At 73.5% G+C, this 91344-nt stretch carries 12 protein-coding genes (1 of these 12 only partly in view); 2 read left to right on the top strand and 10 right to left on the bottom strand.

Translation table 11 applies throughout. The features are described 5' to 3' along the window. From ABZ562_RS06830 to ABZ562_RS06790, 9 genes are all read right to left on the bottom strand, one after another. A partial coding sequence (locus ABZ562_RS06830; protein WP_361474962.1) for a type I polyketide synthase occupies window positions 1-4131 on the bottom strand: 4131 nt, incomplete at its 3' end. A 51-nt stretch (window positions 4132-4182) separates the two neighbouring features. Beyond that, entirely contained in the window at window positions 4183-19749 is a 15567-nt protein-coding gene (locus tag ABZ562_RS06825; RefSeq protein WP_361474960.1) for a type I polyketide synthase, read from the bottom strand. Window positions 19750-20010: 261 nt separating this feature from the next. Beyond that, window positions 20011-24975, bottom strand: coding sequence for a type I polyketide synthase (locus ABZ562_RS06820; RefSeq protein WP_361474958.1), 4965 nt, complete (start codon window positions 24973-24975; stop codon window positions 20011-20013). 62 nt (window positions 24976-25037) lie between these two features. Next, a complete protein-coding gene (locus ABZ562_RS06815) occupies window positions 25038-50390 on the bottom strand; it encodes a type I polyketide synthase (RefSeq protein WP_361474956.1) in 25353 nt (8450 codons plus the stop codon). A gap of 29 nt (window positions 50391-50419) precedes the next feature. Then, window positions 50420-60616, bottom strand: coding sequence for a type I polyketide synthase (locus ABZ562_RS06810; protein WP_361474954.1), 10197 nt, complete (start codon window positions 60614-60616; stop codon window positions 50420-50422). A gap of 47 nt (window positions 60617-60663) precedes the next feature. Further along, on the bottom strand, window positions 60664-85020 hold the full coding sequence (locus tag ABZ562_RS06805) for a type I polyketide synthase (RefSeq protein ID WP_361474952.1): 24357 nt from the start codon (window positions 85018-85020) through the stop codon (window positions 60664-60666). Between the two features lie 308 nt (window positions 85021-85328). Then, a complete protein-coding gene (locus tag ABZ562_RS06800) occupies window positions 85329-86873 on the bottom strand; it encodes a PH domain-containing protein (RefSeq protein ID WP_361474950.1) in 1545 nt (514 codons plus the stop codon). Then, window positions 86873-87373 carry a PH domain-containing protein gene (locus tag ABZ562_RS06795; protein ID WP_361474948.1) on the bottom strand — a complete coding sequence of 167 codons (501 nt, stop codon included), beginning with the start codon at window positions 87371-87373 and terminating at the stop codon, window positions 86873-86875. The genes ABZ562_RS06800 and ABZ562_RS06795 overlap by 1 nt, the downstream gene beginning before the upstream one ends. 78 nt (window positions 87374-87451) lie before the next feature. After that, entirely contained in the window at window positions 87452-88018 is a 567-nt protein-coding gene (locus ABZ562_RS06790; RefSeq protein WP_361474946.1) for a hypothetical protein, read from the bottom strand. Between the two features lie 169 nt (window positions 88019-88187). Between ABZ562_RS06790 and ABZ562_RS06785 the strand changes: the two genes are divergently transcribed. Beyond that, window positions 88188-89432, top strand: coding sequence for a sensor histidine kinase (locus tag ABZ562_RS06785; RefSeq protein ID WP_361474944.1), 1245 nt, complete (start codon window positions 88188-88190; stop codon window positions 89430-89432). Further along, window positions 89425-90066 carry a response regulator transcription factor gene (locus tag ABZ562_RS06780; RefSeq protein ID WP_361474942.1) on the top strand — a complete coding sequence of 214 codons (642 nt, stop codon included), beginning with the start codon at window positions 89425-89427 and terminating at the stop codon, window positions 90064-90066. Before ABZ562_RS06785 ends, ABZ562_RS06780 begins: the two co-directional genes overlap by 8 nt. 6 nt (window positions 90067-90072) lie before the next feature. Here ABZ562_RS06780 and ABZ562_RS06775 read toward each other — a convergent pair whose 3' ends face one another. Continuing rightward, window positions 90073-91344: the 3' portion of an AAA family ATPase gene (locus ABZ562_RS06775; RefSeq protein WP_361474940.1), read on the bottom strand. Its footprint extends 1551 nt past the window's final position; 1272 of the gene's 2823 nt are visible here — the last part of the coding sequence; its start codon lies beyond the right edge, outside the window; its stop codon occupies window positions 90073-90075.

The following is a 91344-nucleotide window of genomic DNA, read 5'->3' as shown; positions in this document are numbered from 1 at the left end:
CGGCTCACCCGACGCCAGCGCACCCGACACCGCCGCACACGAATCAGCCGCACCATCGACGTCGACCAGCACGAACCGGCCCGGGTTCTCCGACTCGGCGGAACGCACCAGGCCCCACACGGCGGCGTGCGCCAGGTCGGTCACCGGCTCGTCCGTACCGGCGGCCACGGCGCCCGAGGTCACGACCACCAGGCGGGCGTCCGCGAACCGCTCGTCGTTCAGCCACGCCTGGACCAGCTCCAGCGCCTCGGCCGTGGCCCGGCGTACGGCAGCGGGATCGCCCTCGCCCTCAGGCGCGACGGTGACCAGCACATCGTCGGGCATGGTGGCGGCACCGGAGGCGACCGCCGTGGCCAGCGCGTCCAGGTCCGCATAGGTGTCGAAGGGCTGCGCCAGGCCAAGCCCATCGGACCCCAGCAGCGCGCACTGTCCCGCCGCGCCCGCGCCCGACACCTCGGCCCAGTCGAGCCGGTACAGCGATTCCTGGCGCCCGCCGCGCGCGCCGCGTATCTGCTCGAAGGCCACCGGCCGCAGCACCAGCGAATCCACCGACAGCACGGCACGACCCGCACCATCGGCCACCGCCAACGCCACCGCGTCCGTACCAGCGGCCGACAGGCGCACCCGCAGCACCGACGCACCCACCGCGTGCAACGACACACCCGACCACGAGAACGGCAACCGCGCCCCGTCCTCACCATCGATCAGGCCACCCAGACCCACCGCATGCAGCGCCGAGTCCAGCAACGCCGGATGCAGACCGAACGCACCCGCCTGGGCCCGCGCGTCCTCCGGCAGCTCCAGCTCGGCGTAGACGTCATCGCCCAGCCGCCACGCGGAGGTCAGCCCGCGGAACACCGGACCGTAGGCGAGCCCGGCGTCCGCCAGTCCCTCGTACACGCCGTCGACGGGCAGCGCCTCCGCGCCCGCCGGGGGCCATACGCCCAGGTCGAAGGAGGCGGACGGCGCGCCGGAACCCAGCACGCCCGAGGCGTGGCGCTCCCACACCTCGTCCACGGCCGCGTCCTCGGACCGCGAGTACACCGTCAGCGAGCGCCGCCCCGACGCGTCGGGGGCGCCCACGGACAGCTGCAGCTGGACCCTGCCCGCCTCGGGAAGCACCAGCGGCGCCTCCAGGGTCAGCTCCTCCAGCAGATCGCATCCCACCTGGTCACCGGCGCGCACGGCCAGTTCCACGAACGCGGTCCCGGGCAGCAGCACCGAGCCGGCCACCGTGTGGTCCGCCAGCCACGGGTGGGTGTCGAGGGCGAGGCGGCCGGTGTAGAGGAAGCCGTCGGTGTCGGCGAGCGCCACCGCGGCGCCCAGCAGGGGGTGGTCGGCGGCGCCGAGCCCGGCGGACGCCACGTCGCCCATCGGGTAGCCGGCGTCCAGCCAGTAGGTTCCGCGCTGGAAGGCGTACAGCGGCAGGTCGGTGCGCGTGGTGTCCGTACCGGCGAACACCGCGTTCCAGTCGGGTGAGACGCCGCGTACGTGGGTCCGCGCGAGGGCGGTGGCCAGGCCGCGGACCTCCGGGCGGCCGGTGCGCAGCGCGGAGACAAGGGTGGCGTCGTCACGGGTCAGGCAGTCCTGTGCCATGGCGGTGAGGACGCCGTCCGGGCCCAGTTCCACGAAGGTCGTGACGTTACGGTCCTCCAGCGCGCGCACGCCGTCGAGGAAGCGCACGGCCTCGCGGACGTGGCGCACCCAGAAGTCGGGGCTGGTGATCTCGTCGGCGGAGACCACGGCACCGGTCAGGTTGGACACGATGGGGATCGTCGGGGCCTCGTACGTCAGCCCCTGGGCGACCTCGCGGAACGCGTCCAGCATCCCGTCCATGCGCGGCGAGTGGAAGGCGTGGCTGACCGTGAGCCGCTTGGTCTTGCGGCCCTTGGTCTCGAAGACCGCCGCGATCTCGACGGCGGCGTCCTCATCGCCCGCGATGACCACCGACGTGGGTCCGTTCACTGCGGCGATGCTGACGCGCTCGGTGAGCAGCGGCAGCACCTCGTCCTCGGCGGCCTGGACGGCGATCATCGCGCCGCCGGCCGGAAGCTCCTGCATCAGACGGCCACGCGCGGCCACCAACCGGCAGGCGTCGGCCAGTGAGAGCACACCGGCCACATGCGCGGCGGCCAGCTCACCGATGGAGTGGCCGGACAGGAAGTCCGGACGCAGACCCCACGCCTCGACCAGCCGGAACAACGCCACCTCGACCGCGAACAGCGCGGGCTGGGTGTAGCCGGTCCGGTCCAGCACCGAGGCGTCGTCCCCGAACAGGACGTCGCGCAGCGGCCGCTCCAGATGGGCGTCCAGCTCGGCGCACACCTCGTCCAGGGCCCGCGCGAACACCGGGTACGCCTCGTACAGCTCGCGGCCCATCCCGAGGCGCTGGCTGCCCTGCCCCGTGAACAGGAACGCCACCTTGCCGCCCGCCACCTTGCCGTCGAACAGCCCGGGCGCGGGCTCCTCGCGGGTCAGCGCGTCGAGGGCGCGTACCAGGCCGTCACGGTCGTCGGCGACGATCGCCGCGCGGTGCTCGAAGGCCGCCCGGCCCGTGGCCAGGGAGAACGCGGCGTCGGCGAGCGGGAGTCCGGGGTGGCCGTCCAGGTGGGCGCGGAGGTTCGCGGCCTGGGCGCGCAGCGCGGTCCGGGTCTTGGCCGCGACGGTCCACAGCGGCAGCGCGGCGGCGGGGCTGCCGATTTCGGTGGTCTGCGGCTCCTCGGTGGCGGAGGCGGCCGGGTCGGGCGCCTGCTCCAGGATGGTGTGGGCGTTGGTGCCGCTGATGCCGAACGAGGACACGGCGGCGCGGCGCGGCTGTCCGGTGTCGGGCCAGGCGCGGGTCTCGGTGAGCAGCGATACGGCTCCGGCGGACCAGTCGACGTTGGGGGTGGGCTGGTCGACGTGCAGGGTCTGCGGGAGGACGCCGTGGCGCATCGCCATGACCATCTTGATGATGCCCGCGACACCGGCGGCGGCCTGGGTGTGGCCGATGTTGGACTTCACCGACCCCAGCCACAGCGGCTGTTCGTCGCTGTGGCTGCGTCCGTAGGTGGCGAGCAGCGCCTGCGCCTCGATGGGGTCGCCCAGCGTGGTCCCCGTACCGTGCGCCTCGACGACATCGATCTGTCCGGCGGAGAGCCGGGCCCCGGACAGGGCCTGGCGGATGACGCGCTGCTGCGAGGGGCCGTTGGGGGCGGTGAGGCCGCTGCTGGCGCCGTCCTGGTTGATGGCGCTGCCACGGACGAGGGCGAGCACCTGGTGGCCGTTGGCGCGGGCGTCGGACAGCCGCTCCAGCAGCAGCATGCCCGCGCCCTCGCCCCAGCCGGTGCCGTCGGCGGCCGCCGCGAACGACTTGCAGCGGCCGTCGGTGGCCAGCCCGCGCTGGCGGCTGAACTCGGTGAACGTGCCGGGGGTGGCCATGACCGTGACACCGCCGGCCAGCGCCAGCGAGCACTCCCCCCGGCGCAGGGCCTGCGCGGCGAAGTGCAGCGCGACCAGCGACGACGAGCACGCCGTGTCGATGGTGACGGCCGGGCCCTCCAGGCCGAACGTGTAGGCGACGCGGCCGGAGGCGATGGAGCCGGAGCTGCCGTTGCCGAGGAAGCCCTCGACGTCCTCGGGCGCCGAGAACAGCCGGGACGCGTAGTCGTGGTACATCACGCCCGCGAACACACCGGTCCGGCTGCCCTGGAGCGTGGTCGGGTCGATGCCCGCGCGCTCGAACGCCTCCCACGAGGTCTCCAGCAGCAGCCGCTGCTGCGGGTCCATGGCGAGGGCTTCCCTCGGCGAGATGCCGAAGAACTCCGGGTCGAAGTCGGCGGCGTCGTGCAGGAAGCCGCCCTCGCGGACGTACGGCTCGCGGCCGCTGTCCGGCTCGGGGTCGAAGAGGACGTCGGCGCCCCAGCCGCGGTCGGTGGGGTACGGCGTGGCCGCGTCACCGCCGCGCGCGACCAGCTCCCACAGCTCCTCGGGCGTCCGCACCCCGCCCGGGTAGCGGCAGCTCATCGCCACGATGGCGATGGGCTCCTGCTCGCGCTCCTCGACCTCGCGCAGCCGTCGCCGCGCCTCGCGCAGGTCGGTGGTGGCCCGCTTGAGGTAGTCGAGGTACTTCTCTTCGTTCGCCGTCGCCATTACGCCGTCCCCGCGGTGCTGAGATGAGTCGATGCGCTCTTGTGGAGCAGGTCAGGAGAGCCCGAGCTCGTCGTCGAGGAGATCGAAGATCTCGTCTGCTGTCGCGGACTGGATTTCACGGTCGTGTGCGGTGCTGTCCGTAGCACTGTGCGTTTCATTCCACTTCGACAGGAGGTCGCGCAGGCGGGTGGTGATGCCGGGGCTCTCGACGTCGTCGGGGGCGATCGTGGCGAGGATCGCTTCCAGCTTGTCGAGTTCCGCGTGCACGGGCTGGTGTGCGGCCGTGGTGTCCAGGCCGAGTTCCTCGCGCAGATACCCGGCGAGGGCGGTGGGCGTCGGGTAGTCGAAGATCAGCGTGACGGGCAGCCGCAGTCCGGCGGCGGCACCCAGTCGGTTGCGCAGATCCACGGCGGTGAGCGAGTCGAAGCCCAGGTCGAGGAAGCCGCGCCCGGCGTCGACGTCGTCGGGGGTGGCGTGTCCGAGGACGGCCGCCACATGGGTCCGTACGAGGTCCAGCAGTTCGCGGTCGCGTTCGGTGGCCGAGAGCCCTGCCAGCCGCTCGGTGAGCGACCCGGAGTCGGCCACCGATCCGGCCGCCGTCCCGGCGGCACCGGCGGCTCCGGTGTCCGCGGAGCGCCGTACGGGGGTACGGACCAGGCCGCGCAGCAGCGGCGGCAGCAGCCCGGCGGCGGCCTGGCCGCGCAGGGCGGCGGTGTCGATGCGGATGGGGACGAACACCGCGGCGCCGGCATCGCCACCCGAGAGCGTGTCCGTCACGTCGAACAGGGCCAGGCCCTCGTCCTGCGGCAGCGCCTCGTAGCCGCCGCGCGAGATGCGGCTCACGTCGGTGGACTCCAGGCTGCCCGCCATGCCGTCGGCCGCCGCCCACAGGCCCCAGGCCAGCGACGACGCGGGCAGGCCCCGCGCGGCACGGGCTTGCGCGAGCGCGTCCAGGAAGGTGTTCGCCGCAGCGTAGTTGCCCTGCCCCGAGCTGCCGAAGGCCCCGGCGGCGGAGGAGAAGAGCACGAACGCGGACAGGTCCAGCTCGCGGGTCAGCTCGTGCAGATGCCAGGCGGCGTCCACCTTGGGGCGCAGCACCGCGTCGACGCGCTCGCCGGTCAGCGAGCTGATCACACCGTCGTCCAGGACGCCCGCGGTGTGCACCACGGCGGTGAGCGGGTGTTCGGCGGGGATCGCGGAGAGGACGGTGGCCAGGGCGTCCCGGTCGGCTGTGTCGCAGGCCGCCCAGGTCGCCGTGGCGCCCAACGCGCCCAGCTCGGCGGCCAGTTCGGCCGCGCCGGGGGCGTCGCCGCCGCGCCTGCCGAGCAGCAGCAGATGCCGTACGCCGCGCTCGGCGACCAGGTGGCGGGCGAACAGCCCGCCCAGGGCGCCGCTCGCTCCGCTGAGCAGCACGGTGCCGTTCGGGTCGCCGAAGCCTGCCACCGCCGGGGTGTCCGGGTCGGCCGGGACGCGGGCGAGCCGGTAGGCGTGTGCGGTGCCGGAGCGCAGCGCGAGCTGCGGTTCGTCGGTGGCGAGCGCCGTCGGCAGCGCCCGCTGGGAGGCGTCGGTGCCGTCGACGTCGACCAGGACGAACCGGCCAGGGTTCTCCGACTGGGCGGACTTGACCAGGCCCCACACGGTGGTGTGGGTCAGGTCGGCGATGTCCTCGCCGGGGCGTGCCGCGACCGTGCCGCGGGTCACGAACACCAGGCGGGTGTCGGCGAACCGCTGGTCGGCCAGCCACTTCTGGACGAGGTCCAGGGCGTTCCGGGCGGCGGCCTTGGCCGCTTCCGGCAGCGGCCCTCCCCCACCGGTGAGCGGGACGAGCACCACGTCGGGCGCGGTGCCGTCGAGGGCGTCGGTGAGCGCCGTCAAGTGCGGGTAGTCGTCCAGGCGCTCCCCCGCGGCCGTGAAGGCGGCGTCGGCGCCGAGGGTCACCCAGCGTTCGCCGACCGGGACACCGGCGGCGGACGCGGGGACGGGCAGGGCCGTCCACTCCGGGCGGAGCAGCGCCTCGTGGTACGCGGCGCGCGAGGCGTTGACCTGGTCGGCCGACAGCGGGCGCAGCACCAGCCCGTCGATGGTGGCGACGGGGGCGCCGGTGCCGTCCGCGAGGTGCAGCGCCACCCCTTCGGCGGCCGGGCGCAGCCGTACCCGCAGCGACGCGGCACCCCCGGCGTACAGCCGTACGCCGGTCCAGGCGAACGGCAGCCGCGCGCCTTCGGTCTCCGCGCCGTCCGGCGTGTCGAGGCCGAGGGTGTGCAGGGCGGCGTCCAGCAGGGCGGGATGCACCCCGTACGAGGCGGCCTCGGGCTCGTGGCCCCGGGGCAGCCGGATATCGGCGAACAGCTCGTCGTCGCGCCGCCAGGCGCCGTGCAGGCCCTGGAAGACGGGGCCGTAACCGAGCCCGGCGGCGGCCGCGTGCTCGTAGAACGCGTCGGTTTCGAGGGCGGTCGCGTCGGCCGGCGGCCAGATGGCGAGATCGGCCCGGTCGGCCTGGTCAGCGGTCCCGGACGACGGGGTGAGGAAGCCGGTGGCGTGCCGGGTCCACGGCTCGTCGGCGGGGACGTCCTCCCGGCGGGAGTGCAGGGTCAGTCGGCGCCGCCCGCTCTCGTCGCCCGCCGCCAGCTCCAGCCGCAGCTGCACGGCGCCCTGTTCGGGCACGACCAGCGGCGCCTGGAGGGTCAGCTCCTCGACCGTGTCGCAGCCCGCTTCCTCACCGGCCCGCAGGGCCAGCTCGACGAAGGCCGTGCCGGGCAGCAGGACGGTGTCCATGACGGCGTGGTCGGCCAGCCAGGGGTGGGTCGGCAGCGACAGCCGCCCGGTGAACACGAAGCCACCGGTGTCGGGGAGTTCCACCGCCGCGCCCAGCAGCGGGTGGCCCGCCGTGCCGAGACCGGCGGAGGCCACGTCCTCGGCGGAGATGCCCACGTCCAGCCAGTAGCGCTGCCGCTGGAAGGGGTACGTCGGCAGCTCGACGCGGCGGGCGCCGCGCCCTGCGTAGACGGCCGCCCAGTCCAGGGCCACCCCGCGCACATGGAGCCGCGCGAGGGCGGTGGCCAGTGCCTGGGCCTCGGGTCGGCCGCCCCGCAGGGCGGGGACGAACGCCGCCTGGACGTCGTCGCTCTCGGTCTCGGTCTCGGCGAGGCAGTTCTCGCCCATCGCGGACAGCACCCCGTCGGGGCCGAGTTCCACGAAGGTGGTCACGCCGTTGTCGCGCAGGGTGCGCACACCGTCGACGAAGCGGACGGACTCGCGGACGTGGCGGACCCAGAAGTCCGGCAACCGGATCTCGTCGGCCGTGGCCACGGTGCCGGTGAGACAGGAGACCAGCGGGATCGTCGGGGCGTGGAGCGTCAGGCCCTCGGCGACCTTGCGGAAGTCCGCGAGCATGGCGTCCATGAGCGGCGAGTGGAAGGCGTGGCTGACCGTGAGCCGCTTGGTCTTGACGCCCTGGGCCTCGAAGCCCGCCGCGATGGCGACCGCCGCGTCCTCATCGCCCGCGATCACGACCGACGTCGGGCCGTTGAGGGCGGCGATGCTGACGCGCTCGGTGAGCTGCGGCGCCACCTCGTCCTCGGCGGCCTGGATGGCGATCATCGCGCCACCGGCCGGAAGCTCCTGCATCAGACGGCCACGCGCCGCCACCAGCTTCGCCGCGTCCGCGAGCGTGAGCACACCCGCCACATGCGCGGCGGCCAGCTCACCGATCGAGTGGCCGGAGAGGAAGTCCGGGCGCAGACCCCACGCCTCGACCAGCCGGAACAGCGCCACCTCGACCGCGAACAGCGCGGGCTGGGTGAAGCCGGTCCGGTCCAGCGCCTGGGCGTCGTCCCCGAACAGCACCGTCTTCAGGGGTCGTTCGAGGTGCGGGTCCAGCGCGTCGCACACCTCGTCCAGGGCCTGCGCGAACACCGGGAACGTCGCGTACAGCTCGCGGCCCATGCCGAGCCGCTGGCTGCCCTGCCCCGTGAACAGGAATGCCACCTTGCCGCCGTCGGCGGCGACCCCGCGCAGCTCCGCCGCCGGGTGCTCGCCGCGCGCCACCGCGTCCAGCGCGCCCAGCACCTCGTCGTGGCCGTCGGCGACCAGCGCGACGCGGTGTTCGAGGGCGGCGCGGGTGGTCGCGAGGGAGAAGCCGAGGTCCGTGAGGTCGGTCCCGGCGGCGATCCGCGAGCGCAGCCGCCGCGCCTGGGCGCGCAGGGCGTCCTCGCCGCGCGCCGAGAGCAGTACGGGGACGTACGGCAGTGCCTCGGTGTCCGCCGGGGCGCCGCTCGCCTCGCGCGCGGGGGCGGGCGGCTGCTCGATGATGGCGTGCGCGTTGGTGCCGCTGATGCCGAACGACGACACGGCGGCACGGCGCGGGCGGCCGGTCTCCGGCCACGTCCGCTGTTCGGTGAGCAGCGACACCGCGCCCGCCGACCAGTCGACGTGCGGCGACGGCTCGTCCACATGCAGGGTGCGCGGCAGCACACCGTGCCGCATGGACAGCACCATCTTGATGACACCGGCGACACCGGAGGCGGCCTGGGTGTGGCCCAGGTTGGACTTGACGGAGCCCAGCCACAGCGGTCGTTCCGCGTCCCGCTCGCGACCGTAGGTGGCGAGCAGCGCCTGCGCCTCGATCGGGTCGCCCAGCGTCGTCCCGGTGCCGTGCGCCTCGACGACGTCGACCTCGCCGGTGCCCAGGCGGGCGTTGGCGAGGGCCTGCCGGATGACGCGCTGCTGCGACGGGCCGTTGGGCGCCGTCAGACCGTTGCTCGCACCGTCCTGGTTGACGGCGCTGCCGCGCAGGATGGCCAGCACCTCGTGGCCGTGTCGACGGGCGTCCGACAGCCGCTCCAGCAGCAGCATGCCCGCGCCCTCGCCCCAGCCGGTGCCGTCGGCGGCGGCGGCGAAGGACTTGCAGCGGCCGTCCCTGGCCAGCCCGCGCTGGCGGCTGAAGTCGATGAACGTGCCCGGGGTGAACATCACCGTGACACCACCGGCCAGCGCCAGCGAGCATTCGCCGTTGCGCAGCGCCTGCGCGGCCAGGTGCAGCGCCACCAGCGACGACGAGCAGGCCGTGTCGACCGTGACGGCCGGGCCCTCCAGGCCGAAGGTGTACGCGACGCGTCCGGAGACCACGCTGCTGGAGCTGCCGGTGCCGAGGTAGCCCTCGACGCCGTCGGGCACGGCGTGCAGCCGGGATCCGTAGTCGTGGTACATGACGCCCGCGAACACACCGGTCCGGCTGCCGCGCACGGACGACGGGTCGATGCCCGCCCGCTCGAACGCCTCCCAGGTGGTCTCCAGCAGCAACCGCTGCTGCGGATCCATCGCCAGGGCCTCGCGCGGCGAGATTCCGAAGAACGCCGGGTCGAACTCGGCGGCGTCGTGCAGGAATCCGCCGTCGCGGGCGTACGAGGTGCCCGGGGTCTCCGGGTCCGGGTCGTACAGGGCGTCGAGGTCCCAGCCACGGTTGTCCGGGAAGCGCGTGATGCCGTCCTCACCCGCGGCGAGCAGCTGCCACAGCTCCTCGGGGGTGGTGACCCCGCCGGGGTAGCGGCAGCTCATCGCGACGATCGCGATCGGGTCGTCGTCGCTGGCGGCGGCGGCCGCCATCGGCACCGGCGTGTGCACCTCCGCCGTGTCCTCGCCCACCAGCTCGGTCCGCAGATGGCGGGCCAGCACCTGCGGGTCCGGATAGTCGAAGATGAGCGTCGCGGGCAGCCGCAGCCCGGTCACGGAGTTGAGCTGATTACGCAGCTCAACGGCCGTCAGCGAGTCGAAGCCCAGATCCTTGAACGCCCGACCGGTGCCAATGGTGTCCGCACCCGCGTAGCCGAGCACGGTCGCCACCTGCGCACGGACCAGGTCCAGCAGCAGCCGCTCCTGCTCCGCCACGCTCAGCCCGGCCAGCCGACCGGCCGGCCCGGCATCGCCACCGGCCGCGGCCGCGTCCACCGCGCGCCGCGCCGGGATACGCACCAGGCCACGGAAGAGGGGCGAGATCGCGGACTGGTTGCGCAGCGCCGCGAGGTCCACCCGCATCGGCACCAGCGAGGGCGCGTCCATGGTCAGCGCGGTGTCGAGCAGAGCGAGGCCGTCCGCCACCGGCAGCGGCGGAAGCCCGGCCCGCCGCATGCGGTTGATGTCCGCTTCATCCAGGGTGGTGCCCATACCGGCCCCGGACCACAGGCCCCACGCCAGCGAGGTGGCGGGCAGGCCCTGGGCCGTACGGGCTTGCGCGAGCGCGTCCAGGAAGGCATTGGCGGCGGCGTAGTTGCCCTGCCCAGGGCCACCGAAGACACCGGAGGAGGACGAGAACAGGACGAAGGCCGCGAGGTCGAGGTCCGCCGTCAGCTGGTGGAGATTCCAGGCCGCGTCCACCTTCGGGCGCATGACGTGGTCGACGCGCTCGGCCGTCAGCGAGCCGATCACACCGTCATCCAGCACACCCGCCGTGTGGACGACGGCCGTCAGCGGGTGCTCGGCGGGGACGGTGGCCAGGGCCGAGGCGAGCGCGTCCCGGTCCGCCACATCACACGCCGCCCAGTGCACCTGAGCACCCAACCCGGCGAGTTCTGCACCGAGTTCGGCGGCACCCGGCGCCTGATCGCCACGGCGGCTCACCAGCAGCAGATGCCGTACGCCACGCTCCGCCACCAGGTGACGCGCCACCAGCCCGCCCAGCGAACCGGACGCACCGGTCACCAACACCGTGCCCTCGGGGTCCAGGCCAGGGACGGTCTCCGCCTCCGGCTCCACGGGCACCCGCGACAGCCGTGGCGTCGACACCACACCCGCGCGGATCGCGAGCTGCGGCTCGCCCGAGGCCACGGCGGCGGGCAGCGCATGCGCCGACGCGTCCCGGCCGTCCACGTCCGCCAGGACGAAACGGCCCGGGTTCTCCGACTGCGCCGAGCGCAGCAGACCCCATACGGCCGCACCGGCCGGGTCCGCCACCGGCTCACCGGCGTCGGCGGCCACCGCGCCACGGGTCACGACCACCAGCGGGGCGTCGCCGAACCGCTCCTCGTCCAGCCACTGCTGGACGGCGGCAAGCGCCTCGGCGGCGGCCCGGTGCGCGCCCGCGGCCACGTCGTCGCCGTCCGCGCTCGTGGCCGGCGTCACGACGACGTACTCGGGCGACGGAGCCGTGCCCGAGGCGACCGCCTCGGCCAGCGTCGCGAGGTCCGCGTACGCCATGCCACCGAGGCCCAGCGCGTCCGTGCCCAGGACGGCCCAGTGGCCGTCGGCGGGGGCGTCCGTCAGGGCCACGGGCCCGGACGCGGTCCACTCCAGGCGGAACAGCGACTCGTGGTAGGCCGTGCGCGCGCTCCGCAGCTGTTCGGCCGAGACCGGGCGCAGCCCCAGCGTCTCGACGGCGCCCACCGGCGCACCGGTGGTGTCGGCGATCTCCAGCCGCACCCCGTCGTTGCCCGCGGGCACCAGGTGGACGCGCAGCGCCGAGGCGCCGCTCGCGTACAGCGACACTCCGGTCCAGGCGAACGGCAGCCGCCCCTCGCCGCCTGTGTTGCCCAGGCCGTCGAGCCCGATGGCGTGCAGGGCGGAGTCCAGCAGCGCCGGGTGCAGGCCGAACGCGGCGGCCTCCTCGGCGACGTCCTCGGGCAGCGCCACCTCGGCGAACACCTCGCCGCTGCGCTGCCACGCCCTGCGCAGCCCCCGGAACGCCGGGCCGTACGCGAAACCGATGGCCAGCAGACCCTCGTAGCGGCCGTCGAGGTCGATCTCGGTGGCATCGGCGGGCGGCCACGCGCCCAGCTCGAACATCGCCTCCGGGCGACCGCCCGACGCCAGGACACCGGTCGCGTGCCGCGTCCACGGCTCCTCGGCGGGCAGGCTCTCCACGCGCGAGTGCAGCGTCAGCGGACGGCGGCCCAGCTCGTCGGCCGCGCCCACCGAGAGCCGCAGCTGTACGCCGCCCTGCTCGGGCAGGACCAGCGGCGCTTCGAGGGTCAGCTCCTCGAGGTAGTCGCAACCGACCTGGTCACCGGCGCGGATCGCCAGCTCCACGAACGCGGTGCCCGGCAGCAGCACGCTGTCCAGGATCGTGTGGCCCGCGAGCCAGGGGTGGGTGGACAGCGCCAGCCGGCCGGTGAACAACATCCCGTCCGAGTCGGGCAGTTCGGCGCTCGCGCCGAGCAGCGGGTGCGCGGCCTCGCCCAGACCCACCGCGGCCACGTCGCCGAGGAACAGCGACGACACCTTCGGCCAGTAGCGCTGCCGCTGGAAGGCGTACGTCGGCAGCTCGACCTGCGCGGCGCCCGTACCGGCGTAGAACGCCTCCCAGTCCACCGCCACGCCACGGACATGCGCCCGCGCGACGGCCGACAGCAGCGCCTCGGCCTCGGGACGGTCCTTGCGGCAGACGGACGCGAACGCGGCGTCGTGGCCGGTCACGCACTCCTGGGCCATGGCGGTGAGCACACCGTCGGGGCCCAGCTCGACGTAGGTGGTGACGCCTTGGGCTTCGAGGGCCCGTACGCCGTCCAGGAAGCGGACCGCTTCGCGGACGTGGCGCACCCAGAAGTCCGGGCTGGTGATCTCCTCGGCGGAGACCAGCTCACCGGTGAGGTTGGAGACGATCGGGATGCGAGGCGCCTCGTACGACAGCCCCTGCGCCACCTCCCGGAACGCCTCCAGCATCCCGTCCATGCGCGGCGAGTGGAACGCGTGGCTGACCGCGAGCCGCTTGGTCTTGACGCCCTGCGCCTCGAAACCAGCCGCGATCTCCAGAGCCGCATCCTCATCACCCGCGATCACGACCGACGTCGGGCCGTTGAGGGCGGCGATGCTGACGCGCTCGGTGAGGAGCGGCGCCACCTCGTCCTCGGCTGCCTGGATGGCGATCATCGCGCCACCGGCCGGAAGCTCCTGCATCAGACGGCCACGCGCGGCCACGAGCGTGCACGCGTCCGCGAGCGAGAGCACACCCGCCACATGGGCGGCGGCCAGCTCACCGATGGAGTGGCCCGAGAGGAAGTCCGGACGCAGACCCCACGTCTCGACCAGGCGGAACAGCGCCACCTCGACCGCGAACAACGCGGGCTGGGTGAACCCCGTCCGGTCCAGCACCGAGGCGTCATCCCCGAACAGGACGTCCCGCAGCGGCCGTTCCAAGTGCGCGTCGAAGTGGGCGCACACCTCGTCCAGCGCGTCCGCGAACACCGGATACGCCTCGTACAGCCCACGGCCCATCCCCAGCCGCTGGCTGCCCTGGCCCGTGAACAGGAACGCCACCTTGCCACCGGCCACCGAACCCTCGGCCAGACCCGGTGCCGTGTTGCCGTCGGCGAGCGCGTCCAGGGCGGTCAGCAGCCCGGCGCGGTCGTCGGCGACCAGTGCGGCCCGCTCCTCGAACGCCGTACGCCGCGTGGCGAGCGTGAACGCCACGTCGGACACGTCCAGCTCGGGGCGGGAGTCGAGGTGTGCGCGCAGCTGAGCGGCCTGGGCGCGCAGCGCCTCGGGGGTCTTGGCCGACAGCAGCCAGGCGGCGGGGCCGTTGACCTGCGCAGGCTTCTCGGCTTCCCGGGCTTCCTCGGCTTCGATCGCCGGGGCCTGCTCGATGATGGTGTGGGCGTTGGTGCCGCTGATGCCGAACGAGGACACCGCGGCGCGGCGCGGACGGCCGTTCTCGGGCCACTCCCGCGCCTCGGTCAGCAGCGCGACGGCGCCCGCCGACCAGTCGACCTCGGGCGTGGGCTCGTCCACGTTGAGGGTCTGCGGCAGCATGCCGTGCTGCAGCGCCAGCACCATCTTCATCACGCCCGCCACACCGGCGGCGGCCTGCGTGTGACCGAAGTTGGACTTGATGGAGCCCAGCCACAGCGGCTGGTCCGCGTCGCGGTCCCGGCCGTACGTGGCGAGCAGCGCCTGCGCCTCGATCGGGTCGCCCAGCCGGGTGCCCGTACCGTGCGCCTCGACGGCGTCGACCTCGGCGGCGGAGAGACCCGCCCCGGCCAGCGCCTGCCGGATGACGCGCTGCTGCGACGGGCCGTTCGGCGCGGTCAGGCCATTGCTCGCGCCGTCCTGGTTGATGGCCGAACCGCGGACGACGGCGAGCACCGGGTGCCCGTTGCGCCGCGCGTCGGACAGCCGCTCCACGAGCAGCATGCCCACGCCCTCGCCCCAGCCGGTGCCATCCGCACCGGCCGCGAACGCCTTGATCCGGCCGTCCGCCGCAAGCCCACGCTGACGGCTGAAGTCCACGAACGAACCCGGCGTCGACATCACCGTCACACCACCGGCCAACGCCAACGAGCACTCACCCGCACGCAACGCCTGAATCGCCCAGTGCAACGCCACCAGCGACGACGAACACGCCGTGTCCACCGTCACCGCCGGACCCTCGAGCCCCAGCGCGTACGACACCCGACCGGACATCACACTGGCCGCGTTGCCCGTCCCCATGAAGCCTTCCGACCCGTCGGGGGCGGACAGGATCACGGGCAGGTAGTCCTGGCCGTTCGTACCGGCGAACACGCCGACCTGCCGGCCGCGCAGCGTCGTCGGGTCGATGCCCGCCCGCTCGAAGGCTTCCCACGAGGTCTCCAGCAGCAACCGCTGCTGCGGGTCCATCGCCAGGGCCTCGCGCGGCGAGATCCCGAAGAAGACGGGGTCGAACTCGGCGGCGTCCGCGAGGAATCCTCCCTCGCGCACATAGCTGGTGTTCTCGGCACCCTGCTCCGGGTCGTACAGCGACTCGACGTCCCAGCCACGGTCGGCCGGGAAGTCCGTCACCGCGTCCTGCCCGGACGCGAGCAGCCGCCACAGCTCCTCGGGGGTGCGGACACCGCCCGGGAAGCGGCAGCTCATGCCGACGATCGCGATCGGGTCGTCGTCGACGGCCACGCCCACGGACGACGCGTCGGTGACGGCCGGGCGTGAGCCGAGGAGTTCGGCCTGGAGGTGGTCGGCGAGGGCGAGCGGGGTCGGGTAGTCGAAGATGAGGGTGGCGGGCAGCTTGAGCCCGGTGAGGGTGCCGAGCAGGTTGCGGATTTCGACGGCGGTGAGCGAGTCGAAGCCGAGGTCCCGGAAGGCGCGGCTGGGTTCCACCGAGTCCGGCCCGGGGTGGCCGAGGACGACGGCCACCTGGGTGCGGACGAAGTCCAGGGTGAGCTGGTCGCGTTCCTCGCCGGTCGCGGCGCCGGCCAGCTGCCTGGCCAGCGACGACGGGTCGCCGGGGGTGGCCGCGGCGGGGGCCCCGGCGGCGCGGGCGGCGTCGAGGGCGCGGCGGGCGTCGGGGAGGTCGACGATCAGGGGGTTGGGGCGGTTGGCGGTGAGACCGGGCGCGAAGCGGTCCCAGTCGATGTCCACGACGAGGGAGAAGGACTCGTCGAGGTCGAGCGTGGCGCCGAGGGCGGTGGTCGCGGCCTCGGGGGCGAGGGCGGGCAGCCCGGACTGCCGGAGGCGTTCGGCGACGAGTTCGTCGGTGGCCATGCCGCCCTCGGCCCAGGCGCCCCAGGCGACGGAGGTGGCGGGCAGGCCCTCGGCGCGGCGCTGTTCGGCGAGCGCGTCGAGGTAGGCGTTGGCGGCCGCGTAGTTGGCCTGGCCGGCGGCGCCGAAGGTGGCGGCCATGGAGGAGAACAGCACGAAGGCGGACAGGTCGTGCCCACGGGTCAGCTCGTCCAGGTGGCGTGCCGCGTCGGCCTTGGCGCGCAGTACGTCGGCCATCCGCGCCGGGGTCTGGGCGTCGAGTACGCCGTCGTCGAGCACCCCGGCGGCGTGGACGACGGTGGTCAGCGGGTGTTCCGCCGGTACGGTCGCGAGGAGCGCGGCGAGGCCGTCGCGGTCGGCGACGTCGCAGGCGGCGATGGTCACCTCGGCGCCCTGGGCGGTGAGTTCGTTGGCCAGTTCGGCCGCGCCGGGGGCGTCGGGGCCGCGGCGCCCGGCGAGCAGCACGTGGTCGGTGCCGTGGGCGACCAGCCAGCGGGCGACGTGTGCGCCGAGGGCGCCGGTGCCGCCGGTGATCAGCGCGGTGCCGTGGGTGGTCCAGCCGTCGCCGGTGGTCTCGTGCCGCGGTGCGCGGGCGAGCCTGCGGGCGTGGATGCCCTGCGGGCGGATCGCGAGGTGGTCCTCGTCGCGGAGCGCGTCGGGTCCGGCGAGGATGTCGGCGAGCCGGGCGAGGGCGCGGTCGTCGGCGGTCTCGGGGAGGTCGATCGACCCGGCCCAGCGGTCGGGCTGTTCGAGGGCGACGGTGCGGCCGAGGCCCCAGATCTGGGCCTGGAGGGCGCTGGTGAGCCGGTCGGAGCGGCTGACGGAGACGGCGCCGCGGGTGGCGGACCACAGGGGGGCGTCCGTACCGGCGTCGCCGAGGGCCTGGACGAGGGCGAGGGTGCCCGCGAGTCCGGCGGTGAGCGCGGGGTGCGCGGTGTGGGGGCGCTCGTCGAGGCCGAGGAGGGACAGCACGCCGTCGATGCCCGCCGCGTCGCCCGGGTCCAGGGTGGCGCGGAGCTGTGCGGTGACCGTGGCGCGGTCGTCGGTGGTGCCGTCGACGATGAGGTGGCGGACGCGTATGCCGCGTTCGGCCAGGGCCCGCAGCGGTCCCGCGACCCAGGGGTGGTGGGCGTGTGCGGCGGGGGTGGCGACGAGCCAGGTGCCGGTGAGCGGCGTGGCCGGATACGGCGGCAGCGGCTTCCAGGTGGTGCGGTAGCGGGAGCCGTTGACGGTGGTGTCGACGTGGTGGCGGTGGCGCCACGCGGACAGCGCGGGCAGCACCTCGCTGAGCGGCTGGTCGCCGTCGAGCCCGAGGGTGTCGACGAGGGCGGCCAGGTCCTCGCTGTGGACGACCTCCCAGAACCGGGCGTCGGCGAGGGCCGGTGCGCTCGTCGCGGTGGCGGATTCGTCCCCGTACGAGAAGGGGTTGGCGGGCCAGTAGCGCTGGCGCTGGAAGGCGTAGGTGGGCAGGTCGACGCGGCGGGCGCCGGTGCCCGCGTAGTAGGTGTTCCAGTCGACGGGCACGCCGCGGACGTGGGCGTGGGCGAGCGCCTGGTGGACGGTGCGGGTCTCGGGGCGGCCGGGGCGCAGGGCGGGCAGGAACGCGAACGTCCTGGTCCTGCCCTCGGTGACGCACTCCTGGGCCATGGCCGAGAGCACGCCGTCGGGGCCGAGTTCGACGAAGGTGGTCACGCCGAGGTCTTCCAGGCGGCGCACGCCGTCGAGGAAGCGGACGGCCTCGCGGACGTGGCGGACCCAGAACTCGGGCGTGGTGATCTCCTCGGCGCTCACCAGGTCGCCGGTGAGGTTGGAGACGATGGGGATCTGCGGGGCCTCGTAGGTGAGGCGCTGGGCGACCTGGCGGAAGTTGTCCAGCATCGCGTCCATGTGCGGGGAGTGGAACGCGTGGCTGACGTTGAGCCGCTTGGTCTTACGGCCCCGCTCCTGGAGCGACGCCGCGATGGCGACCGCCGCGTCCTCGTCGCCCGCGATGACGACCGACGTCGGGCCGTTCACGGCGGCGATGCTCACGCGGTCGGTGAGCAGCGGCAGCACCTCGTCCTCGGCGGCCTGGACGGCGATCATCGCGCCGCCGCCGGGGAGTTGCTGCATCAGCTGGCTGCGCGCGGCGACCAGGGCGGACGCGTGGGTGAGGGACAGCACCCCGGCCACGTGGGCGGCGGCGATCTCGCCGATGGAGTGGCCGGACAGGAAGTCGGGCAGCAGGCCCCAGGATTCGACGAGGCGGAACAGTGCCACCTCGACGGCGAACAGGGCGGGCTGGGTGTAGCCGGTCCGGTCCAGCGCCGTGGCGTCGTCACCGAACAGCACGTCCTTCAGCGGCCGGTCGAGGAAGCGGTCGAGCTGGGCGCAGACCGCGTCCAGCGCCTCGGCGAACACCGGGTGGCCGTCGTACAGTTCGCGGCCCATGCCGAGCCGCTGGCTGCCCTGGCCGGTGAAGAGGAACGCGATGTTGCCTTCGACGGCCAGGCCCTCGGTGACCTCGGGGTGGTGGCGGCCTTCGGCGAGCGCGGCGAGGCCCGCGAGGAGTTCGTCCCGGTCGGCGGCGGCGACCACGGCGCGGCGGTCGAGGGCGGCGCGGGTGAGGGCCTGCGAGTAGCCGACGTCGGCGATCCGGTGGCCGGGGTGCGCGGTGAGGTGGGCGTGCAGCTGGGCGGCCTGGGCGCGCAGCGCGTCCTGGTCCTTGCCGGACAGTGCGACGGGCGTCAGCGTGTCCCGGGCTGCCACGGGCTCGGCCACGAGGTCCGTGGGGGCGGCCGGGGCGGGGGCCTCCTCCAGGATGGTGTGCACGTTGGTGCCGCTCATGCCGAACGACGACACGCCCGCGCGGCGCGGCTCGGCGGCCTCGGGGTCGTGCGGCCACGCGCGGGTGGCGGTGAGCAGTTCGACGTCCCCGGCGGTCCAGTCGACGTGCGGGGTGGGCTCGGTGAGGTGGAGGGTCTTGGGCAGCGCCCCGTGGCGCATGGCCATGACCATCTTGATGACGCCGCCGACACCGGCGCCCGCCTGGGCGTGGCCGATGTTGGACTTGATGGAGCCGATCAGCAGCGGCTTGCCCGGGGGCCGGTCCTGGCCGTAGGTGGCGAGCAGCGCCTGCGCCTCGATCGGGTCGCCCAGGGCGGTGCCGGTGCCGTGGGCCTCGACGGCGTCGACCTGGTCGGGGGAGAGCCGGGCGTTGGCGAGCGCCTGGAGGATGACGCGCTGCTGCGAGGGCCCGTTGGGGGAGGTGAGGCCGTTGCTGGCGCCGTCCTGGTTGACGGCGGAGCCGCGGACGACGGCGAGGACCGGGTGGCCCTTGCGCTGGGCGTCCGACAGCCGCTCGACGAGGAGGATGCCGACGCCCTCGCCGAGGCAGAAGCCGTCGGCTTCCGGCGCGAACGGCTTGGAGCGGCCGTCGAGGGCCAGTCCGCGCATCTTGCTGTAGTCGACGAAGACGCCGGGCGCGCACATCAGGGTCGCGCCGCCGGCGAGCGCGAGCGAGCATTCGCCCTGCCGCAGCGCCTGGACGGCGAGGTGGAGCGCCACCAGCGAGGAGGAGCAGGCGGTGTCGACGGTGACCGCCGGGCCCTCGAAGCCGAAGGTGTACGAGAGGCGGCCGGAGGCGACGCTCGCGGCGTTGCCGGTGCCGAAGTAGCCCTCGAAGTTCTCGTTGGAGCTGAGGATCGCCCCGAGGTAGTCGTGATTGCTGGTGCCGACGAAGACGCCGACCTGCTTGCCGCGCGCCGAAAGCGGGTCGATTCCGGCCCGCTCGAAGGCTTCCCAGGAAGTTTCCAGCAGCATGCGCTGCTGGGGGTCCATGCCGAGCGCTTCACGGGGGCTGATGCCGAAGAGCGACGGGTCGAAATCGGCGATTCCGTCGACGAATCCGCCCTCGTGCACATAACTGGTGCCGGGGTGGTCCGGGTCCGGGTGGTACATCCTGTCGACATTCCACCCGCGGTCCACGGGGAAGTCGCTGACCGCGTCGACGCCTTCGCTGACGATGCGCCACAGGTCCTCGGGCGACCGGACGCCTCCGGGATAACGGCAGCCGATCCCCACGATGGCGATGGGGTCGTGGTTCTTCGCCTCGGCCTCTTGCAGGCGGAGGCGAGTCTGATGCAGATCCGCCGTTACCAGCTTGAGGTAGTCCCGCAGCGTCTCTTCATTCGCCATTTACGCAATCCATTTACGGCAGACGGCATCGGAAATGCTCCACAGATCCTCAACAGGGGAGCCGGTAACCAACAACCAATTAGTCGACTTCTCCACGAGAGGCTATGTCCGCGTTAACCCTTCCGACAACCCCTAGCTGCCCCCTACGACCCCCTGGTGACCCAGGGGCCCGATAGGGGGCAGCCGGTATTGGAGAACTCTATTCAAGGGTGGGGAAAATCCTGTCCGACATCGGATACGACGTCAATAGCAGAATTCGCTTCACGCCCTTCCGAGTCCCTTGTTGATGAATGCGAACAGCTCTTCGTCACTGGCCGCCTGGAGCTGATCGGCGTCGGCCGCGCCCTGCGCGAGGGCTTCGGACGGGGCCGGGGCGGGCTCGGCCGGGGCGGCGGTGTCGTCCGACTCGTTCCACTTCGCCAGCAGCGACTGGAGGCGCATCGTGATGCGCGCCCGGGTGATGTTGTCGGGCGCGCTGCCCGCGAGCACGGTCTCCAGCTTGTCGAGTTCTTCGAGCACCGGGGCGCCGGTGGCCGCCGCGTCGGGCGCGATCTCGGCCCGCATGTGGGCGGCCACGGCGGCCGGGGTCGGGTGGTCGAAGATCAGGGTCGGCGGCAGCTTGAGGCCGCTGGCCGCGCCCAGCCGGTTGCGGAGTTCGACGGCGGTGAGCGAGTCGAATCCCAGGTCCTTGAACGCCCGGCCCGCCTCGATCGCCTCGGCCCCGGAGTGTCCCAGCACGGCGGCGACCGCGCTCCGCACCAGCTCCAGCAGCACCCGCTCCCGTTCGGTCTCGGGCAGTGTCGCCAGCTGACCGGCCAGCGCCTCCCCCGCTGCGGTGTCCCCCGCGGCGTCGGCCCGCGCCTCCTCGACGACCTCGCGGGCCTCGGGCAGTTCGTCGAGCAGCGGACGCGGCCGGTCGGCGGTGAAGGCGAGGGTGAAGCGGCGCCAGTCCATGTCGATGACGGTGAGCGCCGTCTCGTCCCGGTCCAGGGCGTGCTGGAGTGCAGCGGTGGCCGGTGCGGGCGCCATCTCGTTGATGCCGTGGCGGCGCATCCGGTCACCGGTGGCGCCGTCCACCGTGCCGCCGTCGCCCCACGGGCCCCAGGACACGGTGGTGGCGGGCAGCCCGTCCGCGCGGCGCTGCTCGGCGAAGGCGTGCAGGAACGCGTTGCCGGGCGCCTGGTTGCCCTGGCCCGGTGCGCCGAACGTCGCGGAGAAGTGCGAGAACAGCACGAAAGCGGTCAGGTCCAGCTCCCGCGTCAGCTCGTGCAGATGGCGTGTGGCGTCCACCTTGAGCCGCAGTACCCGCTCGACCTGGTCCGGGGTCAGCCCCTCGATCACCCCGTCCTCGATGACGGCGGCGGTGTGCATGACGGCCGAAAGCGGCTGGTCGGCAGGGATGGCGGCGAGGGTTTCGGCGAGCGCCGTCCGGTCGGTCACATCGCACGCGGCGAGGGTGACCTTGGCGCCGAGCCCGGTCAGTTCGGCCTCCAGCTCCACCGCGCCGGGGGCGTCCGCGCCCCGGCGGCTCGCCAGCACCAGGTGTTCGGCGCCACTACGGGCCAGCCAGCGGGCGACCTCCGCGCCGAGGCGTCCCGTACCGCCGGTGACCAGCGTGGTGCCGGACGGCTTCCAGGACCGTACGGGGGGCGTGTCGGCGAGCGGAGCGCGCACCAGGCGCGGCCCGAAGACGCCCGCCTCGCGGATCGCGACCTGGTCCTCGTCGTGGTCGGCGGCGAGGACGCCCATGAGCCGGGACAGCGCCTGCTCGTCGGGCGCCTGGGGCAGGTCGACCAGACCGCCCCAGCGCTCCAGGTGCTCCAGCGCGGCCACCCGGCCCAGGCCCCACACGAGGGCCTGTTCGGGGCGCTCCGGCCGGTCGCCGTCGCCGGTGGAGACCGCGCCCCGCGTCAGGCACCACAGCGGGGCGCCGATTCCGGCGTCGCCGAGCGCCTGGATCAGCGCGAGCTGGGCGGCGGCTCCGGCGGGCAGGGAGGGGTGCCCGGGATGGGCGTCCCCGGCCGGGGGCAGCAGCGACAGCACCCCGGCGAAGTCCCCGCCGGCCTCGGTGTGCGCGGTGCGCAGCCACGCGGCCAGCTGCTCACGGCCGTCCCGGCCGGGGTCCGCCACGATCTGCTGGACGTCGGCGCCGCGCCCGGTCAGCGCACCGGTCACGGCTGCCGTCCACGCGTCGTCGGTGCCGGCCGCGACGACGAGCCAGCGCCCGTCGGGGCGCGCGGACCGCGCCTCGGCGAGCGGTCGCCACGTCACGCGGTAGCGCCAGTTATTCACGGTGGACTGCTCGCGGGCCTTCTTGCGCCAGGACGCGAGGGCGGGCAGGACGGCGCTCATCGGCTGGTCGCCGTCGACGGTCAGCTCGGCGGCCAGGGCCTGCCAGTCCTCGGCCTCCACCGCCGCCCAGAACGTCGCCTCCACGGCGTCGTGCCGGGTCTCCCCCGCCGCGCGCCCCGGCCCGGCCTCGGGCCAGTAGCGCTGGTGCTGGAAGGCGTACGTGGGCAGCTCGACCCGGCGGGCTCCGGTGCCGTCGAACACCGCGTGCCAGTCCACGGCGACACCGCGCGACCACGCCTCGCCGACGGAGGCCCAGAAGCGGTCGAGGCCGCCCTCGTCGCGGCGCAGCGAACCGATCGCGGCCGCGTCCACCCCGGTGTCCTCGGCGGTCTCCTGCACGGCCATCGTCAGCACCGGATGGGCGCTGGACTCGATGAACACGCCGAAGCCCTCGTCCAGCAGACGCCGGACGGCGCCTTCGAGTTCGACGGTGCGGCGCAGGTTGGTGAACCAGTACTCGGCGTCCAGCTCCGGGCCCTCGGCCCACTCCCCCGTCACCGTCGACAGGAACGGCACCTGTGCGGTCCTGGGCTGTACGGGGGCCAGCAGCGTGAGGAGTTCATCGCGCAACAGCTCGACCTGCGCGGAGTGCGAGGCGTAGTCCACCGGCACCCGGCGCGCCCGGACCCCGTCCGCCTCGCAGGACGCCAGCAGCTCCTCCAGCGCGGCGGGTTCGCCCGAGACCACCACGGCCGAGGGCCCGTTGACGGCGGCCACGGAGATGCGCTCCTCGCCCCACGCCGCGATCCGCTCCCGTACGTCGGACACCGGCAGGGCCACCGACACCATGCCGCCCCGGCCCGCCAGCACCCGGCCGATCGCCTGGCTGCGCAGCGCCACCACACGGGCGGCGTCCCGCAGCGACAGGGCGCCCGCCACACACGCGGCGGCGATCTCGCCCTGCGAGTGGCCGACCACGGCGGCCGGTTCGACGCCGAGCGAGCGCCACACCTCCGCCAGGGACACCATCACCGCGAACAGCGCCGGCTGGACCACATCCACCCGGTCCAGCGACGGCGCCCCGTCCACCCCGCGCAACACGTCGACCAGCGACCAGTCGGTGAACTCCGCGAGCGCGGCGGCGCACTCCTCGATGCGGGCGGCGAACACCGGCGAGGCGTCCATGAGCCCCACGCCCATCCGCACCCACTGCGACCCCTGGCCGGGGAAGACGAACGCCGTCTGCCCCGCGACCACGGAGCCCCGCTCCACGCCCGCCGCCATGCCGCCGTCGGCGAGGGCGGTGAGCCCCGCCACCAGTTCGTCGCGGTCCCGGCCCTGCACCACGCCGCGTACGTCCAGCGCGGAGCGGGTCGTGGCCAGCGACAGGCCCACGTCCACCAGGCGCAACGCCGGTTCGTCGTGGAAGCGGTCCAGCAGCCGCCGGGCCTGGGCGCGCAGCGCGGCCTCGCTCTTGCCGGACACCACCCACGGCACCACGCCCGGCTGCTTCGACACCAGCTCGGCGGGCTCCCGCTCCTCGGCGGGCGCCTGCTCGATGATGGTGTGCGCGTTGGTGCCGCTGAAGCCGAACGAGGAGATGCCCGCGCGGCGCGGGCGGCCCGTATCGGGCCACGGCGTGGCCGACGTGACCAGCGAGACCGCGCCCGAGGACCAGTCGATGTGCGGGGAGGGCTCGGCGATGTGCAGCGACTCCGGCACCACACCGTGCCGCATGGCCAGCACCATCTTCATCACGCCCGCGATGCCCGCGGCGCCCTGGGTGTGGCCGATGTTGGACTTCACCGACCCGAGCAGCAGCGGCAGTTCGCCGGGGCGGTCCGCGCCGTAGGTGGCGAGCAGCGCCTGCGCCTCGATCGGATCGCCCAGCGACGTCCCCGTGCCGTGCGCCTCGACCACGTCCACATCGGCGCCGGACAGCCGCGCGTTGGCCAGCGCCTGCTGGATGACGCGCCGCTGGGACGGGCCGTTGGGCGCCGTCAGCCCGTTGGACGCGCCGTCCTGGTTGACGGCGGAACCACGGACGACCGCGAGCACCTGGTGGCCGTGCCGACGCGCGTCCGACAGCCGCTCCAGCAGCAGGACGCCCACGCCCTCGGCCGGGCCGAAGCCGTCGGCGTCGGCCGAGAACGCCTTGCAGCGGCCGTCCCGGGACAGCCCGCGCTGACGGCTGAACTCGATGAACAGACCGGGCGTGGACATCACGTGGACGCCGCCCGCCAGCGCGAGCGAGCACTCGTCGAGCCGCAGCGACTGCACGGCCAGGTGCAGCGCCACCAGCGACGCCGAGCAGGCCGTGTCCACGGTGACGGCCGGGCCCTCCAGCCCGAAGGCGTAGCTGAGACGGCCGGAGACGACACTGCTCGCGTTGCCCGTGCCCAGGTGCCCGCCGAAGTCGTCGTCGGCGTCGAGCGCCACCGTCAGATAGTCGGAGGCGTTCATGCCCGCGAACACACCGGTACGGCTGCCGCGCAGGGTGGCCGGGTCGATGCCCGCCCGCTCGAACGCCTCCCACGACGTCTCCAGCAGCAGCCGCTGCTGCGGGTCCATCGCCATCGCCTCGCGCGGCGAGATGCCGAAGAACGCCGCGTCGAACCGGGTGGCGTCGGTGAGGAATCCGCCCTCGCGGGTGTACGTGGTGTCGGGGGTGTCCGGGTCCGGGTCGAACAGGTTCCGCAGGTCCCAGCCCCGGTCGGCCGGGAACGCCGTCTGCGCCTCGCCACCGGAGGCCATGAGCTGCCACAGCTCCTCGGGCGTGTGGACACCGCCGGGGAAGCGGCAGCTCATGCCCACGATCGCGATGGGCTCATGGGCCTGTTCGTCGACCTCCTGCAGACGCCGATGGGCGGCGGTGAGGTCGGTGGTGACCTTCTTCAGATATTCGCGGAGCTTGGCTTCGTTCGCAGTCGCCATGGACGTTCACCTATTCGCAGTGCTCTGGTTCGTCGGGGGTCCGGGAGGGGTGCCGTTCGCGCTCAGCCGTTGCCGAACCTCTTGTCGATGAAGTCGAAGAGCTCGTCATCGCTGACCTCTTCGAACGCGTCCGCCTCGGCGTCCGCCCCGTCGTCGTCCGCGGTGCGACGCACGTCGTGCCACTTCGCCAGCAGCGTCTGCAGGCGCACCGTGATGTTCGCGTGCGCGGCCTCATCCGCCGCGACCACCGCCAGCTCCTCCGGCGCCAGCGAGGACAGGCTGTTCTCCAACCGCTCCAGCTCCTCGGTGAGGGGCATTCCGCTGCCCGCGGCCTCCGGCGCCACCTCGTGGCGCAGCTGCCGGGCGAGCGCCACCGGTGTCGGGTAGTCGTACACCAGCGTCGCCGTCAGCTTCAGCCCGGTGGCCGCGTTGAGCCGGTTCCGCAGTTCCACGGCCGTCAGCGAGTCGAAGCCCAGCTCCTTGAACGCCTGCTCGGCGCCCACCTGCTCCTTCGACGCGTAGCCCAGGACGGCGGCCACCTGGCGTCGCACCAGGTCGAGCACGGTCCGCTCCTGCTGGGCCTCCGACTGCCGCGCCAGCTGCCGCGCCAGGGTGTCCGCCTCAGCGGCGGGTTCGGACCCGGCCGGGCCACCGCTGTCGACGGCCCGGCGCACCGGGGTGCGCACCAGGCCGCGGTAGAGCGGCAGCAGCTCCCCGGCGGAGGCGGCGCCGCGCAGCGCCGCCAGGTCCAGCCGTACGGGCACCAGCACCGCCTCGTCGGGCACCGCGTGGGCCGCGTCGAACAGGGCCAGGCCCTGTTCGGCGGACAGCGGCAGCACCCCGCCGCGCGCCGCCCGCTTCAGGTCGGCCTCGCCGATCCTGCCGCCCATGCCCCGCTCCTCGGCCCACATGCCCCACACGAGGGACCGCGCGGCGCGGCCGGTGGCCCGGCGGTGTCCGGCGAGCGCGTCGAGGAACACGTTCGCCGCCGCGTAACCGCCCTGGCCCGCGCCGCCGATCGTGCCGGCCGCGGCCGAGAAGAGCACGAAAGCGGACAGGTCCAGATCGCGGGTCAGCTCGTGCAGGTTGACCGCCGCGTCGACCTTCGGCCGCAGGACGCGGTCCACCCGCTCCGGCGTCAGCAGGTCGATCACACCGTCGTCGAGGACGCCCGCGGTGTGCACCACGGCCGTCAGCGGACGGTCCGCCGGAATCCCGGCCAGCAGCCCGGCCAGCGCCTCCCGGTCGGCCGCGTCGCACGCCACGACGGTGGCCTCGGCACCCAACTCGGCCAGCTCGGCGGTCAGTTCGGCCATGCCCTCGGCGGCGGGGCCGCTGCGGCTGGTCAGCAGCAGGTGGCGGGCGCCGTGCGCGGTGGCCAGGTGGCGGGCGACCAGCCTGCCCAGACCACCGGTGGCGCCGGTGATCAGGACCGTCCCCTCGGGGTCGAGGGTGCCGCGTACCGGCTCGGCGGCCGGGGCCTCGACCCGGGCCAGCCTCGGTGCGTACGCCGTGCCCGCGCGCAGCGCGAGTTCGGGCTCGCCCGAGTCCAGCGCGGCGGCGATCGCCGGGTACGACACCTCGCCGTCGACGTCGAGCAGCACGAACTGCCCCGGGTTCTCCGTCTGCGCGGACCGCAGCAGCCCCCACACGGGCGCGTTCACCAGGTCCGCGACCTCGGTGTCCCCGGCCGCGGCGACCGCGCCGCGCGTGACCAGCACCAGCCGGGCGCTGCCGGGCCTGCCGCCGTTCAGCCACTCCCGCACCAGGCCCAGGGCCCGGTGGGTGGCCGCGTGTACGTCCGCGACAAGGCCGTCACCGCCGCCGGTGCCGGGCTCGGGCAGGAAGGGCACGAGCACCGTGTCGGGTGCCGTCCCGTCCACCGCGACGGCCAATCCCAGCGCCGCCAGATCGTCGTGGACCGTGGTGGTGTGCCCGGCCGCGTCGAGGGCCACGCTCAGCTTGAGGTCGTCGCCGCCGACCACGGCGAAGCCCGCCGAAGCCGCTTCCGAAGGCACCGTCACCGGCGCCCAGTCGACCCGGAACAGCGTGTCCCGCCGCCCGGACGTCGCCGCCGCTCCGGCGATCCGGTCCGCGTCCAGCGGCTCGGCGGCCAGCGCGTCCACCGACGCGACGAGCGCACCCGCCTCATCGGCCGCCACCAGCGACACCGTGCCGTCCGCGACCGGCTTGAGGCTGACGCGCAGCGCCTCGGCGCCCACCGCGTACAGGCCCAGCCCCCGCCACGAGGCCGCCACCGCGGCACCGTCCACACCCAGCCCCAGCGGCTGGAGCGCACCGTCCAGCAGGGCCGGATGCAGCGCGAAGCGGGCGGCGTCCGCCTGCTGCCCCTCGCCGATACGGACCTCCGCGTACAGCTCCCCGCCACGCCGCCAGACGTGGCGCAGGCTCTGGAACGCCGGACCGTGCAGCAGCCCGGCGCGCGCCATGCCCGCGTACAACGCGCCGGTGTCCACCGGCTCCGCACCGGCGGGCGGCCACACGGCGAACTCGCCGGCAGCGGCAGGCACCCGGGCCCCGGCAGACGCGAGCACGCCACCGGCGTGCCGCGTCCACGGCCGGCCGGCCTCCGCACCCTCCGGGCGCGAGTACACCGCCAGCGGGCGGCGGCCCTCGCCATCGGGCTCACCGACCGACACCCGCAGCTGAACCCCGCCGCGCTCCGGCAGGATCAGCGGCTCCTCGAGGGCCAGCTCCTCCAGCAGCGCACAGCCCACATGGTCCCCGGCGCGCACCGCCAGCTCCACGAACGCGGAGCCCGGCAGCACGGCCGTATCGGCGACCGTGTGGTCCGCCAGCCAGGAGTGCGAGGAGAGCGCAAGCCGCCCGGAGAAGAGGAACGCGTCCGCGTCGGGCAGCTCCACCGCCGCACCCAGCAGCGGATGACCGGCCGAGCCGAGCCCGGCCGAGGCCACCTCGTCCAGGGTGAGCAGGGCGTCGACCCAGTAGCGGCTGCGCTGGAACGCGTACGTCGGCAGGCCGACCTTCCGCGCGCCCGTACCGGCGAAGAACGCCTCCCAGTCCACCGCCACGCCACGGACATGCGCCCGTGCCAGGGCCGTCGTCAGCGTCTCGGGCTCGGCGCGGTCCTTCCGGCAGGTCGCGGCGAAGGCGGCGTCGCCGCCGGTCACGCACTCCTGGGCCATGGCGGTGAGCACACCGTCCGGGCCCAGCTCGACGTAGGTGGTGACGCCTTGGGCTTCGAGGGCCCGTACGCCGTCCAGGAAGCGGACCGCTTCGCGGACGTGGCGCACCCAGAAGTCCGGGCTGGTGATCTCCTCGGCGGAGACCAGCTCACCGGTGAGGTTGGAGACGATCGGGATGCGCGGAGCCTCGTACGACAGCCCCTGCGCCACCTCACGGAACGCCTCCAGCATCCCGTCCATGCGCGGCGAGTGGAACGCGTGGCTGACCGCGAGCCGCTTGGTCTTGCGGCCCTGCGCCTCGAAAACGTTCGCGATCTGCACGGCGGCGTCCTCGTCACCCGCGATGACCACGGAGGTGGGCCCGTTGAGGGCGGCGATGCTGACGCGCTCGGTGAGCAGCGGCAACACCTCGTCCTCGGCCGCTTGGACGGCGATCATCGCGCCACCGGCGGGCAGCTCCTGCATCAGACGGCCACGCGCGGCCACGAGCCTGCACGCGTCCGCGAGCGAGAGCACACCCGCCACATGGGCGGCGGCCAGCTCACCGATGGAGTGCCCGGAGAGGAAGTCGGGGCGCAGGCCCCACGCGTCGACCAGGCGGAACAGCGCCACCTCGACCGCGAACAACGCGGGCTGGGTGAACCCCGTCCGGTCCAGCACCGAGACGTCGTCCCCGAACAAGACGTCGCGCAGCGGCCGTTCCAGGTGCGCGTCCAGGTGGGCGCACACCTCGTCCAGCGCGTCCGCGAACACCGGGTACGCCTCGTACAGCTCACGGCCCATGCCGAGCCGCTGGCTGCCCTGGCCCGTGAACAGGAACGCCACCTTGCCACCGGCCACCGAACCCTCGATCAGGCCCGGCACCTCGGACTCGCCGCGCGCCAGCGCCGCGAGACCGGCCAGCAGCCCGTCGGCGCCGTCCGCGATGAGCACGGCCCGGTGGTCCATGGCGGTACGGGTCGTGGCCAGCGAATAGGCCACGTCGGTGGTGTCCGGTGCGGGGTCGCCACCGAGGTGGGCCAGCAGCCGTTCGGCCTGACCGCGTACGGCGGCCCGGGACTTGCCGGACAGCACCCACGGCACGGTCGGCAGCTCCGCCACATCGGTGGCAGGCGTCTCCTCCAGGGCCGGGGCCTGCTCCAGCACGGTGTGCGCGTTGGTGCCGCTGATGCCGAACGCCGACACGGCGGCCCGGCGCGGACGGCCGGTCTCCGGCCACTTCCGCGGCTCGGTCAGCAGCTCCAGCTCACCGGCGGACCAGTCGACGTGCGGCGTCGGCTCGTCCACGTGCAGCGTCTGCGGCAGCACGCCGTGCTGCAGCGCCAGCACCATCTTCATCACGCCCGCCACACCGGCGGCGGCCTGGGTGTGGCCGATGTTGGACTTGATGGAGCCGAGCAGCAGGGGCCGGTCCGCGTCGCGGTCCCGGCCGTACGTGGCGAGCAGCGCCTGCGCCTCGATCGGGTCGCCCAGCGTCGTACCGGTGCCATGGGCCTCGACCGCGTCCACCTCGGACGCGGACAGACCGGCGCCGGCCAGCGCCTGGCGGATCACCCGCTGCTGCGACGGACCGTTCGGCGCCGTCAGACCGTTCGACGCGCCATCCTGGTTGATCGCGCTGCCCCGCACGGTCGCCAGCACGGTGTGCCCGTTGCGGCGGGCGTCGGACAGCCGCTCCACGAGCAGCATGCCCACGCCCTCGCCCCAGCCGGTGCCATCCGCACCGGCCGCGAACGCCTTGATCCGGCCGTCCGCCGCCAGCCCGCGCTGACGGCTGAAGTCCACGAACGAACCCGGCGTCGACATCACCGTCACACCACCGGCCAACGCCAACGAGCACTCACCCGCCCGCAGCGCCTGAATCGCCCAGTGCAACGCCACCAGCGACGACGAGCAGGCCGTGTCCACCGTCACCGCCGGGCCCTCGAGACCCAGCGCGTACGACACCCGACCGGACATCACACTGGCCGCGTTGCCCGTGCCCATGAACCCGTCGCCGCCGTCGTGCGAGTGGAGGACGAGGGACATGTAGTCCTGGCCGTTCGTACCGGCGAACACGCCGACCTGCCGGCCGCGCAGCGTCGTCGGGTCGATGCCCGCCCGCTCGAAGGCTTCCCACGAGGTCTCCAGCAGCAACCGCTGCTGCGGGTCCATCGCCAGCGCCTCGCGCGGCGAGATCCCGAAGAACGCCGCGTCGAAGTCCCCGGCGTCCGCCAGGAATCCGCCCTCGCGGACGTAGGTGGTGTTCTCCGCGCCGGGCTCCGGGTCGTACAGCGACTCGACGTCCCAGCCACGGTCGGCCGGGAAGTCCGTCACCGCGTCCTGCCCGGAGGACAACAGCCGCCACAGCTCCTCGGGCGAGTCCACCCCGCCCGGGAAACGGCAGCTCATGCCCACGATCGCGATCGGATCGTCGTCGGCGGCCACGGCCACGTCCCCGTCCGCGGTCGAGGCCGTGGCGGCTGTCTCGTCGCCCAGGAACTCCGTACGGAGGTGGCCGGCGAGCGCCGAGGCCGTCGGGTAGTCGTAGACCAGGGTGGGCGGCAGCCGCAGCCCGGTCACGGTGTTCAGCCGGTTGCGCAGCTCGACGGCGGTCAGCGAGTCGAAGCCCAGCTCGCTGAACGCCCGGCTCGCCTCCACCGCCTCCGCGTCGGCGTGGCCCAGTACGTCCGCCACGGCGGAACGCACCAGGTCCAGCAGGACGCGTTCGCGCTCCGCCGCCGGAACACCCGCGAGCCGCTGCGCGAGCGACGACTCGTCCGCGCCGCCGCCACCGGCCGTACGGGCCGCCTGCCCGGCCTCGGCCTCCAGCGCCGTACGCGCCTCGGGCAGGTCCCGCAGCAGCGGGCTCGGCCGGGACGCGGCGAAGCCGGGGGCCAGCCGCTCCCAGTCGATGTCCGCGACCAGCACGGCCGTCTCGTCCAGGTCCAGGGCCCGCTGCAGCGCGGCGATGGCCAGGTCGGCCGCCATCGGCGGCACACCGGCGCGGCGCATGCGCTGCTCCAGCGCGTCGTCCGCGGCCATGCCGCCCTCGGCCCACGGGCCCCACGCCACGGAGGTGGCGGGCAGACCCTCGGCCCGGCGACGCTCGGCGAGCGCGTCCAGGAAGGCGTTCGCGGCGGCGTAGTTGGCCTGGCCCGCGGCGCCCATGGAACCGGCGAACGAGGAGAAGAGGACGAACGCCGTGAGGTCCAGGTCCCGCGTCACCTCGTGCAGGTTGGCGGCGGCGTCGGCCTTCGCGCGCAGCACGGTGGCGAAGCGCTCGGGGGTCAGCGACTCCAGTACGCCGTCGTCCAGCACCCCGGCCGCGTGGATGACGGCCGTCAGCGGCAGCTCGGCCGGAAGCCCGGCCACCAGCGCGGCCAGCGCGTCACGGTCGGCGGCGTCGCAGGCCGTGACCGTGATCCGGGCCCCGGAGGCGGCGAGTTCGTCCCGCAGCTCGGCGGCGCCGGGCGCGTCGAGGCCACGGCGGCTCGTGAGCACCACATGCTGCGCGCCGTTGTCGACCAGCCAGCGGGCCACATGCGCGCCCAGCGCACCCGTACCGCCGGTGACCAGCACGGATCCCGCACCCGGCTGCCAGGCGTGGCCACGCGAGGACACGGTGGCGCGGGTCAGGCGACGGCCGAAGACACCGGAGGCGCGCACCGCCACCTGGTCCTCGCCGTCGGCCCCGGCGAGCACATTCACCAGACGGGACAGCGTCCGGTCGTCCACCGTCCCCGGCAGATCGACGAGACCGCCCCACTGCTCGGGGAGCTCCAGGGCGGCAACCCGCCCCAGGCCCCACACCCGCGCCTGCCACGCGTCCACCAGGCCATCGGACCGGCCGGTGGATACCGCGCCGCGCGTGGCGACCCACAGCGGCGCGTCCACGCCCAGGTCGACCAGCGCCTGCGTCAGGGCGGCCGTACGGAGCAAGCCATCGGCGCCCGCGGCGACGGACGGCAGCGCGAACACACCCGCCACCGACCCTGCCTCCGCGACCGCCTCGCGCAGCTCCTCGGCCATGCCCGCGCGGCCCTCGGCGGCCAGGTCGACCCGCCGGGCCCCGGCGCCACGCGCGGACAGCGTCCGTACGATCCCCTCGGCCCACGCGTCGGTTGTTCCGTCGGCGGGTGCGGCGGGTGCGGCGGGGGTGACGACCAGCCACCGGCCGCTCAGCGTCCCCGCGCCACGGGCGGTCACCGGCTTCCACGTCACCTGGTAGCGCCACGCGTCGACGGTCGACCGCTCGCTCTGCCGGCGCCGCCACGACGACAGCATCGGCAGGACGGCGCCCAGCGAGGACAGCTCGTCCGCGTCCTCGGACTGCAGCGCCCCGGCGAGCGCCGCCAAGTCCTCGCGCTCCACGGCCTCCCAGAACCGGGCGTCCACGGAATCCATGGCCGCCACCGCCTCGCGCACCTCCTCCGGGTTCTCCACCCAGAAGCGCTGCCGCTGGAAGGCGTACGTCGGCAGATCGACCTGCGCGGCGCCCGTACCGGCGAAGAAGGCCCGCCAGTCCAGGGCGATGCCCCGGGTGTGCAGCGCGGCCAGCGCACCGGTCAGCGACTCCGGCTCGGCACGGCCCTTGCGCAGGGCCGGGACGAAGGCGGTGGTGTCGTCATCGCCGGTCACGCACTCCTGGGCCATGGCGGTGAGCACACCGTCCGGGCCCAGCTCGACGAACGTGCTGACGCCCTGAGCCTCCAGAGTGCGCACACCGTCGAGGAAACGGACCGCCTCACGGACATGCCGCACCCAGAAGTCGGCCGTCGTGATCTCCTCGGCGGAGACGACGTTCCCGGTCAGATTCGACACGATCGGAATGCGCGGAGCCTCGTACGACAGCCCCTGCGCCACCTCACGGAACGCCTCCAGCATCCCGTCCATGCGCGGGGAGTGGAACGCGTGGCTGACCGTGAGCCGCTTGGTCTTCCGACCCTGCGCCTCGAAGGACGCAGCGATCTCCAGAGCCGCATCCTCATCGCCCGCGATGACCACGGACATCGGGCCGTTGAGGGCGGCGATACTGACGCGCTCGGTGAGCAGCGGCGCCACCTCGTCCTCGGCGGCCTGGACGGCGATCATCGCGCCACCGGCCGGAAGCTCCTGCATCAGACGCCCACGCGCCGCCACCAACTTCGCGGCATCCGCGAGCGACAGCACACCCGCCACATGCGCGGCGGCCAGCTCACCAATGGAGTGGCCGGACAGGAAGTCCGCGCGCAGACCCCACGCCTCCACCAGCCGGAACAGCGCCACCTCGACCGCGAACAGCGCGGGCTGAGTGAACCCCGTCCGGTCGAGCGCCGAGGCGTCGTCCCCGAACAGCACCGTCTTCAGCGGCCGCTCAAGGTGCGGGTCCAGCGCGTCGCACACCGCGTCCAGCGCCTCCGCGAACACCGGATACGCGCCGTACAGCTCACGGCCCATCCCCAGCCGCTGGCTGCCCTGCCCCGTGAACAGGAACGCCACCTTGCCGCCCGCCACCGATCCCTGGGCCAGCCCAGCGGCGGACTCGCCACGCGCCAGCGCTTCCAGGGCCGTCACCAGCCCGGCGCGGTCCCCGCCGACCACCACAGCGCGGTGGTCCAGGGCCGCCCTGCCGGTCGCCAGCGCGTAGCCGACGTCCGTGGCGTCCAGGTCGGGGTGGGTGCCGAGGTGGGCCAGGAGCCGTTCGGCCTGGCCGCGCAGGGCTGCCTCGGTCTTGCCCGAGAGCACCCACGGCACCGTCGGCAGCTCCACATCCCCGGGGGCCTGTGGGGCCGGAGCCGGGGGCTGTTCCAGGATGGTGTGCGCGTTCGTGCCGCTCACGCCGAACGACGACACGGCCGCCCGGCGCGGTCGGCCGAGTTCCGGCCAGGGCCGGGCGTCGGCCAGCAGCTCGAGGTCGCCCGACGCCCAGTCGACGTGCGGGGTGGGCTCGTCCACGTGCAGGGTCCGCGGCAGCACCCCGTGGCGCATCGCCATGATCATCTTGATGATGCCGGCGACACCGGCAGCGGCCTGCGTGTGCCCGATGTTCGACTTGAGGGAGCCCAGCCACAGCGGCCGCCCCTCGGGGCGGTCCTGGCCGTACGTGGCGAGCAGCGCCTGCGCCTCGATCGGGTCGCCCAGCGTCGTCCCGGTGCCGTGGGCCTCCACGACATCGACGTCGGCGGTGGTGAGCCGTGCGCTGCTGAGCGCTTCCCGGATGACGCGCTGCTGGGACGGCCCGTTCGGCGCCGTCAGACCGTTCGACGCGCCGTCCTGGTTGATGGCGGAACCGCGGACGACCGCCAGCACCCGGTGGCCGTTCTTCCGGGCGTCCGACAGCCGCTCGACGAGCAGCATGCCCGCGCCCTCGGCCCAGCCCGTGCCGTCCGCCGACGCGGCGAACGACTTGCAGCGGCCGTCGCTGGACAGGCCCTGCTGGCGGCTGAAGTCGACGAACGTGTCCGGGGTGGCCATGACGGTGACACCACCGGCCAGTGCGAGGGAGCACTCGCCGTTGCGCAGCGCCTGCGCGGCCAGGTGCAGCGCCACCAGCGACGACGAACACGCCGTGTCGATGGTGACCGCCGGTCCCTCCAGGCCGAAGGTGTACGCGACCCGGCCCGACGCGATGCTGCCCGCGCCACCCGTGCCGAGGTAGCCCTCAAGCCCCTCGGGGACGGCGGTCAGCCGCGTCAGGTAGTCGTGGTACATGACGCCCGCGAACACGCCGGTCCGGCTGCCGCGTACGGTCGACGGGTCGATGCCCGCCCGCTCGAACGCCTCCCACGACGTCTCCAGCAGCAACCGCTGCTGCGGGTCCATCGCCATGGCCTCGCGCGGGTTGATGCCGAAGAAGTCCGGGTCGAACTCGGCGGCGTCGTGGAGGAAGCCGCCCTCGCGGGTGTAGCTGGTGCCCACCTGGTCGGGGTCGTCGCTGAAGAGCGCGTCGAGGTCCCAGCCACGGTCGGCGGGGAAGGGGGAGATGGCGTCGGTGGCGCCCGTGACGAGCTGCCACAGCTCCTCGGGGGTGGTGACCCCGCCCGGGTAGCGGCAGCTCATGCCGACGATGACGATCGGGTCCTCGTCGGTGGCGGCGGCCGCCATCGGCACCGGCGTGTGCACCTCCGCCGTGTCCTCGCCCACCAGCTCGGTCCGCAGATGGCGGGCCAGGACCTGCGGGTCCGGATAGTCGAAGATGAGCGTCGCGGGCAATCGCAGCCCGGTCACGGAGTTGAGCTGATTACGCAGCTCAACGGCCGTCAGCGAGTCGAAGCCCAGATCCTTGAACGCCCGACCGGAACCGATCGTGTCCGCACCCGCGTAGCCGAGCACGGTCGCCACCTGCGCACGGACCAGATCCAGCAGCAGCCGCTCCTGCTCCGCCACGCTCAGCCCGGCCAGCCGACCGGCCGGCCCGGCATCCCCACCGGCCGCGACCGCGTCCACCGCACGCCGCGCCGGGATACGCACCAGGCCGCGCAGCAGCGGCGAGATCGCGGGCTGGTTGCGCAGCGCCGTCAGGTCCAGGCGCATCGGCACCAGCGACGCCTCGTCGACGGTCAGCGCGGCGTCGAAGAGCCGCAGTCCTTCCGCCACCGGCAGCGGGGGCACTCCGGCCCGTCGCATCCGGGTGAGGTCGGCCTCGTCCAGGGTGTCGCCCATGCCGCCACCGGCCCACAGGCCCCACGCCAGCGAGGTGGCGGGCAGCCCTTGGGCCGTACGGGCTTGCGCGAGCGCGTCCAGGAAGACGTTGGCGGCGGCGTAGTTGCCCTGCCCAGGACCGCCGAAGACACCGGCCGCCGAGGAGAAGAGCACGAACGCGGACAGGTCCAGCTCGCGGGTCAGCTCGTGCAGGTTCCAGGCCGCGTCCGCCTTCGGGCGCATGACGTGGTCGATGCGCTCGGCCGTCAGCGAGCCGATCACACCGTCGTCCAGCACACCCGCCGTGTGGACGACAGCCGTCAGCGGATGTTCGGCGGGGACGGTGGCCAGGACCGCGGCCAGCGCGCCCCGGTCCGCCACATCACACGCCGCCCAGCGCACCTGAACACCCAACCCGGCCAGTTCTGCACCGAGTTCGGCGGCACCCGGCGCCTGATCGCCACGGCGGCTCACCAGCAGCAGATGCCGTACACCACGCTCCGCCACCAGATGGCGGGCGAAGAGGCCGCCCAGCGAACCGGACGCACCGGTCACCAGCACCGTGCCGTCCGGGTTCCACTTTGGGGCCGCGCCGTCGGCGGTGGATGCCGCGCGTGCCAGCCGTGGCGTCTTGACGACGCCCTGCCGCACCGCGACCTCGGCCTCGCCGCTCGCGAGGACGGCGGGCAGCGCGGCCCGCGAGTCCTCATCGGCGTCGAGGTCGATCAGGAGGAAGCGGTCCGGGTTCTCGGCCTGCGCGGAGCGCAGCAGACCGCGTACGGCGGCGCCCGCCAGGTCCGGCACCGGCTCCCCGGCCTCGGTGGCCACGGCCCCCGAGGTCAGCAGGACGAGACGGGAGTTCGCGAAGCGGTCGTCGGCCAGCCAGGTTTGGAGGAGGTGGAGGGCTTGGGTCGTGGCGTGATGTGCGGCTTGGGTGGGGTTTTCCCCTGGCCCGCCCCTTCCCGCAACAAGGGGCTCCGCCCCTCGACCCCGATCCTCAAACGCCGGACGGGCTTGATTTGCCGCACCCGGGCCGTCGGATGCCGCACCGTCCACGGACGGCACCGGGGCCGCGCCGTCCGAGGGCAGTCCCGGACCGGCCTGATGCGCCAGGGACACCACTACGTACTCCGGCAGCGCCGTTCCGGAGTCGACAGCCTCGCCCAGCGCGGCCAGGTCCGGGTACGCCGTGGCGCCCAGGCCGAACGCATCCGCGCCCAGTACCGTCCAACGGCCGTCGGCCACACCCGCGGGGGCGGCCGTCGTCCACTCCACGCGGTACAGCGACTCGTGGTACGCCGTACGCGCGCTCCGCAATTGCTCGGCCGAAACCGGGCGCAGCACCAGCGACTCGACGGCCGCGACCGGCGCACCGGTCGTGTCCGCGATCTCCAGCCGTACGCCGTCGCCGCCCGCAGCGGCCATCCGTACGCGCAGGACGGCCGCGCCGCTCGCGTACAGCGACATCCCGGTCCACGCGAACGGCAGCCGCCCCTCGGTCTCGGTGCCGCCGAGCCCGGCGAGACCGAGCGCGTGCAGGGCGGAGTCCAGCAGCGCCGGGTGCAGGGCGAACGCGGCGGCGTCCTCGGCCGCTCCGTCGTCCAGCGCCACTTCGGCGAACACCTCGCCGCCGCGCCGCCACGCCCTGCGCAGCCCCTGGAACGCCGGGCCGTACGCGAATCCGACGTCGCGCAGGTCGGCGTAACGGTCGCCGACCTCCACCTCGACCGCGTCCGCCGGAGGCCAGGCGCTCAGCTCGAACGACGCCTCCGCCGGGCCACCGGACGCCAGCACACCGGCCGCGTGCCGGGTCCACGGCTCCTCGGCCGACACGCTCTCGGCGCGCGAGTGCAGTTCCAGCGGGCGACGGGCCGTATCGTCGGCCGCGCCGACCCACAGCCGCAGCTGTACGCCACCCTCCGCAGGCAGGACCAGCGGCGCTTCGAGCGTCAGTTCCTCCAGCAGGTCACAGCCGACGTGGTCACCGGCGCGGACCGCCAGCTCCACGAACGCGGTGCCCGGCAGCAGCACAGTGCCCATGATCGTGTGGTCGGCGAGCCACGGGTGCGTCGCCAGCGCCAGGCGGCCGGTGAACAACACCCCGTCCGCGCTGGGCAGTTCGGCGCTCGCGCCGAGCAGTGGGTGCGCGGCCTCGCCCAGACCCACCGCGGCCACGTCGCCGAGGAACAGCGACGACACCTTCGGCCAGTAGCGCTGCCGCTGGAAGGGGTACGTCGGCAGCTCGGCGGGGTCGATGGCCGTGGCATGGGTGGGGGCGTAGTAGGCCGACCAGTCCACCGCCACGCCACGGACGTGCGCCCGCGCGACGGCGGCCGTCAGCGCCTCCGCCTCGGGCCGGTCCTTGCGGAGGGCGGATGCGAAGGCGGCGTCGTCGCCGGTCACGCACTCCTGGGCCATGGCGGTGAGCACACCGTCCGGGCCCAGCTCGATGAAGGTGGTGACGCCCTGCGCTTCGAGGGCCCGTACGCCGTCGAGGAAGCGGACCGCCTCCCGGACATGCCGCACCCAGAAGTCGGCCGTCGTGATCTCCTCGGCGGAGACGACGGCACCGGTCAGGTTCGACACAATCGGGATGCGCGGGGCCTCGTACGACAGCCCCTGCGCGACCTCACGGAACGCCTCCAGCATCCCGTCCATGCGCGGCGAGTGGAACGCGTGGCTGACCGTGAGCCGCTTGGTCTTGACGCCCTGCGCCTCGAAGCCCGCCGCGATCTGCACGGCGGCGTCCTCATCACCCGCGATGACCACGGAGGTGGGCCCGTTGAGGGCGGCGATGCTGACGCGCTCGGTGAGCAGCGGCAGCACCTCGTCCTCGGCGGCCTGGATGGCGATCATCGCGCCACCGGCCGGAAGCTCCTGCATCAGACGGCCTCGCGCCGCCACCAACTTCGCAGCGTCCGCGAGCGACAGCACACCCGCCACATGGGCAGCCGCCAGCTCGCCGATGGAGTGGCCGGAGAGGAAGTCCGCACGCAGACCCCACGCCTCGACCAGCCGGAACAACGCCACCTCGACCGCGAACAACGCAGGCTGAGTAAACGCCGTCTGGTCGAGCACCGCCGCGTCATCCCCGAACAGCACCGTCTTCAGCGGCCGCTCAAGGTGCGGGTCCAGCGCATCGCACACCGCATCCAGCGCCTCCGCGAAGGCCGGATGGGCGAAGTACAGCTCACGGCCCATCCCCAGCCGCTGGCTGCCCTGCCCCGTGAACAGGAACGCCACCCGGCCACCGGCCACCGAGCCCTCGATGAGTCCGGCCGCCGTACGGCCCTCGGCCAGCGCTTCCAGGCCGGACAGCAGTCCGGGCCGGTCGTCGGCGACCAGTGCCGCCCGCTCCTCGAAGGACGAGCGGCCGACGGCCAGCGAGTAGCCGAGGTCGGCCGTCCGTACCTCGGTGTGCGCGGTCAGGTAGGCGTGCAACTGCTCGGCCTGAGCGCGCAGCCCCTCCGTGGTCCGGGCCGAGAGGAGCACCGGCACCGCCGCGTCCTGACCGGCTTCGGTCTCGGTCTCCGCAGGCTCAAGAACGGGGACGGCCGGGGCCTCCTCCAGCACCGCGTGCGCGTTGGTGCCGCTGAAGCCGAAGGACGACACACCCGCTCGGCGCGGGTGCCCGGTCTGCGGCCACTCACGCGCCTCCGTCAGCAGCGCGATCTCGCCCGCCGACCAGTCGACGTGCGGCGTCGGCTCGTCCACGTGCAGGGTCCGCGGCAGCACTCCGTGCCGCATGGCGAGGACCATCTTCATCACACCGGCGACACCGGCCGCGGCCTGGGTGTGGCCGAGGTTGGACTTGATGGAGCCGAGCAGCAGGGGCCGGTCCGCGTCGTGGTCCTGGCCGTACGTGGCGAGCAGCGCCTGCGCCTCGATCGGGTCGCCGAGCCGGGTGCCCGTACCGTGCGCCTCGACCGCGTCCACCTCGGCGGCCGACAGGCCGGCGCTCGCCAGCGCCTGCCGGATGACACGCTGCTGCGACGGGCCGTTCGGCGCCGTCAGGCCGTTCGACGCGCCGTCCTGGTTGACCGCGGTGCCGCGTACGAGCGCGAGCACCGGGTGCCCGTTGCGGCGCGCGTCCGACAACCGCTCCACGAGCAGCATGCCGACGCCCTCACCCCAGCCGGTGCCGTCGGCCCCGGCCGCGAACGCCTTGATGCGGCCGTCCTCGGCGAGCCCGCGCTGACGGCTGAAGTCGACGAACACACCGGGGGTGGACATCACGGTCACACCACCGGCCAGCGCCAGCGAGCATTCGCCGCCGCGCAGCGCCTGGATCGCCGAGTGGAGGGCGACGAGCGAGGACGAGCAGGCGGTGTCGATGGTGACGGCCGGGCCCTCGAGCCCGAAGGTGTAGGCGAGTCGGCCCGAGATGACGCTCGCCGCGTTGCCCGTGCCCATGTGGCCTTCGAGGCCCTGCGAGTCGCCCAGCAGCAGCGACAGATAGTCCTGGCCGTTGGTGCCGACGAAGACACCGGCCGTGGAGCCGCGCAGCGTGGCCGGGTCGATGCCCGCCCGCTCGAACGCCTCCCACGACGTCTCCAGCAGCAGCCGCTGCTGCGGGTCCATGGCGAGGGCTTCCCTCGGCGAGATCCCGAAGAACGCCGGGTCGAAGTCGGCGGCGTCGTGCAGGAAGCCGCCCTCGCGGGCGTACGAGGTGCCCTCGACGTCCGGGTCCGGGTTGTAGAGCGAGGCCAGGTCCCAGCCGCGGTCGGTGGGCATGCCGGAGATGACGTCCGTACCGGACGCGAGCACCTGCCACAGCGCCTCGGGGGTGCGGACACCGCCCGGGAAGCGGCAGCTCATCGCGACGATCGCGATCGGATCGTCATCGGCGGCCGCCACCAGCGCGCCACCGGTGGTGGTGGCCGTGGCCGGTGCGCCGAGCAGTTCGGTGAACAGGTGGTCGGCGAGGGCGATCGGCGTCGGGTAGTCGTAGACGAGGGTGGCGGGGAGCCGCAGATCGGTGGCGGCGTTGAGGCCGTTGCGCAGTTCGACGGCGGTGAGCGAGTCGAAACCGATGTCGCGGAAGGCCCGTTCGGCGCTGATGTCGGACACATCGGCGTGGCCGAGCACGTCCGCCACGTGGGTCCGTACGAGATCCAGCAGCGCCCGGTGGCGCTCCGCCTCCGGCAGGCCGAGGAGCCGCTGAGCCAGCGCGGAGGCCGTCTCGACGGCCGCGTTCTCACTGCCTCCGACGACGGCCGCGTGCCGCACCTCCGGCAGGTCGGCCAGCAGCGGGCTGGGCCGCCCGGCCGTGAAGCCCGGGGCGAACCGGTCCCAGTCGACGTCGGCGACCGTCACGGCCGTGTCGCCCAGGTCGAGGGCGCGCCGCAGTGCGCCGAGCGCGAGGTCGGCGTCCATCGGCGGCATACCGGCGCGGCGCATGCGCTGCTCCAGCGCCTCGTCGGCGGCCATGCCGCCTGCGGCCCACGGGCCCCAGGCGATCGACGTGGCGGGCAGGCCCTCGGCGCGGCGCCGCTCGGCGAGCGCGTCCAGGGAGGCGTTCGCGGCGGCGTAGTTGGCCTGCCCCGCGGCGCCCACGGTGCCGCTGGTCGAGGAGAACAGCACGAACGCGGACAGGTCCAGGTCGCGCGTCAGCTCGTCCAGTGCGAGCGCGGCGTCGGCCTTCGCCCGCAGCACACCGCTGATGCGCTCGGGGGTCAGCGACTCCAGTACGCCGTCGTCCAGCACACCGGCCGCGTGCACCACGGCCGTCAGCGGCAACTCGGCGGGCAGCCCGGCCAGCAGCCCGGCCAGGGCCTCGCGGTCGGCCACGTCGCACGCGGCCACGGTCACGCGGGCGCCCGTCGCGGCGAGTTCGTCGCGCAGCTCGGCCGCGCCCGGCGCGTCGGGGCCACGGCGGCTGGTGAGCACCACGTGCTCGGCGCCGTTGTCGATCAGCCAGCGGGCCACGTGGGCACCCAGCGCGCCCGTACCGCCCGTCACCAGCACCGTGCCCCGAGCACTCCAGCTCTCGGACTCCGGCACCTGTCGTGCGGTGGCGTGCGCGTGCGCGAGCCTGCGGCCGAAGACGCCGGAGGCGCGGACGGCGATCTGGTCCTCGCCCCCCGCCCCGGCCAGCACCGACGCGAGCCGCGCCAGCACCCGGTCGTTCGGGGTCTCGGGAAGGTCGACCAGACCGCCCCAGCGGTCGGGCAGCTCCAGGGCCGCGCCCCGGCCCAGACCCCAGACCCGCGCCCGGGCCGGGTCCACGACCTCGCCCTGCCGCCCGATCGACACCGCGCCCCGCGTCGCGCACCACAGCGGCGCGTCGATCGCTGCGTCGCCGAGCGCCTGCACGAGCGCGGCCGTGGGCAGCAGGGCGTCGGCGTCCCCGGTGGCCAGCAGCGAGAGCACACCGGCGACGGCGTCGCCGTCGGCCACCGTACGCAGCTGCTCGGCGATGCCCGCGCGGTCCTCGGCCACCAGCGCGAGCTGCCGCACCTCGGCGCCGCGCTCGGTGAGCGTACGGACGACACCGGCCGTCCACGCGTCGTCCTGCCCGGCCGGTGTGACGACGAGCCAGACGCCGGACATACGGGACGCGGAACCCAGCGAGAGCGGCTTCCATGACACCTGGTACCGCCAGCCGTCGATACCAGCGGCGGCGACGAGGCCCGACACCGGCGCCTCGGGCCAGTAACGACGGTGCTGGAAGGCGTACGTGGGCAGGTCCACGCGGGACGCACCGGTCCCGGCGAAGTACGCCTCCCAGTCCGGCGCCACGCCACGGACGTGCGCCCGCGCAAGGGCGGCCGTCAGCGTCTCCGCCTCGGGGCGGCCCTTGCGGAGCGCGGCCACGAACGCCGCGTCGGCGCCGGTGGCACTTTCCTGGGCCATGGCGGTGAGCACACCGTCCGGGCCCAGTTCGATGAAGGTGGTGACGCCCTGCGCTTCGAGGGTCCGGACACCGTCGAGGAAGCGGACCGCCTCCCGGACGTGACGCACCCAGAAGTCCGGGCTGGTGATCTCCTCGGCGGAGACCAGCTCACCGGTGAGGTTGGAGACGATCGGGATGCGAGGCGCCTCGTACGTCAGCTCCTCGGCCACCTCACGGAACGCCTCCAGCATCCCGTCCATGCGCGGCGAGTGGAACGCGTGGCTGACCGCGAGCCGCTTGGTCTTGACGCCCTGCGCCTCGAAGCCCGCCGCGATCTCGACAGCAGCATCCTCATCGCCCGCGATGACCACGGACATCGGGCCGTTGAGGGCGGCGATGCTGACGCGCTCGGTGAGCAGCGGCGCCACCTCGTCCTCCGACGCCTGCACCGCGATCATCGCGCCACCAGCCGGAAGCGCCTGCATCAGACGGCCACGCGCCGCCACCAGCTTCGCCGCATCCTCGAGCGACAGCACACCCGCCACATGGGCAGCCGCCAGCTCACCGATCGAGTGCCCGGAGAGGAAGTCCGCACGCAGACCCCACGCCTCGACCAGCCGGAACAGCGCCACCTCAACCGCGAACAACGCGGGCTGAGTGAACGCCGTCCGGTCGAGCACCGAGGCGTCGTCCCCGAACAGCGCCGTCTTCAACGGCTTTTCGAGGTGCTGGTCCAGCGCGTCGCACACCGTGTCCAGCGCCTCCGCGAACACCGGATAGGCGTCATACAGCTCACGGCCCATCCCCAGCCGCTGGCTGCCCTGGCCCGTGAACAGGAACGCCACGTCGCCCTCGACCGCCGTGCCGTCGATGAGCCCCGGCGCCGACTCGCCCCGGGCCAGGGCGTCGAGCCCGCGCAGCAGGTCGTCGCGGCCGTCGGCGACCAGCACCGCGCGCTGGTCCAGCACGGCGCGGCCGGTGGACAGGGTGTGGGCGATGTCGGCCGGTTCGAGGGCGGGGTGGGCCGTGAGGTGGGCGTACAGCCGCTCGGCCTGAGCGCGCAGGGCGTCGGTGCCCTGCGCGGACAGCGCGTACGGCAGCACACCGGTCCCGTACCGCTCGGCCGGCCGCGACTCGTCGACGACTACGACCGGGGCCTGCTCGATGATGGTGTGCGCGTTGGTGCCGCTGATGCCGAACGAGGACACGCCCGCCCGGCGCGGACGGCCGGTCTCCGGCCACGCCTGCTGCTGAGTCAGCAGCGACACCGCGCCCGCCGACCAGTCGACGTGCGGCGACGGCTCGTCCACGTGCAGCGTGCGCGGCAGCAGGCCGTGGCGGATGGCCATGACCATCTTGATGATTCCGGCGACACCTGCGGCCGCCTGGGCGTGGCCGATGTTGGACTTGACGGAGCCGAGCCACAGGGGCAGGTCCGTGTCGCGGTCCTGGCCGTAGGTGGCGAGCAGCGCCTGCGCCTCGATCGGGTCGCCCAGCGTCGTCCCCGTACCGTGCGCCTCAACGGCGTCCACCTCGGCGGCGGACAGACCGGCACCGGCCAGCGCCTGCCGGATCACCCGCTGCTGCGACGGGCCGTTCGGCGCCGTCAGACCGTTCGACGCGCCGTCCTGGTTGACGGCCGAGCCCCGTACGACGGCCAGCACCTGGTGGCCGTTCTTCCGGGCGTCCGACAGCCGCTCGACGAGCAGCATGCCGACGCCCTCGCCCCAGCCCGTGCCGTCCGCACCGGAGGCGAACGCCTTGCAGCGGCCGTCCGCCGCGAGGCCGCCCTGGCGGCCGAACTCGGTGAAGTGGCCCGGCGTCGTCATCACGGTGACACCGCCCGCGAGGGCCATGGTGCATTCGCCCTGCCGCAGCGCCTGGATGGCCCAGTGCAGCGCGACCAGGGACGACGAGCAGGCGGTGTCGACGGTGACGGCCGGGCCTTCGAGGCCGAGGGCGTAGGCGATGCGGCCGGACATGACGCTGCCCGCGTTGCCCGTCATCACATGGCCCGCGACCTCCGCACCGGCCTGCTCGAGGCCCGCGTCGTAGCCGCTGTAGGCCGCGCCGACGAACACGCCGACCGAACGGCCCCGGAGCGCGTCCGGATCGATGCCGGCCCGCTCGAACACCTCCCAGGAGGTTTCCAGCAGCAGCCGCTGCTGCGGGTCCATGGCGAGCGCTTCACGCGGCGAGATGCCGAAGAAGGCCGCGTCGAAGAGGTCCGCGTCGTGCAGGAAGCCACCGCTGCGGGCGTAGTCGGACGGCGTCGCGTCGGCGTCCTCGTCCGCCCACTGGGCCTCCCAGTTGCGGTTGACGGGGAAGCCGGTGATCGCGTCCGCGTCCGTGGCCACGAGCTGCCACAGGTCCTCGGGCGAGCGCACATCGCCGGGGTAGCGGCAGCCCATGGCGACGATGGCGATCGGGTCGTCGGCGAGGGAGGCGGCGGGGGATGTTTCCGCCGCCTCCACCTGGTTGTCCTCGTCGGCGTCCGGGCCGAGGAGTTCGGCGCGCAGATGGTCCGCGAGGACGGCGGGGTTGGGGTAGTCGAAGACGATCGTGGTGGGCAGCTTGAGCCCGGTGGCTCCGGAGAGCCGGTTGCGCAGTTCGACGGCGGTGAGCGAGTCGAAGCCCAGCTCCTTGAAGGCCCGGCGCCCCTCGATGGCGTCGGCGGACGCGTGGCCGAGGGCCATGGCCACATGGGTGCGCACGAGGTCCAGCAGGGTCCGGCGGCGCTCGCTCGCGGAGAGCGCGCGCAGCCGCTGGGCCAGGGACGAGCCGGAGGCGGCGAGCGCACCCGCGGCGGTCCGCCGTCCGACGTTACGGATCAGCCCGCGCAGCAGGGCCGGAACCGGCCCCGAACCGGCGGCGGCACGCAGCGCCGCGAGGTCGAGACGGGCCGGGATCAGCGTGGTCCGGCCGGTACGGCAGGCGGTGTCGAACAGCGCCATGCCCTCGTCGTCGGACAGCGCGCCCATGCCGCTGCGGGCGAGCCGCAGCAGATCGGTCTCGGTCAGATCGCCGGTGATGCCACCGGACTGGGCCCACAGTCCCCACACCAGCGAGGTGGCGGGCAGACCGGTGGCGTGGCGGTGTGCGGCGAGCGCGTCGAGGAAGACATTCGCCGCCGCGTAGTTGGCCTGGCCCGCGCCGCCCAGCGTGCCCGCGATGGCGGAGAACAGGACGAACGCGGAGAGGGCGCGGCCACGCGTCAGCTCGTGCAGGTTCCAGGCCGCGTCCACCTTGGGGCGCAGCACGCGGTCCAGCTGCTCGGGCGTCAGGGTGGCGGCCGTGGCGTCGTCCAGCACACCGGCGGTGTGCACGACGGCCGTGAGCGGGTGCTCGGCCGGAATGGCGGCCAGGGTCGCGGCGAGGGCGTCGCGGTCCGCGGCGTCGCAGGCGGCGAGGGTGATCTCGGCGCCCTGCTCGCGGAGTTCGGCGGCCAGCTCGGCGGCGCCGTCGGCGTCCGCGCCGCGCCTGCTGGTGAGCAGCAGGTGGCGTACGCCGTGGTCGGCGACCAGGTGACGGGCGAGCAGACGGCCCAGGGCGCCGGTGCCGCCGGTGATCAGGACGGTGCCGTCGGCGTCGAACGCCGGGGCGACGGCGTCGGTGCGGTCCTCCGCCGACGCGCGGGCCAGGCGGGGCGCGAGGGCCTGGCCCGCGCGGACGGCCAGCTCGGGCTCTCCGGTGGCCAGGGCGTCGGGCAGGGTGGCCGTGGAGGTTTCGTCGAGGTCTACGAGGACGAAACGGCCCGGGTTCTCGGTCTCGGCGGAGCGCACCAGACCCCACAGCGGGGCGTGCGCCAGGTCGGTGACGTTCTCCTCCGGCCCGGCGGCCATCGCGCCCCGGGTGACGACCACGAGCCGCGCGTCCTCGAACCGGTCATCGGCCAGCCAGCCCCGCACCAGGGCCAGCGCGCGCTGCGCCTCCCGGTGCGCCGCCACGGCCATGTCCTCGTCCGGGCCGCCTTGCGCCAGGGGCGCGAAGGCGGCGAGCACCAGTTCCGGCGCGGCGATGTCGCCCAGCGCCGCCAGATCCGGTACGGAGGTGGCGGCCACGCCGCCCGCGACCAGCCCGAACGGGTCGTCGCCGAGGACGACGCGGCGCACGGCGGCGTCCGGCCCGGCCTCGGCGGCCTGCGCGGCGTGGGGTGCCTGCGGGACGATCCAGTCCAGGCGGAACAGGTTCTGCCACTGGTCGTTCGCGTCGCTGCCGAGGTCTTCGGGGAGCGGGCGGCAGCGCAGTCCGTCGATGGTGGCGACCGGCTCGCCCTCCGCGTCGGCCACCGCCAGGGTCACGGTGTCGGCTCCGGCCGACCCGATCCGTACGCGCAGCGCGGACGCGCCCTCCGCGTACAGGGAGACGCCCTGCCATTCCACGGCCGGCTGGGCGGCGTCCCCGTGGTCGTACAGGGTGTGCAGGGCGGCGTCCAGCAGCGCCGGGTGTATGGCGAACCGTTCGGCGCCGGGGTTGGCGTCCTCCGGCAGCCGGACTTCGGCGAACAGCTCGTCGCCGCGCCGCCAGGCGGCGTCGAGCCCCTGGAACAGCGGGCCGTGCCGCAGGCCTGCCTCGGCCAGTCGGCCGTAGACCGCGTCGGTCTCGATAGCCTCGGCGGCGGTCGGCGGCCACTCGGCCAGCTCGAACGACGGGCTCGGGGCGCCCGGGGCGAGCACACCGCTCGCGTTCCGCAGCCACGCCGCGTCGGAGGCGGCGTCCTCCGCACGGGAGGAGACGGTGAGCGAACGCCGTCCGGTGTCGTCCGGGGCGCCGACGGTGACCTGGAGCCGGACCCCGCCGCGTGCGGGCAGCACGAGGGGGGCGTGCAGGGTCAGCTCGTCGAGATGGTCACAACCGGCCTGGTCACCGGCCCGCACCGCAAGCTCGACGAACGCCGTACCCGGCACCACCACCGCACCACGCACCACATGATCAGCCAGCCACGGATGCGAATCCACACCCAGCCGACCCGTGAACAACAACCCGTCCGACTCCGCCAACGACACCGCCGCACCCAGCAACGGATGCCCCGCCGGCTCCAACCCCACCGACGCCACATCACCCACCGACACCGCACCCGGCTCCAACCAGAACCGCTCATGCTGAAACGCATACGTCGGCAAATCCACCCGACCAGCACCGGTCCCCGCAAAGAAACCAGCCCAGTCCACACCCACACCACGCACGAACGCCCGCGCGACAGCGGTCGTCAGCGACTCCACCTCGGAGCGCTCCTTGCGGCACACGGAGACGAACGCCGTTTCCTCACCGGAGACACACTCCTGCCCCATCGCAGAGAGCACGCCATCCGGGCCCAGCTCGATGAACGTGGAGACACCCTTGGCCTCCAACGCCCGCACACCATCATGGAACCGCACAGCCTCACGGACATGCCGCACCCAGAAATCGGCGATCGTGATCTCCTCGGTGGACACCACGGCGCCAGTCAGGTTGGACACGATCGGGATCGTCGGGGCCTCGTACGACAGCCCCTGCGCGACCTCGCGGAACGCCTCCAGCATCCCGTCCATACGCGGCGAGTGGAAGGCGTGGCTGACCGCGAGCCGCTTGGTCTTGACGCCCTGCGCCTCAAACGAAGCCGCAATCTCGACAGCAGCGTCCTCATCGCCCGCGATGACCACGGACATCGGCCCGTTCACGGCGGCGATGCTGACGCGCTCGGTGAGCAGCGGCGCCACCTCGCCCTCGGCGGCCTGAACGGCGATCATCGCGCCACCGGCCGGAAGCTCCTGCATCAACCGCCCACGCGCCGCCACCAACTTCGCCGCATCCGCCAGCGACAACACACCCGCCACATGCGCGGCGGCCAGCTCACCGATCGAGTGCCCGGACAGGAAGTCCGGCCTCACACCCCACGCCTCGACCAGCCGGAACAGCGCCACCTCGACCGCGAACAACGCAGGCTGCGTGAACCCCGTCTGGTCCAGCACCGCCGCGTCATCCCCGAACAGCACCGACTTCAACGGCCGCTCAAGATGCCGATCCAGCTCCGCACACACCGCATCCAGCGCCTCCGCGAACACCGGATACGCCCCGTACAGCTCACGGCCCATCCCCAGTCGCTGGCTGCCCTGCCCCGTGAACAGGAACGCCACCTTGCCCGGCACCGGCGAACCCTGCACCAGCCCCGGGGCGTCCCCGGCACCCGCCAGGGCGTCGAGTCCGGCCCGGAAGCCGTCGCGGTCGGACGCGACTAGCACCGCGCGGTGGTCGAAGGCGGACCGGGTGGTCGCGAGCGCGTGGGCGAGGTCGAGCGGGCGCAGGTCGGGGTGGTCCCGCACGTGCGCGGCCAGGCGCTCGGCCTGGGCGCGCAGCGCGGCGGCGCCACGTCCGGACAGGACCCACGGCAGCACGGCCGGGCTCACGGTGGGCGCCGAGGGGGCCTTGGCCGCTTCCGGCTCGGGTGCCTGCTCGATGATGGTGTGGACATTGGTGCCGCTGACGCCGAACGACGAGACGCCCGCGCGGCGCGGACGGCCGTCGGTCTGCGGCCACTCCCGCGCCTCCGTGAGCAGCGACACGTCCCCCGCCGACCAGTCGACGTGCGGCGTCGGTTCGTCGACGTGCAGGGTCTGCGGCAGCACACCGTGCCGCATCGCCATGACCATCTTGATGACGCCGCCGATTCCGGCGACGTTCTGGGTGTGGCCGATGTTCGACTTCAGCGAGCCGAGCCACAGCGGCCGCCCCTCCGGCCGCTCCTGGCCGTAGGTGGCGAGCAGCGCCTGCGCCTCGATCGGGTCGCCCAGCGTCGTCCCCGTGCCGTGCGCCTCCACCGCGTCCACGTCGGCCGGGGTGAGGCGGGCGTTCTCCAGGGCCTGGCGGATGACACGGCGCTGCGACGGGCCGTTCGGCGCCGTCAGACCGTTGCTCGCACCGTCCTGGTTGACCGCCGAGCCACGCACGACCGCCAGCACCTGGTGGCCGTTGCGGACCGCGTCCGACAGCCGCTCGACCAGCAGCACGGCAACGCCCTCGGACCAGCCGGTGCCGTCCGCCGACGCCGCGAAGGACTTGCAGCGGCCATCGGCGGACAGGCCGCGCTGACGGCTGAACTCCACGAACACATCGGGCGAAGCGAGCACGGTCGCGCCCGCCGCCAGCGCGAGCGAGCACTCGCTCTGCCGCAGCGCCTGGACCGCCAGGTGCAGGGCGACCGAGGACGACGAGCACGCGGTGTCGATGGTGGCGGCCGGGCCCTCCAGGCCGAAGGCGTAACTGAGCCGCCCGGACGCGACGCTGGAGGCGGTGCCGGTGAGCAGATGGCCCTCGACGCCCTCCGGCAGGTCGTACTCGCCCGCCCCGTACGCCTGCGTGGACGCGCCGACGAACACGCCGGTGCGGGAGCCGCGCAGCACCGCCGGGTCGATGCCCGCCCGCTCGAACGCCTCCCACGCCGTCTCCAGCAGCAGCCGCTGCTGCGGGTCCATCGCCAGCGCCTCACGCGGCGAGATGCCGAAGAACCCGGGGTCGAACTGGTCCGCGTCGTAGAGGAAGCCGCCGCCGCGGGCGTAGAACGTGCCCTCGCGCTCGGGGTCCGGGTCGTACAGCGACTCGATGTCCCAGCCGCGGTCGGTGGGGAACCCCGAGATGGCGTCGTGGCCGCCCGCGACGAGCTGCCACAGCTCCTCGGGGCTGCCGACACCGCCGGGGAACCGGCAGCTCATGCCGACGATCGCGATCGGCTCCCGGGATGCGTCGGTGAGCTGCTGGTTCTGCTTGCGCAGCCGCTCGGTTTCCTTCAGCGAGGCCCGCAGCGCGTCAACGAGCTTTTCGTTGGGGGATGTCATCGTGTCGTGTACTCCGTGCTTGGGCCGCGTCAGGATTCGGTGGCGTCGAGGCCGTCGAGGTCGAGCGCCATGTCGATGAGGTGCTGGACGTCCATGTCGTCGATGGACTCGGCGTCATCTTCGGCGCGGCTCGTGCCAGGGGTCGCTGCTTGCGGATCGGCGAGCTGGAGCAGCGTGTCCAGCAGACCGGCCTCCCGGATCCGGCTCATCGGGATGGTGGCCAGGGTGCGGCGCAGTGCGGCGTCCTGCGGATCGAGGTCCACATCAGCCGGGACGTGTCCCGGCTCCTCGGGCGCCAGTTGCTCCAGCAGATGCGCGGCGAGCGCGGCCGGGTTCGGGTAGTCGAAGACGAGGCTGGTGGGCAGCCGGAGGCCGGTGGCCGCGCTCAGCCGGGTGCGCAGTTCGACCGCGGTGAGCGAGTCGAAGCCCAGCTCGTTGAAGGCGCGTCCGGCGTCGACCTCGTCGGCCGAGGCGTGGCCGAGGGCGGTGGCCACATGGGTGCGCACCACCTCCAGCACCGCGTCCTCGCGGTCGCCCGCGGGAAGCCCCGCCAGCCGCTCGCGCAGCGCGGACGCGGCATCCGCCTCCGTCCCCTGGTTCGCCGACTCGCCCTCGGCGCCTTGGAGCAGGGCGCGGACACCCGGCAGGTCGTCGATCAGCGGGCGGGGGCGGGCGGCGGTGAAGGCCGGGGCGAAACGCTCCCAGTCGACATCGGCCACGGTCACGGCGGTCTCCCGGCGGGACAGCACCCGCTGGAAGGCGGCCATGTTCAGGTCCGGCGCCATCGGCGGCAGGCCACGGCGGCGCAGCTGCTCCCCGGCGTCGCCCTCGGCGGCCATGCCGCCCTCGGCCCATGGGCCCCAGGCCACGGACGTGGCGGTCAGGCCACGGGCGCGGCGCTGTTCGGCCAGCGCGTCGAGGAAGGCGTTTCCGGCCGCGTACGCGCCCTGGCCGCCGCTGCCCCACACCCCGGCGATGGAGGAGAAGAGCACGAACGCGTCGAGCGGTTCGGCGCCCTCCCCGAAGATGCCGTCGAGGTGGAGCGCTCCGGTGGTCTTCGCCGCCACGATCCGGGCGAACTCGGGGAGTTCGGTCCCGGTGCCGGGCTCCTGCGAGATGCCCGCCGAGTGCACCACGGCCCGTACGGGGGTGCCGTTGGCCGCCAGCTTCTCCACGAGCGCTTCCAGCGCCTCGCGGTCGGCCACATCGCATGCCTCGACGGTCACGGCGGTGTCGGTGCCGGACAGTCCGGCCACGATCTCGGCCGCGCCCGGGGCGTCCGGGCCCCGGCGGCTGAGCAGCACCAGCCGCTCGGCCCCGTTGCGGGCCAGCCAGTGCGCGACGTGCCGCCCCAGGGCGCCCGTGCCGCCGGTCACCAGCACGGTGCCGCGCGGCGTCCACGGCTCGGCGGCCCCGGTGGCCGCGTCGCGCGGGGCGGGTACGAGGCGGCGTACGAGGACCCCGCCGGAACGGAGCGCCACCTGGTCCTCGTCGCGGAGCGCGTCGGCCCCCGCGAGCACGCCCGCGAGCCGGTCCAGCGCCTTCGCGTCCAGCGTGTCCGGCAGGTCGACCAGACCACCCCAGCGCTCGGGCTGCTCCAGCGCCACGACCCGGCCGTAGCCCCAGACCTGGGCCTGGGTGACGCTGTGCAGCTCGTCGCCGGCGCCGGTCGAGACCGCGCCCCGGGTGACGCACCACAGCCGCGCCGGGGCGTCGCCGCCCTGCCGCGCCAGCGCCTCGGCCAGCGCCCCGGTCAGCGCGAGGCCGACCGGCACCGCCGGATGTTCCGGGTGCGGCCGCTCGTCCAGCGCCAGCAGCGACAGGACTCCGTCCACCGGGCCATCCGAGGCCGCTGTGAGGCGGGTGGCGAGGGCGCCGGGGTCGGTGTCCGCCACGTCCAGTTCGACGCGTACGACACGCACCCCGCGCCGCGCCAGATCGTCGGCCACGGCCGCGACCCGGGTGTCCTCGGCAAGGCTCGCGGGGACGACGGTCAGCCAGGTGCCGGTGGGGGCACCGGACGGGGCGTGCGGGCACGTCTTCCACGTCACGTTGTAGAGGCGGCCATCGGCGGCGGACTCTTCGCGCCGGGCGCGCCGCCACGACGACAGCGCGGGCAGCACCGTGCTGAGCGGCTGGTCGCCCTCGACGCGCAGCTCGGTGGCCAGCGACTCCCAGTCCTCGCGCTCCACGGCCTCCCAGAACCGCGCGTCCACCACGTCCACGGCGCCCTCGGCCGCCCCCTTGGGGGTGGTGTCGGGCCAGTAGCGGCGGCGCTGGAAGGCGTACGTGGGCAGCTCGACGCGGGACGCACCGGTCCCGGCGAAGTACGCCGCCCAGTCGACGGCGGCGCCCCGGACGTACGCCTGGGCGAGCGCCGTGGTGACGGCCTCGGCCTCGGGGCGGCCCTTGCGGAGCGCGGCCACGAACGCCGCGTCGGCGCCGGTGACACTCTCCTGGGCCATGGCGGTGAGCACACCGTCCGGGCCCAGCTCGACGAACGTGCTGACGCCCTGAGCCTCCAGGGTGCGTACGCCGTCCAGGAAGCGGACCGCTTCGCGGACGTGGCGCACCCAGAAGTCCGGGCTGGTGATCTCCTCGGCGGAGACCAGCTCACCGGTCAGATTCGACACGATGGGAATGCGCGGAGCCTCGTACGACAACCCCTCGGCCACCTCGCGGAAGGCGTCCAGCATCCCGTCCATGCGCGGCGAATGGAAGGCGTGGCTCACCGTGAGCCGCTTCGTCTTGCGACCCTGCGCCGCAAAGCCCGCCGCGATCTCCAGGGCCGCGTCCTCATCGCCCGCGATGACCACGGAGGTGGGCCCGTTGAGGGCGGCGATGCTGACGCGCTCGGTGAGGAGAGGCGCCACCTCGTCCTCGGCGGCCTGGACGGCGATCATCGCGCCACCGGCAGGCAGCTGCTGCATCAGACGGCCACGCGCGGCCACCAACTTCGCGGCATCCGCGAGCGACAGCACACCCGCCACATGCGCGGCGGCCAGCTCACCGATCGAGTGCCCGGACAGGAAGTCCGCCTTCACACCCCACGCCTCCACCAGGCGGAACAGCGCCACCTCGACCGCGAACAGCGCAGGCTGAGTGAACCCCGTCTGGTCCAGCACCGCCGCGTCATCCCCGAACAGCACCGTCTTCAAGGGCGTTTCGAGATTCGCGTCCAGTGCATCGCACACCGCGTCCAGCGCCTCGGCGAACACCGGATACGCCCCGTACAGCTCACGCCCCATCCCCAGCCGCTGGCTCCCCTGCCCCGTGAACAGGAACGCCACCCGGCCACCGGCCACCGAGCCCGTCACGAGCCCGGACGCATCGCGCCCCTCGGCCAGGGCGGTCAGCGCGTCGCCGGGGTGTTCGGCGCCCAGGCCGAGCAGTACGGCTCGGTGTTCCAGGGCGGAGCGGGAGGTGGCCAGGGAGTACGCCACGTCGAGCGGGCGCAGCTCGGGGTGGCCGTCCGCGTAGGCGTGCAGGCGTGTGGCCTGGGCCCGTAGCGCGTCCGCGTCGCGGGCCGAGACCGGCCAGGCGAGGACGGGCAGGGAGCGTTCCGGAGCGGACGACGAGACGGCATCGGCGGCCGGGGCCTGCTCGATGATCGCGTGCGCGTTGGTGCCGCTGAAGCCGAAGGACGACACGCCGGCGCGGCGCGGTCGGCCGTCGGTCTCCGGCCAGGGCCGGGCCTCGGTCAGCAGCTCGATGTCGCCCGCCGACCAGTCGACGTGCGGGGTCGGCTCGGTGACGTGCAGCGTCCGCGGCAGCGCGCCGTGCTGCATGGCCAGGACCATCTTCATGATTCCGGCGGCGCCCGCCACGGCCTGGGTGTGGCCGATGTTGGACTTCACCGAGCCGAGCCACAGGGGCCGCCCCTCGGGCCGGTTCCGGCCGTAGGTGGCGAGCAGCGCCTGCGCCTCGATCGGGTCGCCGAGGGACGTGCCGGTGCCGTGCGCCTCCACCGCGTCGACGTCGGTGGCCGACAGCCCGGCGGTGGCCAGGGCCTGCCGGATGACGCGCTGCTGGGAGGGCCCGTTGGGCGCCGTCAGACCATTGCTCGCACCGTCCTGGTTGATGGCGGTGGAGCGCAGGAGGGCAAGCACCGGGTGGCCGTTCCTGCGGGCGTCGGAGAGCCGTTCCACGAGGAACAGGCCCACGCCCTCGGCCCAGTTGGTGCCGTCCGCGTCACCGGAGAACGCCTTGATCCGGCCGTCGGCGGCCAGTCCGCGCTGGCGGCTGAACTCCAGGAACGCGCCGGGGGTCGACATGACCGTCACAGCACCCGCGAGCGCGAGCGAGCATTCGCCGTTGCGCAGCGCCTGCGCGGCCAGGTGCAGGGCCACCACTGAGGACGAGCAGGCGGTGTCGACGGTGAGGGCGGGCCCTTCGAGCCCGAAGGCGTAGGAGAGGCGGCCGGACGCCACGCTGGAGGAGTTGCCGGTGCCCAGGTGGCCTTCGAGGCCCTGCGGCTCGTTGAGCCACAGCGTCAGATAGTCCTGGTCGTTGGAGCCTACGTAGACGCCGGTCCGGCTGCCGCGCAGCGTCGCGGGGTCGATCCCGGCCCGCTCGAACGCCTCCCACGAGGTCTCCAGCAGCAGCCGCTGCTGCGGGTCCATGGCCAGCGCCTCACGCGGCGAGATCCCGAAGAACGGGGCGTCGAAGTCGGCGACGTCGTGCAGGAAGCCGCCCTCGCGGGTGTAGCTGGTGCCTTCGCGGTCCGGGTCGTCGCTGTAGAGGGTGGCGAGGTCCCAGCCGCGGTCGGCGGGGAACGGGGTGATCGCGTCGTCGCCCGCGAGCAGCAGTTGCCACAGCTCCTCGGGCGACCGTACGCCACCGGGGAAACGGCAGCTCATCGCGACGATCGCGATCGGGTCGTCCTGGTCGTCCTGGTCGGCCGCGGTGGTCACCTGGTCGGGCACGGTCGCCTCGGCCCGGTCTCCGATGATCTCGTCCCGCAGATGGCCCACCAGGGCGGCCGAGGTCGGGTAGTCGAAGACGAGGGTCGGCGGCAGCCGCAGCCCGGTCGCCTCGCGCAGGAGGTTGCGCAGTTCGACGGCGGTGAGCGAGTCGAAGCCCAGGTCCTTGAACGCCCGGCCCTCATCGACGGCCTGCGGTCCCGCATGGCCGAGGACGGCGGCCACCTGCGTACGGACCAGGTCCAGCAGCAGCCGGTCCTGCTCGGCCGCGCTCAGCCCGGCCAGCCGCTCCGCCAGCCCGGCCGCGCCGCCCGCGGCGGTGTCCACCGCGCGCCGCACCGGCACCCGGACCAGTCCGCGCAGCACCGGCGCGAGCGTGCCCGCGGCGGCCTGGGCGCGCAGCGCCACGGCGTCCACCCGCATCGGGGCGGTTGTCGCCTCGCCGCCGGCGAGGGCCGCGTCCAGCAACGCCAGGCCCTCCTCCGGGGTCAGCGGCGGCAGTCCGGCGCGCCGCATCCGCGCGACGTCGGCCTCGTCCAGGCCACCGGCCATGCCGGCGCCCGCCCAGGGGCCCCAGGCGAGCGCGACGGCCGGAAGTCCCTCGGCGCGGCGGCGGATGGCCAGGGCGTCGAGGAACGCGTTGGCGGCCGCGTAGTTGCCCTGTCCGGGGGTGCCGAACACGCCCGAGGCGGACGAGAACAGCACGAACGCCGTCAGGTCCAGCTCGCGGGTCAGCTCGTGGAGGTTCCACGCCGCGTCCACCTTCGGGCGCAGGACGTGGGCGACGCGCTCGGGCGTCAGCGAGCCGATCACACCGTCGTCGAGTACGCCCGCCGTGTGGACGACGGCCGTCAGCGGGTGCTCGGCCGGGACGGTGGCGAGGGTCGCCGCGAGCGCGTCCCGGTCGGCCACATCGCAGGCCGCCCAGTGTGCTTCGGCGCCCAACTCGGCCAGCTCTGCTGCCAGTTCGGGCGCTCCCGGCGCCCGGTCGCCACGGCGGCTCACCAGCAGCAGGCGTCGTACGCCGTGCTGGGCGGCCAGATGACGGGCCACCAAGCCGCCCAGCGTGCCGGACGCGCCGGTGACCAGCACCGTGCCGTCCGTGCTGAACACGTCCGTGTGATCGGTGTTCACGGCCCGCACGCGGGCCAGCCTCGGCACGCGGGCCACGCCCGCACGCACCGCGAGCTGCTCCTCGCCCGCCGCCAGCGCCGCCGGAAGCGCCGCGAGCGACGAGCTGTGACCGTCGGTGTCCAGGAGGATGAAGCGGTCCGGGTTCTCGGCCTGCGCCGTACGCAGCAGACCCCACGCGGCGGCCTGCGCCGGGTCGCGTAGGGGCTCGCCCCCGCCCCGGGTCAGGAACACCAGCCGCGAAGCGGCGAACCGCTCCTCGGCCAGCCACGCCTGGGCCAGGCCCAGCGCCCCGACCGTGGCCTGACGCACCGCGTCCGGCACCGCGTCGCCCTCGGTGGAGGGCGCCACGAACACGTAGTCCGGTACGGCCGCGCCAGAGGCGACCGCCTCGGTCAGCGCCGCGAGATCCGCGTACGCCGCGATCTCGGCGCCCAAGGCACCGGCGTCGCCGAGCACGGCCCACTGGCCGCCGCGGGACGCACCCGGGGTCGTCCCGGTCGCCGGCTCCGTCCACTCCACCCGGAACAGCGACTCGTGGTACGCCGCCCGCGCGGCCCGCACCTGCTCGTCCGATACGGCGCGCAGGACCAGCGAGTCCACGGCGGCGACCGGCGCACCGGAGGTGTCCGCGATCTCCAGCCGGACACCGTCCGCGCCCCGCAACTCCAGCCGCACGCGCAGCGCCGAAGCGCCACTCGCGTACAGCGACACCCCGCTCCAGGCGAACGGCAGCCGCCCCTGGCTCTCGCCGTCGCCCAGACCGTCCAGCCCGAGCGCGTGCAGCGCGGAGTCGAGCAGCGCCGGGTGCAGCCCGTACGCCTGCGCGTCGGCCGCGACGGCCTCCGGCAGCCGGACCTCGGCGAACAGCTCGTGACCGCGCCGCCAGGCGGCGTCGAGCCCCTGGAACACCGGGCCGTAGCGCAGCCCGCCGTCCGCCAGGGCCTCGTACAGCTCCTCGGTACGGGCCGCCTCGGCGTCCTGCGGCGGCCACTGGGCCAGCGCGAACGACGGCCGGGGCACGCCCGCGACCACCGCACCACTGGCGTGGCGCGTCCACGGCTCCTCGGCCGGGGCGTCCTCGGCGCGGGACAGCACAGCGACGGACCGCCGTCCGGTGTCGTCCGGGGCGCCGACGGTGACCTGGAGCCGGACCCCGCCGCGTGCGGGCAGCACGAGGGGGGCGTGCAGGGTCAGCTCGTCGAGATGGTCACAACCGGCCTGGTCACCGGCCCGCACCGCAAGCTCAACGAACGCGGTACCCGGCACCACCACCGCACCACGCACCACATGATCAGCCAGCCACGGATGCGAATCCACACCCAACCGACCCGTGAACAACAACCCATCCGACTCCGCCAACGACACCGCCGCACCCAGCAACGGATGCCCCGCCGGCTCCAACCCCACCGACGCCACATCACCCACCGACACCGCACCCGGCTCCAACCAGAACCGCTCATGCTGAAACGCATACGTCGGCAAATCCACCCGACCAGCACCGGTCCCCGCAAAGAAACCAGCCCAGTCCACACCCACACCACGCACAAACGCCCGCGCGACAGCGGTCGTCAGCGACTCCACCTCGGAGCGCTCCTTGCGGCACACGGAGACGAACGCCGTCTCCTCACCGGAGACACACTCCTGCCCCATCGCAGAGAGCACGCCATCCGGGCCCAGCTCGACGAACGTGGAGACACCCTTGGCCTCCAACGCCCGCACACCATCATGGAACCGCACAGCCTCACGGACATGCCGCACCCAGAACTCCGGGCTGGTGATCTCCTGCGAGGAGACGACATCCCCGGTGAGGTTGGAGACGATCGGGATGCGCGGAGCCTCGTACGACAGCCCCTCGGCCACCGCACGGAACGCCTCCAGCATCCCGTCCATACGCGGCGAGTGGAAGGCGTGGCTGACCGCGAGCCGCTTGGTCTTGACGCCCTGCGCCTCAAAAGCAGCGGCGACCTTCAGAGCCGCGTCCTCATCACCCGAGATGACCACCGACGACGGGCCATTCAACGCGGCGATGCTCACCCGCTCGGTGAGCAGCGGCGCCACCTCGTCCTCCGACGCCTGCACCGCGACCATCGCGCCACCGGCCGGAAGCTCCTGCATCAACCGCCCACGCGCCGCCACAAGCGTGCACGCGTCCGCAAGCGACAGCACACCCGCCACATGCGCGGCGGCCAGCTCACCGATCGAGTGCCCGGAGAGGAAGTCCGGCCTCACACCCCACGCCTCGACCAGCCGGAACAGCGCCACCTCGACCGCGAACAACGCAGGCTGCGTGAACCCCGTCTGATCCAGCACCGCCGCGTCATCCCCGAACAGCACCGACTTCAACGGCCGCTCAAGATGCCGATCCAGCTCCGCACACACCGCATCCAGCGCCTCCGCGAACACCGGATACGCCCCGTACAGCTCACGCCCCATCCCCAGCCGCTGGCTGCCCTGCCCCGTGAACAGGAACGCCACCTGTCCGCCGGCCACCGGGCCCTCGGCGAGCCCTGGTGCGGACTCGCCCCGCGCCAGGGCGTCCAGGGCGTGCCGTAGCGCGTCGCGGTCGGTGCTCACGATGGCCGCGCGGTGGTCCAGGGCGGCCCTGCCGGTGGCGAGGGAGTAGCCGATGTCGGCGGCGCCGAGGGCGGGGGCGCGGTCGAGGTGAGCGGCGAGGCGGCGGGCGTTCTCGCGCAGCGCCGTCTCCGTCTTGGCGGACAGGAGCCACGGCAGGACTGCGGGGGTGACGGCGGCCGGAGCGTCGTTCTCCGTGGCCTCCGGCTCCGGGGCCTGCTCCAGGATGGTGTGGGCGTTGGTGCCGCTCACGCCGAAGGCGGAGATACCGGCCCGGCGCGGCCGCCCGGTGTCCTCCCACGGCCGGGCCTCCGTGAGCAGCGACACGTCACCCGCCGACCAGTCGACGGTCGGGGACGGCTGGTCGACGTGGAGGGTCCGGGGCATGACCCCGTGCCGTATCGCCATGACCGTCTTGATGACGCCCGCGACACCGGCCGCCGCCTGGGTGTGGCCCAGGTTGGACTTGAGCGAGCCCAACCACATCGGCCGCCCCTCCGGCCGGTCCTGGCCGTAGGTGGCGAGCAGCGCCTGCGCCTCGATCGGGTCGCCCAGCGTCGTACCCGTGCCGTGTGCTTCGACCATGTCGATCTCGGCGGCGGACAGCCGGGCGTTCTCCAGGGCCTGGCGGATGACGCGCTGCTGCGACGGGCCGTTCGGCGCCGTCAGACCGTTCGACGCACCGTCCTGGTTGACCGCCGAGCCCCGTACGACCGCCAGCACCTGGTGGCCGTTGCGGACCGCGTCCGACAGCCGCTCCACCAGCAGGACGCCGACGCCCTCGGACCAGCCGGTGCCGTCCGCCGACGCCGCGAAGGACTTGCAGCGGCCGTCGGGGGCGAGGCCGCGCTGACGGCTGAACTCCACGAACACATCGGGGTTGGGCATCACGGTGACGCCGCCGACCAGGGCGAGCGAGCATTCGCGCTGACGCAGCGCCTGGGCCGCCCAGTGCAGGGCGACCAGCGACGACGAGCAGGCCGTGTCGATGGTGGCGGCCGGGCCCTCGAGGCCGAAGGTGTAGGCGATGCGGCCGGACAGCACGCTGGTGGCGCCGCCGGTGAGCATCAGCCCTTCCAGCTCTTCCGCGGCGCCCTGGATGTCGGAGCCGTAGCCCATGGCCGCGGCGCCCACGTACACGCCGGTGCGGCTGCCGTGGACGGAGGCCGGGTCGATTCCGGCACGTTCGAAGGCTTCCCAGGAGGTTTCCAGCAGCAGCCGCTGCTGCGGGTCCATGGCCAGCGCCTCGCGCGGCGAAATGCCGAAGAATCCGGGGTCGAAGTCGGCGACGCCGTCGAGGAATCCGCCGCCGCTGTTGTAGAAGGTGCCCTTGCGGTCGGGGTCCGGGTCGGCGAGTCCTTCGATGTCCCAGCCGCGGTCGGCGGGGAATCCGGAAATGGCGTCGCCGCCCTCGTCGACGAGCCGCCACAGGTCCTCGGGGGAGCCGATGCCGCCGGGGAAGCGGCAGCTCATCGCGACGATCGCGATGGGTTCCTGCGCGTCCGCCTCCACCTCGGTCAGGCGGCGACGGGCCCGGCGCAGCTCAGTGGTCATCCACTTCAGATTGTCGAGCAGCTTTTCTTCGTTCGCGCTAGCCACGAAAACGTCACCTCCTGAGGTCAGTGGAAATGTGAGCGGTCATCACGTCAGGACCTTCCGAATTCATTGTTGATGAGGTCGAAGATGTCTTCGGCCGAGGCGGATTCGATATCGAGGTCATCGTCGTCGGTACCGTCCGCGGCCGCCTCGTTCTCCGTCTCGTGCCATGTCCGCAGCAGCGCTTCGAGTCGCGCCGTGACCCGCTCGCGTTCCGCCTTGTCGTCGGGAACGTGGGAGAGGGTGAATTCCAGCTTGTCGATTTCCGCGAGGGCCGGGAGTTCCGGGGTGGTGTCCTCGCCGAGGAGGTCGGCGCGCAGCTGGTCGGCGAGCACGCTGGGCGTGGGGTGGTCGAAGACCAGGGTGGCGGTGAGCCGGAGCCCGGTCGCGGCGCCCAGCCGGTTGCGGAGTTCGACGGCGGTGAGGGAGTCGAAGCCCAGCTCCTTGAACGCCCGGCCCGCCTCGATGGCCGTGGTGTCGTCGTGTCCGAGGACGGCGGCGACCTCCGTGCGTACGAGGTCGAGCAGCACGCGGTCGGCCTCGGGGCCGGTGAGCCCCGCCAGCCGCTCCCGCAGCGCCTCCGCCGGGTCGTCGGCCGGGCCGTCCTCAGCGGGGTCCGTCGCGGCGAGGGCGTTGCGGACCTCGGGCAGGTCGGCGATGAGCGGACGGGGGCGGGCCGCGGTGAAGGCGGGGGCGAAGCGGTCCCAGTCGACGTCGGCGACGGCGATCGTGGTCTCACCCCGCTCCAGCGCCTGCTGGAGGGCGGCGATGGCGGACCGCGGGGCCATGACCGGCAGTCCGCGGCGGCGCAGCTGCTCGGCCGCCTCGTCGTCGGCGACGAGCCCGCCGTCCGCCCACGGGCCCCAGGCCACGGAGGTGGCGGCGGCGCCACGGGCGCGGCGCTGTTCGGCGAGCGCGTCCAGGTGGGCGTTGGCCGCGGCGTACGCGCCCTGGCCACCGCTGCCCCACACCCCGGCGATGGAGGAGAAGAGCACGAACGCGTCGAGGTCGGTGTCGCCGAGCAGCGCGTCCAGGTGGGTGGCGCCCGCGACCTTCGCGGCGACCACGTCGGCGACATCGGCCGGTGTGGTGTCCGCGAGCGGCGCGAACTGCCCGGCGCCCGCGGTGTGCACGACGGCGGTGAGCGGGTGGCCGGGGTGTTCGTCCCGGATGCGATCCAGCAGCACGGCCAGCGCCTCCCGGTCGGTGACATCGCAGGCGGCGACGGTCACCTCGGCGCCCAGCGCGGTCAGTTCGGCCGTCAGCTGGTCGGCGCCGGGGGCCTGCGGTCCGCGGCGTCCGGCCAGCACGAGGTGGTCGGCGCCGCTCGTAGCCAGCCAGCGGGCGACGTGCGCGCCCAGCGCCCCGGTGCCGCCGGTGACCAGCACCGTGCCACGGGGCCGCCACGGCTCGGCATGCCCCGTGACGGACTCCGCGTGGGCGAGCCTGCGGGCCAGCACTCCGGCCGTACGGATCGCGAACTGGTCCTCGTGGGCCTCGCTGCCGTGTCCGCCGAGCACGCCCGCGAGACGGTCGGCGGTGCGTTCGTCGAGGGTCGCGGGCAGGTCGACCAGGCCGCCCCAGCGCTCGGGGTGCTCCAGGGCGACCACCCGTCCCAGGCCCCACACCTGCGCCTGTGCGGTGCTGCGCGGGGGCTCGGAGGCTGCGGTGGACACCGCGCCGGTCGTGGCGCACCACAGCGGGGCGTCCACGCCCGCGTCGCCGAGGGCCTGCACCAGCACGCCGGTGCGCAGCAGCCCGGTGAGCGCGGCGCCGTGTTCGGGGTGCGGGTGCTCGTCCAGGGCGAGCAGGGACAGCACGCCGTGGACGGGGGCACCGGCCGCGGCCCGGCGGACGCGGTCGGCGAGCGCGTCCCGGTCGAGGTCCGCGCCACTGGCCATGCTGATCCGCCGGATGTCGGCGCCCCGTTCGGCCAGCGCGTCGAGCAGGGTCCGTACGGTGGCGGCGTGGCCGTCCGGTTCGGCGACCAGCCACACCCCGGGGGCCGCGGCGAGACGCGGCTCTTCCAGCGGCTTCCAGGTGACGCGGTAGCGCCAGCCCTCGATCGCGGACTGCTCGCGCTCGCGGCGCCGCCACGCGGACAGGGCCGGGAGCAGCGCGCTCAGCGGCTGGTCCACATCGAGGCGCAGGGTGTCCGCCAGCGAGGCGAGGTCGTCGCTCTCGACCGCGTCCCAGAAGCGGGCACCGGCCGCGTCGGTGGTCGTGCCGGGCGTGTTCCGCGCGGCGCCGTCGAGCCAGTAGTGGCGCCGCTGGAACGCGTACGTGGGCAGGTCGACGCGGTGCGCGCCGGTCCCGGCGAACAGCGCCTCCCAGTCCAGCGCCACGCCCCGGACGTGCAGGGCGGCGAGGGCGCCGGCCAGGGTTTCCGTCTCGGGGCGCCCGCCGCGCAGCACGGGTACGAAGGCCACATCATCGGCGCCGTCGTCGGTGACACAGTCCTGCGCCATGGCGGACAGCACACCGTCCGGGCCGAGTTCGACGTATGTGGTGACGCCCTGGGCCTCCAGGGCGCGGACGCCGTCGAGGAAGCGGACGCAGTGGCGTACGTGGCGCACCCAGTAGTCGGATCCCATGCCCAGCTCGTCGGTCACCGGCCGCCCGGTGACGGTCGAGAGGACCGGGATGCGCGGAGCGCTGTACGTGAGGCCCTCGGCGACCTTGCGGAAACCGGCGAGCATGCCGTCCATGTGCGGGGAGTGGAAGGCGTGGCTGACCGCGAGCCGCTTCGTCTTACGACCCTGCGCCTCGAAGGACGCAGCGATGTCCAGAGCCGCGTCCTCGTCGCCCGCGACGACCACCGATGTGGGGCCGTTCACGGCGGCGATGCTGACGCCGTCGGTGAGCAGCGGCGCCACCTCGTCCTCCGTGGCCTGCACCGCGATCATCGCGCCACCGGCCGGAAGCTCCTGCATCAGACGGCCACGGGCGGCCACCAGCTTCGCGGCGTCCGCGAGCGACAGCACGCCCGCCACATGGGCGGCGGCCAGCTCGCCGATGGAGTGCCCGGCGAGGACATCGGGCCGCAGCCCGGCGGCCTCGGCCAGCCGGAACAGTGCCACCTCGACCGCGAACAGGGCGGGCTGGGTGAAGGCCGTCCGGTCCAGCAGCTCCTTGTCGGCGCCGAACAGCACGTCGTACAGCGGCCGTTCGAGGTGCCGGTCCAGTTCGGCGCAGACCGCGTCCAGCGCCTCGGCGAACACCGGGCTGGCCTCGTACAGCTCACGTCCCATGCCGAGCCGCTGGCTGCCCTGCCCGGTGAAGAGCACGGCCGTACGGCCTTCGGCGGGCGAACCCTGGACCAGCTGCGCGGCCGACTCGCCGCGCGCGAGGGCCGCGAGGCCCGCGAGCAGCCGGTCCCGGTCGGGGCCGAGGACCACCGCGCGGTGTTCGAGCGCGGACCTGGTGGTGGCCAGCGAGTACGCCACGTCCACGGCGTCGAGCGCCGGGTCGGCGGCGACGTGGGCGCGCAGCCGCTCGGCCTGGTCGCGCAGGGCGTCGGTGGATTTGGCCGACAGCGGCCAGGCGAGCTGCTCCGGCCGTACGACGGGACGCCGCGCCGCGCCTTCGGCCGCCTCGTCGTGCTCCGGGGCCTGCTCCAGCACCGTGTGGGCGTTGGTGCCGCTGAAGCCGAACGAGGACACGCCCGCCCGGCGCGGACGGCCGGTCTCCGGCCACCGCGTCTGCTCCGTCAGCAGTGACACCGCACCCGCCGACCAGTCGACGTGCGGCGACGGCTCGTCCACGTGCAGGGTCCGCGGCAGCACCCCGTGGCGCATGGCCATCACCATCTTGATGATGCCCGCGACACCGGCCGCGGCCTGGGTGTGGCCGATGTTGGACTTGATGGCGCCCAGCCACAGCGGCCGGTCCGGGTCCCGCTCCTGCCCGTACGTGGCCAGCAGCGCCTGCGCCTCGATCGGGTCGCCGAGCCGGGTGCCGGTGCCATGCGCCTCGACGGCGTCCACCTCGGCGGCCGACAGGCCCGCACCGGCCAGCGCCTGGCGGATGACCCGCTGCTGGGCGGGGCCGTTGGGGGCCGTCAGACCGTTGCTCGCACCGTCCTGGTTGATCGCGGAACCCCGGACGACGGCGAGCACCGGGTGGCCGTTGCGGCGCGCGTCCGACAGCCGCTCGACGAGCAGCATGCCGACGCCCTCGCCCCAGCCGGTGCCGTCCGCACCGGCCGCGAACGCCTTGCAGCGGCCGTCGGCGGCCAGCCCGCGCTGACGGCTGAACTCGATGTACGCGCCGGGGCTCGACATGACCGTCACCCCGCCCGCGAGCGCGAGCGAACACTCGCCCTGCCGCAGCGCCTGGATCGCCCAGTGCAGCGCCACCAGCGAGGAGGAGCAGGCCGTGTCGACGGTGACCGCCGGGCCCTCCAGACCGAAGGTGTAGGCGAGCCGGCCGGACACCACGCTCGCCGCGTTGCCCGTGCCGAGGTAGCCCTCGACGCCCTCCGGGACGGTGTGCAGGGAGGCGTCGTAGTCCTGACCGTTGGATCCGACGAAGACACCGGCCGAGGTGCCGCGCAGTGTCGCCGGGTCGATGCCCGCCCGCTCGAAGGCCTCCCAGGAGGTCTCCAGCAGCAGCCGCTGCTGCGGGTCCATGGCCAGCGCCTCACGCGGCGAGATCCCGAAGAACGCGGCGTCGAACCGTCCCGCGTCGTACAGGAAGCCACCCTCGCGGGCGTAGAAGGTGCCCCGCTTGTCGGGGTCCGGGTCGTACAGCGCGTCCAGGTCCCAGCCCCGGTCCGCCGGGAACCCGGCGATCGCGTCCCCGCCCGCCGTCAGCAGCTGCCACAGCTCCTCGGGGGTGGTGACACCGCCCGGGAAACGGCAGCTCATCGCGACGATCGCGATCGGATCGTCGTCGACCGAAGCCATGCCGACCGGTGCGGATTCGGTGGCGACGGCCTCGGAGGCCACGAGTTCGGCCCGCAGATAACCCGCCAGCGCGGTGGCCGTCGGGTAGTCGAAGACCAGGGTCGCGGGCAGCTTGACGCCGCTCGCCGCGCCGAGCCGGTTGCGCAGCTCGACGGCCGTGAGCGAGTCGAAGCCCAGCTCCCCGAAGGCCCGGTCGGCGCCCACCGATTCGGTGCCGTCGTGGCCGAGGACCGCGGCCACCTGCGTACGGACCAGGTCCAGCAGCAGCCGGTCCCGGTCTGCCTCGCCCAGCCCGGCCAGCCGCGCGGCGAGCGACGAGGCGTCAGAGGTGTCCCGTCGCGGCTCCGCCACCTCCGCCACGTCGGCCACGTCGGCGATGAGGCGGCTCGGCCGTACGGCGGTGAAGTCCGTTGCGAACCGGGCCCAGTCGATGTCCGCGACGGCCACCGCCGCGTCGTCCAGGTCCAGCACCCGCTGCAGGGCGGCCATCGCCCGCCCGGCGTCCATCGGCGGCAGCCCGCCATGGCGCAGCCGCTGCTCCAGCGCGTCGTCCGCCACCATGCCGCCCTCGGCCCACGGGCCCCAGGCGATCGACGTGGCGGGCAGGCCCTCGGCGCGGCGCCGCTCGGCGAGCGCGTCCAGGGACGCGTTGGCGGCCGCGTAGTTGGCCTGGCCCGCAGCGCCGAACGTGCCGCTGATCGAGGAGAACAGTACGAACGCCGACAGGTCCAGCTCGCGCGTCAGCTCGTCCAGATGCGCCGCGGCGGTCACCTTGGCGCGCAGTACGGCCGTGAAACGCTCGGGAGTGAGCGCGTCGAGTACGCCGTCATCCAGCACGCCCGCCGTGTGGAAGACGCCGGTCAGCGGCAGCTCCTCCGGGAGCCCGGCCAGCAGCCGCGCGAGCGCGTCCCGGTCGGCCGCGTCGCAGGCGGCCACCGTCACGCGGGCGCCGGAAGCGGTGAGTTCGTCGCGCAGCTCGGCGGCGCCGGGGGCGTCCGGGCCACGGCGGCTGGTGAGCACCACATGCTCGGCGCCGTTCGCCACCAGCCAGCGCGCCACCCGTGCGCCCAGGGCGCCCGTACCGCCCGTGACCAGGACGGATCCCGCGCCCGGCCGCCAGGAGCCACCGGACGACGCGGGCGCCGAGGCCCGTACGAGACGGCGCCCGAACACACCCGACGCACGCACCGCGACCTGGTCCTCGCCACCGGCCCCGGCCAGCACCTCCGCCAGCCGCGCCACCGCACGCTCATCGGGCGCACCGGGAAGGTCGACCAGACCGCCCCAGCGCTCGGGCAGCTCCAGCGCCGCCACCAGGCCCAGCCCCCACAGCTGCGCCTGGTCCGGGCCGACCGCCCCGTCCGAACGCCCCACGGCCACCGCGCCCCGCGTGGCCACCCACAGCGGCGCGCCGATGCCCGCGTCGCCCAGGGCCTGCGTCAGCGCGGCCGTCCGCAGGAGGCTGTCGCCCTCGGCGAGGGCCAGCAGGGACACCACACCGGCCACGGCGTCGTCGCCGACCGCCGAGGTGAGGTGTGTGGCGACCGCGGCACGGTCGGCGTCGGCGGTCAGCTCGACCTGCGTCACCTCCACGCCGCGGTCGGTCAGCATCCGTACGAGAGCGGTGGCCCAGACGGGCTCGCCGGTCGTCTCCGCCGGGGTGACCACCAGCCAACGGCCGCTGAGCGGCGCGGCGGTGGAACGGTCGGACACCGGCTTCCACGACACCCGGTAGCGCCAGCCGTCCACGGCCGAACGCTCCGCCTGCTGCCGCCGCCACGACGACAGCGCGGGCAGCAGCGCCTCCAGCGCCCCGTTGTCCTCGCCGCCCAGGTCGAGGGTGGCGGCGAGCGCATCGAGGTCTTCCCGCTCCACGGCCTCCCAGAAGCGGGCGTCCACCGTGTCCTGGGGTGTGGCGGTGGGCGTCGTGATGTCCAGCCAGTAGCGGCGGCGCTGGAAGGCGTACGTCGGAAGCTCCACGCGCCGCGCGCCGGTCCCGGCGTAGAACGCCGCCCAGTCGGGCGCGCTCTGACGCACCCGCACCCCGGCGAGGGCGCCGGTCAGCGTCTCGGGCTCGGCGCGGCCGCCGCGCAGGGCGGAGAGGAAGGCGGCGGTGTCGCCCTCGATGAGGCAGTCCTGCCCCATGCCGGAGAGCACGCCGTCGGGGCCGAGTTCGAGGTACGTGGTGACGCCCTGGGCTTCGAGCGTGCGGATGCCGTCGAGGAAACGGACGGCCTCGCGGACGTGGCGCACCCAGAAGTCAGGCGCCGCGATCTCCTCGGCGGAGACGACGGCACCGGTCAGGTTCGACACGATCGGGATGCGCGGGGCCTCGTACGACAGCCCCTGCGCGACCTCACGGAACGCCTCCAGCATCCCGTCCATGCGCGGCGAGTGGAACGCGTGGCTGACCGCGAGCCGCTTGGTCTTGACGCCCTGCGCCTCGAAAACGTTCGCGATCTGCACGGCGGCGTCCTCATCACCCGCGATGACCACGGAGGTGGGCCCGTTGAGGGCGGCGATGCTGACGTGCTCGGTGAGCAGCGGCGCCACCTCGTCCTCGGCTGCCTGGACGGCGATCATCGCGCCACCGGCCGGAAGCTCCTGCATCAGACGCCCACGCGCCGCCACCAACTTCGCCGCGTCCGCGAGCGACAGCACACCCGCCACATGCGCGGCGGCCAGCTCACCGATCGAATGGCCCGAGAGGAAGTCCGGACGCACACCCCACGCCTCGACCAGCCGGAACAGCGCCACCTCGACCGCGAACAACGCAGGCTGGGTGTAACCGGTCCGGTCGAGCACCGAGGCGTCAGCCCCGAACAGCACCGACTTCAGCGGTGTTTCGAGGTGCTGGTCCAGCGCGTCGCACACCGTGTCCAGCGCCTCCGCGAACACCGGGTAGGCGTCATACAGCTCACGCCCCATCCCCAGCCGCTGGCTGCCCTGGCCCGTGAACAGGAAGGCGAGCTTCCCGGCGACCGGCGAGCCCTGGACCACGCCCGCGGCCGGTTCACCGGCGGCCAGCGCCGTCAGACCGCGCAGGAAGCCCTCGCGGTCGCGCGCCACCAGCACCGCGCGGTCCTCGAAGGCGGTACGCCCGGTGGCCAGGGTGTAGCCGATGTCGGCGAGGTCCGTCTCGTCGGCGACGCTCAGCCGGTCGCGCAGGCGGCGGGCCTGGTCGCGCAGTGCCTCCTGGCCCATGGCCGACAGCGGCCACGGCAGCACACCGCCGGGGCTGTCCGCTACGGGCGCCTCGATCGCCTCGGGCTCGAAGACAGGTGCCTGCTCGATGATGGTGTGCGCGTTGGTGCCGCTGATGCCGAACGACGACACACCCGCCCGGCGCGGACGGCCCGGCTCGGGCCACTCCCGCGCCTCCGTGAGCAGCGAGACCGCACCCTCCGTCCAGTCGACGTTCGGGGACGGCGCGTCGACGTGGAGGGTCTGCGGCAGCACACCGTGCCGCATGGCCATCACCATCTTGATGATGCCCGCGACACCGGCGGCGGCCTGCGTGTGCCCGATGTTGGACTTGATGGACCCCAGCCACAGCGGCCGCTCCGCGTCCCGCTCGCGGCCGTACGTGGCCAGCAGCGCCTGTGCCTCGATCGGGTCGCCCAGCGTCGTCCCCGTGCCGTGCGCCTCCACCACGTCGACATCGGCGGTGGTGAGCCGGGCGCTGCTGAGCGCCTGGCGGATGACACGCTGCTGCGACGGGCCGTTCGGCGCCGTCAGACCATTGGACGCGCCGTCCTGGTTGATGGCGGAACCCCGCACCACCGCCATCACGGGGTGGCCGTTGCGGCGCGCGTCGGACAGCCGCTCCACGAGCAGCATGCCCGCGCCCTCGGCCCAGCCCGTACCGTCCGCGCCCGCCGCGAACGACTTGCAGCGGCCGTCGGTGGCCAGCCCGCGCTGACGGCTGAAGTCCACGAACGTCTCGGGAGTGGCCATGATCGCCACACCGCCGGCGAGGGCCATGGTGCACTCCCCCGCGCGCAGCGCCTGGATCGCCCAGTGCAGCGCGACCAGCGACGACGAGCACGCGGTGTCGACCGTGACGGCCGGGCCCTCGAGCCCGAAGGTGTAGGCGACCCGGCCCGAGGCGATGCTGCCCGCGTTGCCGGTGCCGACGTAGCCCTCGACACCCTCCGGGATGCCGTCCAGGCCGGTGACGTAGTCGTGGTACATGACGCCCGCGAACACGCCGGTCCGGCTGCCGCGCACGGTCGACGGGTCGATGCCCGCCCGCTCGAACGCCTCCCACGACGTCTCCAGCAGCAGTCGCTGCTGCGGGTCCATCGCCAGGGCCTCACGCGGCGAGATCCCGAAGAACGCCGGGTCGAAGTCGGCGGCGTCGTGCAGGAAGCCGCCCTCGCGGGTGTACGAGGTGCCCGCGTGGTCGGGGTCCGGGTGGTACAGGCCGTCCAGGTCCCAGCCGCGGTCGACGGGGAAGCCGGAGATGCCGTCGCCACCCGCGGCGACGAGATCCCACAGCTGCTCGGGCGTGCTCACACCGCCCGGGTAGCGGCAGCTCATGCCGACGATGACGATCGGATCGTCGTGCACCGCGGGCGCCACGCCCGTGCCGCCGGTGGCGGCGGGTGCCACGGATTCCTCGGCGCCCAGCAGTTCGTCGCGCAGATAGCCGGCGAGGGCGGTCGGGGTCGGGTAGTCGAAGACGAGCGTGGCCGGGAGGCGCAGTCCGGTCACGGTCTTGAGGTCGTTACGGAGTTCGACGGCGGTGAGCGAGTCGAAGCCCAGCTCCTTGAACGCCCGCCCCGGTTCGATCGCATCGGCCCCGCCGTGCCCGAGCACGGCGGCGACCCGACCGCACACCAACTCCAGCAGCTCACGGTCCTGTTCGGGCCGCGCGAGCCCGGCCAGGCGCCGTACGAGCGTGGAACCGTCGGCGGTGGCGGCAGAGGTGGCGGCCCGCCGCACCGGGGCCCGCATCAGGCCACGGAACAGGGCCGGTACGGTGCCGGTCGCGGTGGCCTCGGTGCGCAGCCCGGCGTAGTCGAGCCGCATCGGGAACAGCACGGCCGTACCGTTCGCGTGTGCCGCGTGCGCCGCGTCGAAGAGCGCAAGCCCCTCGTCGGCGGCTATCGGGGCGACGCCACCGCGCGAAATGCGGCGCAGGTCGACGTCGTCCAGCTCGCTGCCCATGCCCGCGCCGGACCACAGTCCCCAGGCCAGCGCGGTGGCGGGAAGCCCCTGGGCGGCGCGGTGCTGGGCAAGGGCCTCCAGGAAGGAGTTGGCGGCGGCGTAGCTCGCCTGCCCCGGCGCGCCGAACACGGCGGCGGCGCCGGAGAACAGCACGAAGGCCGACAGGTCGTGTCCACGGGTCAGCTCGTGCAGGTTGAGCGCTGCGTCCACCTTGGGGCGCAGGACGTTGGCGACGCGCTCGGGCGTCAGCGAACCGATGATCCCGTCGTCCAGGACTCCCGCCGTGTGCACCACGGCGGTCAGCGGACGCTCGGCCGGGATCGTGGCCAGCGTCGCGGCGAGCGCTTCGCGGTCGGCCACGTCGCAGGCCGCCCAGGTCACGGTGGCACCGGCCGCCGTCAGTTCGGCGGTCAGCGCGTCGGCGCCGTCGGCGTCGGCGCCACGGCGGCTGACCAGCAGCAGGTGGCGTACGCCGTGGGCGGCGACGAGGTGGCGGGCGAAGAGGCCACCGAGGGTGCCGGAGGCGCCGGTGAGCAGCACGGTGCCGTGCCCGCCGAAGGACGGGCCCGCGGCGTCGTTGCCGTCGGCGACCGGCGTCCGGGACAGCCGTGGCGCGTACGCCACTCCCCCGCGCAGCGCCACCTCGGGCTCGTCCAGGGCCAGCGCGGCGGGCACCGTACGGTACGAGTCCTCCCGGCCGTCCACGTCGAGCAGCACCAGGCGGGCCGGGTTCTCCGACTGCGCGGAGCGGAACAGTCCGCGCACGGCGGCCTGCGGCAGGTGCGCGACGCCCGTCCCCGGCTCGGTCTCCACCGCGCCCCGCGTCAGCAGCACGAGCCGCGACTCGGTGAACCGCTCGTCGGACAGCCACGACTGGAGCAGGGCCAGCATGTCCTGGGTGGCGGTGTGCACGGCGGCGGCGTCGACGCCGTCACCCTGACCACCGATGAGCACAGTGCTGGGCGCGGGCGCCCCCGCGTCGACGGCCTGACGCAGCGCCGCGAGGTCGCGGTACGCGGCGAACCGCACGCCGAACGTGTCCTCCGGGATGGGATTGGTGCCCAGCAGCGCCCAGCCGCCCGTGTCCGTGCCCGTGCCCGTCGCGGGCGCCGGGACCGCCGTCCAGTCCAGCCGGAACAGCGATTCGTGCAGCCCGCCCGATGCCGCGCGCACCTGGTCGACGGATGCGGCCCGCAGCGCCACGGACTCGACGGTGGCGACCGGCCGCCCCGTACCGTCGGCCACCAGCAGTGAGACGGTGTCCCGCGACTGCTCGGTCACCCGCACCCGGAGCACATCCGCCCCGGCCGCGTGCAGCTGGACGCCGTTCCACGCGAACGGCAGCAGCGCGCCCTCGGCCGGCGCCGCCTCCCGGTCGGCGCTGTCGAGGCCGATGACGTGCAACGCGGCGTCGAGCAGCGCCGGATGCAGCCCGAAGCGCCCGGCTTCGGCGCCCGCCGTGAGCACGGTGTCCTCGGGGAGCGCGACATCGGCGTACAGGTCGCCGCCGAGCCGCCACGCGCCCCTGAGCCCCTGGAACACCGGCCCGTACCCGAGCCCCGCCCCGGCCAGGTCCGCGTACAGTCCGTCGACCGCGAGGGGCGTGGCGCCCTGCGGCGGCCACGCGGCCAGCTCGTCGGGCGCGGTGGTCCGGGTGCCGACCGTCAGCACACCGGTGGCGTGGCGCGTCCACGGCTCGGTGCCGAGCGCGTCCTGCCTGCGGGAGTGAAGACTGAACGCGCGGGCGCCGGACTCGTCCGGCCCGTCCACGACGAGCTGCACCCGCACCCCGGTGTGCTCCGGCAGCACGAGCGGGGCTTCCAGGGTCAGTTCGTCCAGCCGCTCGCAACCGACCTGCGCACCGGCGGCACTCGCCAGCTCCACGAAGGCCGTACCGGGCAGCAGCACCGTGCCCATGACGGCGTGATCGGCCAGCCAGGGGTGGGTGCGCGTGGACAGTACGCCGGTGAGCAGCAGGCCATCGGCATCCGCGAGCGCCACGGCGGCGCCCAGCAGCGGATGGTCGATGTCCCCCAGCCCGATGGACTCGGGGTCGCCCGCCGCCAGGGCCGCGGCGCTGGGCCAGTAGCGCTGGCGCTGGAAGGGGTACGTCGGCAGCTCGGCGGGCTCGATGCGGGCCGCGCCCGTTCCGCCGAGGACGGCGTCCCAGGCCAGCGGCACGCCCCGGACGTACGCGCGGGCGGCCGCGGTGGTCAGCGCCTCGGCCTCGGGGCGGTCCTTGCGCAGCGCCGAGACGAACGCGGCGTCATCGCCGGTCACGCACTCCTGGGCCATGGCCGTGAGCACGCCGTCGGGGCCCAGCTCGACGTAGGTGGTGACGCCCTGGGCTTCGAGCGTGCGTACGCCATCCAGGAAGCGGACGGCGTCGCGGACGTGGCGCACCCAGAAGTCAGGGGTCGCGATCTCCTCGGCGGAGACGACGGCACCGGTCAGGTTGGACACGATGGGGATGCGCGGGGCCTCGTACGTCAGCCCCTGCGCGACCTCGCGGAACGCGTCCAGCATCCCGTCCATGCGCGGCGAGTGGAACGCGTGGCTGACCGCGAGCCGCTTGGTCTTCCGCCCCTGCGCCTCGAACGAAGCCGCGATCTCGACAGCAGCGTCCTCGTCACCCGCGATGACCACCGACGACGGGCCATTCAGCGCGGCAATGCTCACCCGCTCGGTGAGCAGCGGCGCCACCTCGCCCTCGGCGGCTTGGAGGGCGACCATCGCGCCACCGGCCGGAAGCTCCTGCATCAACCGCCCACGCGCCACCACCAACTTCGCCGCATCCGCCAGCGACAACACACCCGCCACATGCGCGGCGGCCAACTCACCAATCGAATGCCCCGACAGGAAGTCCGGCCTCACACCCCACGCCTCGACCAGCCGGAACAACGCCACCTCAACCGCGAACAACGCAGGCTGCGTGAACCCCGTCTGATCCAGCACCGCCGCGTCATCCCCGAACAGCACATCCCGCAACGGCCGCTCAAGGTGCAGATCCAGATGCGCACACACCTCATCCAGCGCATCCGCGAACACCGGATAGACGTCATACAACTCACGCCCCATCCCCAGCCGCTGACTCCCCTGTCCCGTGAACAGGAACGCCACCTTGCCCTCGGCCACCGAACCCTCGACCAGGCCGGGCGCGGACTCGCCCCGTGCCAGAGCATCCAGCGTCCGCAGCAGCTCATCGCGGCCGTTGACGGTCAGCACCGCACGCCGCTCCAGGGCGGCGCGGCCGACGGCCAGCGCGTGGGCGACGGCGAGCGGCGCCGCGTCGGGGCGCGTGTCGACGTAGGCGCGCAGCCGCGCGGCCTGCTCCCGCAGCGCTTCGGGGTTCTTGGCGGACAGCGGAACCGACACCACACCGCCGGGCGCGTCATCCGGCGTGGCGGCGGGCGCAACCGCCGGGGCCTGCTCGATGATGGTGTGCGCGTTGGTGCCGCTGATGCCGAACGAGGACACTGCGGCCCGGCGCGGGCGGTCCGTCTCCGGCCACTCCCGCGTCTCGCTCAGCAGCGCGACCGCGCCCGCCGACCAGTCCACATGCGGCGACGGCTCATCCACATGCAGCGTCCGCGGCAACACTCCATGACGCATCGCCAGCACCATCTTCATCACACCCGCGACACCAGCAGCCGCCTGCGTGTGCCCGATGTTGGATTTGATGGACCCCAGCCACAGCGGCCGGTCCGCGTCCCGCTCCTGCCCGTACGTGGCCAGGAGTGCCTGCGCCTCGATCGGGTCGCCCAGCGTCGTCCCCGTACCGTGTGCCTCCACCACATCCACCTCGGCGGCGGACAGTCCGGCGCTGGTCAGCGCCTGGCGAATGACCCGCTGCTGCGACGGCCCGTTCGGCGCGGTCAGACCATTCGACGCACCGTCCTGGTTGACGGCCGAGCCGCGCACGGTGGCGAGGACGGGGTGGCCGTTGCGGCGCGCGTCCGACAGCCGCTCCACCAGCAGCATGCCGACGCCCTCACCCCAGCCGGTGCCATCCGCACCGGCCGCGAACGCCTTGATACGACCGTCAGCGGCAAGCCCGCGCTGACGGCTGAAGTCGATGAAGTTCTCCGGGGTGGACATCACCGTGACGCCGCCCGCCAGCGCCATCGAGCATTCGCCCTGACGCAGCGCCTGCGCCGCCAGATGCAGCGCGACCAGCGACGACGAGCACGCCGTGTCGACCGTGACCGCCGGGCCCTCGAGCCCGAAGGTGTACGAGATCCGCCCGGACACCACGCTCGCCGCATTGCCCGTGCCCACGTGGCCCTCAAGCCCCTCGGGCATCGCCATCAGCAGCGACAGATAGTCCTGTCCGTTGGTACCGGCGAAGACACCGACCTGCTGACCGCGCAGCGCGGTCGGGTCGATGCCCGCCCGCTCGAACGCCTCCCACGACGTCTCCAGCAGCAACCGCTGCTGCGGATCCATCGCCAGCGCCTCACGCGGCGAAATACCGAAGAAGGCCGGGTCGAAGTCCGCGACGTCGTAGAGGAAGCCGCCCTCGCGCGTGTACGAGGTGCCCTGACGGTCCGGATCCGGGTCGTACAGTCCCGCCAGGTCCCAGCCACGGTCCGCCGGGAACTCCGAGATCGCGTCCCCGCCCGCCGTGAGCAGCTGCCACAGCTCCTCCGGCGTCCGCACCCCACCCGGGAAACGGCAGCTCATCGCCACGATCGCGATCGGATCGTCGGCCACCGCGAGCTGCGGCGTGGCGGTGCCGCCGGTCGCCGTCGCCTCGGCGCCCAGCAGTTCCGTCCGCAGGTGGTCGGCCAGGGCGGTGGCGTTCGGGTAGTCGTAGATGAGCGTGGCGGGCAGCCGTAGACCTGTCGCCACGTTCAGCCGGTTGCGGAGTTCGACGGCGGTGAGCGAGTCGAAGCCCAGCTCCTTGAAGGCGCGTCCTGCCTCGACCGATTCGGCCCCGCCGTGCCCCAGCACCGCCGCGACCTGCGTACGGACCAGCTCCAGCACCGTCTGGGCACGCTCGGTTCCCGTCAGGCCCGACAGCCGTTCCGCCAGCGTGCCGGTGCCTGCCGACGCCGGGCGCGGTGTGGCATTGGCGGCACCCGGGGCGGGCCGCGCCTCGGACAGCTCGGCGAACAGCGCGCTGGGCCGTACGGCGGTGAACTCCGCGAGGAAACGTTCCCAGTCGATGTCCGCGACGGTCACGGCCGTGTCGTCGTGGTCGAGCGCCTGCTGCAGCGCGGTCAGCGCCAGCTCGGGCGCCATCGGCAGCATGCCCTCGCGGCGCATACGCCGCTCCAGCGCCTCGTCGGCCGCCATGCCACCATCGGCCCACGGACCCCACGCGATCGACGTAGCGGGCAGCCCCACGGCCCGGCGCTGCTCGGCGAGCGCGTCCAGGTAAGCGTTGGCCGCCGCGTAGTTACCCTGACCGGCTGCGCCCACCGACCCGGCGAGGGAGGAGTAGAGGACGAATACCGAGAGGTCCAGGTCGCGGGTCAGCTCGTGGAGGTTCTGCGCGGACGCGGCCTTGGCACGCAGCACACGCTCCATGCGCTCGGCGTCCAGCCCGTCCACAAGTCCGTCGTCCAGGACGCCGGCCGTGTGGATAACACCGGTCAGGTCCGGCACCGACGCCAGCAACTCCCCCAACGCAACCCGATCAGCCACATCACACGCGGCGACCGTCACCCGCGCACCCGACGCGCACAGCTCATCCCGCAGCTCCACCGCACCCGGAGCACCCAGACCACGACGACTGCTCAACACCACATGCTCAGCACCATTCGCCACCAACCAACGCGCCACCCGCGCACCCAACACACCCGTACCACCCGTCACCAGCACCGAACCCGCACCCGGCCGCCAACCCTCACCCGACGACGCGGACGCAGACGCCCGTACCAGCCGACGCCCGAAGACCCCCGACCCACGCACCGCAACCTGATCCTCACCACCAACCCCGGCCAACACCCCCGCCAACCGCGCCAACACACGCTCATCCACCGACTCCGGCAGATCAACCAACCCACCCCACCGCTCCGGCAACTCCAACGCCGCCACCCGACCCAGACCCCACACCAACGCCTGACCCGGAACCACCCCACCATCCGAACGCCCCACCGACACCCCACCACGCGTCCCCACCCACAACCGCGCACCCACACCCGCATCACCCAACGCCTGCACCAACACAGCCGTACCCAACAAACCCCCGTCACCGCCCCCAAGAGCCAACAGCGACACCACACCCGTCACCGCCACATCACCAACCGCCACCCGCAGCCGCTCAGCCATCGCCGCCCGGCCATCCCCAACACCCAGCTCGACCTGACGCACCTCCACACCACGCTCAACCAACATCCGCACCACACCCGCGGACCACACACCCCCAGCCCCACCAGCCGGAACCACCACCAACCAACAACCACCCGACACCCCAGCCGACCGGTCCCTCACCGGCCGCCACGACACCCCATAACGCCAACCAGCCACCACCGAACGCACAGACTCCTGCCGCCGCCACCACGACAACGCCGGCAACACCTCACCCAACGACAGCCCCGGATCCACCTCCAACTCCGCAGCCAGCGCAGCAACATCCCCACGCTCCACCACATCCCAGAACCGCCCATCAGCCACATCAGCCGCACCACCCGAAGCGGCGGGGGCGGTCGGCGCCTCCTCCAGCCAGAACCGCTCGCGCTGGAAGGCATACGTCGGCAACTCGACCCTGCGGGCACCGGTGCCCGCGAAGTAGGCCGCCCAGTCCGGTGCCACGCCCCCGACATGCAGCCGGGCGAGGGCGGTGGTCACCGACTCGCACTCGGCACGCCCCCTGCGCAGAGCGGGGGTGCAGAGGGCGGCGTCGCTGTCGAGAAGACAGTCCTGTGCCATGGCGGTGAGCACACCGTCCGGGCCCAGCTCGACGTACGTGGTGACCCCCTGGCCCTCCAGCACCCGCACACCATCGAGGAAACGCACGGCCTCGCGGACATGCCGCACCCAGAAGTCGGCGGTCGTGATCTCCTCGGCGGACACCACGGCGCCAGTCAGGTTGGACACGATCGGGATCGTCGGGGCCTCGTACGACAGCCCCTCGGCGACCTCACGGAACGCCTCCAGCATCCCGTCCATGCGCGGCGAGTGGAACGCATGGCTCACCGCGAGCCGCTTGACGTTACGACCCTGCGCCTCGAGCGAAGCCGCGATCTCAACAGCAACGTCCTCATCGCCCGCGATGACCACCGACGTCGGGCCGTTCAGCGCGGCAATGCTCACCCGCTCCGTCAGCAGCGGCGCCACCTCGTCCTCCGACGCCTGCACCGCGACCATCGCGCCACCGGCCGGAAGCTCCTGCATCAACCGCCCACGCGCCACCACCAACTTCGCCGCATCCGCCAACGACAACACACCCGCCACATGCGCGGCGGCCAACTCACCAATCGAATGCCCCGACAGGAAGTCCGGCCTCACACCCCACGCCTCGACCAGCCGGAACAGGGCCACCTCTACCGCGAACAACGCAGGCTGAGTGAACGCCGTCTGATCCAGAACCGCCGCGTCATCCCCGAACAGCACATCCCGCAACGGCCGCTCAAGGTGCAGATCCAGATGCGCACACACCTCATCCAGCGCATCCGCGAACACCGGGTAGGCGTCATACAACTCACGCCCCATCCCCAGCCGCTGACTCCCCTGCCCCGTGAACAGGAACGCCACCTTGCCCTCGGTCGCCAAGCCCTCGACCAGGCCCGGCGCGGACTCACCCCGCGCCAGAGCATCCAGGCGCGCGAGGAATTCCTCGCGGTCGGCGGTGACGAGCGCCGCGCGCTGCTCCAGCGCCGTGCGGCTGGTGGCGAGCGAGAAGGCGAGGTCGGCCGTGCTCAGCTCGGGACGGGCCCGGAGGTGGGCGGCCAGCTGGGCGGCCTGGGCGCGCAGCGCCTGCGCGTCCTTCGCCGACAGCAGCCACGGAAGCGTCTCCAGCGCACGCGGCTCGGACACCGTGTCCGGGGCCTCGATGGCGGGGGCCTGCTCGATGATGGTGTGCGCGTTGGTGCCACTGAGCCCGAACGACGACACACCCGCGCGGCGCGGGCGGCCCGTCTCCGGCCACTCCCGCGTCTCGCTCAGCAGCGCGACCGCGCCCGCCGACCAGTCCACATGCGGCGACGGCTCATCCACATGCAGCGTCCGCGGCAACACCCCATGACGCATCGCCAGCACCATCTTCATCACACCCGCGACACCAGCAGCCGCCTGCGTGTGACCGATGTTGGACTTGATGGACCCCAGCCACAGCGGCCGGTCCGCGTCCCGCTCCTGCCCGTACGTGGCCAGCAGCGCCTGCGCCTCGATCGGGTCACCCAGCGTCGTCCCCGTACCGTGCGCCTCCACCACATCCACCTCAGCGGCAGACAGGCCAGCACCGGCCAGCGCCTGGCGGATCACCCGCTGCTGCGACGGACCGTTGGGTGCCGTCAGACCATTCGACGCACCGTCCTGGTTGATCGCAGAACCCCGCACCACCGCCAGCACCGGGTGGCCGTTGCGGCGCGCGTCCGACAGCCGCTCCACCAGCAGCATGCCGACGCCCTCACCCCAACCGGTGCCATCCGCACCGGCCGCGAACGCCTTGATCCGCCCATCCGCCGCCAGCCCGCGCTGACGGCTGAAGTCGACGAACGCCTCCGGCGTGGACATCACCGTGACACCACCGGCGAGCGCCATCGAGCACTCACCGCTCCGCAGCGCCTGCACGGCCATGTGCAGGGCGACCAGCGACGACGAGCACGCCGTGTCGACCGTGACCGCCGGGCCCTCGAGCCCGAAGGTGTACGAGATCCGACCGGACACCACACTCGCCGCGTTGCCCGTGCCCAGGTGCCCCTCAAGCCCCTCGGGCGGGGTGGAAACGAGCCCGGCGTAGTCCTGGCCGTTGGTCCCCGCGAAGACACCGGTGCGGCTGCCGCGCAGCGCCGCCGGGTCGATGCCCGCCCGCTCGAACGCCTCCCACGACGTCTCCAGCAGCAACCGCTGCTGCGGATCCATCGCCAGCGCCTCACGCGGCGAAATACCGAAGAACGAGGCGTCGAAATCGGCCACGTCGTAGAGGAAGCCGCCCTCGCGCGTGTACGAGGTGCCCTGACGGTCCGGATCCGGGTCGTACAGCCCGGCCAGGTCCCAGCCACGGTCCGCCGGGAACTCCGAGATCGCGTCCCCGCCCGCCGTGAGCAGCTGCCACAGCTCCTCCGGCGTCCGCACCCCACCCGGGAAACGGCAGCTCATCGCCACGATCGCGATCGGATCGTCCTCGACGGTCCCAGCGACATCGCCACCCTGGACGATGGCGGACTGGGCGCCGATCAGCTCCGTGTGCAGATGCTCGGCCAGGGCGGCCGACGACGGGTAGTCGTAGATGAGCGTGGCGGGCAGCCGCAGACCGGTCGCGGCACCGAGCCGGTTGCGCAGCTCCACGGCGGCGAGCGAGTCGAAGCCCAGCTCCTTGAACGCCCGCCCCGCCTCGACCGCCTCGGCCCCGCCGTGCCCCAGCACCGCCGCGACGTGCGTACGGACCAGCTCCAGCAGCACGCGGTCCTGCTCGGCCCGCGGAAGCCCCTTCAGCCGCTCCGCCAGAGGGGACGCGGCGTCGGCATCGGTGATCACACGCCCGGTGTCCGGACCCGTCGCGGACCGCGGCGCGGCGATCTCCGGCAGGTCGGCGATCAGCGGGCTCGGCCGTACGGCGGTGAGGGTGCCGACGAAGCGGTCCCAGTCGATGTCCGCGACGGTCACGGCCGTGTCGTCGTGGTCGAGCGCCTGCTGCAGCGCGGTCAGCGCCAGCTCGGGCGCCATCGGCAGCATGCCCTCGCGGCGCATACGCCGCTCCAGCGCCTCGTCGGCCGCCATGCCACCATCAGCCCACGGACCCCACGCGATCGACGTAGCGGCCAGCCCCTCGGCACGCCGCCGCTCGGCCAGCGCGTCCAGGTAGGCGTTGGCCGCCGCGTAATTGCCCTGACCGGCCGCGCCGACCGATCCGGCGATCGAGGAGAAGAGGACGAACGCGGAAAGGTCCAGGTCACGCGTCAGATCGTCCAGATGCGCCGCCGCGTCGACCTTCGCGCGGAGCACCGAGGCGAACCGCTCGGGGGTGAGCGAGTCCAGTACGCCGTCGTCCAGCACGCCGGCCGTGTGGATAACACCGGTCAGGTCCGGCACCGACGCCAGCAACTCCCCCAACGCAACCCGATCAGCCACATCACACGCGGCGACCGTCACCCGCGCACCCGACGCGCACAGCTCATCCCGCAGCTCCACCGCACCCGGAGCACCCAGACCACGACGACTGCTCAGCACCACATGCTCAGCACCATTCGCCACCAGCCAACGCGCCACCCGCGCACCCAACACACCCGTACCACCCGTCACCAGCACCGAACCCGCACCCGGCCGCCAACCCTCACCCGACGACGCCTGGACCGATGCCCGTACGAGCCGACGCCCGAAGACCCCCGACCCACGCACCGCAACCTGATCCTCACCACCAACCCCGGCCAACACCCCCGCCAACCGCGCCAACACACGCTCATCCACCGACTCCGGCAGATCAACCAACCCACCCCACCGCTCCGGCAACTCCAACGCCGCCACCCGACCCAGACCCCACACCAACGCCTGACCCGGAACCACCCCACCATCCGAACGCCCCACCGACACCCCACCACGAGACGCCACCCACAACCGCGCACCCACACCCGCATCACCCAACGCCTGCACCAACACAGCCGTACCCAGCAAACCCCCGTCACCGCCCCCAAGAGCCAGCAGCGAGAACACACCCGTCACCGCCACATCACCAACCGCCACCCGCAGCCGCTCAGCCATCGCCGCCCGGCCATCCCCGACACCCAGCTCGACCTGACGCACCTCCACACCACGCTCAACCAACATCCGCACCACACCCGCGGACCACACACCCCCAGCCCCACCAGCCGGAACCACCACCAACCAACAACCACCCGACACCCCAGCCGACCGATCCGTCACCGGCCGCCACGACACCCCATAACGCCAACCAGCCGCCGTCGCACGCTCAGACTCCTGCCGCCGCCACGACGACAACGCCGGCAACACCTCACCCAACGACAGCCCCGGATCCACCTCCAACTCCGCAGCCAGCGCAGCAACATCCCCACGCTCCACCACATCCCAGAACCGCCCATCAGCCACATCAGCCACATCAGCTGCACCACCCGAAGCGGCGGGGGCGTTGAGCCAGTAGCTCTGGCGCTGGAAGGCGTACGTGGGGAGGTCGACGGTGCGGGCGCCGGTGCCGGCGTACGGGGCGGCCCAGTCGGCCTTCTTGCCGCGTACGTACGCCAGCGCCACGGCCGCGGTAAGGGTTTCGCCCTCCGGGCGGGAGGCGCGCAGCACGGGCGCGTACCGAGCGCTCTCGGCGTCGGTCAGGCAGTCCTGGGCCATGGCGGTGAGCACGGCGTCGGGGCCGAGTTCCAGGAAGGTGGTGGCGCCCTTGTCGGCCAGGGTGTGGACGGCGTCGAGGAAGCGCACCGCGTCGCGGACGTGACGTACCCAGTATTCGGGCGAGCACAGTTCGTCGGCGGTGGCGGGCCGCCCGGTGACGGTGGAGACGACGGGGATGCGCGGCGGCGCGTACTCCAGCACCTGGGCGACGCGCCGGAACTCGCCGAGCATGCCGTCCATGAGCGGGGAGTGGAAGGCGTGGCTGACCGTCAGCCGCTTGGTCTTCCGGCCCTGCGCCTCGAACGAAGCGGCGATCTCGACAGCGGCATCCTCGTCACCCGAGATCACCACCGACGTGGGCCCGTTCACGGCGGCGATGCCGATCCGCTCGGTGAGCAGCGGCAGCACCTCGTCCTCGGACGCCTGCACCGCGACCATCGCGCCACCGGCCGCAAGCTCCCGCATGAGCCGCCCACGCGCCGCCACGAGCGCGGCGGCGTCCTCCAGGGAGAACACCCCCGCCACATGGGCGGCGGCGATCTCGCCGATCGAGTGTCCGGCGAGCAGGTCGGGGCGCAGTCCCCAGGATTCGACGAGGCGGTAGAGGGCGACCTCGACGGCGAACAGGGCGGGCTGGGTGTAGTCGGTGCGGTCGAGCAGGACCGCCCCGGGCGAGCCCTCCTCGGCGAAGAGCACGTCGAGCAGCGGGTGTTCCAGCTGCTCTTCGAGGTACCAGCAGGCGTCGTCGAGGGCTTCGGCGAAGACGGGGTACGTGGCGTACAGCTCGCGGCCCATGCCGAGGCGCTGGCTGCCCTGGCCGGTGAACAGCAGGGCGAGCTTTCCGGCGGCGGGGGCGCCCCGGACGACGGACGGGGCCTCGCCGCCCTCGGCGAGGGTGCGCAGCGCGGCGAGGGCGCCGTCGCGGCCGTCGGCGAGGAGCACGGCGCGCTGTTCGAAGGTGGCGCGGGTGGTGGCCAGGGAGTGGCCGATGTCGGTGAGGGCGAGGCCGGGGTGGGCCTCCAGGTGGTGCAGGAGCCGTTCGGCCTGGGCGCGGAGGGCGTCGGTGGTCTTGGCCGACAGGATCCAGGGCAGTACGGCGGGGGCGGGGTCCCCGGCCGCCTCCTCGGCGTCCTCGTCGGCGGCGGGCGGCTGCTCGATGATGGCGTGTGCGTTGGTGCCGCTCATGCCGAACGACGACACGCCCGCGCGGCGCGGGCGGCCGGTCTCCGGCCATTCCCGTGCCTGTGTGAGGAGTTCGATGTCGCCCGCGGCCCAGTCGACGTGCGGGGTGGGCTGGTCGATGTGCAGGCTGCGCGGCAGTACGCCGTGGCGCATCGCCATGACCATCTTGATGACGCCGCCGACACCGGCCGCGGACTGGGTGTGGCCGATGTTCGACTTGAGCGAGCCGAGCCACAGGGGCCGGCCCTCCGGCCGCTCCTGCCCGTAGGTGGCGAGCAGCGCCTGGGCCTCGATGGGGTCGCCGAGCGTGGTGCCCGTACCGTGCGCCTCCACGGCGTCCACGTCGGCGGGTGAGAGTCCGGCGCCGGCGAGGGCCCGGCGGATGACGCGCTGCTGGGCGGGGCCGCTGGGGGCGGTGAGGCCGTTGCTGGCGCCGTCCTGGTTGATGGCGGTGGAGCGGACGACGGCGAGGACGCGGTGGCCGTTGCGGCGCGCGTCGGACAGCCGCTCCACGAGCAGCATGCCGACGCCCTCGCCCCAGGCGGTGCCGTCGGCGGCGGCGGCGAACGGCTTGCAGCGGCCGTCGGGGGCCAGGCCGCGCTGGCGGCTGAAGGCGATGAACGAGCCGGGGTTGGCCATGACGGCGACGCCGCCCGCGAGGGCGAGCGGGCATTCCCCGCTGCGGAGGGCCTGGACGGCGAGGTGGAGCGCCACCAGCGAGCCGGAACACGCGGTGTCGACGGTGACGGTGGGGCCCTCGAAGCCGAAGGTGTAGGCGATGCGGCCGGAGGCGACGCTCGCGGCGTTGCCGGTGACGAGGTAGCCCTCGAAGCCCTGTTCGGCCTCGTGCAGCCGGGGGCCGTAGTCCTGCTGTTCGGCGCCGACGAACACCCCGGCCCGGCCGCCGCGCAGGGCCGCGGGGTCGATGCCCGCCCGCTCGAACGCCTCCCAGGAGGTCTCCAGCAGCAGCCGCTGCTGCGGGTCCATCGCCAGGGCCTCGCGCGGCGAAATTCCGAAGAACGCCGGATCGAACTCATCGGCGTCGTGCAGGAATCCGCCCTCGCGGGCATAGCTGCTGCCCGCCTTGTCCGGGTCGGGGTCGTAAAGCCCGTCGAGATCCCAGCCCCGGCTCACCGGGAATTCGGAGATGACGTCTTTTCCGCCTGCGACGATATCCCACAGCTCTTCGGGTGAGCCGATCGCGCCGGGAAATCGGCAGCTCATTCCGATGATGGCGATGGGCTCGTCGTCGGCTATGGGGCCGCGGTCCGTCGCGGCGGAAGGCAGGCCGTCCGCGGCGTCCGCCCCGAGGAGTTCGGTCCGCAGCTGGCGGGCGAGGTCGGCGGGGGTGGGGTGGTCGAAGGCGAGGGTGACGGGCAGGCGCAGTCCGGTGGCGGCGGTCAGCCGGGCGTGCAGGTCGACGGTGGCGAGGGAGTCGAAGCCCAGGTCGAGGAAGGGGCGCTGGGGGTCGAGGACCTCGGGCGCCTTGTCCTTGAGGGCCTGGGAGATGACCTCGGCGACCCACTCGGTGAGGGCGTCGGCGCGCTCGGCCTCGGGCAGTTCGGAGAGCCGCGCCCGCCACGGGGACGCTCCGTCAAGGCCGTTGGAGGCTCCGTCGGGGCCGCTGGAGGCCTCGCCGGGGCCGCTCCCCCGCTTTTCGGTGTGCTCGTGCGTGAAATCCACGGACTCACTCACCATCGCGCGCCCCATTACCCTCGCAGACATAAACCAAACCGTAGGTCAGCCTTACACAGGGCGGTGCGGCAAGAAACCCCTTCAAACCCCCTATGGACCCCTACCGTACCCGGGGAGTCCCTTATCCGCTGGGGGCCGCACAATGGCCGCGTTTAATTAACCAGAGTGCATGAGAATTCCGGTGGCGACAAGGAACTCGGCGAAATAAAGCACTTCTTGCGGGTTCAGAGGTGGAGGGGCGGCCTCTCGGGCCGCCCCTCCACCTCTCGGGGGATCGCCAGTTGGTTCAGTGGGGGTCAGCGTCCGTCGGGGACCCGCTCGACGAACGGCGCCAGCAGCCGCGGTACGGCGGTCTCGGCGAGGGCGATTCCCTGGCTTTCGGTCAGGTCGTGGACCTTGTAGACGCCGTCGCCCGCGGCGGTGGTGGCGCCGAGGGTGAGCAGCCCCTTCCGGCGCTGGAAGGCGGACCGGGTGATGGTCCAGCCGATGATGCCGTCGCGCTGGAGGGCGGCGGTGCGGTGGGCGAACGTACCGCAGGAGGCGACCAGATAGCGGCCGCGGACGCCGTGGCCCAGGGTGCGGTACGCGTCGAGCGCGAACCCGATCAGGATCGGCATCACCACCGCACCGGAGAAGAAGCCCGTGACGACGAGCCACGAGCCGAGCCACAGGCCGAGGCCGACCTGGACGGCGACGATCAGGGCCGTCCAGAGGAGGGCGCGGTTGACCCGGCGCCACATGGCGGCCTGCGGATGCCGGGTGAGCCCCGTACGTTCAAGGAGGCCCGGGCCCGTCTGCAGTGTCTGGGCGGCGACTCGCAGGGCCTCGCCGCGCGGGGTGGGCGGGGTGAGGGCGCGGCGCCTGCGGTTGTCCTCGAGGTTGCCCAGGCCGCTGGCGACGGCGTTGAGCTTGGCGCCCTTGGCCCAGCGCAGCGGAATCGGCTCGACCAGTTCGAGGCCGCGCAGCCGCCGTTCCTCGATGCTCACGGAGCGGGTGGCCAGCAGTCCGCGGCGGACCCGGAGGATTCCGCCGTCCTCGCGGCGCAGTTCGTAGCCGTACCAGTTCTCGATGAAGGTGGCGGTGGAGCCCGCCATGCCGAGGGCGGCGAGGACGACGACGGCCACCAGGATTCCGTACCAGAGGGGGACGGAGCCGAAGCGGTGCTCCAGGTCCTTGACGATGCCCCATTCGAGCGGGTCGACCTGCATCTCGTGCAGGGTGCGGTACACGCTGCTGGCGGCGATGAGGACGCCGCCGACGCCCCAGACGGTCAGCGGGCCGTACCGCAGCCAGGACCAGTCGAGTTCGCAGAGGCGGCCGTCGCTGTCGGCCACCGGGCGGGCCTGGCCCGCGTCGCGCAGCTCGATGATGCGGCGGCGCAGCTCGCGGGCGTCGGCGTGGGTGATGCCGTCGAGGGAGAACCTGCGCCCGGCGCTGTCGCTCTGTTCCCCGGTGTCGAGCCGCAGCGTGGTGAGGCCGAAGAGCCGGTGCACCGGGTTGGCGGTCATGTCGACGCCGCGGATACGGGCGACGGAGATCGAGCGCCGGCTGCGGAAGACCAGGCCCGAATGGAGTTCGAAGCGGTCCTCGGTGAGCCGGTAGCGGGTGGTGAACAGCCGCATCAGCCCGATGCCGCTGATGACCAGGAAGGTCACGAACAGCGAGCCGAGGGTGATGATGACCTGGAGGTTGGTCTTGCCGCCGGTGAGCGCGAGGCTGGCGAGGAACATGGCCAGCGGTGCGGCGAGGATGGAGAGGTTGACCAGGAGCAGCCGTCCGTTCAGCCGCTCCCAGTCACGGCCGGCCGCGTGGGCGGGCCGCCGCACGTCGGTGTCGGACATCACGTGGCGTCTCCCGGTACGGCCTGGGTGGTCCTGGTCAGGTATTCGACCAGATCCCCGGCGACCTTGTGGTCGATGCCCTTGATCTTCACCGCGGCGGCGGAGGAGGCGGTGGTGACGGTGATGCCGGAGAGGCCGAACATCTGCTGCAGCGGGCCGCGCAGGGTGTCCACCGTCTGGACGCGGGACAGCGGCACGACCCGCCACTGCTGCCAGAGCCACCCGGAGGCCGCGTACACGGCCTCGTCGGTGGCCTCCCAGCGGTGCACCCGGTAGCGCCATGCGGGCATGACCGCCACGTAGAGGATCCCGGGGACCAGCGAGATCAGCGTGGCCCACATGAAGAACGTCCGCGTGGGGGGAATGGTCGCCCACAGGATGCCGAAGGTGAGTGGCAGGGGCAGGGCGAAGAGTGACGACTGCAGCGTCCACCAGCCGAGAGCACGGCGGTCGACCCGGTGGCGAGGAGGCCGGAGCCTCACGTTGTCGTTGTGTTCCATTGCTTCACCCTGTTCCTGCGTCAGACGTCGTCGCGCCTGCCCCGTCCGGGACTGGTGGACCATGAAACCAGGCCTGGTTCAGACCGAGGCACCGCTGGTGACCGGCTCGGCCGACTGGCCGCCGGTGGTGTTGCCGGTGTCCAGCTTGCGCATCTTGACCAGCAGGACCGCGGTACGGGTCAACACCATGGCCAGCGACATGAAGACGAACGCGTTGGCGTAGGTGTCCTGGCCGCTGATCTTGTAGTCGATGGAGAACTTGACCAGGTCCATGGTGAACCAGTGCTCGGCGCCGTAGGCGAAGATGATGCGTCCGCTGGAGAGGACGATCCACACCAGGGCGTAGCCGATGCCACCGATGGTGTACAGCTCGCCGGAGGAGGAGTCCTTGAAGGCGGGCAGCAGCACACCGGCGATCAGGCCGCAGATGACGCCGGTGCCGACGCCGAGGAGCTGCAGGGACAGGTCGTTGCCCTTGGTCGGGAACGAGTTGACGAAGATCGCGATGACCACGGCGACCGCGATGACGGAGCGCGCCATGCGCATCGTGGTGATGCGGCGGCGGCCGATGTCGGTCGCGAGGATGATGATCAGAATGGTGCCGCTCGCGATCAGCGCGGACATGAACTGACTCATCTGTGGCATAGGTGACCTTCTTTCAAGCCAGGGGACGAGGTGCTGCGTGGCTTGACACGTGCTGTCCAACCGACATCAACGCTAGAAGCCCGGCGCGCGCCACGGGACGACCGAACGGTGGGTTCCCGCTGTCAACCGTCCGGTGGACACGGTGGACACGCGTGGTAGTACTGAGGCCGTGCGCACTCACTTTCCGGGGGAGGATTCGGCGACCGGCGCGTATTACGGTCCCGAGTCCGGAACCCGCTGGTTCGGCCTGTGGGACGGCTTCTTCGCCGTTTCCTACCTCGTCACCGCGACCCTGCTGCTGCTCTCCGGCGGCTCCCAGCCGCTCGCCGCCGTGGCGATCGGCTCGTTGACGCTGACGGTTCCCTGGTACGCGGCGCTCGGCCGCGCCCTGATGGTCCAGGACACCTACGGGCCGCGGAACCTGGTCTTCGCGATCGGGCTGGTGGCGCTGTTCTCCCTCACCACCGCGTTCAACCTGGTGGGTGCCTTCGCCCTGTTCGCGGTCATCCCGATGCTGATCATGAGCCTGCCGATGGGCTGGGCGGTCGCGATGGCCACGACGGCCAATCTGTGCCCCGTCCTGGTGGTGTGGGTCAGCGGTGAGGCGCTGGGCCTGAGCGTGTGGGGCGTCCTGCCCGTCTCGCTGCTGAGCATCGCGCTCTCGGTGCTGCTGGGCCTGTGGATCAAGCGGGTGGTGCGGCAGAGCAAGGAGCGCGGGCTGCTCATCGAGGAGCTGCGGCGCAGCCGGGAGCGGGTGGCCCGGCTGTCCCACGAGGCCGGGATCTCCGCCGAGCGCGAGCGGCTGGCCCGGGAGATCCACGACACCCTCGCCCAGGGCCTGACCAGCATCATCAGCCTGGTCCAGGCGGCGGAGTCGGAGGTGTACGGCACACCGGACCAGGCGGTGAACCATCTGTCGCTGGCCGGGCGGGTGGCCAAGGAGTCCCTTGCCGAGGCCCGTGACTTCGTGGCGGCCCTCACTCCGCCCGCGCTGCGCGGCGGCTCGCTGGTGCAGGCGGTGCGGCGGCAGGCGGACGGGCTGATCGCCGAGACGGGCCTGGAGGTGCGGTGCTCGGTCATGGGCGAGGAGCAGCCCATGCCGATGGCGGTGAGCGTCGTGCTGCTGCGCTCGGTGCAGGAGGCCATCGCGAACGTCCGCAAGCACGCCAAGCAGGCCCGTACGGTGGACGTGATCGTGGCCTTCGACGAGTCCGGCGTGCGGCTGCTGATCCGCGACGACGGCGAGGGCTTCACCCCGGACGGTACGCAGGAAGGGTACGGGCTGCGCGGCATGCAGGCCCGGATGGAGGAGATCGACGGAATGGCGTCCATCACCAGCAGCCCCGGGCGGGGCACCACCGTCGAGGTGAACGTGCCGGCGACGGCGCTGGCCGGGGAGGCGGCGCATGGCTGAGGAAGCGCCGAACGGGCCGATCAGGGTCCTGCTGGCCGACGACCACCCGGTGGTGCGGGAGGGGTTGAGCGCCATGCTGGAGTCCGCCGACGGCATCACCGTCGTCGGGCAGGCCGGTTCCGGTGAGGAGGCGGTGGTCCAGGCGACGGCGCTGCGGCCGGACATCATCCTGCTGGATCTGCGCATGGGCGGCATGGACGGCGTCGAGGCCACCACGCAGATCCTGCGGAAGGAGCCCGGCTGCAAGGTCGTCATCGTGACCACCTACGAGGACGACTCCGACATCCTGCGCGCGGTGGAGGCAGGCGCGGCGGGCTATCTGCTGAAGGGCAGTTCACGCCAGGAGCTGATCGGCGCCGTCCAGACCGCGGCGCGCGGCGAGACGGTGCTCACCCCGTCGCTGGCGGGCAAGCTGCTGCGCACCCGGGTGGCCGAGCCGTCCCCGCTGTCCGGCCGTGAGCGCGAGGTGCTGCGGCTGGTCGGCCAGGGGCTGACCAACGCCGAGATCGGCGCGAAGCTGTTCGTGGCGGAGGCCACGGTCAAGACGCATCTGCTGCGTTCGTATCGGAAGCTCGGCGTCTCCGACCGCACGGCCGCGGTGATGACGGCGTTGGAGCGCGGGCTGCTGTCCTGACCGTGCCTATACGGGGCCCGTCAGGTTGCTGTCGGAGAGCTTGGCGGGCAGGTCGCGGCGGCGCTTGACGTTCAGCTTACGGTAGATGCGGGTGAGGTGCTGCTCCACCGTGCTGACCGTGACGAACAGCTTGGAGGCGATCTCCCGGTTGGTGTTGCCGTGCGCGGCCAGCAGCGCGACCCGCACCTCGGCCTCCGTCAGCGCCTCCACATCGCGCTGCGCCTGGGCGTCGCCGCCCGGCTGGGCGGAGGCGGGGCCGAGTTCGCCGGTCTCCGCCTGCCGGGGCATCAGCTCCCGGCACAGCGGCTCGGCGCCGCAGGTCTTGGCCACGTGCCAGGCCTTGCGGACGAAGACCCGGCCCCGGTTGAAGTCGCCCAGCGCGCGGTAGGCGCGGCCGAGTTCACCGAGGGCGATGGCCAGCTGGATGCGGTCGTCGCCGCCCTCCAGGACCTCGACGGCCTCCTTGAGCCGGGGCAGCCGCCGCCTGAGCTGGTCGGTGCGGGCCAGGACGACCAGCAGGGCGCCGCGCTGCCGGGCGTCACCGGCGCCCCGGCGCAGCTGCTCCTCGGCGAGGGAGCGGGCCTGGGCGGGGTCGCCGAGGGCGAGCCACGCCTCGGCGGCGTCCAGCCGCCACGGCGCCAGCAGGGGCGTGTCCATGCGCCAGGACTCGGCGAGTTCCCCGCAGGCGGTGAAGTCGCCGAGGGCGGCGTGGTAGCGGCCGGTGGCCAGGTGGCAGCGGCCGCGGGCGCGCAGGTAGTACAGGCCGGGCACGGTACGGAACAGCCCGTCGGGCAACGGCTGTTCGAGCAGCGCCAGGGCCTCGTCGTGGTGGCCCATCCCGGTCTCGGCCTGGATCAGGGACGACAGCAGCAGGCCGAGGCCCACGCCCCAGCCGGGTGCGGGAATCCGCGCCAGGGCGCTGCGCGCCTGGTGCGCGGCCACCTGCAGATCGCCCTGGCGCAGCGCGATGTCGGCCCGTACGGCGGACAGCACCGCCTGCCAGGCGGGGACGCTGCGGGAGGAGCACTCGCCGAGCAGGCGCTCGCACCAGGACAGGGCGAGGTCCAGGCGGTCCACGACGACGAGCGCGTACAGGGCGATGACCAGCGGCTGGAGGGTGTTGTCGCCCAGGTGGTAGCGCTGCAGGACGCGCTCGGCCTCGATGATCGCCTGGTCGGCCCGGCCCTCGGTGAAGGCGGCGGTCAGGGTGGCGGCGGCGTGCGCGTGGGCGAGGTCGGCCACGTCGTGGGGCGAGCCGGCGGTCTTCGCGGCGCCCGC

Origin of the sequence: Streptomyces sp. NPDC019937 (genome assembly GCF_040631655.1) — a bacterium.
Classification (GTDB): Bacteria; Actinomycetota; Actinomycetes; order Streptomycetales; family Streptomycetaceae; genus Streptomyces.
The sequence above is the reverse complement of the archived record's forward strand: the minus strand, read 5'-3'. Positions and strand labels throughout refer to the sequence as shown.

Coding starts and splice junctions, on each gene's coding strand:
- ABZ562_RS06825 (WP_361474960.1), bottom strand. CDS start 19,749: ATGGCGAATGAAGAGACGCTGCGGGACTACCTCAAGCTGGTAACGGCG.
- ABZ562_RS06820 (WP_361474958.1), bottom strand. CDS start 24,975: ATGGCGACTGCGAACGAAGCCAAGCTCCGCGAATATCTGAAGAAGGTC.
- ABZ562_RS06815 (WP_361474956.1), bottom strand. CDS start 50,390: ATGACATCCCCCAACGAAAAGCTCGTTGACGCGCTGCGGGCCTCGCTG.
- ABZ562_RS06800 (WP_361474950.1), bottom strand. CDS start 86,873: ATGTCCGACACCGACGTGCGGCGGCCCGCCCACGCGGCCGGCCGTGAC.
- ABZ562_RS06795 (WP_361474948.1), bottom strand. CDS start 87,373: ATGGAACACAACGACAACGTGAGGCTCCGGCCTCCTCGCCACCGGGTC.
- ABZ562_RS06790 (WP_361474946.1), bottom strand. CDS start 88,018: ATGCCACAGATGAGTCAGTTCATGTCCGCGCTGATCGCGAGCGGCACC.
- ABZ562_RS06780 (WP_361474942.1), top strand. CDS start 89,425: ATGGCTGAGGAAGCGCCGAACGGGCCGATCAGGGTCCTGCTGGCCGAC.